General features: G+C 71.5%; 95 protein-coding genes and 1 pseudogene (1 of these 96 only partly in view). 62 read left to right on the top strand and 34 right to left on the bottom strand.

From position 1 onward, the window contains the following. From ptsP to BO39_RS07940, 7 genes are all read left to right on the top strand, one after another. Positions 1-1,387: the 3' portion of a phosphoenolpyruvate--protein phosphotransferase gene (gene ptsP / locus BO39_RS07910; RefSeq protein WP_211257398.1), read on the top strand. Its footprint begins 569 nt before the window's first position; only the last 1,387 of its 1,956 coding nucleotides appear in the window; its start codon lies off the left edge, out of view; the stop codon is at positions 1,385-1,387. A 92-nt stretch (positions 1,388-1,479) separates the two neighbouring features. Then, positions 1,480-2,565, top strand: a complete 1,086-nt coding sequence (locus BO39_RS07915; RefSeq protein ID WP_052401778.1) for an aromatic ring-hydroxylating oxygenase subunit alpha — start codon at positions 1,480-1,482, stop codon at positions 2,563-2,565. A 226-nt stretch (positions 2,566-2,791) separates the two neighbouring features. Next, positions 2,792-3,481 (top strand): PEP-CTERM sorting domain-containing protein, encoded by a 690-nt coding sequence (locus BO39_RS07920; RefSeq protein WP_043831740.1) that lies wholly within the window; start codon positions 2,792-2,794, stop codon positions 3,479-3,481. 122 nt (positions 3,482-3,603) lie between these two features. Then, positions 3,604-5,019 carry an adenosylhomocysteinase gene (ahcY, locus tag BO39_RS07925; protein ID WP_043831742.1) on the top strand — a complete coding sequence of 472 codons (1,416 nt, stop codon included), beginning with the start codon at positions 3,604-3,606 and terminating at the stop codon, positions 5,017-5,019. A gap of 185 nt (positions 5,020-5,204) precedes the next feature. Beyond that, positions 5,205-7,811, top strand: coding sequence for an FtsK/SpoIIIE family DNA translocase (locus BO39_RS07930; RefSeq protein WP_211257399.1), 2,607 nt, complete (start codon positions 5,205-5,207; stop codon positions 7,809-7,811). Continuing rightward, positions 7,804-8,274 (top strand): hypothetical protein, encoded by a 471-nt coding sequence (locus BO39_RS07935; protein WP_043831932.1) that lies wholly within the window; start codon positions 7,804-7,806, stop codon positions 8,272-8,274. The genes BO39_RS07930 and BO39_RS07935 overlap by 8 nt, the downstream gene beginning before the upstream one ends. A 100-nt stretch (positions 8,275-8,374) precedes the next feature. Beyond that, positions 8,375-8,995: a hypothetical protein gene (locus BO39_RS07940; RefSeq protein WP_043831744.1), complete on the top strand. Its 621-nt coding sequence runs from the start codon at positions 8,375-8,377 to the stop codon at positions 8,993-8,995. A gap of 16 nt (positions 8,996-9,011) precedes the next feature. On the opposite strand, the gene BO39_RS07945 is transcribed toward BO39_RS07940, so the two are convergent. From BO39_RS07945 to purM, 3 genes are read right to left on the bottom strand one after another with little or no spacing between them, the layout of a single operon-like run. Further along, positions 9,012-9,224: a hypothetical protein gene (locus BO39_RS07945; RefSeq protein WP_084697940.1), complete on the bottom strand. Its 213-nt coding sequence runs from the start codon at positions 9,222-9,224 to the stop codon at positions 9,012-9,014. After that, on the bottom strand, positions 9,221-9,907 hold the full coding sequence (purN, locus tag BO39_RS07950) for a phosphoribosylglycinamide formyltransferase (protein ID WP_043831746.1): 687 nt from the start codon (positions 9,905-9,907) through the stop codon (positions 9,221-9,223). Before purN ends, BO39_RS07945 begins: the two co-directional genes overlap by 4 nt. Then, positions 9,895-10,956 (bottom strand): phosphoribosylformylglycinamidine cyclo-ligase, encoded by a 1,062-nt coding sequence (purM, locus tag BO39_RS07955; protein WP_043831748.1) that lies wholly within the window; start codon positions 10,954-10,956, stop codon positions 9,895-9,897. Before purM ends, purN begins: the two co-directional genes overlap by 13 nt. 61 nt (positions 10,957-11,017) lie before the next feature. Between purM and BO39_RS34310 the strand changes: the two genes are divergently transcribed. The 15 genes from BO39_RS34310 (at position 11,018) to BO39_RS08030 (ending at position 40,691) form a co-directional block, all read left to right on the top strand. Next, complete coding sequence (locus BO39_RS34310) at positions 11,018-11,815, top strand: hypothetical protein (protein ID WP_245615029.1); 798 nt, start codon at positions 11,018-11,020, stop codon at positions 11,813-11,815. Further along, on the top strand, positions 11,799-12,431 hold the full coding sequence (locus BO39_RS30945) for a CDP-alcohol phosphatidyltransferase family protein (protein WP_245615030.1): 633 nt from the start codon (positions 11,799-11,801) through the stop codon (positions 12,429-12,431). The genes BO39_RS34310 and BO39_RS30945 overlap by 17 nt, the downstream gene beginning before the upstream one ends. Continuing rightward, positions 12,428-13,606 (top strand): AI-2E family transporter, encoded by a 1,179-nt coding sequence (locus BO39_RS07970; RefSeq protein ID WP_245615031.1) that lies wholly within the window; start codon positions 12,428-12,430, stop codon positions 13,604-13,606. Before BO39_RS30945 ends, BO39_RS07970 begins: the two co-directional genes overlap by 4 nt. Before the next feature lie 11 nt (positions 13,607-13,617). Then, positions 13,618-14,367 (top strand): P-loop NTPase family protein, encoded by a 750-nt coding sequence (locus BO39_RS07975; RefSeq protein ID WP_052401781.1) that lies wholly within the window; start codon positions 13,618-13,620, stop codon positions 14,365-14,367. A gap of 10 nt (positions 14,368-14,377) precedes the next feature. Continuing rightward, positions 14,378-16,705, top strand: coding sequence for an RNA degradosome polyphosphate kinase (locus BO39_RS07980; protein ID WP_084697943.1), 2,328 nt, complete (start codon positions 14,378-14,380; stop codon positions 16,703-16,705). Between the two features lie 143 nt (positions 16,706-16,848). Further along, on the top strand, positions 16,849-18,312 hold the full coding sequence (locus tag BO39_RS07985) for a Ppx/GppA phosphatase family protein (RefSeq protein WP_052401783.1): 1,464 nt from the start codon (positions 16,849-16,851) through the stop codon (positions 18,310-18,312). 97 nt (positions 18,313-18,409) lie between these two features. After that, positions 18,410-21,595 (top strand): PAS domain-containing protein, encoded by a 3,186-nt coding sequence (locus tag BO39_RS29745; RefSeq protein WP_052401785.1) that lies wholly within the window; start codon positions 18,410-18,412, stop codon positions 21,593-21,595. A 118-nt stretch (positions 21,596-21,713) separates the two neighbouring features. After that, positions 21,714-24,971, top strand: a complete 3,258-nt coding sequence (locus tag BO39_RS07995) for an alpha-1,4-glucan--maltose-1-phosphate maltosyltransferase (protein WP_084697944.1) — start codon at positions 21,714-21,716, stop codon at positions 24,969-24,971. A gap of 11 nt (positions 24,972-24,982) precedes the next feature. Then, positions 24,983-28,255: a maltose alpha-D-glucosyltransferase gene (gene treS / locus BO39_RS08000; protein ID WP_052401787.1), complete on the top strand. Its 3,273-nt coding sequence runs from the start codon at positions 24,983-24,985 to the stop codon at positions 28,253-28,255. Then, positions 28,252-30,399, top strand: a complete 2,148-nt coding sequence (glgB, locus tag BO39_RS08005) for a 1,4-alpha-glucan branching protein GlgB (RefSeq protein ID WP_043831754.1) — start codon at positions 28,252-28,254, stop codon at positions 30,397-30,399. The genes treS and glgB overlap by 4 nt, the downstream gene beginning before the upstream one ends. A 15-nt stretch (positions 30,400-30,414) precedes the next feature. Further along, the gene (glgX, locus tag BO39_RS08010) at positions 30,415-32,526 is read left to right on the top strand and encodes a glycogen debranching protein GlgX (protein WP_043831756.1); all 2,112 of its coding nucleotides are present in this window, start codon (positions 30,415-30,417) and stop codon (positions 32,524-32,526) included. Beyond that, positions 32,523-34,292: a malto-oligosyltrehalose trehalohydrolase gene (treZ, locus tag BO39_RS08015; RefSeq protein ID WP_043831758.1), complete on the top strand. Its 1,770-nt coding sequence runs from the start codon at positions 32,523-32,525 to the stop codon at positions 34,290-34,292. Before glgX ends, treZ begins: the two co-directional genes overlap by 4 nt. Beyond that, positions 34,289-36,322 carry a 4-alpha-glucanotransferase gene (malQ, locus tag BO39_RS08020; protein ID WP_043831760.1) on the top strand — a complete coding sequence of 678 codons (2,034 nt, stop codon included), beginning with the start codon at positions 34,289-34,291 and terminating at the stop codon, positions 36,320-36,322. Before treZ ends, malQ begins: the two co-directional genes overlap by 4 nt. A gap of 13 nt (positions 36,323-36,335) precedes the next feature. Further along, complete coding sequence (gene treY, locus BO39_RS08025) at positions 36,336-39,134, top strand: malto-oligosyltrehalose synthase (RefSeq protein ID WP_043831761.1); 2,799 nt, start codon at positions 36,336-36,338, stop codon at positions 39,132-39,134. 72 nt (positions 39,135-39,206) lie between these two features. Then, positions 39,207-40,691: a sensor histidine kinase gene (locus BO39_RS08030; RefSeq protein WP_052401789.1), complete on the top strand. Its 1,485-nt coding sequence runs from the start codon at positions 39,207-39,209 to the stop codon at positions 40,689-40,691. Here the strand turns inward: BO39_RS08030 and BO39_RS08035 are convergent. The 3 genes from BO39_RS08035 to ubiA form a co-directional block, all read right to left on the bottom strand. Further along, entirely contained in the window at positions 40,653-41,081 is a 429-nt protein-coding gene (locus BO39_RS08035; protein WP_052401791.1) for a response regulator, read from the bottom strand. The genes BO39_RS08030 and BO39_RS08035 overlap by 39 nt on opposite strands. 114 nt (positions 41,082-41,195) lie before the next feature. Further along, a complete protein-coding gene (locus BO39_RS08040) occupies positions 41,196-41,852 on the bottom strand; it encodes a class I SAM-dependent methyltransferase (protein ID WP_043831763.1) in 657 nt (218 codons plus the stop codon). Next, on the bottom strand, positions 41,849-42,784 hold the full coding sequence (gene ubiA, locus BO39_RS08045) for a 4-hydroxybenzoate octaprenyltransferase (protein ID WP_052401792.1): 936 nt from the start codon (positions 42,782-42,784) through the stop codon (positions 41,849-41,851). Before ubiA ends, BO39_RS08040 begins: the two co-directional genes overlap by 4 nt. A gap of 228 nt (positions 42,785-43,012) precedes the next feature. Here ubiA and BO39_RS08050 point away from each other — a divergent pair, with 228 nt between their 5' ends. Together BO39_RS08050 and BO39_RS08055 are read left to right on the top strand one after the other, a co-directional pair. Beyond that, positions 43,013-44,356: a glutamate--cysteine ligase gene (locus BO39_RS08050; RefSeq protein WP_043831764.1), complete on the top strand. Its 1,344-nt coding sequence runs from the start codon at positions 43,013-43,015 to the stop codon at positions 44,354-44,356. Between the two features lie 73 nt (positions 44,357-44,429). Then, positions 44,430-44,783: a hypothetical protein gene (locus BO39_RS08055; RefSeq protein ID WP_043831765.1), complete on the top strand. Its 354-nt coding sequence runs from the start codon at positions 44,430-44,432 to the stop codon at positions 44,781-44,783. Positions 44,784-44,846: 63 nt separating this feature from the next. Here BO39_RS08055 and BO39_RS08060 read toward each other — a convergent pair whose 3' ends face one another. Genes BO39_RS08060 through BO39_RS08080 form a run of 5 tightly spaced genes read right to left on the bottom strand, consistent with a single transcriptional unit; the run spans position 44,847 to position 50,789 of the window. Further along, positions 44,847-45,305, bottom strand: coding sequence for a GNAT family N-acetyltransferase (locus BO39_RS08060; RefSeq protein ID WP_043831766.1), 459 nt, complete (start codon positions 45,303-45,305; stop codon positions 44,847-44,849). Next, the gene (locus BO39_RS08065) at positions 45,302-46,021 is read right to left on the bottom strand and encodes a TSUP family transporter (protein ID WP_156963577.1); all 720 of its coding nucleotides are present in this window, start codon (positions 46,019-46,021) and stop codon (positions 45,302-45,304) included. The genes BO39_RS08060 and BO39_RS08065 overlap by 4 nt, the downstream gene beginning before the upstream one ends. 15 nt (positions 46,022-46,036) lie before the next feature. Next, complete coding sequence (gene tldD, locus BO39_RS08070; protein WP_043831768.1) at positions 46,037-47,473, bottom strand: metalloprotease TldD; 1,437 nt, start codon at positions 47,471-47,473, stop codon at positions 46,037-46,039. Then, positions 47,470-49,707, bottom strand: a complete 2,238-nt coding sequence (locus tag BO39_RS08075; protein WP_043831769.1) for a sensor histidine kinase — start codon at positions 49,705-49,707, stop codon at positions 47,470-47,472. The genes tldD and BO39_RS08075 overlap by 4 nt, the downstream gene beginning before the upstream one ends. Then, complete coding sequence (locus BO39_RS08080) at positions 49,704-50,789, bottom strand: COX15/CtaA family protein (RefSeq protein ID WP_052401793.1); 1,086 nt, start codon at positions 50,787-50,789, stop codon at positions 49,704-49,706. Before BO39_RS08080 ends, BO39_RS08075 begins: the two co-directional genes overlap by 4 nt. Before the next feature lie 297 nt (positions 50,790-51,086). Between BO39_RS08080 and BO39_RS08085 the strand changes: the two genes are divergently transcribed. From BO39_RS08085 to BO39_RS08095, 3 genes are all read left to right on the top strand, one after another. Then, positions 51,087-51,839: a glycosyltransferase family 2 protein gene (locus BO39_RS08085; RefSeq protein WP_043831957.1), complete on the top strand. Its 753-nt coding sequence runs from the start codon at positions 51,087-51,089 to the stop codon at positions 51,837-51,839. Then, positions 51,836-52,525, top strand: a complete 690-nt coding sequence (locus BO39_RS08090) for a TVP38/TMEM64 family protein (protein ID WP_043831958.1) — start codon at positions 51,836-51,838, stop codon at positions 52,523-52,525. Before BO39_RS08085 ends, BO39_RS08090 begins: the two co-directional genes overlap by 4 nt. A gap of 200 nt (positions 52,526-52,725) precedes the next feature. Beyond that, positions 52,726-53,457 carry a hypothetical protein gene (locus BO39_RS08095; protein ID WP_043831770.1) on the top strand — a complete coding sequence of 244 codons (732 nt, stop codon included), beginning with the start codon at positions 52,726-52,728 and terminating at the stop codon, positions 53,455-53,457. 34 nt (positions 53,458-53,491) lie between these two features. Here the strand turns inward: BO39_RS08095 and BO39_RS08100 are convergent, their stop codons facing one another. After that, positions 53,492-54,127 (bottom strand): hypothetical protein, encoded by a 636-nt coding sequence (locus tag BO39_RS08100; protein ID WP_052401794.1) that lies wholly within the window; start codon positions 54,125-54,127, stop codon positions 53,492-53,494. 75 nt (positions 54,128-54,202) lie between these two features. Between BO39_RS08100 and BO39_RS08105 the strand changes: the two genes are divergently transcribed. Next, positions 54,203-55,033 carry an aldo/keto reductase gene (locus BO39_RS08105; protein ID WP_043831771.1) on the top strand — a complete coding sequence of 277 codons (831 nt, stop codon included), beginning with the start codon at positions 54,203-54,205 and terminating at the stop codon, positions 55,031-55,033. Between the two features lie 12 nt (positions 55,034-55,045). On the opposite strand, the gene BO39_RS29750 is transcribed toward BO39_RS08105, so the two are convergent. Beyond that, positions 55,046-55,450 (bottom strand): response regulator, encoded by a 405-nt coding sequence (locus BO39_RS29750; RefSeq protein WP_169742740.1) that lies wholly within the window; start codon positions 55,448-55,450, stop codon positions 55,046-55,048. 139 nt (positions 55,451-55,589) lie between these two features. On the opposite strand from BO39_RS29750, the gene BO39_RS08115 reads away from it, so the two are divergent. Next, complete coding sequence (locus BO39_RS08115; protein ID WP_043831772.1) at positions 55,590-56,396, top strand: aspartate dehydrogenase; 807 nt, start codon at positions 55,590-55,592, stop codon at positions 56,394-56,396. Positions 56,397-56,682: 286 nt separating this feature from the next. Here BO39_RS08115 and BO39_RS08120 read toward each other — a convergent pair whose 3' ends face one another. Both BO39_RS08120 and BO39_RS08125 read right to left on the bottom strand, forming a co-directional pair. Beyond that, entirely contained in the window at positions 56,683-58,800 is a 2,118-nt protein-coding gene (locus tag BO39_RS08120; protein WP_245615032.1) for a lytic transglycosylase domain-containing protein, read from the bottom strand. Between the two features lie 186 nt (positions 58,801-58,986). Then, a complete protein-coding gene (locus BO39_RS08125) occupies positions 58,987-59,829 on the bottom strand; it encodes a uracil-DNA glycosylase (RefSeq protein WP_043831774.1) in 843 nt (280 codons plus the stop codon). Positions 59,830-59,939: 110 nt separating this feature from the next. Here BO39_RS08125 and BO39_RS08130 point away from each other — a divergent pair, with 110 nt between their 5' ends. The 3 genes from BO39_RS08130 (at position 59,940) to BO39_RS08140 (ending at position 62,528) form a co-directional block, all read left to right on the top strand. After that, complete coding sequence (locus BO39_RS08130) at positions 59,940-61,634, top strand: electron transfer flavoprotein-ubiquinone oxidoreductase (RefSeq protein ID WP_043831775.1); 1,695 nt, start codon at positions 59,940-59,942, stop codon at positions 61,632-61,634. Continuing rightward, positions 61,631-62,143 (top strand): SDR family NAD(P)-dependent oxidoreductase, encoded by a 513-nt coding sequence (locus BO39_RS08135; RefSeq protein WP_052401797.1) that lies wholly within the window; start codon positions 61,631-61,633, stop codon positions 62,141-62,143. The genes BO39_RS08130 and BO39_RS08135 overlap by 4 nt, the downstream gene beginning before the upstream one ends. Before the next feature lie 106 nt (positions 62,144-62,249). Beyond that, positions 62,250-62,528 carry a hypothetical protein gene (locus BO39_RS08140; RefSeq protein WP_043831777.1) on the top strand — a complete coding sequence of 93 codons (279 nt, stop codon included), beginning with the start codon at positions 62,250-62,252 and terminating at the stop codon, positions 62,526-62,528. Positions 62,529-62,583: 55 nt separating this feature from the next. Here BO39_RS08140 and BO39_RS32490 read toward each other — a convergent pair whose 3' ends face one another. Further along, positions 62,584-62,802 (bottom strand): hypothetical protein, encoded by a 219-nt coding sequence (locus BO39_RS32490; RefSeq protein WP_156963579.1) that lies wholly within the window; start codon positions 62,800-62,802, stop codon positions 62,584-62,586. Positions 62,803-62,954: 152 nt separating this feature from the next. Here BO39_RS32490 and BO39_RS08145 point away from each other — a divergent pair, with 152 nt between their 5' ends. Continuing rightward, positions 62,955-63,257, top strand: coding sequence for an SDR family oxidoreductase (locus BO39_RS08145; protein ID WP_245615035.1), 303 nt, complete (start codon positions 62,955-62,957; stop codon positions 63,255-63,257). On the opposite strand, the gene BO39_RS08150 is transcribed toward BO39_RS08145, so the two are convergent. Then, the gene (locus BO39_RS08150) at positions 63,258-63,677 is read right to left on the bottom strand and encodes a MarR family winged helix-turn-helix transcriptional regulator (protein WP_052401798.1); all 420 of its coding nucleotides are present in this window, start codon (positions 63,675-63,677) and stop codon (positions 63,258-63,260) included. 80 nt (positions 63,678-63,757) lie between these two features. Between BO39_RS08150 and BO39_RS08155 the strand changes: the two genes are divergently transcribed. The 7 genes from BO39_RS08155 to BO39_RS08185 are packed head-to-tail and all read left to right on the top strand — an operon-like array spanning position 63,758 to position 71,468. Next, positions 63,758-64,804 carry a 2,5-dihydroxypyridine 5,6-dioxygenase NicX family protein gene (locus BO39_RS08155; RefSeq protein ID WP_043831780.1) on the top strand — a complete coding sequence of 349 codons (1,047 nt, stop codon included), beginning with the start codon at positions 63,758-63,760 and terminating at the stop codon, positions 64,802-64,804. 60 nt (positions 64,805-64,864) lie between these two features. Beyond that, positions 64,865-65,614, top strand: coding sequence for an alpha/beta fold hydrolase (locus BO39_RS08160; RefSeq protein WP_043831782.1), 750 nt, complete (start codon positions 64,865-64,867; stop codon positions 65,612-65,614). Beyond that, positions 65,614-66,882, top strand: a complete 1,269-nt coding sequence (locus BO39_RS08165) for an acyl-CoA dehydrogenase family protein (protein ID WP_043831784.1) — start codon at positions 65,614-65,616, stop codon at positions 66,880-66,882. Before BO39_RS08160 ends, BO39_RS08165 begins: the two co-directional genes overlap by 1 nt. Next, positions 66,879-68,354, top strand: coding sequence for a class I adenylate-forming enzyme family protein (locus BO39_RS08170; RefSeq protein ID WP_043831785.1), 1,476 nt, complete (start codon positions 66,879-66,881; stop codon positions 68,352-68,354). Before BO39_RS08165 ends, BO39_RS08170 begins: the two co-directional genes overlap by 4 nt. Beyond that, entirely contained in the window at positions 68,351-69,460 is a 1,110-nt protein-coding gene (locus BO39_RS08175; protein WP_052401799.1) for an NAD/NADP-dependent octopine/nopaline dehydrogenase family protein, read from the top strand. Before BO39_RS08170 ends, BO39_RS08175 begins: the two co-directional genes overlap by 4 nt. Further along, a complete protein-coding gene (locus BO39_RS08180) occupies positions 69,450-70,442 on the top strand; it encodes a 3-hydroxybutyryl-CoA dehydrogenase (RefSeq protein WP_084697961.1) in 993 nt (330 codons plus the stop codon). Before BO39_RS08175 ends, BO39_RS08180 begins: the two co-directional genes overlap by 11 nt. Before the next feature lie 60 nt (positions 70,443-70,502). Continuing rightward, complete coding sequence (locus BO39_RS08185) at positions 70,503-71,468, top strand: Bug family tripartite tricarboxylate transporter substrate binding protein (RefSeq protein ID WP_043831787.1); 966 nt, start codon at positions 70,503-70,505, stop codon at positions 71,466-71,468. Positions 71,469-71,484: 16 nt separating this feature from the next. Here BO39_RS08185 and BO39_RS08190 read toward each other — a convergent pair whose 3' ends face one another. Beyond that, positions 71,485-72,981 (bottom strand): protein adenylyltransferase SelO, encoded by a 1,497-nt coding sequence (locus BO39_RS08190; RefSeq protein ID WP_043831974.1) that lies wholly within the window; start codon positions 72,979-72,981, stop codon positions 71,485-71,487. 76 nt (positions 72,982-73,057) lie between these two features. Further along, the gene (locus BO39_RS08195) at positions 73,058-73,513 is read right to left on the bottom strand and encodes an opioid growth factor receptor-related protein (RefSeq protein WP_043831789.1); all 456 of its coding nucleotides are present in this window, start codon (positions 73,511-73,513) and stop codon (positions 73,058-73,060) included. 98 nt (positions 73,514-73,611) lie between these two features. Between BO39_RS08195 and BO39_RS08200 the strand changes: the two genes are divergently transcribed. From BO39_RS08200 to BO39_RS08220, 5 genes are read left to right on the top strand one after another with little or no spacing between them, the layout of a single operon-like run. Further along, entirely contained in the window at positions 73,612-73,962 is a 351-nt protein-coding gene (locus BO39_RS08200) for a hypothetical protein (RefSeq protein ID WP_156963581.1), read from the top strand. Continuing rightward, entirely contained in the window at positions 73,959-75,254 is a 1,296-nt protein-coding gene (locus BO39_RS08205; RefSeq protein ID WP_211257400.1) for a CCA tRNA nucleotidyltransferase, read from the top strand. The genes BO39_RS08200 and BO39_RS08205 overlap by 4 nt, the downstream gene beginning before the upstream one ends. A 46-nt stretch (positions 75,255-75,300) precedes the next feature. Then, on the top strand, positions 75,301-75,711 hold the full coding sequence (locus BO39_RS08210) for a DoxX family protein (RefSeq protein WP_043831793.1): 411 nt from the start codon (positions 75,301-75,303) through the stop codon (positions 75,709-75,711). Between the two features lie 43 nt (positions 75,712-75,754). Continuing rightward, a complete protein-coding gene (locus BO39_RS08215) occupies positions 75,755-77,548 on the top strand; it encodes an ABC transporter ATP-binding protein (RefSeq protein ID WP_043831795.1) in 1,794 nt (597 codons plus the stop codon). Between the two features lie 9 nt (positions 77,549-77,557). Further along, on the top strand, positions 77,558-78,076 hold the full coding sequence (locus BO39_RS08220) for a HutD/Ves family protein (RefSeq protein ID WP_052401800.1): 519 nt from the start codon (positions 77,558-77,560) through the stop codon (positions 78,074-78,076). A 231-nt stretch (positions 78,077-78,307) separates the two neighbouring features. On the opposite strand, the gene BO39_RS08225 is transcribed toward BO39_RS08220, so the two are convergent. Beyond that, entirely contained in the window at positions 78,308-78,970 is a 663-nt protein-coding gene (locus tag BO39_RS08225) for a tyrosine-protein phosphatase (protein WP_043831796.1), read from the bottom strand. A 105-nt stretch (positions 78,971-79,075) separates the two neighbouring features. Between BO39_RS08225 and BO39_RS08230 the strand changes: the two genes are divergently transcribed. Beyond that, positions 79,076-79,276 carry a hypothetical protein gene (locus tag BO39_RS08230; RefSeq protein WP_043831797.1) on the top strand — a complete coding sequence of 67 codons (201 nt, stop codon included), beginning with the start codon at positions 79,076-79,078 and terminating at the stop codon, positions 79,274-79,276. A gap of 2 nt (positions 79,277-79,278) precedes the next feature. Further along, positions 79,279-79,497: a hypothetical protein gene (locus BO39_RS08235; protein WP_043831798.1), complete on the top strand. Its 219-nt coding sequence runs from the start codon at positions 79,279-79,281 to the stop codon at positions 79,495-79,497. A 59-nt stretch (positions 79,498-79,556) separates the two neighbouring features. Here BO39_RS08235 and BO39_RS08240 read toward each other — a convergent pair whose 3' ends face one another. Both BO39_RS08240 and hemF read right to left on the bottom strand, forming a co-directional pair. Further along, positions 79,557-80,546, bottom strand: coding sequence for a Bug family tripartite tricarboxylate transporter substrate binding protein (locus BO39_RS08240; protein WP_043831800.1), 990 nt, complete (start codon positions 80,544-80,546; stop codon positions 79,557-79,559). Positions 80,547-80,622: 76 nt separating this feature from the next. Then, positions 80,623-81,543, bottom strand: coding sequence for an oxygen-dependent coproporphyrinogen oxidase (gene hemF / locus BO39_RS08245; RefSeq protein WP_084697949.1), 921 nt, complete (start codon positions 81,541-81,543; stop codon positions 80,623-80,625). Positions 81,544-81,770: 227 nt separating this feature from the next. On the opposite strand from hemF, the gene petA reads away from it, so the two are divergent. From petA to BO39_RS08260, 3 genes are read left to right on the top strand one after another with little or no spacing between them, the layout of a single operon-like run. Further along, positions 81,771-82,379 (top strand): ubiquinol-cytochrome c reductase iron-sulfur subunit, encoded by a 609-nt coding sequence (gene petA, locus BO39_RS08250; RefSeq protein ID WP_084697950.1) that lies wholly within the window; start codon positions 81,771-81,773, stop codon positions 82,377-82,379. A 12-nt stretch (positions 82,380-82,391) separates the two neighbouring features. Further along, entirely contained in the window at positions 82,392-83,669 is a 1,278-nt protein-coding gene (locus BO39_RS08255; protein WP_043831801.1) for a cytochrome b, read from the top strand. Further along, positions 83,669-84,472 (top strand): cytochrome c1, encoded by an 804-nt coding sequence (locus BO39_RS08260; protein ID WP_052401801.1) that lies wholly within the window; start codon positions 83,669-83,671, stop codon positions 84,470-84,472. Before BO39_RS08255 ends, BO39_RS08260 begins: the two co-directional genes overlap by 1 nt. A 104-nt stretch (positions 84,473-84,576) precedes the next feature. On the opposite strand, the gene BO39_RS08265 is transcribed toward BO39_RS08260, so the two are convergent. After that, the gene (locus BO39_RS08265) at positions 84,577-86,391 is read right to left on the bottom strand and encodes a putative bifunctional diguanylate cyclase/phosphodiesterase (RefSeq protein WP_052401802.1); all 1,815 of its coding nucleotides are present in this window, start codon (positions 86,389-86,391) and stop codon (positions 84,577-84,579) included. A gap of 143 nt (positions 86,392-86,534) precedes the next feature. On the opposite strand from BO39_RS08265, the gene BO39_RS08270 reads away from it, so the two are divergent. Then, positions 86,535-87,422: an S-methyl-5'-thioadenosine phosphorylase gene (locus BO39_RS08270; protein ID WP_043831802.1), complete on the top strand. Its 888-nt coding sequence runs from the start codon at positions 86,535-86,537 to the stop codon at positions 87,420-87,422. Between the two features lie 278 nt (positions 87,423-87,700). Here the strand turns inward: BO39_RS08270 and BO39_RS08275 are convergent, their stop codons facing one another. Together BO39_RS08275 and BO39_RS08280 are read right to left on the bottom strand one after the other, a co-directional pair. After that, entirely contained in the window at positions 87,701-87,889 is a 189-nt protein-coding gene (locus BO39_RS08275) for a hypothetical protein (protein ID WP_043831804.1), read from the bottom strand. 9 nt (positions 87,890-87,898) lie between these two features. Further along, a complete protein-coding gene (locus tag BO39_RS08280) occupies positions 87,899-88,561 on the bottom strand; it encodes a dienelactone hydrolase family protein (protein ID WP_043831806.1) in 663 nt (220 codons plus the stop codon). Between the two features lie 39 nt (positions 88,562-88,600). On the opposite strand from BO39_RS08280, the gene BO39_RS08285 reads away from it, so the two are divergent. Beyond that, a complete protein-coding gene (locus tag BO39_RS08285) occupies positions 88,601-88,798 on the top strand; it encodes a DUF4169 family protein (protein ID WP_043831808.1) in 198 nt (65 codons plus the stop codon). 6 nt (positions 88,799-88,804) lie between these two features. Here BO39_RS08285 and BO39_RS08290 read toward each other — a convergent pair whose 3' ends face one another. From BO39_RS08290 to BO39_RS08315, 6 genes are all read right to left on the bottom strand, one after another. Continuing rightward, entirely contained in the window at positions 88,805-89,239 is a 435-nt protein-coding gene (locus BO39_RS08290; protein ID WP_052401803.1) for a phasin family protein, read from the bottom strand. A 95-nt stretch (positions 89,240-89,334) separates the two neighbouring features. Next, entirely contained in the window at positions 89,335-90,207 is an 873-nt protein-coding gene (locus BO39_RS08295) for a TetR family transcriptional regulator (protein WP_211257401.1), read from the bottom strand. A 51-nt stretch (positions 90,208-90,258) separates the two neighbouring features. Further along, the gene (proC, locus tag BO39_RS08300) at positions 90,259-91,071 is read right to left on the bottom strand and encodes a pyrroline-5-carboxylate reductase (protein WP_043831812.1); all 813 of its coding nucleotides are present in this window, start codon (positions 91,069-91,071) and stop codon (positions 90,259-90,261) included. 51 nt (positions 91,072-91,122) lie between these two features. After that, on the bottom strand, positions 91,123-91,626 hold the full coding sequence (locus tag BO39_RS08305; protein WP_043831814.1) for a type III secretion system chaperone family protein: 504 nt from the start codon (positions 91,624-91,626) through the stop codon (positions 91,123-91,125). A 125-nt stretch (positions 91,627-91,751) separates the two neighbouring features. Further along, positions 91,752-92,132, bottom strand: a complete 381-nt coding sequence (locus BO39_RS08310; protein ID WP_084697951.1) for an accessory factor UbiK family protein — start codon at positions 92,130-92,132, stop codon at positions 91,752-91,754. Between the two features lie 130 nt (positions 92,133-92,262). Beyond that, a complete protein-coding gene (locus tag BO39_RS08315) occupies positions 92,263-93,270 on the bottom strand; it encodes a TerC family protein (protein ID WP_043831816.1) in 1,008 nt (335 codons plus the stop codon). A 262-nt stretch (positions 93,271-93,532) separates the two neighbouring features. On the opposite strand from BO39_RS08315, the gene lgt reads away from it, so the two are divergent. The 7 genes and pseudogenes from lgt to BO39_RS32495 all read left to right on the top strand — a co-directional run. Further along, the gene (gene lgt, locus BO39_RS08320) at positions 93,533-94,342 is read left to right on the top strand and encodes a prolipoprotein diacylglyceryl transferase (RefSeq protein ID WP_043831818.1); all 810 of its coding nucleotides are present in this window, start codon (positions 93,533-93,535) and stop codon (positions 94,340-94,342) included. Then, a complete protein-coding gene (locus BO39_RS08325) occupies positions 94,339-95,334 on the top strand; it encodes a class I SAM-dependent methyltransferase (RefSeq protein WP_043831820.1) in 996 nt (331 codons plus the stop codon). Before lgt ends, BO39_RS08325 begins: the two co-directional genes overlap by 4 nt. Beyond that, complete coding sequence (pgeF, locus tag BO39_RS08330) at positions 95,331-96,104, top strand: peptidoglycan editing factor PgeF (protein ID WP_043831821.1); 774 nt, start codon at positions 95,331-95,333, stop codon at positions 96,102-96,104. The genes BO39_RS08325 and pgeF overlap by 4 nt, the downstream gene beginning before the upstream one ends. A 210-nt stretch (positions 96,105-96,314) precedes the next feature. Next, positions 96,315-97,289, top strand: a complete 975-nt coding sequence (locus BO39_RS08335; protein WP_043831824.1) for a hypothetical protein — start codon at positions 96,315-96,317, stop codon at positions 97,287-97,289. Positions 97,290-97,484: 195 nt separating this feature from the next. Then, positions 97,485-98,417, top strand: coding sequence for a ribose-phosphate pyrophosphokinase (locus BO39_RS08340; protein ID WP_043831826.1), 933 nt, complete (start codon positions 97,485-97,487; stop codon positions 98,415-98,417). 131 nt (positions 98,418-98,548) lie between these two features. Continuing rightward, positions 98,549-98,845: a polyhydroxyalkanoic acid system family protein gene (locus tag BO39_RS30950; RefSeq protein ID WP_084697952.1), complete on the top strand. Its 297-nt coding sequence runs from the start codon at positions 98,549-98,551 to the stop codon at positions 98,843-98,845. A 51-nt stretch (positions 98,846-98,896) separates the two neighbouring features. Next, positions 98,897-98,986: pseudogene (locus BO39_RS32495) on the top strand (phosphoribosylpyrophosphate synthetase); the annotation flags it as partial. On the opposite strand, the gene BO39_RS08345 reads toward BO39_RS32495, so the two are convergent. Further along, a complete protein-coding gene (locus BO39_RS08345) occupies positions 98,983-99,747 on the bottom strand; it encodes a helix-turn-helix domain-containing protein (protein ID WP_043831827.1) in 765 nt (254 codons plus the stop codon). The pseudogene BO39_RS32495 and the gene BO39_RS08345 overlap by 4 nt on opposite strands. Before the next feature lie 122 nt (positions 99,748-99,869). On the opposite strand from BO39_RS08345, the gene BO39_RS08350 reads away from it, so the two are divergent. The 3 genes from BO39_RS08350 to BO39_RS08360 all read left to right on the top strand — a co-directional run bounded on the left by BO39_RS08350 (position 99,870) and on the right by BO39_RS08360 (position 101,622). After that, on the top strand, positions 99,870-100,262 hold the full coding sequence (locus BO39_RS08350; RefSeq protein ID WP_043831829.1) for a hypothetical protein: 393 nt from the start codon (positions 99,870-99,872) through the stop codon (positions 100,260-100,262). Positions 100,263-100,380: 118 nt separating this feature from the next. Then, positions 100,381-101,007 carry a glutathione S-transferase family protein gene (locus tag BO39_RS08355; RefSeq protein WP_043831830.1) on the top strand — a complete coding sequence of 209 codons (627 nt, stop codon included), beginning with the start codon at positions 100,381-100,383 and terminating at the stop codon, positions 101,005-101,007. A gap of 42 nt (positions 101,008-101,049) precedes the next feature. Then, entirely contained in the window at positions 101,050-101,622 is a 573-nt protein-coding gene (locus tag BO39_RS08360) for a histidine phosphatase family protein (RefSeq protein WP_043831833.1), read from the top strand. A 282-nt stretch (positions 101,623-101,904) separates the two neighbouring features. On the opposite strand, the gene BO39_RS08365 is transcribed toward BO39_RS08360, so the two are convergent. Continuing rightward, a complete protein-coding gene (locus BO39_RS08365) occupies positions 101,905-102,885 on the bottom strand; it encodes a Bug family tripartite tricarboxylate transporter substrate binding protein (RefSeq protein WP_043831835.1) in 981 nt (326 codons plus the stop codon). 20 nt (positions 102,886-102,905) lie between these two features. Beyond that, the coding region (locus tag BO39_RS08370) for an aldehyde dehydrogenase (protein ID WP_043831992.1) at positions 102,906-104,178 on the bottom strand (1,273 nt) is incomplete at its 5' end.

The raw sequence follows: 104,178 nt of genomic DNA on the forward strand, positions 1-104,178 counted from the left end.
GGCGGGGCTGCGCCGCCGCGCTGGCGAGGTGCACGAGATTGCCCGCCGCCTGACCCGCAACCTCACGGAATCCGGCTTCCGCTCCTTCAAGGACGTGCCGGAGGGATCGATCCTGATCGCGGAGGAGCTGACGCCAGCGGATGCCGCGCTGCTCGATCCCTCGCGCATCGCCGGTGTCGCGGCGGAGGAGGGCGGCGCGGACGGGCACACCGCGATCATGCTGCGTGCGCTCGGCATCCCCAGCGTGCTCGGCCTGCCCGGCTTGGCCAATGCGCTCTCCCGCGGGGACCAGGCGGTGCTCGACGGCGGGGCCGGCACCATCGTGCTGCGCCCGGGACCGGAGGCGCTGGCGGCGGGGCGCGAGGCCTCGGTCGCCTACGCAAAGGAGCGGACGCGCCTCGGCAAGCTGCGCCGCCTGCCGGCCATCACCACGGATGGGGAGGAGATGGAGCTCCAGGCAAACCTGGAGATTCCGGCCGAGCTGCCGCTGATCGCCCAGGCCGGCGCGCAGGGCGTGGGGCTGGTGCGCACCGAGTTCCTCTTCATGAACCGCCAGGGCCTGCCCGACGAGGAGGCGCATTACGAGGCCTATCGCCAGATCGTGGAGGGCACGGACGGCGCGGGCGTGACCATCCGCGTTCTCGACTGGGGCGGCGAGAAGGACATGGAGGCGCTGGCGGAGGGCATCGAGCCCTTCCATGCCGGGCCGAACCCCGCCCTCGGACTGCGCGGCATCCGCATGCTGCTGCGCCGGCCGGAGCTGCTGGAGGTGCAGTTCGCGGCCATCCTGCGGGTCGCGGCGCTCGGCAAGGTGCGGATCCTCCTGCCGATGGTCACCATCCCCGAGGAGGTGAGCAAGGCGCGCGAGATCTACGACCGCGTGGTCAAGCGCGTGCGCCGCCGCGGCGTGACCCTGCCGGAGAAGCTGCCGCCACTCGGCGTGATGATCGAGACGCCCGGCGCGGCGCTGGCCGCCGACGCCATCGCGCTGGAGGCGGATTTCTTCGCAATCGGCACGAATGATCTCGCGATGTACACGCTGGCGGTGGATCGGGCGGAGGTGGAGGTCTCGCACCTCTACGATCCGCTGCACCCCGCGGTGCTGCGGCTGATCCAGTTCGCGACGGAGGCCGCGCTGCGGCTGCGCATGCCGGTTTCCGTCTGCGGGGAGATGGCGGGCAATCCTCGGCTGGTGCCGCTGCTGATGGGCCTCGGCCTGCGCAGCCTTTCCATGAACGCGAGCGCGATCCCGCGCGTGAAGCAGATGGTGCGCGCGCTGAACGTGGACGACTGCGCCCGCTTCGCGCGGCGCGTGATGGAGCAGTCCGATCCCCTGCGCATCCAGGAGCTGGTGATGAACTTCGTCCCTGGCGAGGGGAAGGGCTGACCCGCCCCCTGACTTGCTCCCCCGTCCGTGCCAGTCTGCTTCTGTGACGGGCGGCCAGGACGGGCGGCCGCGACGCGGGATAGCGAGGGCGAATGGATCAGGTGATGCCGGCAGGGGAGGGCGTGCGCCACGGGCGCGACCTCGACCGCGACCTGCGCCGGGTGGGGGCCCACCCCGACCATTGGTATCCGCTCGCCTGGTCGAACGAGTTGAAGCCCGGCAAGCCGCTGGCTGTGCGCTTCGCGGGCGACCCCATCGTGCTCGTGCGCCCGAAGGAGGGCCCGGTCTTCGCGCTGGAGGACCGCTGCGCCCATCGCCAGGTGCCGCTGAGCAACGGGCTGGTGGAGGGCTGCGCGATCCGCTGCGGCTATCACGGCTGGGCCTATAACGAGGCCGGGAAGTGCGTGGACGTGCCCTATCTCGGCAAGGACAAGCTGCCGAACGGGGTGCGCGCCTATCCCTGCCGCGAGGTGGAGGGGCTGATCCTCGTCTTCCCCGGCGATCCCGCGCTGGCCGACACCGTGCCGCTGCCGTCGCTCGGCTCGGTCGCCGATGCCCGCTACAAGACGCGCCGCTTCGGGCAGGAGGTGGGCTGCCACTACAGCTTCATGCATGAGAACCTGATGGACATGAACCATCAGTTCCTGCACCGGAAGCAGATGGGGAACATGGTTCCCCGCTTCCGGGGCGGCGCGCAGGGCGAGGATTTCGTCGAGGCGCGCTACACCTTCTCCCGCGTGGGCGGAAAGCAGCCGCTGGGCGAGGCCGCCATCTTCGGTGAGCGCCGCAAGGTCGGCGCGCCCGCCTCCTCCGCGGAGAAGGACCTGATGACGATCCGCACGGAGTATCCCTACCAGACGCTTCGCATCCAGACGGGTGATGACGCGCCGGTGATGGACCTCTGGATCGCCTATGTGCCCGTGGACGCCGCCCAGCGCCGCAACCGCACCTTCGGGTTGCTCTCGGTCAAGCGCCCGAAAATCCCGGGCCTGCTGGAGGCCGGCTGGCCTCTGCTGGTGGTCTTTACCGAACGCATCTTCCGCGAGGACCGCGAGATCGTGGAGATGGAGCAGGCCGCGCACGATGCACAGGGCGAGGACTGGAACCAGGAGGTGTTCCCGGTAATCCGTAACCTCCGTTCCCTGCTGCGCGCACGGGGCGGGGCGACCCTGGCCTGAGTGCTGCTGCTTGGCGCAACCCGGAACGGTTGCAATGTTTCGCGTGAAGGTTGTGGCGGAGAACTTTACTCTGTGCCGCGCCGCCGCAACCCGCGAAAGCTAAGAGATTGATCTTGCTCGCGCTGCTATCCTGGTCTCCATCTTGCAGAATCAGAGCTTGGCGGAACGGGCAGTCCGGCGTTGGTGGTCCCTAGAGGCCGCCGGGTGGAGGGGAGTCAGTCGACGAATGAGTGTCATCGCCAGCACGGCGTCCGCGGTGTCTCGCGCGGCCTGCCTGGTCTTCGGGCTCGGATTGGCTGTCGTCGCCGCTCCGGCCACGGCCGACGTGATCTACACCTTCCAGCAGACGACGACGACCATCTCCACCGGTGGCCCCGTGTGGGCTCCGCCCGGGCCGGTTCCGGGGGTCGTCACGTCTGGCAGCTTCACGCTGGAACAGTCCATCGTCCGCTCACCTTATGACCTTCGTGTGGACAGCGGGTTTTCGTCCCCGCCGAGGCGTGACCCTGGGCTGGTGGATATCTCCTTCCTGACGACAGGACCGTTCCCGCTCACGGCGGACCTCAGCGACTTCACCACGCCAAGTCGACCCAGCATTGGAGATGACTACCGGATCAGCCTTCTGGGTATAGCAGGCTCAATCATTCCCTCCGGTGAGATCCGCTACAACGACTCCACCTCCGACACGCGGCTGATCATCGACCCGGACCTCGACCGGGATGGCACGACCACCGTGCGTGGCTTCTACAACACGGATAACGGCGGCTCCTGCGGCTGGACTGGTGCCTGCTCCTTCTTCGGCACCCTGACCGCCACGATGATGCCCAATGCCGCTACCTCGGTGCCCGAGCCCGCAAGCCTTGCCCTTTTCGGCGCAGGCCTGTTCGGGCTGGGCCTGGTACGCCGCCGGCGCTGACGCTGGGAGGGGCGTCGTCCCCTCGCCATCATATAAAGATATCCTGATATGGTTCGGCGCCCTCTGGCTTCGGCGCCGCGCCTGTGATAGGCGACGGCCAATTCCGAAAGGCCAGTCCTCCCATGCCCGATACGCTTCCCCCCAAGGCCGACTACGTCGTCGCCGACCTCTCCCTTGCCGCCTGGGGCCGCAAGGAGATCGAGATGGCCGAGGACGAGATGCCCGGCCTGATGGCCACGCGCCGCGAGTACGGCTCCAGCCAGCCGCTGAAGGGCGCCCGCATCGCCGGCTGCCTGCACATGACGATCCAAACGGCGGTGCTGATCGAGACGCTGAAGGCGCTCGGCGCGGATGTCCGCTGGTCGTCGTGCAACATCTTCTCGACGCAGGACCACGCCGCGGCCGCCATCGCCGCCACCGGCACCCCGGTCTTCGCCATTAAGGGCGAGAGCCTGGAGGACTACTGGAACTACGTCCGCCGCACCCTTGAGTGGGCCGATGGTGGCGAGCCGAACCTGCTGCTCGACGACGGCGGCGACATGACGCTGCTCGTCCATTACGGCCTGCGCGCCGAGCAGGGCGACACGAAGTTCCTCGACGGCGCGACGAACGATGAGGAGACGGTGTTCTTCGCCCTCATCAAGCGCACCCTGTCCGAGAAGCCCGGCTGGTTCGCCAAGCTGGCCGCCTCGCTGAAGGGCGTGTCGGAGGAGACGACGACGGGCGTGCACCGCCTCTACACCATGGCGAAGGAGGGCAAGCTCCTCTTCCCCGCCATCAACGTGAATGACAGCGTCACCAAGTCGAAGTTCGACAACCTCTACGGCTGCCGTGAGTCGCTGGTGGATGCGCTCCGCCGCGGCACGGACCTGATGATGGCCGGCAAGGTCGCCTGCGTCGCCGGCTTCGGCGATGTCGGCAAGGGCTCCGCCGCCTCCCTCCGCAACGCCGGCTGCCGCGTGATGGTGACGGAGGTCGATCCGATCTGCGCGCTCCAGGCCGCGATGGAGGGCTACGAGGTCGTGACGATGGAGGACGCCGCCCCGCGCGCCGACATCTTCGTCACCGCCACCGGCAACGTCGATGTCATCACCATCGAGCACATGCGCGCCATGAAGAACCGCGCGGTGGTCTCGAACATCGGCCACTTCGACAGCGAGATCCAGGTCTCCGCCCTGCGTAACCTCAAGTGGACGAACATCAAGCCGCAGGTGGACGAGATCGAGTTCCCCGACGGCAAGCGCATCACCCTTCTCTCCGAGGGCCGCCTGGTGAACCTCGGCAACGCGACGGGGCACCCCTCCTTCGTGATGTCGGCGTCCTTCACCAACCAGACGCTCGCGCAGATCGAGCTCTGGACGAACGGCGCGGCCTACGGGAAGCAGGTCTATACCCTGCCCAAGCACCTCGACGAGAAGGTGGCCTTCCTGCACCTCGAGAAGGTCGGCGCGAAGCTGACGAAGCTGACCCCGCAGCAGGCCGGCTATATCGGCGTGCCGGAGGCCGGTCCCTTCAAGGCCGAGCAGTACCGCTACTGACCACGGGGCGGGCGGCGGAAGCTGCCCCTTCGACCGCGTCGCTCTTCGGGCGCGGGTGTCGGCCAAGGCGGCCGGCGCCCGCGCCTTTTTTCGTGAGCGGCCCTGATTCGGCGCAAACTGTGTCGCCCAAACAAGTGTTTAGCGTGTAGTCTTTCCCGGCTGCATCAATCGAAGCTGGGAAGACCATGCCGCGCGCCTCCGCCGACCGATCCGCCAGCCCCGTGAGCAGCGCGGCCCCGGCCATGAACCCCTTCGGCACCGCGGCCGGGCTGCGCCGCTTCGCCTCGCCCGCCGTGAAGGCCGCGCTGAGGCGGCGGGGCGGGCAGCTCATGGGGATGATCGCGGGACTGCTGGGCCTCGCGGTACTGGTGGCGCTGGCCAGCCATAATCCGGCCGACCCGTCCCTCTCCACGGCCACCTCGCGCGCGCCGACCAACCTCGCCGGCCCCTTCGGCGCCCTCGTCTCGGACGTGCTGCTGCAGGGCTTCGGCTGGGCCGGGCTGCTGCCGGCCCTCTGCCTGATGACCTGGGCGATGCGGCTCTCCACCCATCGTGGCCTCTCACCCTTCGCCGGCCGGGTGGCGGCGCTGCTGGCGGGGCTGCCGCTGCTGGCCGCCGCCTTCGCGGCCAGCCCGCTGCCCGCGCCGTTCCCCGGTGGCACGCCCGGCGGCGCCATGGGGCCGCTCGTCCAGCAGGCGGTAGACGATACCGTGGGCGCGCTGTTCGGCCCGCTCGGCGCGGTGCTGGGCAATATCGGCATCCTCGTGCTGGCCCTGGCCGCGACCTTTCTTGCCCTTGCCATCCCGCTCTCCTCCTGGCGCCGGGCAGGCGGGGCCGCAGCGCGCCGCGGCTCGGGGCTGGCCGGGAACATCCTGCGGCGCCGCAACCTGGCCCGCGCCCGCGCGGCCGAGGCGCGGCAGACCCGTGACCGCCTGACCATGCGTCGTGAGCTGGCCGAGGAGAAGCCCGGCCTGCTCGCGCGCTTCCTCGGTGCCCCTCAGCGGCTTGTTGAACTGGTGCGGCGCCGGCCGCAGCCCTCGCCCCAGCTTTCCGCCATGCTGCGCGCAGCCGATGCCGCAGCCGAGGCGCCGCGCTCGCCCCGCCGTGCCCCGCGCCCTCAGCCGGAGCGCCCGCAGGCCGAGCAGCCGGCCGCCGAGGCGGAGGCCACGCCGGAGTCCGAGGCGCCCAGCCGCCCCGCGGGCGATGCGCCCCGCATCGCCGACCGCGTGCTGCCCCCGCGCCGCCTGCCCATTTCCGAGTCCGTGAAGAAGGGCGATGACGGCCGTTTCCGCCTGCCGCCCCTCTCGCTCCTGAAGCCCGCGCCACCGCGGCGGGAGAGCGGCCCCTCCCAGGAGTTCCTGGAGGAGAATGCGCGGATGCTCGAATCCGTGCTCGACGATTACGGCGTGCGCGGCCGCATCGCGGATATCCGCCCCGGCCCCGTCGTCACCCTCTACGAGCTGGAGCCGGCGCCTGGCACGAAGTCCGCCCGCGTCATCGGCCTGGCCGACGACATCGCGCGCAGCATGTCCGTGCTCGCCGTCCGCATCGCGACCGTCCCCGGCCGCAACGTCATCGGCATCGAGCTGCCTAACGCGAAGCGTGAGACCGTCTACTTCTCCGAGATGATGGAGGCCGAGGACTGGGCGCGTAACTCCGGCAAGCTGCCGCTCGCGCTCGGCAAGGACATCGGCGGCGCGCCCGTCGTTGCGGACCTCGCCCGCATGCCGCACCTGCTGATCGCGGGCACCACCGGCTCCGGCAAGTCGGTCGGGATCAACACGATGATCCTTTCACTGCTCTACCGCTTCGGGCCGAACGAGTGCCGCTTCATCATGATCGATCCGAAGATGCTGGAGCTCTCGGTCTATGACCGCATCCCGCACCTGCTGGCGCCGGTGGTGACGGAGCCGCCCAAGGCGATCGGCGCGCTGAAGTGGACGGTCCGCGAGATGGAGCGCCGCTACAAGGCGATGAGCCAGCTCGGGGTGCGCAACATCGGCGGCTACAACGAGAAGGTGACGGCCGCTTCCTCCCGCGGTGAGCAGCTCACCCGCCGCGTGCAGACTGGCTTCGACCCCGAGACGGGCAAGCCCGTCTTCGAGGAGCAGCCGCTGGCGCTCGAATCCCTGCCCATGATCGTCGTCGTCATCGACGAGATGGCGGACCTGATGATCGTCGCCGGCAAGGAGATCGAGGGTGCGGTGCAGCGGCTCGCACAGATGGCGCGCGCCGCCGGCATCCACGTGATCATGGCGACGCAGCGCCCCTCGGTGGACGTCATCACCGGTACCATCAAGGCGAACTTCCCGACCCGCATCTCCTTCTCCGTCACCTCCAAGATCGACAGCCGCACCATCCTCGGCGAGCAGGGGGCGGAGCAGCTTCTCGGCCAGGGCGACATGCTGCACATGGCCGGCGGCGGCCGCGTGAACCGCGTGCACGGCCCCTTCGTCTCCGACGAGGAGGTGGAGCGCGTGGTGGAGTTTCTCCGTGAACAGGGAGAACCTGCCTACATCGACGAGGTCACCGAGGTCGACGACGACGAGGAGGGCGGCGCCGCCATGGCGGCGCTCGACGCCGGCGGCGGCGAGAAGGGCCTCTACGAGCAGGCCGTCGCCCTTGTCTCGCGCGAGGGCAAGGCGAGCACGAGCTTCGTCCAGCGCCACCTCAACATCGGCTACAACCGCGCCGCCAAGCTCATCGAGCAGATGGAGCGCGACGGCGTGGTTGGCCCGGCCAACCATGTCGGCAAGCGCGAGGTGCTGGCGCGCGCCGGGGCCGATGACTGAGGAGTACCGCTTCGCCCCCTCCGGCGGCATTCCCAATTCGGGGCTGCCGCTGCTGGTGTGGCGCGGCGCGCTGAATGCGGACGCCGAAGCTATTAGCCAGCACTTCGCGCGTCACGGCTGGTCCAACGGCTGGACGAACGGCGTCTTCGACTATCACCACTTCCACAGCATCGCGCACGAGGCGCTCGGCGTATCCTGCGGAGAGGCAAGGGTTCGCTTCGGCGGGCCGGGCGGGGAAACCCTCACCCTACGCGCAGGCGATGCCGTGGTGATCCCGGCCGGCGTCGGCCATTGCCGCGAATGGGCGAGCGAGGACTTCGAGATCGTTGGCGCCTATCCCGGTGGCGGCGACTACGACATCCGCCGCGGCGATCCCGCCGAGGCGGCGGAGGTGGCCGCCAACATCGCCGCCATCCCCCGCCCCGAAGTTGATCCGGTACAGGGGCACCCGATCTGGGCCTGAGCCGGGGGAGGGAGCGCGCAACACGGAGGCTTGATCCGCCCTTGCGCGGCGGGTGCGATGGGGCCTTCTCTGGCCCGCTGCCCCAACCGGAGGCCACCCGATGCGCCGACTTCTGCCCGCCCTCGTCCTGACCATTCTTTCGGTGGGTACGGCCGCGGCCCAGAGCCAGGCCCCCAACCGCCCGCCGAGCTTCCCGACGCGCGACGTGGTCGTGACCTATCGCGTGCTCGGCAATGCCTCGCCACAGACCCCGCGCGAGTTCACGGTGGCGGCGCTGGCCTCCGAGGGACGGCTACGCGTCGAATCCCCCTCCATGCCCGCCTGGGCACTGGCCGACCGCCGCACCGGGCGCACCGAGATGGTGATGGATTCCATGCGCGTCGTGACGCCGAGCCCGGTCCGGCAGGACGAGGCGATGCGCTACCTCCGCATGGTGGAATCCGCGCGCCTGACGGGCGCGGGCACCGCCACTCAGGCGGGGCAGCGCTGCACGAACTACCGCTTCGAGGAACAGGGCCAGCGCGGCACCGCCTGCCTGACCGCGGACGGCGTGCTGCTGCGTGGCGTGAACGAGCGCGGCGAGGGGCTGGAGGCCACCCGGGTGGATTACGCCCGTCAGGACCCCTCCCGCTTCCGCGTGCCGGAGGGCTACCGGCGGGTCGATCTCGGCGAGATGGGCCGCAGCCTCGGCCTCGGCGGCCTGACGATGCCGCGCCGCTGAGGGCGCGGCCCTTTCGTCAGCCGAAGAAGAGCTTCAGCAGCACCAGCAGCACCACGATAATGCCGATCGCCCAGCTCGTCGCACGGGTGAACTGGGCCCAGCCCGTCTGGCGGTCGGCGATGATGTCCTTCGCCCGCACTTCCTCGAAGTCGATCGTCTGCTTGGCCTCGGCCATGGTCGGTGCCCCGTGCTGGGCCGCCCGCCGGGGATCGGGCAGGGCGGCGTTCATGGCATTTCTGTAGGGAGCGCGGGCAGGCCCGGCAAGGGGTTGGCGAGGGCGCCCTCGGCCATCGTCGCCTCGACCACGGCACGCCCGCCCTCCAGCCGCGCGGCGCCGGAGGCCGCCCAGGCAAGGGCCGCGGGGTAGAGCCGGTGCTCCTCCGCCAGCACGCGCGCGGCCAGCGCCGCCTCGTCGTCCCCCGGCAGGACGGGCACGGCGGACTGGGCGATGACCGGCCCCTCGTCCACGCCCGGGGTCACGAAATGCACGGTGCAGCCGTGCAGCCTCACCCCCGCCGCGATCGCCCGCGCGTGGGTGTCGAGGCCGGGGAAGGCGGGCAGCAGGCTCGGGTGGATGTTGAGCATCCGGCCCGACCAGGCCGTGACGAAATCCTCCGTCAGCACGCGCATGAAGCCGGCCAGCGCGATTAGTTCGATCCTGGCCTCCGCCAAGCGGGCGCCCATCGCGGCCTCGAAGCCCGCCCGGTCGCGGCCGAAGGGGCGGCTCTCGACCACTGCCGTCGGGATGCCCGCCGCCCGCGCCCGCTCCAGCCCGGCGGCGTCCGCGCGGTTGGAGAGAACGAGGGCGAGCTCGGCGGGATAGGCGGGGTGGCGCGCCGCCTCGATCAGCGCGCCGAGATTGCTGCCGCGGCCGGAGATAAGGACCGCGACGCGCCGCTTCAGTTCGGCCATGCCGTGGGGAGCCCCTCCATCCGCACCTCGGCCTCGCCCGCGCCGGCCTCGATCCGGCCAATGCGGTGCGCGGTCTCGCCGTGCTCGGCGAGCATCGCAATGGCCGCCTCCGCCTTGCTCGGCTCGACCACCAGGGCCATGCCGATGCCGCAGTTGAACACGCGCAGCATCTCATCCGGCGCCACGCCGCCCGTGCGGGCCAGCCAGGCGAAGACGGGCGGCACGGGCCAGGAGCCGGCCTCGACCACGGCGGCGGTGCCCTCGGGCAGCACGCGCGGCAGGTTGCCGGGCAGGCCGCCGCCCGTGATATGGGCGGCCGCCTTGATCAGCCCGGCGCGGTGCAGCGCCAGCACCGGCTTCACATAGATGCGCGTCGGCTCCAGCAACGCCTCGCCGAGGCTGCGGCCAGCGGCGAAGGGCGCGGGGTCATTGAGGCCCGCATTCCCGGCCTCCAGGATGCGGCGGACGAGGGAGAAGCCGTTCGAGTGCACGCCCGAGGCGCCGAGTCCCAGCACAACGTCCCCCGGCCCCACGTCGCCCGCCGGCAGCAGCGCGCCCCGCTCCGCCGCGCCAACCGAGAAGCCCGCGAGGTCGTAATCACCTTTGTGGTACATTCCCGGCATCTCCGCGGTCTCGCCGCCGACCAGCGCGCAGCCTGCCTGCCGGCAGCCCTCGGCGATTCCCGAGACCACCTCGGCCGCCTGCGCCACGTCGAGCGCGCCGGTCGCGAAGTAGTCGAGGAAGAAGAGCGGCTCGGCGCCCTGCACCACGAGGTCGTTCACGCACATGGCCACGAGGTCGATGCCGACCGTGCCGTGGTGGCGCGCGTCGATCGCCAGCCGCAGCTTCGTGCCCACGCCATCGGTCGAGGAGACGAGGACGGGATCCTGGAACCCGGCGGCGCGGAGGTCGAACAGGGCCCCGAAGCCGCCGAGCCCGCCCATGGTCCCGGTGCGGTCCGTGGAACGGGCGAGCGGCTTGATCCGGTCCACCAGCGCGTCGCCGGCCTCGATGTCCACGCCGGCGTCGCGGTAGGTCAGTCTGGTCATGGCGGTCCTTGATCGGCTATCCCCAGGGGCGAACCAGGATGCGGTCCACGGGGAGCGGCTTATGCGCAGTTCAGACGGTCGCGCTACCCATCATGTCCCGGGCGCGGGCGCAATCCGCCGCTTGCGGGGCTTTGGCCTGCGGGCGGCCGGGGCCCTGGCCCTGGCGGCGCTGCTCCTGCCAGGAGCCCCAGCGCGCGCGCAGGACGACCCCGCCGTGCAGCGCGGCGTGCCCGCCGAGGCCACCGCCGCCAACGCCGTGCTGGCGCGGGAACGGGCGATCGCCAACGCCCAGCGCCTGGCCTACCAGCGCTACGCCGCGGCCACGGGAGCCAATCCCAACGCCTCGGCCTCCCAGATCGAGTCGCTGGTGACGAGCATGGTGGTGGAGCAGGAGCGCACCACCCTCAACGGCTATTCCGGCCGCTACACGGTCCGCTTCCGCGGCGCCGGCACGAATTCGGGCGGCTCCGCGCCCGCGGCGGCCTCCGGGGGTGGCACGGTGCCACCGCTTGGCGGGCCGGCTGCGTCCTCGCCCGCCGCGCTGCCGCCGGGCGTGCCGCCCGTCATGCCGCTGACTGCCTATCTCGAGGCCGGCGCCCGATTCGGCTCCTTCGCCGAGTACCTGACGCTGCGCCAGCGCCTGCTGGCCCAGCCTTCCGTCGGCAGCGTCGATGTCCTCGCGATCGCCGTGGACGGCGCGCGGCTGCGGATCGGGCTGCGCAGCCCGCCGGGCGTCGCGGCGCCGGAGCTGGCACAGGGCGGGATCCTGCTGGCGCCCAGCCAGCCGCCCGCGGCCAACGGGCTGCCGGTGCCCTCCACGGGGCCGGCCTGGCGAGTCGGCCTTGCCGGGGGAGCCTGACGGCGAGCTCGACGGGCGCTCCGGGCGACCGGAGGCCCGTGGGGAGGCGGGGCAGGCCGCCGCCCAACCCTCCGAGAGCGCGCTCTTCACCCTTCCCAACGTCATTACCCTCGCCCGGCTCTGCATCGTGCCGGTGGTGGTGTGGCTCGTCATCCAGCACCGGCTGGACATCGCCTTTCTCCTCTTCGTCGGCGCCGGGGTTTCGGACGCGGTGGACGGCTGGCTGGCGCGCGTGCGGAACGCGCGCTCCTTTCTCGGCTCCATCCTCGACCCGATGGCCGACAAGGCGCTGCTCGTCTCCGTCTATGTCACGCTGGCCATCATCGGCGTGCTGCCGGACTGGCTCGCCATCCTCGTCGTGTTCCGCGACGTGCTGATTGTGGGCGGGCTGATGGTGCTCGCCCTCATGGGTGCGCGGCCCGCCATCCGGCCGCTCTTCGTCTCGAAGCTGAACACGGCGATGCAGATCGCACTCGCCGCGGCGGCGCTGTTCCTGCGCGGGTACGGGTTCGATGGCGGGTGGCTGATGCCTGCCCTCATCGGCTGCGTCGCGGGCACCACCATCGCCTCCGGCGCCGCCTATGTGCGCGACGCCTCGCGGTCCCTGCCGGCATGATGCCGCTGGACGAGGGGAAGTCCGGCGGCCCGCCGGCCATCGCGGCCCCCGCCCGCCCGCCGGCGCGGGGGCCCCTGCCGCCCTCGCCGGGGCCGCGCAGCGCGACGCGGGCGCAGCGGACGGGCCTCGTCCTCGGGCTGCTCTCAGCCGCCGTCTTCTGCCTCTGGTTCTTCTCGGCGATCCTCACGCCCTTCGTGCTGGCGGTCTGCGTCGCCTATTTCCTCGATCCCGTGGCCGCGCGCCTCGCCCGGATCGGGGTGCCGCGCTGGCTCGGGGCGGGGCTGCTGATCACCGGGCTGATGGCGCTGGCGCTCCTCGCCCTGCTGCTGCTCTACCCGCTGCTCATCTCCCAGATCGGCGTGCTGCTGGCGCGCCTGCCCTCCTATGTCACGCGCATCGGGATGATGGTGCAGGACCTGCTGGCGGCGACCGAGAAGGCCATCGCGCCGATGGAGCTGGACCCCCGCCTGCAGGACCTGGCAGTGTCGCAGGTGGGGTCGATCCTCGTCTGGCTCGGCACCTCGGCCACGCGCCTCATCGGCGGCGGCTACGCGCTGTTCAGCGTCTTCACCTTCGCCGTCGTCACGCCCGTGGTCGGCTTCTACTTGCTGCGCGATTGGCCGCGGCTGATGGCGCGGATCGAAACCTGGCTGCCCCGCCGCAACGCCGCCGTGCTGCGCCAGCTCGCGCGCGACACGGACCGCGTTCTCTCGGCCTGGCTGCGCGGCCAGCTTCTCTGCTGCGCGCTGCTCGCGGTCTACTACGCCCTCGCGCTCTCGGCGGTCGGGCTGGAACTCGGGCTGCTCGTCGGGCTGCTCGCGGGGATGTTCACCTTCATCCCCTATGTCGGCTCGCTCACCGGCATGGCGACGGCCATCCTGCTGGCCATCGGCCAGTTCGGTACCCTGCGCGGCGTCGGCATGGTGGTCGGCATCTTCCTCACCGGCCAGATCGTGGAGGGCTACATCATCTACCCCCGCCTGCTGGGCGACCGGGTGGAGCTGCACGCGGTCTGGGTGATCTTCGCCCTTTTCGCCGGCGGCGTCGCCTTCGGCTTCCTCGGCGTGCTGCTGGCGGTGCCGATCGCCGCCATGATCGGGGTGCTCGCCCGCTACTGGCTGCGCCGCTACCTCGAGAGCCCCCTCTACCTCGACCCGCCCCGGACCGGGGGCTGAGCGCTCACCTCATGGCCCCATTCCCCTCAGCCCGGCAGCTTCCACTGCCGCTAATCCCGCGCGTCGAAATCGAGATCGATCCGATCCCGGATTCCTCCAACGCGGTCGCCCGCACCTGGCTCGGCGATCCCACGAGCTGGCCGGCCGGGCGCCTCGCGCTCCATGGGCCGGAGGGCAGCGGGAAATCGGCCCTGCTCGCCCAGGCCTCACGCCGGCTTGGCCTGCGCCGCCTTTCCGGCCCCCTTCTCCGCGGCGTGCCGGAGGGCGCGCCCACCGCTCTCGACGACGCCGACTGCGCGGCGGAGGAGCCGGCGCTTTTCCACCTCATCAACGCCTGCGCCGCAGGCGGGCACCTGCTGCTGATGGCGGGAAGGGAGCCGCCCTCCCGCTGGCCCGTGGCACTGCCGGACCTCGCCAGCCGGCTCCGGGCCACCGCCTCGGCCGCACTCGGGCAGCCGACGGACGCGCTGCTGCGCACCCTGCTGGCCCGTCATTTCGAGCGCCGCCAGCTCCGGGTGGAGCCCGCCGTGCAGGACTGGCTCCTCGCCCGCCTGCCCCGGGAGGCTGCGGTGCTGGCCGAGGCTGCGGCAAGGCTCGACCGCGCCGCATTGGCCGGCGGGGGCGGTGTCACCCGCGCCCTGGCCCGCTCCGTGCTCGCCGGCCTGCTGGACGGGAGCGGCGACGAACTCGGTGATGGCTCCGGTGACGATTTCGTGGCAACCCCGGACGCACCCTCTGCTTCCATGGGAACCTTGCTGTAGCGTTAGGGTCATGGACGCCAATCAGGACACCGCCAAGACCGACCCGACGCGACCCGAGGCCCCCAGGGGCCCCGTGCCCCGGACGCCGCGCGCCGAGGCGGCCTCGCTCCGCGGCACGCCCGCGCCCGGCCCTGCCGAAGCGGCCCCGGACCCCACGGCGGCGCCCGAGCCCGTGCTCGCTGATCCCGGCCGCTTCATCAACCGCGAGCTCTCCTGGCTCGCCTTCAACGAGCGTGTGCTGGAGGAGGCGGCCAACCCCGCCCACCCGCTGCTCGAGCGCCTGCGCTTCGTCGCCATCTCCTCGGCCAACCTGGACGAGTTCTACTCCGTCCGCGTCGCGGGCCTGGCCGGCCAGGAGCGGGCGGCCATCGTCGCGGTCTCGCCGGACGGCCTCACGCCGAGCCAGCAGCTCACGGCCGTCCACGAGCGCGCCGGCCGGCTGCTCACCCGCCAGCAGGAGGGCTGGCTCAGCCTGCGCGGCCAGCTGGCCGAGGCCGGTATCCTGTTGAGCGACCCCGCCGACCTCTCGGCCGCCGACCGGGAATGGCTGTCCAACTGGTTCATGGAGCGGGTCTTCCCGGTGGTCACGCCGCTGGCGATCGACCCCGCGCACCCCTTCCCCTTCCTCGCCAACCTCGCCCTCTGCCTCATCATGAAGCTCGTGCGGGAGGAGGACGGCGGCACCATGCGCGCGATCCTTCCCCTGCCGCCGCAGATCGAGCGCTTCATCCGCCTGCCCGCGGGACCGCGCGTCGAGGGGGCGCGCGAGCCCGCCCGCTTCGTGCTCCTGGAAGAGGTGATCCTCCTCAACCTCCGCCGCCTCTTCCCCGGCTTCATCCTCGCGGAACGCGGCCTGTTCCGCCTTATCCGCGACACCGACGTGGAGTTCGAGGAGGAAGCCGAGGACCTCGTCCGCTCCTACGAGAGCGCGCTGAAGCGTCGCCGCCGTGGCCGCGCGATCCGCCTCTCCGTTACCTCGGACACGCCGCCAGACCTCGTGGACCTCGTCGCGCAGGAGCTGGACGCGCCGCAGGGGGAGATCTTCGCGCTGGAGGGGCTGCTCGGCCTCTCGGACCTCACCCAGCTCATCCTCGACGACCGGCCGGACCTGCTGTTCAAGCCCTATACGCCGCGCTTCCCCGAGCGGATCCTCGACTTCGGCGGCGACTGCTTCGCGGCGATCCGGGCGAAGGACATCGTCGTCCACCACCCCTACGAATCCTTCGACGTTGTCGTGCAGTTCCTCCGCCAGGCCGCGCGCGATCCGGCCGTGGTGGCGATCAAGCAGACCCTCTACCGCACCTCCCGCGACAGCCCCATTGCCCGCGCCCTGATCGAGGCCGCCGATGCCGGCAAGTCCGTCACCGCCATGGTGGAGCTGAAGGCCCGCTTCGACGAGGAGCGCAACATCGCCCTCGCGCGCGAGCTGGAGTCGGCGGGCGTTCAGGTCGTCTACGGCTTCGTGGACCTCAAGACCCACGCCAAGGTCAGCCTGGTGGTGCGGCGGGAGAGCGGCTCGCTCCGCTCCTACGCGCATTTCGGCACGGGCAACTACCACCCGGTGACCGCGCGCATCTACACGGACCTCTCCTTCTTCACCGCCGATCCCGGCCTCACGCGCGATGCCGCGCGGCTGTTCAACTACATGACCGGCTACGCGCGGCCCGAGACGATGGAGAGCCTCGCCTTCGCCCCGCTCACGCTCCGCCCCACGCTGATGGGCCTGATCGAGCAGGAGATCGTGAATGCCCGCGAAGGACGCCCTTCCGGCATCTGGCTGAAGCTGAACTCCCTGGTGGACGAGGGGCTGATCGACGCGCTCTATCGGGCCAGCATGGCCGGGGTGAAGGTTGACTGCATCATCCGCGGCATCTGCTGCCTGCGCCCGGGCGTGCAGGGCCTTTCCGAGAACATCCGGGTGAAGTCCATCGTCGGCCGCTTCCTAGAGCATTCCCGCATCTGCGTCTTCGCCAACGGCCATCGCCTGCCCAGCCGCCGCGCCCGCGTCTTCATCAGCAGCGCCGACTGGATGGCCCGCAACATGGACTGGCGGGTGGAGACGATGGTGCCGGTCGAGAACCCCACGGTGCATGCCCAGGTGCTCGACCAGATCATGGTGGTGAACCTCAAGGACCGCGACCAGTCCTGGGAACTCCACCCCGATGGCTCCTACCGGCGCGTCGCGAGCCTGGCCAGCGCGGCGGGCGCGCAGCCGCTCTCGGCGCACGAGTATTTCATGACCAACCCCTCGCTCTCCGGGCGCGGTAGCGCGTTGCACCGGGCACCGCGCCCGCGCGCCCCCGCCCGGCGCCGGCCGGACCGCGTCGCGCAGGACTGACACGCTTGGCAACCACCGAAGCATCCCGCCTCCCGCCCTCGGGCGCCGAGGCGGTTCCGCCACGCGCGGCCGCGGCGCCACCGACAGCGGGCGCCGCGTCTACGGCTCGTGTTGGAGGTGACGAGCCTCCGGCTCGCGCTGGGGTGGTTGATCTCGGGTCCAACTCGGTCCGCCTCGTCATCTTTGAGGGCTTGGGGCGCAACCCCTCGACGATCTTCAACGAGAAGGCCGTGCTCGGGCTCGGGCGCGGCCTGCACTCGACCGGCCGGCTCAACGCCGAAGCCGTCGAGGGCGCGCTGACCATCATGGGCCGCTACCTCGCCATCGCCCGCGCCATGGGCGCGAGCCCGATCGAGGTGCTGGCCACCGCCGCCATGCGCGACGCCGCCAATGGCCCCGCCTTCGCCGAGGCGCTGCGCGCGCGCATGCCCGGCGTGCCGCTCCGCATCCTCTCCGGAGAGGAGGAGGCGGCGATGTCCTCGGACGGTGTCCTGCTCGGTGTGCCGGGCGCGGACGGCATCCTCGGCGACATTGGCGGCGGCAGCCTGGAGCTGGTGGACCTTTCGGCCGGGCGCGCCGCCGCCTCGGTCAGCCTGCCGCTCGGCGTCATCCGATTGGCCGAGCAGTCCGGAAACGATCCCACCCGCGCCCGTGCCATCGCCGAGGCTGCGCTCTCGGCCGTGCCCTGGCTCGGGCGAGGGCAGGGGAGGGACCTCTATCTCGTCGGCGGCGCCTGGCGGGCGCTGGCGAAGATCCACATCGTCCAGACCGGCTACCCGCTTTCCATCGTGCATCACTACGTGCTCCGCCGGGACGAGGCGCGCGACCTCTGCGCCGCCGTGATCGCGGCGGGGGAGCGTTCGGGCCGCCTGCCGGGAGCGCCGGCCAAGCGCGCGGCGGACCTGCCTTATGCCGCCGTCGCGCTGCGCCGCCTGCTGCGGCTGACCGGCGCGCGGCGCGTGGTGTTCTCGGCGAACGGACTGCGGGAGGGCTGGTACTCCCGCCTGCTGAGCGACGCGACGCGGGCCCAGGACCCGCTGCTCGCGGTAGGAACGGAACTCGCCGCTCGCTTCGGCCGCGACCCCACCCTGTCCGCGGCCCTCGCGGCCTGGACCGCGCCCCTCTTTCCCGAGGAGACGCCGGTCGAGGCGGCGCTGCGCCGCACCGCCTGCCAGCTCTCCGACGTCGGCAGCCACGACCACCCGGATTACCGCGCGGAGCAGGCCTTCCTCCGCGTGCTGCGCCAGCCCGGCGTGGGGCTCGACCACCACGCCCGCGCCTTCCTCGCCCTCGTCACCGCGCTCCGCTACGACGCCGCCGACCCGGCGGTGGTAGCGCCCGCCCGCGCCCTGCTCGGCCCCGCCGTGCAGCAGCGGGCAGAGCGGATCGCGGCCGCCCTGCGCCTCGCCTACACCCTCTCGGGCGGCACGCTCGCGCTGCTGGCGGGCACCTCGCTCGCCATCAGCGGGCAGCGGCTCACGCTTCGGCTCGTCGAGGGTAGCGGCGTCTTCGCGGGGGAGGGCGTGCAGCGCCGGGTGGAGGCGCTGGCCGCCGCCATGGGGATGGAGGCGGTCGTGAGGTTGGCCCCACGCCAGCAACCGGTCTGAGCGCCGCGCCGGCCCCTTCATCACGCGCGCGTGCGCAGGGCTATTGGCGGGGATCTGGCGCTGGCGCCCGCCCTGCCTCCGGTGCAGGTTCGCACCGATGCTTCGGGGGAATCCTGTTCCGGCTCTGACCAAGGCCGCCGGCAGGCCGGCGCGTGCCCTCGGGGTGCGCGCGCGGCTGCTGCTGCTCATGCTTGCGGCGGTGCTGCCGGTGCTGGTTTTTGCCGGCCTCGTGCTCTGGCGCTTCGCCGAAGCGCAGCGCGGCATCGTCGAGCGCTCTCTCATCGTCCGCGCGGAGGGGCTGGCCCGCGTGGTCGATTCGGAATTCGAATCGCTCTCCTCGACGCTTCGCGCCATCGCCGGCACCACCGCCTTCCAGGCCGGGAACCTCGATGCGGTGCGTGAGCACATGCTCGCGGTCGGGCGCGACATCGGCTCCCAGGTCACGCTGCGCGACGAGGGTGGAAACCTCCTCCTGCACACCGTCATCCCGCGCGGACGGGAGGAGGGCCAGTCCCCGCCGCGCCCGGGCTGGCTGGAGCTGGTCGCCGCGGGTGGCGGCCGCCTTGTCGTGACGGACCTCTTCACCGGGGCCTCCAGCGGGGCACAGATCTACGGCGTGCTGCTCCCCGTCATCGACGGGGCCGGCAGGCACCTGCTCATCGGCGCCGCCTTCCGCGCGGACCTCCTGATGGAGCGCCTGCGCCTCTCCCTGCCCGATCCGGGCTGGCGAATCCTGGTGGTGGACCGGAGCCACCGTATCGTTGCGGGCACCACGGTGCCCGATGGCGCCCTCGGCGCCGATGCAGGGCCGCGCTTCCGGGAGGGCACGACCGGCGTCTGGCGGGACCGGCGGCCCGACGGGACGCCGATCGTCTTCGCCCATGCGCGCACCGCCGCCGGCTGGGACGTGGGTGTCAGCCTCGCGGCCGAGCTGGTGGACGCGCCGGTGCGCCGCGCCGTCTGGGCGCTGGCTGCGGTAGGTGCGCTGCTGCTCGCCTGCGCCGTGCTGCTCGCCCTCATCGCGGCCCGCCGGATCGCCCGCGCGATGGGCGCACTGGCCGAGGCCGCCGCGGTGCTCGGCCAGGGCCGCCCGGTCCCGCCCATCCAGACCCCGCTGCGCGAGGCGAACATGGTGGGCGCGGCGCTTTCCCGCGCTGCCAGCACCATCGCTGCGCGCGACGGGGCGCTGCGTGAGCGGGAAGCGCAGCTTGCCCGCACCCAGCGCCTGGCACGGGTGGGCGGGTTCGAGGTGGCGGTGGAGCACCGGCCGGACGGCGAGGTGCGCTTCACCAACTTCCGCTCCCCCGAATACCTCGCGGTGCATGGCCTGCCGCCCGAGGCCGCGGACGAGCCGCACGAAGCCTGGGTGGAACGGATCCACCCCGAGGACCGGGCGCGCGTGACCGAGGAGTTCATGGCGGCGGTCGGGGGCGGCGGTCCCGACTACCTCTCCGAGTACCGGGTCGCGACCCCCGAGGGGGAGACGCGCTGGATCTCGGCGCTGGCCGAGGTGCAGCGGGACGCGCTCGGCCGGGCCCTGCGCTTCAGGGGCGTGCACGTGGACCTCTCGGCCTTGCGCCGGGCCGAGGCGCGACTGGCCGAGAACCGCGCGGCCCTCGCCGCCGCCGAGGAGCGCCTTCGCCTAGCCGTGGAGGCGGGTGGGCTGGTCGCCTTCGACGTGGAGGTCGCCTCCGGGCGGGGCGTCTTCTCGCCCGGCCACTTCGCCCTTCTCGGCCAGCCCGCGCCCACGAATGGCTGCGCCGACCTCGCCTCCTGGGAGGCGGCGATCCATCCGGAGGACCGGGCCGGGGTGCGCGCCGCCTGGAAGCGGATGCTCATCGGCGGTGGGGCGGTGACGGTCGAGCACCGCGTGCTCGTCCCCGCGGGCGAGCGTTGGATCTCGGCCACCGGACGCCTTCTCGCCGGGAACTCCCTCGGAGCATCCCTTAGGGCATCCCCTGGAGCATCCCCTAGGGCCTCGCCCAGCCCGCAGCTGCCGGGCGGCGTCCGCTGCGTCGGCGTCTATGCCGACATCACCGGGCGCCGCACCGCCCAGGCCGTGCTGGAGGAGCGGGTGAGGGAGGCGGTGGCCTCCGCCGAGGCCGCCCAGGCCCAGCTCGCCCAGGCCCACAAGATGGAGGCCCTGGGCCAGCTGACCGGCGGGGTGGCGCACGACTTCAACAACCTCCTCCAGGTCGTCGCCTCGGGCGCGGCGCTGCTGGGCAAGCGAGAGGCCGTGAGGGCCGATCCCGGCGCGCGGCGCCTGCTGGACGGCATGGTGGGCGCTGCCGAGCGGGGGGCCGCGCTCACCCGCCGCATGCTCGCCTTCGCGCGGCGGCAGGAGCTGAGAATGGGCGCGGTGGATACGGCGGCCCTCATTCTCGCGCTCCGCGACATCCTCGCCCGCAGCATCGGCCCCGCGACGCCGCTCGAGATCGAGCTGCCCGACGACCTCTGGTGGGTGCTGGCCGACCCGAACCAGCTGGAGCTCGCCATCCTGAACCTCTGCGTCAACGCGCGCGACGCCATGGCCCCGGAGCGCTGCCCGGGCGGGCGCGTGAGGGTGACGGCGCGCAACGCCCCCGCCGGGCCGCGCGGGGGCCTCGTGGGGGCCGGCGACATGCCGCCGGGCGGCGACTGCCTTGTCATCCTCGTCTCCGATGACGGGGCAGGGATGGACGCCGAGACCCTCGCGCGCGCCACCGAACCCTTCTTCACCACCAAGGGGGTCGGGCGGGGCACCGGTCTCGGCCTCTCCATGGTCCACGGCCTCTGCGCCCAGTCGGGCGGGGCGCTGCGGTTGGTGAGCGCGCCGAGCCAGGGAACCACGGCCGAGATCTGGCTGCCCCGTGCCGAGCCCGGCTCCGAGGCCGCGCCCGCGCCGATCGCGCTCCCCTCCGCGCTGCCGGCCGCGCGGCGCCTTTCGGTGCTGCTGGTGGACGACGACCCGCTGGTCCTGGCGAGCAATGCCGCGCTTCTCGCGGATCTCGGCCACACCGCGCGCGAGGTGGAATCGGCCGCGGCCGCGCTGGAGGCGCTCGCCGCCGGCCCGGTGCCCGACCTCGTGATCACCGACCACGCCATGCCCGGCATGACCGGGGCGGAACTGGCCGCGCGGCTCGCCGCGTTGCATCCGGGCCTGCCCGTGATCCTCGCCACCGGCTACGCCGACCTGGCGGTGGGCGAGGCGCCCGAGGTGCCCCGGCTGGACAAGCCTTTCGGCCGCGACGCGCTCGCCGCCGCCCTGGCTGCGGCCACGGGCGCGGCGCGGCGCATCGAATAAAGCCGCGGGGCGGCGCCCACTGTGCGGCTCACGCCTTGTTGCGCCGCAACATGCTTGGCCGGGCGGCCGCGGGCTGCGATCCCCGTTCGGCCTTTCCGATAAGCCGGAGCTGGGAACCATGAGCGCCAAAGACCGTTGCTCGGCCATGCGCCCCATCGCCCTGTACCACGTGAACCCACTCCTGCTCGGCCCGCTTTCGGAATGGGGGCCCGAGTTGGAGAGGGTGGCGGCCCTCGGGTTCGGGGGCGTCTGCCTGCCGCCGCCGCTCTCTCCCGGCCGCTCAGGCCACCTGCTGGAGGTGGCGGACCATGATCGTCCCCACCCGCTGCTTGACGCGGGAACGGACGGCACCGCCGCCATCGCCGCCATCGCCGGGGCCTGCCGCGCGGCAGGGCTTGAACTCTGGCTGGACCTCGAGCCGCTGCATGTCGCGAGCGACGGCGCACTCGCCGCCATCCACCCCGACTGGTTCCACGACGTGGAGGCCCAGTTGCCCGATCCGCGCGGCGGAGCCGTGCGCCTCGGCCTCGCGCGCCTCGACCTGTCGCGGGAGGGGGCGCTGGGCTTCTGGACCTCCCGGCTGGCGGAGTGGGTCTCGGCCGGCGTGTCCGGCTTCCGCGCCATCCGCCCGGCCGAGGTGCTGCCGGCGGTCTGGGGGCGGCTGATCCGTGCCTCAAGCGGAGCGGGCTTCATCGCCTGGAACACGGGCATGCCCTGGCACGAGGCGGCGGCCCTGCGCGGCGCCGGCTTCGGTTGGCTCGCCTCCTCGCTGGCCTGGTGGAACGGGCGCGACGCCTGGTTCATGGCAGAGCGCGAGGCGCTGGGCGGTCCCCTCATCGGCTTCCCGGAGGCGCCCTTCGAGAGCCGTGCCGCGGTGGAGGAGGGTGACGAGACGGCACGCTCGCGGGCGGCCGCCCTCTCGCTGCGCCTCGCCGCCACGCTCTGCGATGCGTTGCTCGTGCCGCAGGGCTTCGAGTACGGCGCGCGCCGCCCCTCCAACCCCGCCCAGGACCGGCCGGGCGACTGGGCCTGGCTGCGCGAGAACGCGCCCTACGACCTCTCCGCCGAGGTGCGGGAGGCGACGGCGCTCGCCGCCGCCCTCGCGCCATTGTCCGGCGCCCCGCTGCGCTCGCTGAGCGGGTCGGGCGCGCCGGTGCTCGCGGTGGTGCGCTCGGCGGAAGATCCGCGCATGGCGGGTTCGGCCACGCTCGTGATCGCCAATACCGACCGCCATGCCGCGGCAACGCTCGCGCCCGAGACGGTGCTGCCAGGCATCGGCGGCGGGCCTGCGCCCTTCCTCGGCGCCGACGGGCAGCCGTTGGTGCCCGGCGTCCACCTCGCGCTGCCGCCGGGCGAGGTGCGGGTGATGCAGGCCGGCCGCGCCAGCCCGGTGATCCGCCTGCCCGCCTCCCGCATGCCTCCGGAGCAGGGCGTTGCCCTTCCGCGCATCGGGATCGAGGCGGTGACGCCGCTGGTCGATGGCGGCCGCTTCCCGGTGAAGCGCACGGTGGGTGAGGTGATCACCGTGGAGGCCGACATCGTCGCCGACACCCACGCCACCTTCGGCGTCGCCCTTCTCTGGCGCACGGCGGACGAGAAGGGCTGGCGCGAGGTGCGGATGCGGCCGCTCGGCAACGACCGCTGGACCGCGAGCTTCCCGCTGGAGCGGATGGGCCGCTACGTCTTCGCGGTGGAGGCCTGGCTTGATGTCTTCGCGGGCTATCGCGACGAGCTGTCGAAGAAGCACGCGGCCGGCGTGCCTGTCACGCTGGAACTGGAGGAGGGCCGCCGGCTGGTCGCGAAGGCCGCTGGCCGCATCGGCGCCACCAAGCGCCCGCTGAACCTTCTCGCCAAGACGCTCGAGACGGCCTCCGAATCCGAGCGGCTTGCCCTTCTCCTCTCGCCGGAGACGGCGGGGCTGATGGCGCTGGCGGATGACCGGCCGCATCGCGTGCGCCAGAACCCGCCCGGCAGCGTGGAGGCGGAGCGCATCGCCGCCCGCTTCGCCAGCTGGTACGAGATCTTCCCCCGCAGCCAGTCCGGCAGCGAGGACCGCCACGGCACGCTGGACGACGTGATCCGCCAGCTTCCGCGCGTGAAGGCCATGGGCTTCGACGTGCTCTACTTCCCGCCCATCCACCCGATCGGGCGCAAGAACCGCAAGGGCCGCAACAACACGCTAACGCCCGGCCCCGACGACGTGGGCAGCCCCTACGCCATCGGCTCGGAGGAGGGCGGGCACGACGCGCTGCACCCCGCGCTCGGCACCATCGAGGACTTCCACCGGCTGCGCGACGCCGCCTACGCGCACAACCTCGAACTTGCGCTCGACTTCGCCATCCAGTGCGCCCCGGACCACCCGTGGCTGAAGGAGCACCCGGAGTGGTTCGACTGGCGCCCGGACGGTACGATCAAATACGCCGAGAATCCGCCGAAGAAGTACGAGGACATCGTCAACGTCGACTTCTACGCGGAAGGCGCCAAGCCCTCGCTCTGGGTCGCGCTCTACCAGGCCGTGAAATTCTGGGTGGAGCAGGGGGTGAAGATCTTCCGGGTGGACAACCCGCATACCAAGCCGCTTCCCTTCTGGGAGTGGATGATCGGCGAGATCCGCGCCGACCATCCCGACGTGCTCTTCCTATCGGAGGCCTTCACTCGGCCTAAGGTGATGTACCGGCTGGCGAAGGCCGGCTTCACCCAGTCCTACACCTACTTCACCTGGCGCGAGACGAAGGAGGAGATGGCGGAGTACCTGACGGAGCTGAGCACCACGGCGCCGCGCGACTTCTTCCGCCCGAACTTCTTCGTCAACACACCCGACATCAACCCGCGCCACTTGCAGACCGGCGGCCGGCCGATGCACCTCGTGCGCGCGGCGCTGGCCTCCACGCTGTCCGGCCTCTGGGGTGTTTATCAAGGCTTCGAGCTCTGCGAGGCGACGCCGCTGCCGGGCAAGGAGGAGTATCTGGACAGCGAGAAGTACCAGATCCGCGTCTGGCCGGACCGCCGCCCGGGTGACATCGTGGACGAGGTCACGCGCCTGAACCTCGTCCGCCGCGCCAACCCGGCGCTGCAGACCCATCTCGGCGTGACCTTCCTTACCGCCTTCAACGACAACGTGCTCTTCTACGAGAAGGCAACGCCGGACCGCTCCAACGTCATCCTGGTGGCCGTCTCGATGGATCCCTCCACGGTGCAGGATACCGGCTACGAGCTGCCGCTCTGGCGCTTCGGCCTGCCCGACCACGAAGGGCTCGAGGTGGAGGACCTGATGCGCGGCAACCGCTTCGCCCTCTACGGCAAGGCCCAGGCGATGCGCCTCGATCCCGCCGACCTGCCCTTCGCCATCTGGCGCGTGCGCCCCTTCGGCGCCTGAGAGAAACACCCATGCCCGACGATGCCGCCCTGAAGAACGAAGCCCTGCCGAACCACCAGGCCGACCCGCGGGACCCGCAGTGGTACCGCGATGCCGTGATCTACCAGCTCCATGTGAAGTCCTTCTTCGACGCGAACGACGACGGCGTGGGCGACTTCCCGGGGCTGATGGCCAAGCTCGACTACATCGCTGAACTCGGCGTGGACACGCTCTGGCTGCTGCCCTTCTACCCCAGCCCGCGGCGGGACGATGGCTACGACATCGCCGAATACACCGGCGTCCACCCGGATTATGGCTCGGTCGAGGACGCGCAGCGCTTCATCGAGGAGGCGCATCGTCGCGGGCTGCGCGTGATCACCGAACTCGTCATCAACCACACGAGCAACGAGCATCCCTGGTTCCAGGCGGCCCGCAACGCGCCGAAGGGCTCGCCCGAGCGGAACTTCTACGTCTGGTCCGACACGGACGAGATCTACCAGGGCACGCGCATCATCTTCCTCGACACCGAGAAGTCGAACTGGACCTGGGATCCCGTGGCGGGCCAGTACTTCTGGCACCGCTTCTTCTCCCACCAGCCGGACCTCAACTTCGACAACCCGGAGGTGGTGGACCGCGTCCTCGGCGTCATGCGCTTCTGGCTTGACGCCGGCGTGGACGGGTTGCGGCTGGACGCCGTGCCCTACCTCATCGAGCGCGACGGCACCTCCAACGAGAACCTGCCAGAGACGCATGACGTCCTGAAGCTCATCCGCGCGGAGTTGGAGCGCGGCTATGCCGGCGTCGGCAAGATGCTGCTCGCCGAGGCCAATATGTGGCCCGAGGACACGCAGCAGTATTTCGGGGAGGGTGACGAATGCCACATGGCCTTCCATTTCCCGCTCATGCCGCGCATGTACATGGCGATCGCGCAGGAAGACCGCTTCCCGATTACCGATATCCTGCGCCAGACCCCGGACATTCCCGAGGGCTGCCAGTGGGCGATCTTCCTCCGCAACCACGACGAGCTGACGCTCGAGATGGTCACGGACAAGGAGCGCGACTACCTCTGGAATACCTACGCCGCCGACCGCCGCGCGCGCATCAACCTCGGCATCCGCCGCCGCCTCGCGCCCCTGCTGGAGCGTGACCGCCGCCGCATCGAGCTGATGAACGGGTTGCTGATGTCCATGCCCGGCACGCCCGTCATCTACTACGGCGACGAGATCGGCATGGGCGACAACATCTATCTCGGCGACCGTGACGGCGTGCGCACGCCGATGCAGTGGTCGCCCGACCGCAACGGCGGCTTCTCCAAGGCCGATCCCGCGGGGCTCGTGCTGCCGGTCATCCAGGACCCGCTCTACGGCTTCCAGGCCGTGAACGTGGAGGCGCAGGCGCGCGATGCGCACAGCCTGCTCAACTGGATGCGGCGCATGCTCGCCACCCGCAAGCGCAGCCAGGCCTTCGGCCGCGGCTCCATGCGCCTGCTCTATCCCGGCAACCGCAAGGTGCTCGCCTATCTGCGGGAGATGGAGGGAGGCGAATCCATCCTCTGCGTCTTCAACCTCTCGCGCTCGGCGCAGGCGGTGGAGCTCGACCTCGCGCAGCACGCGGGCCGCGTGCCCGTGGAGATGCTCGGCGGCACCGCGTTCCCAGCCATCGGCCAGCTCACCTACCTCCTCACCCTGCCGCCATACGGCTTCTACTGGTTCGTCCTCGCGACGGAGCAGGCCCTGCCGCCCTGGCATGTGAAGGCGCCCGAACCCTTGCCCGACCTCCGCACCATCGTCTTTCCCACCACCGCCACCTCCATGGGCCCGGCCCAGAAGGGTGAGATCGAGCGCGAGGTGCTGCCGGCCTGGCTGCCCAAGCGCCGCTGGTTCGCCTCGAAGGGCGAGACGCTGCAATCGGCGAAGCTGCGCGCGCTCGCGCCCATCCCGGGCGGCATCCACACGCTGCTGGCCGAGATCGAGGTGACGCTGCCGGGCCGCACGGAGCGCTACGCCGTGCCGCTGGCGGCCATGGAGGAGGACGAGGCTCCCGGCCCGCTCGCCCACCAGCTCGCGCTTTCCCGCGTGCGCCAGGGCCGGCGCGTCGGCTACCTGACGGACGCCTTCGCCTCCGACTACTTCGTGCACCGCGTACTCGGCGCGCTGCGCCAGGGCGCGGAGGCGCAGACGGAGGACGGTCCCGTCCGCTTCATCGGCAGCGAGCGGCTGAACGCGATGGATCTCGGTGAGAAGCCCGAGGTGCGCCGCCTGCCGGGCGAGCAGTCCAACTCCTCGATCATCGTCGGCGAGCAGGCGGTGCTGAAGATCCTGCGCAAGCTGGTGACCGGCATCCACCCGGAGGCCGAAGTCACGCGCCACCTGACCGAGGCGGGCTTCGAGAACATCGCGCCGTTGCTGGGCGAGGTCGTTCGCACCGGCCCGGATGGCGTGCCCGTCACGCTGATGCTCGTGCAGGGCTTCGTCCGCAACCAGGGCGACGGCTGGGGCTGGACGCTCGACTGGCTCTCGCGCGCCGCCGACCAGACGGATGACGAGACGGACGCGCTGGCCGGCTACCTCTCCTTTATCGCGGCGCTCGGCAAGCGCCTGGGCGAGTTGCACGCGGCGCTGGCCGCGCCGAGCGACAATCCCGCCTTCTCCCCGGAAGTGGCCGGCGAGGCCTCCCGCACGGCTTGGGCGGAGGGCGCCATCGCGCAGCTCGATCCTGCGCTGGACCTGCTGGAGAAAGCTGATCTGACCGGCGAGGACAAGGCCATGGCGGAGGGGCTGCTCGCCCGCCGCGAGGCGCTGAAGAGGGCCGCCCGCAAGCTCGCGCAATCGGCCGATGGCGCGCTGATGACGCGGGTGCACGGCGACTTCCATCTTGGCCAGGTGCTGGTCGCGCAGGGCGACGCCGTCATCGTGGACTTCGAGGGCGAGCCCGCGCGCACGCTGGAAGAGCGCCGCGCCAAGGGCAGTCCGTTGCGCGACGTCGCGGGCCTGCTGCGGTCCCTCGACTACGCGGCCGCCGCGGCCTCTTCCGCGCTGAGCACGGCGCTACCGGAGCGGCGCGAGACCCTGCTCGCGCGCTTCCGCACCGAGGCCGGCGCGGCCTTCCAGGAGGCGTATCACGAGGCCGAGGCGGCATCCCCCGTGCAGTGGGCGCCCGCCGCCACGCGCGACGCGCTGCTCGACCTCTTCCTGCTGGAGAAGGCCTCCTACGAGCTGCGCTACGAGGCGGCGAACCGCCCCGCCTGGCTCTCCATCCCGCTGCGCGGCCTCTCCGCGCTGGCCGACCGACTGGTGACTGCATGAGCGAGACCCAAGGCGCCATCCAGGCCATCGTCGAGGGCCGCCACGGCGATCCCTTCGCCGTGCTCGGCCGGCACGGCGGCGTGGTGCGGACCTTCCAGCCGGGGGCGCTGAGCGTCGAGGCCGTGCCGGAGGCGGGAGCGCCCGTCGAGCTGGCGCAGGTCCACGACCACGGCTTCTTCGAGGGCGAGGTCCCGCCCGGCCCCTACACGCTCCGCATCGACTGGCGCGGCGGCGTGCAGGAGACGGAGGACCCCTACGCCTTCGGTCCCCTGCTCGGCGACATGGACATCTACCTCTTCGGCGAGGGGCGGCACCACGAGATGGGCCGCGTCTTCGGCGCGCAGGCGATGAGCGTGGACGGCGTGCCCGGCGTGCGCTTCGCCGTCTGGGCGCCGAACGCGCGCCGCGTCTCCGTTGTCGGCGGCTTCAACTCGTGGGACGGGCGGCGCCATCCCATGCGCCTGCGCGGCGCTTCGGGCATCTGGGAACTCTTCATCCCGCGCCTCGTGCCCGGGGAGCACTACAAGTACGAGATCCTCGGCCCGCATGGCGGCGTGCTGCCGCTCAAGGCCGACCCGATTGCCGCCCAGGCCGAACTCGCCCCCGGCACCGCCTCCATCGTCGGCACCCCCGCGCCCTATGGCTGGCGCGACGGCGCCTGGATGGAGCGGCGTGGTGCCGTGCACGACGTGGCCGCGCCGATTGCCATCTACGAGGTGCATCCCGGCTCCTGGTGGCGCGCCGAGGACGGCCATGCCGGCGATTGGGACGGGCTGTCCTCCCGGCTGATCCCCTATGTGAAGGGCATGGGCTTCACCCATGTCGAGTTGCTGCCGATCATGGAGCACCCCTTCGGCGGCTCCTGGGGCTACCAGCCGCTCGGCCTCTTCGCGCCCACCGCCCGCTTCGGCACACCCGAGGGCTTCTCGCGCTTCGTGGACCGCTGCCACGAGGCCGGGATCGGCGTCATCCTCGACTGGGTGCCCGCGCACTTCCCCTCGGACCCGCACGGCCTCGCGCAGTTCGACGGCACGGCGCTCTACGAGCACGCGGACCCGCGGGAGGGATTCCACAAGGACTGGAACACCCTCATCTACAATTTCGGCCGCACGGAGGTGCGCGGCTTCCTCATCGCCTCCGCGCTGCACTGGCTGGAGCATTACCACGTCGATGGGCTGCGCGTGGACGCGGTGGCCTCGATGCTCTACCGCGACTACTCCCGCAACCACGGCGAATGGGTGCCCAACGTCTTCGGCGGCCGCGAAAATCTCGAGGCTGTGGCCTTTCTGAAGGAGCTCAACGAGGCCGTTCGCCACCGCTGCCCCGGTGCCATCATGGTGGCCGAGGAGAGCACGGCCTGGCCCGGCGTCTCGAAGCCCGTGTCGGAGGGCGGCCTTGGCTTCCACTACAAGTGGAACATGGGCTGGATGCACGACACCCTCCACTACATGGAGGAGGACTCGGTCAACCGCCGTTGGCACCACGGCGAGATGACCTTCGGTCTCGTCTACGCCTTTTCGGAGAACTTCGTCCTCCCGCTCTCCCACGACGAGGTCGTGCACGGGAAGGGATCGCTGCTGGGAAAGATGCGCGGCGACGACTGGCAGAAGCGCGCCAATCTTCGCACCTATCTCGCCTTCATGTGGACGCATCCCGGCAAGAAGCTTCTCTTCATGGGGATCGAGCTCGCCCAGCCGACCGAGTGGAACCACGACGCGCAGCTTCCCTGGCACCTGTTGGACGATCCGCGCCACCGCGGCGTGCAGGAGCTGGTGCGTGACCTCAACCGCACCTATCGCGCACTCCCCGCGTTGCATGAGAGGGACGCCGATCCGCAGGGCTTCGCCTGGGTGGTGGGGGACGACAACACGAACAGTGTCTTCGCCTTCCTCCGTTTCGGTGCCGACGGCACGCCGGCCCTCGTGGTCTGCAACATGACGCCTGTCCCGCGGGATGGCTACCGGATCGGTGTGCCGCATGGCGGCCATTGGCGGGAGGTCCTGAACACGGACGCCGCCTCCTATGGCGGTTCCGGCATCGGGAACTATGGCGGGGTGGACGCCACGGAGGAGGGCTCGCATGGCCAGCCCGCATCCCTCATCCTCTCGTTGCCGCCGCTGGCCACCCTGATCCTCTCGCCCTAAGGACCACTCCCGCCCATGCCGACGGAGCCCCCGCGCCTCGAACCCGGGAGGCCCTTCCCCCTCGGCGCCACCTGGGACGGCCTCGGCGTGAACTTTGCGGTCTTCTCCGCCCATGCGGAGAGGATCGAGCTCTGCCTCTTCAATGCCAATGGCCGACGGGAAACCGCCCGCTACGACCTTCCGGAATGCACCGACGAGGTCTGGCACGGCTACCTGCCGGATGCGGAACCTGGCACCGTCTATGCGTACCGCGCGCACGGGCCCTACGACCCCGCGCGCGGCCACCGCTTCAACCCGACGAAGCTGCTGCTCGACCCCTATTCCAAGCAGCTCGTCGGCAACGTCACCTGGTCCGACGCGCTCTTCGGCTACCGCGTCGGCAACCAGCGCGCCGACCTGACGATGGACCGCCGCGACAGCGCCGCCGCCATGCCCAAGGGCGTGGTGGTGGACGACCGTGCCTATGACTGGGGAAACGAGCGGCGGCCCGAGCGCCCTTGGTCCGATACGATTATCTACGAGGCGCATCTCAAGGGCCTTACCTGGCAGCACCACGCGGTCCCTGGGCCGGTGCGCGGCACCTTCCAGGCGCTGGGCCACCCCGCGGTCATCGACCACCTGCTGCGCATCGGCGTGACCGCGGTGGAGCTGCTGCCGGTGCACGCCTTCCTGCAGGATCGCTTCCTCGTGGAGAAGGGACTGACGAACTACTGGGGCTACTCCACCCTCTCCTTCTTCGCGCCCGAGCCCGCCTATCTCGCGACCGGCGTGCTGAACGAGATCCGCGCCGCCGTGCGCCGATTGCATGAGGCGGGGATCGAGGTGATCCTCGACGTCGTCTACAACCACACCTGCGAGGGATCGGAACTCGGCCCGACCCTCTCCTGGCGCGGCCTCGACAACGCCTCCTATTATCGCCTGTTGCCGGACAACCCGCGGGTCTGCATCAACGACACCGGCACGGGCAACACCGTGAACATGTCGCATCCGCGCGTGCTGCAGATGGTCATGGACAGCCTTCGCTACTATGTCGAGAGCTTCCACGTGGACGGCTTCCGCTTCGACCTCGGCAGCGTCCTCGGGAGGGAGGTATCAGGCTTCGATCCCGGCTCCGGCTTCTTTGACGCCGTGCGCCAGGACCCCGTCCTCTCGCGCGTGAAGCTCATCTCGGAGCCCTGGGATATCGGCCCCGGCGGCTATCAGCTCGGCAACCACCCTCCGGGCTTCGCCGAGTGGAACGACAAGTTCCGCGACGGCGTGCGCCGCTTCTGGAAGGGCGACCAGGGCATGCGCTCCGACCTTGCCGCGCGCCTCACCGGATCGGCGGAACTGTTCGACCGCCGGCGTCGCAAACCCTGGGCGAGCGTGAACTACATCGCCTCGCACGACGGCAGCACGCTGGAGGACATCGTCTCCTACGACCACCGCCACAACGAGGCGAATGGCGAGGACAACCGCGACGGCCATAGCGACAACCACTCCCACAACTGGGGCGTGGAGGGGGAGACCGACGACGCCGCTATCCTCGAGATCCGTGGCCGGCTGAAGCGCGCCATGCTGGCCACGGTGCTCTTCTCTGCGGGCACGCCGATGATCCTGGCGGGCGACGAGATGAACCGCACCCAGCGCGGCAACAACAACGCCTATTGCCAGGATAACGAGACCTCCTGGGTTGACTGGGAACGCGCGGAGACGGAAGCGGCGCAACTCATGGCGCGCTTCACCGCCCGCCTGACACGGCTGCGCCACCGTCTGGCCCCGCTGCGCCCCGCACGCTTCCCGCATGGCCGGTCTGAGCCTGTGCCGGGCCTGTCGGACACGCAATGGTTCGGCCAGGACGGCCAGCCCATGACGCCCGATGCCTGGAACGACCCGGTCGCGAAAACATTCGCCATGCTGCGCGCCGACGGCGTGGCGGAGGGCGGCGCGGACACGGTGCTGCTGCTGATGAACGCCGACAGCGCAGATCAGCCCTTCGTCCTGCCGGGCGTGTCCCGGACCTGGTGCCTCCTGCTCGACAGCGCCGATCCCGAGGCCAAGGAGCGGATGTTGCGAGAGGATGAGGAAACCGTGCCCGTCGCGGCGCGCTCCGTGGTCCTGCTGTGGAGCCGCCTGGACCGGACATGACGAACGCCGCAACGCCCCTCTGGGGACCGATCCTGCACGAAGGAGGCGCGACTTTCCGCCTTTGGGCGCCCTCCAGCGAGAGCGTCTCCTTGGAAATCGAGGGCCGCGACCCCGTCCCGATGCAACCTGCTCCCGGCGGCTGGTTCACTGCCGAGGCCCCGGCCCGCGCCGGGGACCGCTACCGCTTCCGCACCTCGCCCGACCTGCTGGTCCCCGATCCCGCCGCCCGCGCGCAGGCGGAGAGCGTGCACGGCGCCTCGGTGTTGGTGGACCACGCGGCCTACCAATGGCGCAACGAGGACTGGCGCGGCCGCCCCTGGCACGAGACGGTGCTGTATGAACTTCATGCCGGCACCTGCGGCGGCTATGCCGGCATCCGCGCCATGCTGCCCCGCCTGCGCGACCTCGGCGTGACAGCGGTGGAGCTGATGCCGCTGGCCGCTTTCCCGGGCGGACGGAACTGGGGCTATGACGGCGTGCAGCCCTTCACGCCCGATCCCTCCTACGGCACGCCGGACGAGCTGAAGGCGATGGTGGACGAGGCCCACGGCCTTGGGCTCTCCGTCTTTCTCGACTGCGTCTTCAACCATTTCGGTCCCGACGGCGCCTACCTGCACGCCTATGCGAAGGAGTTCTTCGACGAGAACATCCACACGCCCTGGGGCGCCTCGATTGACTTCGCCCGCCCCGAGGTGCGCGCCTTCTTCGAGGAATGCGCGCTGATGTGGCTGCGCGACTACCGCATCGACGGGCTGCGGCTGGACGCCGTGCACGCCATCGCCGACCAGTCCTGGCTGGACGTGCTGGCGCGCCGCCTCCGCTCGGAGATCACGGGGCGCGAGGTCCATCTCGTGCTCGAGAACGAGGGCAATACCGCCTCGAAGCTCACGCCCGGCCTCTACGACGCCCAGTGGAACGATGACGGCCACAACACGCTCCACCCGCTCCTGACCGGCGAGAGCGAGGGCTACTACGAGGACTTCCACGGCGAGGGCGCGAAGAAACTCGCCCGGGTGCTGGCCGAGGGTTTCCTCTTCCAGGGCGAGACAATGCCACATCTCGGGCGCGGCCGCGGCGAGCCCTCCGCCCACCTGCCGCCCACCGCCTTCGTGCTCTTCCTGCAGAACCATGACCAGGTCGGCAACCGCGCGATGGGCGAGCGCCTCTCCGCCCTTGCGGACCGCGACGCGCTGAAGGCCGCGACCGCGCTCCTTCTTCTCTGCCCGCAGATCCCGATGCTCTTCATGGGTGAGGAATGGGGCGCGACCGCCCCTTTCCTCTTCTTCACGGGCTTCGAGGACCCCGAACTCGCAAAAGCGGTGAAGGAGGGAAGGCGCAAGGAGTTCGCGCATTTCTCCGCCTTCCAGGACGAAGCCGCGCGCGCCCGCATCCCCGACCCGAACGACCCCGGCACCTTCGAGGCCTCCCGTCCCGATCCCGTCGAGGCCGAGCGCCCGCCCCACGCCGCCATCCTCGCCCGACACAAGGCGCTGCTGGCGATCCGCCGCGCGGAGATCATCCCCCGCCTGAAGGGCGCCATGGCCGAGGGCGCGGAAGCGGTGGGCGAGGCCGCGGTCGTCGCGCGCTGGCGCATGGGCGACGGCTCGCTTCTCACCATCGCGACCAATCTCGGCGCCGATGCAGCCCATGTTAACGCGAAGGGCGCGCGAACCGTGTTCGAGAGCGCGCCCGGCGATGCGGCCTCGCTCGCCGCCGGCACGCTCCCCCCGCGCACGACCATCGCTCTCCTGGATCCCCCCGAATGAACGACGACGACCTTCGCGATCTCGCCCGCGACGCCGGGATTGCGGTGGAATGGCGCGACGTCAACGACAAGCAGCACGAGGTCGGGCCGGAGGCGATGCGCGCCATCCTCGCCGCCCTCGGCCTTCCCGCCGACGGCGACGCCGCGATCCGCGAGAGCCGCGAGCGCCTGCGTGAGAGCCAGCGCGGCCTGCCGCCGCTCTGCACCGCGCTCGCTGGCCGCCCCGTGCTGCTTGGCCTGCCCGGCGAGCCGGAGTTCCGCCTGCAAATGGAGAACGGCGAGACCCGCGAGGGCCGCGCCGGGCAGAGGGACGGTCTCTGCACCCTGCCCTCCGTGGAGGAACCCGGCTATCACCAGCTGGAAATCGGCGGACAGCGGACAGTCCTCGCGGTCTGCCCGCGCCGCGGTCACGCCATCGCGCCGGGCACGCGTCCCTGGGGCCTCGCGGTGCAGCTCTACTCCCCGCGCCGCACCGGCGATGCCGGCATCGGCGACTTCACCGGCCTCGCGCAGCTTGCCGGCAGCGCAGCGCGTCGGGGTGCGGACGCCATCGCCATCTCGCCCGTCCACGCGCAGTTCTCGGCTGACCCTGAGCGCTTCTCACCCTACGCGCCCTCCTCGCGCCTGTTCCTGAACGTGCTGCACGCCGATCCCGCGAGCCTGGGCCCTGAGGCGCTGCGGGCGGCGCTCGCGAGCACGGGCCTGGCCGACGAATTCGCGCGGCTTGAATCCCTCGACCTCGTGGACTGGCCCGCGGCCGCGCGACTGCGCCTCTCCCTCTTCCGCGCGATGTTCGACCGCTTCCCCGGCGACGCCGCCTTCGACCGCTTCCGCGAGGAGGGCGGCGAGGCGCTGGAGAGTCACGCGCGCTTCGAGGCGCTGCACGCGCATCTCTACGGCCGCGACCCCGCCCTCTGGCACTGGAAGGACTGGCCGGAGGAGTACCGCCGCCCGCAGGCCCCGGGCGTGGAGCGCTTCGCCGGGGAGCATGCGAAGGAGGTCACCTTCCACGCCTTCCTGCAGTGGATCGCGGATTGCGGCCTCGGCGCCGCGCAATCGGCCTTCAAGGATGCCGGCGCGAAGATCGGCCTCATTGCGGACCTCGCGGTCGGCACGGATGGCGGCGGCAGCCACGGCTGGTCGCGCCAGGGGCAGATCCTCTCCGGCGTCGGCGTCGGCGCGCCGCCCGACATCTTCTCGCCCCTCGGCCAGTCCTGGGGCATCTCCGCCTTCTCGCCGCGCGGGCTGCGCGACAACGGCTACACCGCCTTCCTCGAGATGCTGCGCGCTGCCATGCGCCACGCGGGCGGCGTGCGGATCGACCACGCCATGGGCCTCGCCCGCCTTTGGCTCGTTCCCCAGGGCGGGGACGCGTCGGAGGGCGCCTATCTCCACTTCCCCGTGGAGGACATGATGCGCCTCGTCTCGCTCGAATCGCAGCGCCACGAGGCGATCGTCGTCGGCGAGGACCTTGGCACGCTGCCGGAGGGCTTCCGCGACCGCCTGGACGAGACCGGCGTGATGGGCCTGCGCGTCCTCTACTTCGAGCAGGCGAAGGACCGCAGCTTCACGCCGCCCACCACCTGGTCGCCCGGCGCCGTCGCTGTCACCACCACGCACGACCTGCCGACCGTCGCCGGTTGGTGGCGCGGGCGCGACATCGACTGGCGCGTGAAGCTCGGCCTGCTGGGTGAGGGCGCAGACGGCGCGCCCCAATACGCCGAGCGCGCCGAGGACCGCACCCGCCTCTGGGACGCCATGTGCGAGAGCGGCGCGGCCGAAGGGCCGGCGCCCGCCGAGAACGACGGCGCGGAGGTCGCGACGGCCGCCGCCCGGCACGTCGCCTCCGCCGCCTGCGCCCTCGCCCTGCTGCCGCTGGAGGACGCGCTGGCGCTGGAGGAGGCGCCGAACCTGCCCGGCACCACTGGCGACCACCCGAACTGGCGCCGCCGCCTGCCCGGCGAGGCCGCGACCCTGCTCGACGAGCACGACACCGCCGCGCGTATCGCCTCCTTCGCCCAATTCCGATGAAAGTGGCCCGCTGATGCCCGCTCCCGCCACGCCGCGCGCCACCGCCCGGCTGCAGTTCCACAAGGACTTCCCGCTCGACGCGGCCGTGCCGCTGGTTCCCTATTTCGCGAAGCTGGGCATCAGCCACCTCTACGCCTCGCCCATCCTCAAGGCGCGGCCCGGCTCCACCCACGGCTACGACATCGTGGATCCGAACCGCATCAACCCCGAGCTGGGCGGGGAGGAGGCGCTGGAACGCCTCGTCGCGGCACTCCGCGCCCATGACATGGGCCTCATCCTCGACATCGTGCCCAACCACATGGGCGTCGGCGGCGCCGATAACGGCTGGTGGCTCGACGTGCTCGAATGGGGTCCGCAATCGCCCTTCGCGATGTTCTTCGACATCGACTGGAACCCGCCGGACCCGGACCTGACGAACCGCATGCTCGCGCCCTTCCTCGGCGCGCCCTACGGCACCGTCCTCGAATCCGGCGACCTTGCGCTGCATTTCGAGCCCGAGAGCGGCAAGATCTACGCGGAATACTTCGAGCACCGCTTCCCCATCGCGCCGCCCACCTACGCGATGCTCCTGTCGGCCACCGGCGAGCCGATGCTGACCGGCCTCGCCCAGACCTTCCGCGCCCTCTCCGCCAGCGATGATCCGGAGGCCGCGCGCGCCGCGGCGAGCCTCGCGCTCGACATGCTCGCGCGCCATGCCGGAACGCCGGAGGGCCGCGCGCAGATCGACGCCGTCATCGCCGCACACGATCCGAAGGATGAGGAAGGCCGCGCCCGCCTGCACGCCCTGCTGGAGGCGCAGCACTACCGCCTCGCCTGGTGGCGCGCCGCGACGGACGAGATCAACTGGCGCCGCTTCTTCGACGTCACCTCCCTCGGCGGCCTCCAGGTCGAGCGCCCGCCCGTCTTCGAGGCGACGCACGCCCTCATCCTGAAGCTCTACGAGGATGGCCTCATCGACGGCGTGCGCGTGGACCACGTGGACGGCTTGGCCGATCCCCGCGGCTACTGCCGCAAGCTCCGCCGCCGCCTGCAGGCGCTCGAATCCCACAGGCCCGAGAGCGTGCCGCACGGCGAGCCGCTGCTGCTCATCGAGAAGATCCTCGCACCCCACGAGAAGCTGCGGCGCGACTGGATGGTGGACGGCACGACCGGCTACAACTTCATGGACGAGGTCTCCGCCGTCCTGCACGACCCCGAGGGCGCCGATCCTCTCGCCGCTCTCTGGCACGACCAGACCGGCCGCCCGGCCGATTTTGGGGAGGAAGCGCGCGAGGCCCGGCGGCAGATCCTGCGCTACAATCTGGCCAGCGAACTCAACGGCACCGCGGCCGCGCTCCGCCGCATCGCTGCCCGCGACCTCAAGACCCGCGACTTCACGCCGACGGCCATCAGCCGCGCGCTGACGGAGGTGCTGGTGCACTTCCCGGCCTACCGCTCCTATGTCGGCATTGCTGGGCGCAACGAGGCCGACCGCCGGTTGCTCGACTGGGCCATGGCCGGCGCCCGGCGCACCGTGCGCGCCACCGAGCGCCCGCTGCTCGACCTGCTGGATTCCTGGCTCGGCGGCGACCCGCCGCGCCACCTGCCGCACGCGCAGCGCCGGGAGCGGCTGCGCGCCGCCGTGCGCTTCCAGCAGCTCTCGGCCCCTGTCGCTGCGAAGTCCGTGGAGGACACGGCCTTCTACCGCTACGGCCGCCTCATCTCGCGTAACGAGGTCGGCTCCGAGCCTTCGCATTTCGCGATCACCCCCGCCGCCTTCCACGCCACCTGCCGCGAGCGCGCGAAATTCTTCCCGCGCGAGCTGCTGGCGACGGCCACCCACGACCACAAGCGCGGCGAGGATACCCGCGCTCGCCTGGCCGTCCTCTCCGAGATCCCGGACGAATGGGCCGCGACGCTCACGCGCTGGACGCGGCTGAACACGGTGCTGAAGAAGGAGGTGGACGGCGAGCCCGCGCCCGACGCCACCGACGAGATCATGCTCTACCAGTCGCTCATCGGCGCCTGGCCTCTCGACCTCGACCCCGCGGATGAGGAAGGCGTGGCGGCCCTCGTGAAGCGCCTCGCCGCCTGGCAGGAGAAGGCGCTGCGCGAGGGCAAGCGCCGCTCCGAATGGGCCGTGCCGAACGAGCCCTACGAGGCCGCCTGCCGGGACTTCATCACGGCCATGCTGGCGATGGATCGCCCGTCGCGCCTGCGGGAGGAGGTGGCCGCCCTCGTCGCGCGCCTCTCACCCGCCGGCGCCGCGAACGGCCTTGCCCAGACGCTTATCCGCTGCACCGCGCCGGGCATCCCCGACCTCTACCAGGGCACGGAGTTCTGGGACTTCTCCCTCGTGGACCCCGACAACCGCCGCCCCGTGGATTTCCCGGCGCGCGAGGCCGCGCTGAATGCGGACGAGGCGCCTGCCGACCTCCTCTCCCATTGGAAGGACGGGCGGGTGAAGGCTGCGGTCATCGCCCGGACTCTCGCGCTGCGCGCCCGCCAGCCGGCTCTCTTCGCGACGGGCGAGTACATCCCGCTGGAGGCCCAGGGGCCGCTCGCGGCCCACGTGCTCGCCTTTGCCCGGCGCGAGGGCGAGGCGGCCTGCATCACGGTTGTCACCCGCCTGCCCGTGAAGCTGCTGGGGGAGGGAGGGCTGCCGCTCGTCCCGGACGAAGCCTGGGCGGAGACCTCGCTTGCCCTTCCGCCCGCCCTGGCCAGCCTTCGCTTCCGCGATGCGCTGGGTGGGGATGCGGTGCCGGAAGGCACATCCCTGCCTCTCGGGGTGCTGTTGGGCCGGTTGCCGGTGGCGCTGCTCGAAGCGGGGTAAACGCCGCTCGCGCGGTGGTGTGGAAGCGCGTGTCGTGGCACAAGCCTGGGTTACATGCGCCCCGGATCATCCGTGCCATCTGACACGCCTGCTGCCCGCCCCAGTTGGGCCGAGCAGAGACTGGCCCTCGCGCTCGAGGCCTCCGGCATCGCGGGTGCCTGGGACTGGGATGCCGGCACCGGCCTCATCCACGCCGATGCCCGCGCCTGCACCCTGCACGGCATGGATCCCGCCCTCGGGGAGCGTGGCGCGACGGGGCCGGAGCTGCTGGCCCATGTGGTGCCCGAGGACCGGCCCGCCCTCGACCGCGCGCTCGTCGCGGCCCTGGCCGGGCGGGCGCCGCTCAACCATGCCTACCGGACCTGGCCGCCGGGCGGGGACGTCACCTGGGTGCAGCTGCGTGGCCGCGTGCTGCGGGACGCTGGCGGGCGGGCCAGCCGTCTGGCCGGCGTCGCGCTCGACATCTCCGAGGGGAAGGAAACGGAGGCGGCGCTGCGCGAGAGCGACGCCCGCTTCCGGGCTATCGCCGACACCCTGCCGCAGATGGTCTGGTCAACCCTTTCCAACGGCCACCATGACTACTTCAACCGCCGCTGGTACGAGGTCACCGGCCTGCCACCCGGCGAGAGCGAGGGGGAGGGCTGGTCCACCATCGTTCACCCGGAGGACCGTGCCCATACCTGGGATCGCTGGCGCCACTCGCTCCTCAGCGGCGAGCCCTACGAGGTCGAGTACCGCCTGCGCCTCGCCGACGGCAGTTGGCGCTGGTTCCTCGGCCGCGCCGTGCCGGTGCGCGACGCGCTTGGGCGGGTCAGCCGCTGGTTCGGCACCTGCACCGACATCCAGGAGATGCGCCGCGCCGCGGAGGAGCGGGAGATGCTCAGCCACGAGCTGAGCCACCGTATCAAGAACATCTTCGCCGTGATCCTCTCGCTCACCTCGCTCTCCGCTCGCGGCCATCCCGAGGCCACGCGCTTCGCGGCGGATCTGCGCGGGCGGATCGGGGCCCTGGCGCGGGCGCATGAGTTCGCGCGCCCGCACAGCGAGTCCAGCCGGCCCGTCATCGGCCCGACGACGCTCTTCTCCTTCCTGCGGGACCTGCTGTCGCCCTATGCCACCGCGCCCGGCGAACCGGCCCAAGCCTCTCCGAGCCCGGCCGATGGAGCGGCCGAGGAGGCAACCAACCGTATCCTCATCGAGGGCACCGACCAGACCTTCGACGACGCGGCCGCGACCCCGCTCGCGCTGCTCTTCCACGAGCTGGCGACGAATGCCGCGAAATACGGCGCGCTCTCGGTTCCGGGGGGCCGGATCCTCCTCCGCTTCTCGACGGAAGCGGGGCCGGGCGGGGAGGAACGCATCAGGGTGCGCTGGCAGGAGACCGGCGGTCCCCCCGTGCCCGGCCCGCCGGAGCGGGAGGGCTTCGGCAGCCGCCTCGCGACTCTCAGCGTCGAAGGCCAGCTCGGCGGCAAGGTGGTCCGCCACTGGCAGCCCGGCGGGCTGGAGCTGGAAGCCTGGCTACCGGTCGCGGCACTCCACCGCCGTACGGCCCAGTAGGCGGAGGTCCTCGGGCGGGCGGGCGCATCTGCCCTCCCGCAGGGAGACGGCAAAGCGGAGCGTGGCGGCCAGGGCAGCGTCGCTAAAGGGCTTGGGCAGGATGCCCACCGGCCCGGCGCAGCCCTGCGGCACCTGTCCGGGATTGGCGGTCAGATAGATCACTGTCGCCCCGCAGTCCCGTGCCAGCGTCTCGCCGAGGGAGGGGCCGGTCGGGCCATCGCGCAGGTTCAGGTCCACGAGGGCAATGTCCAGGCCGTCCCGCGCGGAGAGAAGCGCTTCGGCCGAATCCCCGGCGGTCGCGACGACCTCATGGCCCATGTCCTCCAGGGCCGAGGCCAGATCGAGAGCGATCAGGACCTCGTCCTCGACGATCAGGACACGCTGGGACATGGTGAAACCATTCACACCGGAGGCGCTACGAAGGCGCTGACAGGGAGGAAACCAGCCCATGACAGCAGGGTTGCAGCCGCGCGGCGATTTACCGGAACCGTGCCCCGCCGCCTCTCAGGGAAGCAGGCGCTGGAGCGTGACCTCGCGCTCCTCGCTGTCCTCCAGTTCGCGCGTGACGGGCACGCGATAATGCGCCACCGGCTCCAGCCGGTCCCGCGGAGCATAGGCGCGGCCGGGATCGGCGAGGATGACGGTGGCGCCCGCGCCCGCCATGCCACGCAGCCAGGGCAGGATATGGCGTGTCATCGGCGCCTCGTAGCAAACGTCGCCCGCCAGGATGACCTCCCAGCGGCAGGCGCTGCCCACGACATCCCCGGGCGCCTCGGCCACCGCCACGCCGCTCAGCGCGGCGTTCAGTCGGATGGCGGCATGGGCCAGGGGATCGATCTCCGCCGCCTCCACGGCCGCCGCGCCCGAGAGCGCCGCGGCAATCGCCGCCAGGCCGCCGCCGGCCGCGAAATCAAGCACCCGGCGCGCCGCGACGCGGGCGGGATCGTCGAGCACCCAGCGCGCCAGCGCCTGGCTGCCCGGCCAGGCGAAGGCCCAGAAGGGCGGCTCGATGTCCCGCTCGCCCAGCCACTCCTCGGTTGCCTGCCAGAGGGGCGTCAGCTCGGTCGCGAGGTGGAGCGGGATCTCCGGTACCAGCGGTGCGCGGGCGATGGCCGTATGGGCGGCGACAAAGGCCTCGGGCGAGGACCCGCCCCCGCTCACAGCCGTCCCAACAGGAGGGCGAGGGCGATCAGCAGCCCTGCGTCCCGGTTGGACTTGAACAGCCGGAGGCAGAGCGCGGGGTCGTGGATGTCGATCACCCGCCACTGCCAGGCAAAATGCGCCACCGGCATCGCGAGGCCGATGAGGAAGATCGGGTTCAGCCCCGCCCGCACTCCGGCCGTCGCGACGAGGGCGATGCAGCCCGCGAAGGCCACCATCAGGAAGGGCCGCGTCCTCTCCCCGAGCGTGAGGGCGGAGGATCGGATGCCGACCAGCGCGTCGTCCTCGCGGTCCTGGTGGGCGTAGATGGTGTCGTAGGCAAGGGTCCAGCCGAAGCCCGCGGCCCAGAGGAGAAGGCCCGGCGCCGAAAGGCCGCCCGTTGCCGCCGCCCAGCCCATCGGCGCCGCCCAGGTGAAGACCACCCCCAGCACTGCCTGCGGCCAGTCCGTCACCCGCTTGGCCAGCGGATAGAGCACGATCGGCACCAGTGAGGCGACGCCGAGCAGGATGGCCGCTGGCGGGAGCTGCAGCAGGATAACCAGACCGACGATGCAAAGCGCCGCGAGGAAGACCAGCGCCTGCCGTGCGGAAACCGCCCCCGAGGCGAGCGGCCGCGCCGCGGTGCGCGCCACCTGCCGGTCGAGGTCGCGGTCCCAGAGGTCGTTCACCACGCAGCCCGCGCCGCGCATGACCACGGCCCCGAGGCCGAACAGGAAGGTGAGCCAGATCCCCCGCCCCCAGGAGGGCGCGGCGGCGGCGAAGGCCCAGAGGCCCGGCAGGAAAAGCAGCCAGGAGCCGATCGGCCGGTCCAGCCGCATCAGCAGCGCGTAGGGCACGAGCGAGGTGGGCAGCCACCCAACCAGCCCGTCCCGCCTGATGTCGGTATGGGGCGCCACGCGCCCTCCTTCCGACGGATCGCGGCGGGTGTCCATCCCCGCTTCCGCCCCCTTGTAAGGCCGGGGCGCACGGAGGGTTCACGGAGGGGGAACTTGACGCCCCGCCGCCGCATCCCTTTGTTGCGGGGAACGGCCTCGGCTCCCGAATCCCAGGGCGGGAATGCCCAGGGCCAGAATTCAGGAGCGGGGCGGCGGTCTCGGCGCTGGGATGGTCCAGGCGGCCCGTGGCAACCTGGCCCACCTGATGGACGAGCAGAACGCAGAATGTCGAACCCTGGCGAGGCCGATCTCACGCCCATCGAATCAGCGCGTGACCTGGCCGGCTGGTTCGCCGCCGGCAGCAAGCCCCGCACGGCCTGGCGGGTCGGCACCGAGCACGAGAAGATCGGCTTCCACCGCGAGACCTTTCTCCCCCCCGCCTACGAGCCCGCTGGCATCGCTGCCCTGCTGGAAGGCCTGACCGCGCGGGGCTGGGAGCGGATCGACGACGGGGGCAAGATCATCGGTCTCAAGCGCGGCGAGGCGAGCGTCAGCCTTGAGCCCGGCGGCCAGTTCGAGCTCTCCGGCGCGCCCGTGGCGACCATCCAGGAGACCGAGTCCGAACTGGCCGACCACCTGCGCGACCTGCGCGAGGTGGCAGCGCCGCTCGGCATCGGCTTCGCCGGCATCGGCTTCCACCCCATGGCCACGCGCGACGCCATGCCCTGGATGCCCAAGACCCGCTACGCGATCATGCGGAACTACATGCCGCGCGTGGGCGACATGGGCCTCGACATGATGCTCCGCACCGCGACCGTGCAGGCCAACCTCGACTTCGGGGACGAGGCGGACATGGTGCAGAAGCTCCGCGTCTCTCTCGCCCTCCAGCCGCTGGCCACCGCGCTTTTCGCCAACTCCCCCTTCCGGGAGGGCGAGGCGACCGAGTACCGCACGCTGCGTGGCCAGGTCTGGACCCGTACCGACCCCGACCGCACGGGCATCCCCGCCGTCGCCTTCGAGGACGGCTTCGGCTTCGAGCGCTTCGCCGACCACGTGCTCGACGTGCCCATGTACTTCGTCATGCGCGACGGCCGCTTCGTGGACGCGACGGGCACCACCTTCCGCGACTTTATGGCGAAGGGCCTGCCCTCCGACCCCTCCGTGCGCGCCACCATGGGCGACTGGGCGGACCACGTGACCACCGTCTTCACCGATGTCCGCCTCAAGCGCTTCCTCGAGATGCGCGGCGCCGACATGGGCTCGGCCGAGATGGTCCTCGCCCTTCCAGCCTTCTGGGTGGGCCTGCTCTACGACGACGCCGCGCTAAAGGCTGCCGCCAGCCTCGTGCGCCCCTGGTCCGTCGCCCAACTCCACGCGCTGCGCGCCGACGTGCCGATGCAGGCGCTCGATGCCGCGATCGGCAGCGTCCCGCTGAGCGAGGTGGCGCGCGACGTGCTCACCATCGCCCGCGAGGGCCTCCGCGCGCGCGGCCAGGGCGAGGAGCGCTTCCTCGAACCGCTGGAACGCATCGCCGCCTCCGGCGAGACCCAGGCCGACCACTGGCTGCGCCGCAACGCCGCCGAATGGGGCGGGGACGTGTCGCGCGTCTTCGGCGAGGCGGAACTCTGACGCACCCAGAGCCGCCATCCAGCCTCCGGGCGGGGTGAGCGGACAAGCCGGCTTTCCGGTGCCAAGCTGCGGCATGCGCCCATCCGCCAGCACCATCGCCAACGGCATCGCCTGGGTCGGCATCTTTGCGCTGATCGCCGCCAGCCTGGGCATCGTGCTCGTCCTGGGCTTTCCAGGCGTGCTCATCCTGGGCCTGCTCACGGCACTGACCTGCACGCGGGCAGAACTCTCCGAGCGCACGCCCACCTGGGGCCAAGCCGTTTTCGAGGCGCAGGCCACCCGTGGCCGATCGCCCGAGGAACGCGCCGCAGCGGGCGAAGCCGCGGCACGCGGCAACTCGCCGCTGCGGTACTACCGCGCCTGCGGGCTCGTCCTCATCTTGGCGGGCTTGCTCGGAACGGCTTGGCAGATCTGGGGAATGGGCTGAGGGCAACCGGGCCGCCAAATCGACGGTACGACCTGCGGCTCAGGAGGCTTGGATGACGGCAATTCAGGAAGAAGCGCTCAGCCGCCGCGCCATATAGACCCGCCGCAGCCCGCCCTCCTCCACGACGGCCGTCTCGATGAACCCTGCCCGCGCGTAGATCGCCCGGTTCCGCACCATCCGTTCGTTCGTCAGCAGCCGCAGCTCGTTCAGGCCCAGCCGCCGCGCCTCGGCTTCGGCAAAGGCGAGGAGCTGTTGGCCGATCCCCTGGCCATGCATCGCCGGCTCCACCGCCAGGTCGTCGATCCAGAGGTGGTCCGCCCGCGCCTCGATCACCGCGAGGGCGACGATGGTTCCATCCCGCTCCAGCACATGCGCCTGCCCCTGGGCGATGCGGGCCGCGAAGTCGTCGTCCATCGGTGCGGGCCGCCGCCCTAGCAGCGGCACGTAGGGCGCATAGGCCCGTTGCACCAGCGCATGGACGGCCTCCGCCTCCTGCGGGCGCGCGGGGCGCAGGCCCCTCATCCCGCGACCACCAGCAGGCCGCCGGTGACGAGCGCCAGACCGAGGATGCCGGCGCGCAGGCGCGGCCCGACCAGCCAGCGCTGCGCCGGGCCCGAGAGGGCCGCGCCGAGAGCGAGGCCGGGCAGGAGGAGAAGCGCGAGCAGCGGCGTGCCCCAGTCCGCCCGCCCCGCCGGCACGGCCATGAGGAGAAGCGTGCCCTGGGCAATGAGCCAGAACAGCCCGAGGAAGCCCCGCGCCGCCTCGGGCCGCAGCCGCGACACGGCGAGGCCGACGAGCGGCCCGTGCACCGCCGCCAGCCCGCCCATGACGCCCGAGACGAGCCCGGCCAGCGCCAGTACGCGCCCCCGCGGCGCCACCTGCGGGGCGAGAAGGGTCAGCGCCGCGGCCGCAAGGATCACCACCCCGCATCCCCGGCGCGAGGCAAGTCCCGGCCAGGCGACGGCCAGCGCCATGCCGATCCCCGTGCCCAGCACGACGCCCGCGACGGCCGGCAGCAGCAGCCCCGGCGGCACGGAGCCCGCGTTGGACCGCCACTGGCCGAACAGCAGCACCATCATCGCCGCCGAGAAGGCCGCCGGCACGAGACGCGGCTCGATCGCCAGCAGCAGGGGCGCCCCGACGAGCGCGGCGCCCACGCCGGCCGCCAGCTGCACGATGCTCGCCGCCGCCATGACGAGCGTGACGAGAGCAAACTGAGCGAGATCCAGGCCGGGCACCGCGCCGGCCCGCGATCAGACCGCCGTGCCGCCGACCGTCAGCCCGCGCATCTTCAGCGTGGGCTGCCCGACGCCCACGGGCACGCCCTGGCCCTGCTTGCCGCAGGTGCCGATGCCCGCGTCCAGTGCCATGTCGTTGCCGATCATGGAGACCTGCGTCAGCGCGCTCGGCCCGTCGCCGATCAGCGTCGCGCCCTTCACCGGCGCGCCGATCCTGCCGTCCTCGATCATGTAGGCCTCGGAGGCGGAGAAGACGAACTTGCCGGACGTGATGTCCACCTGCCCGCCACCGAAGTTCACGGCATAGAGGCCGCGCTTCACGCTGCGGATGATCTCCTCCGGCGCGTGCTCGCCGCCCAGCATAACCGTGTTCGTCATGCGCGGCATCGGCGCGTGCGCGTGGCTCTGCCGCCGCCCGTTGCCGGTGGGGGCAACCCCCATCAGCCGCGCGTTCTGCCGGTCCTGGATGAAGCCGGTGAGGATGCCGTCCTCGATCATCACCGTGCGGCTCGTCGGCGTGCCCTCGTCGTCCACGGTCAGCGAGCCGCGGCGGTCGGGGATGGTGCCGTCATCGATCACCGTCACGCCCTTGGAGGCCACGCGCTGGCCCATCAGCCCCGCGAAGGCCGAGGTGCCCTTGCGGTTGAAGTCGCCCTCCAGCCCGTGCCCGATCGCCTCGTGCAGCAGGATACCCGGCCAGCCCGGGCCGAGCACCACCTCCATCTCCCCGGCCGGGGCGGGCACGCTGCCGAGGTTTAGCACCGCCCCGCGCAGCGCCTCGTCCACCGCCGCCTTCCAGGAATCGGCGCCGAGCACGCGGTCATAGGCGAAGCGCCCGCCCATCCCGTAGCTGCCGGTTTCCCGCCGCCCGTCGGCCTCCACCACGACGGAGACGTTCAGCCGCACGAGCGGGCGCAGGTCCGCCACCTCCCGCCCGTCGCCCCGCAGGATCCGCACCGCCTGCCATTCGCCGTAGAGGGAGGCCATCACCTGCACCACGCGCGGGTCGCGCGCGCGGGCGAAGGCATCGATCTCGGCCAGCAGCGCGGCCTTGGCGGCGAAATCCATCGCGTGCAGCGGGTTGGCGGGGTCGTAGAGCCGGGCATTGGTCGCGCGCGGCGGCTCGGCCACGCGGATGGCGCCATCGCCGGGCAGGCCGCGCACGGCGGCGGCCGCGCGCTTCAGGGCGGGGGCTGTGACCTCGCCCGCATGGGCATAGGCGGCGGCCGCGCCCCGCACGGCGCGCAGGCCGAAGCCGCGCTGCGTGTCGAAGGTGGCGGAGCGGATGCGTCCATCTTCCAGGCTCAGCATCTCGCTCTCCCGGTATTCGAGGAACAGCTCTCCGTCCTCTGCGCCCGAAAGCGCGTCGGCGGTCACGCGCGCGGCCTCCCCGGCGTCGAGTTCGCGGAAGAACAGGCGCGCGGTGGCGTCGAGCGGTGTGTCGTTGCTCATGTGGTTGCCTCATCGGCCGGCGGCACAGCCAGCGTCACGGTGGTGCCCTGCCCAGGCGTGCTGTCGAGGGTCAGGTCGATCCCCATCGCCCCCGTCAGCGCGCGGGCGAGGTAGAGGCCGAGGCCGGAGCCGGCGTAGCGCCGGTCCAGCCCCGCCTCGAGCTGCGTGAAGGCCTCGAAGGCGCGGGGAATGTTCTCGGGCGCCATGCCGATGCCCGTATCGGCGAGGGTGATCAGGCTGCCGCCCCCATCGGCGGGCGATGCGGACAGCGTCACCCGCCCGCCCGCGGGGGTGAACTTCACGGCATTGGAAAGCAGCGCGTCGAGCACCTGCCGCAGCCGCGCGGCATCCCCGCGCATCGATGGCAGCCCTTCCGGCACGTCGAGGCAAAGGTCGATCCCCGCCTCCTTCACCGCCTTGCGCCGGGCAAGGGCGGCGGCGCGCAGGATCGGCGCGGGGTCGAAGACCGCCTCGCGCAGGAAGAGCGTGCCGGCTTCGATCCGCGTTGCCTCCAGCAGCCCGTCCACCAGGTTCAGAAGCTGCTGCCCCGCGGCCAGGACCTCGGCGGCGTGCGCGCGGATCAGTTCCGGCCGGCTCTCCTCGAGGATCGCCTCGGAGAAGCCGATCACCACGTGGAGCGGCGTGCGCAATTCATGCGTCATCGTGGCCAGGAAGCCCGATTTCGTGCGGGAGGCCGCCTCGGCCGCATCGCGCGCGGCCTCCAGCTCGGCCCGCACGCGCCGCTCCTCCGTCACGTCGCGATAGGTGCGGATGAAGCCACCATCGGGGGTGAGGTCGGTGCGCACCTCCAGCAGCGTACCGTCCGGCCGGCGGCGGACGTAGCGGTTGCGCGTCTCCAGCAGCCGTTCGCCGCGGGATTCGACGAAGGTCTGCGCGTCCTTCGCGTCCAGGCCGAACTCCTTTGCCGCCATCTGCAGGGCGCGAAGCTCCAGCAGGTTCCGACCGGGCTTCATCTGCTCCTCGGTCAGCCCCGCCATCTGCGCGGCGAGCGCGTTGGCCGCGATCAGGTTGGCCTGGGCGTCGAAGAGGGCGATCCCGGCGGGCTGGTTATCCAGCATGGCGCGCAGCGTCGCCGCGCGGCGCTCGGCCTGCTCCTCGGCATGGGTCAGGGCGGTGACGTCGGTCATCACCACCACCTGCCCGCCGTCCGGCAGCGGCACTATGCGGACCGTCATGATGGTGCCGTTGGGCCGGAAGCGCCTGCGCTCGGTCAGCTCGGACGGCAGTGGCCGGTCCTCGACGAGGAAGGGCGGCACGTCCCGGCCGTCGGGGCCGTACTCGCCCTGCGCGATCCGCCGCGCCGCGATGTCGCGCATGTGCTCGCCGACCGTGACCTCCGATCCCGCCATGATGGACTGATAGGCGTCGTTCACCATGCGCACGCGCTTGTCGGGCCCGTAGACGAGGACGCCGTGCGGCAGGGCGGAGAGCACGCCGTCGAGCAGCTTCGCGCGGTCCTGCGCCTCCTGCTCGGCTTGGCGAAGGGCGGTGACGTCGCCGACCTCGGTGAGCACGCCGCCCCCTGGGACGGGGCGCGCGCGGAGCCAAAGGGTGGAGCCGTCCGGCCGCTCCCGCCGGAACACGGTCGTGCCCTTCACCCCCATGAGGGTGAGATTGGCCACGTCCTCCGGCGCCATGCGGTCCAGTTCGCCCGCCTGGCGCAGCCGCTCGAACAGCTCGGTGCGCTTCATGCCGAGCCGGACGCCCCCGGGCCCCGCGCCGATCAGGCGCTCATAGGCCCGGTTGAAATAGGTCAGCCGCGCGGCGTCATCGGTGACCGAGATGCCGGTGTCGAGCCGCTCAAGAATCGCCTCCAGCAGCGCCGCGTGCTCCACCGCCTCCGATTCGGAGCGGCGGACGCCCGTGATGTCCACGGAGAGGGTCACCGATCCGCCGCCCGGCAACGGCGTGCTCATCACCTCGTGCCAGCGCCCGCCGACGCTCCGTACGAGCTGGCGATGCGGTCGCGCATGGTGAAGGAGGGGAGGGGCCACTCCGCCCTCAGGGCCGAAATGTCCGGCCTTCGCGAGCCGCGCGGTCACTTCGGCGGCGGGGGTGCCGGGGGGGAGGGGTTCCGCGCCCAGTCCGGCCTGAGCCCAGAAGCCGGAATTGGCGTACTGAAGCAGTCCCGCGCCGTCGAAGATCGCTGCGCCCGCGGGCAGGACCTCGAGCACGGCCCGAAGAGGGAAGTCGTCGGGAGGGGAGGCCTTCACTCCCCGCGGTCCGGGCGTGGCCTTCGCAGGCCGTGCAGGAGGATGAGGGCGCCCGCCAGGACGCCCACCGCGACCGTCTGGTGCAGCGTGCCCAGCCAGACCGGCACGAAGTTCAGCAGCGTCGCGACCCCCAGGCCGTACTGCAGCATGACCACCCCTGCGAAGCCGACCGCCGCGTGCCGGGCCCAGCCCGCCGGCAGCCGCCGCAGCGCCAGCCCCGCCAGCACGAGGGAGACGAGGCCCGCGAGGCTCGCCAGCAGGCGGTGGTTGAACTGCACCGCCGCGACGTTCTCCACGAGGTTGCGCGCGAAGGGGGTCAGCGCGCCATAGCCTTCCGGTACCAGCCGCCCGCCCATTAGCGGGAAGGTGTTGTAGTCGAGGCCAGCGCGGATGCCCGCGACGAAGCCGCCCGCCAGCATGGCCAGCACCACGAGCCCCGCCGCCGCATGGGCCAGCGGCCGCAGCGGCGTGGCCTCCGCCGGCGCGTCCCGGCGCGGGTGAAGCAGCGACAGCGCGGTCCGGAGCAGCGCGCCGAAGAGGAACAGCGCGAGGCCGAGATGGATCACCAGCCGCCAGGGCGACACGGCCGTGCGATCCGCCTCGAAGCCGGAGGCGACCATGAACCAGCCCACTGCCCCCTGCAGCCCGCCGAGCGCGAGAAGCACCAGCAGCCGCCGCCCGTAGCCCCGCGGGATGCCCCCGCGCAGCCAGAACCAGACGAGGCCCGCCGCGTAGACGAGACCGATCAGCCGCCCCCAGAGCCGGTGCGTCCACTCGAGCCAGAAGATGCCCTTGAAGCCCTCCAGCCCAAAGCCGCGGTTCACCAGCTCGTACTGCGGGATGGTGCGGTAAAGCTCGTAGAGCCGGTTCCACTCCGCCTCGTTCAGCGGCGGCAGGGTGCCTCGGAGGGGCGCCCATTCCATAATCGAGAGACCCGAGCCCGTGAGGCGTGTCGCACCACCGAGCGCCACCATCACCCAGACCATCGCGGCCACCACCAGCAGCCAGGTCGCCACGGCGCGTGAGCGGCCATCGGGCGCGGCCGCGGTGCTGAGATAAGGTGCATGAGCGTCGAAGGGCATGATGTCCGGCAAATGGGGTGGCCAACAGATTACTGCACCCCGAAGAAGTACGCACGGCCATGCGGGGCAAGGGTGCCCCGAGACGCCTCGGTCTCCGAAACGGTCTGCTTGTCCCCGAAAAGCCCTTGGGAGCTGCCGCGCTGGACGCGCCCCCGGCCCCCTGCTACCCCCCGCCGCCGGATGTCCCTGCCTCCCTCCCTGCCCGGCAGCCGGGCTTCCGGCCCCTCCGAGACCGCGCTCCCCGGACCGCCGGCCGGGCCCGGCCGGCGCGGCGAGTGGCCCGGTTCCGCGCGCGCGATCGGCCCCGAGATCAGCCCCGAGATCAGCGTCGTCGTACCCGTGCGGAACGAGGCCCCCAACATCGCGCCGCTCGTCGCCGAGATTTCCGCGGCCCTCTCGGGCGTGCCGCACGAGATCGTCTATGTGGACGACGGCTCCACCGACGGCACTGCCGAGGCCGTGCGCGAGGCCGCCTGCTCCGCGCCGGTGCGGCTACTGCGCCACGCCACCTCCTGCGGGCAGTCGGCGGCCGTGGTCAGCGGCGTCCGCGCCGCCCGCGCCCCCTGGATCGCGACCCTCGACGGCGACGGTCAGAACGACCCGGCGGACATCCCCCGCCTTTGGGCCCGTGCCCGGGTGGAAGGGGAGGGAGCGCTCGTCGCGGGCTGGCGCAAGACCCGCAAGGATACGACGACGAAGCGCCTGACCAGCCGCATCGCCAACCGCGTGCGCGCCCGGCTGCTGGGTGACGCGACGCCCGATACCGGCTGCGGCCTGAAGGTCTTCGCGCGGGACCTGTTCCTGAGCCTCCCCCATTTCGACCACATGCACCGCTTCCTCCCGGCCCTCGTGCTGCGCGGCGGCGGGCGGGTCGTCAGCGAGCCCGTGGGGCACCGGCCGCGGGTCCGCGGCGTCTCCAACTACGGCACGCTGGACCGGCTCGCCGTGGGCATCGTGGACCTGCTGGGCATGATGTGGCTCCAGCGCCGGTGGAAACGCCCGCGCCTGCTGCCCGAGGACGCGCCCCGCGCGGGGGCGCCCGGCGCATGAGCACCGCGGCCACCCCGCGCCCTGCCATCGCGGCGGCCGGGCGGCTGGCGCTTCTGGCGCTGGGCCTCGGCTTCGCGGGCTGGATCATCCGCACCCTCGGCCTCGCGCCCGGCGGCGAGACCGGCACCGCCTGGGTGGACCACTGGATCCGCGGCCAGGGATTGCAGGGGGAGGCGGTCTTCCTCGCGGTGGGCGCGGCGGCGGCGGCGGCGGGGCTGCCTCGGCAGGGGGTCGCCTTCCTCGGCGGCTACGCCTTCGGCGCGCCGGTCGGCACGGGGCTGGCCCTGGTGGCGCAGGTTCTCGGCTGCGCGGCCTCCTTCGGCTGGGCGCGGCTGCTCGGGCGCGACTGGGCGGCGCGCCGGCTGGAGGGCCGCTTCGGCCGCCGCCTGCGGCCCCTGCACGACCGGCTGGTGGCCAGCCCCTTCGGCGCCACCCTCGCGCTGCGCCTGCTGCCGGTCGGAAACAACCTTGCCCTCAACCTCCTTGCGGGGCTCTCGGGCGTGCGGATGGCCCCCTTCGTCCTCGGCTCGGCAATCGGTTACCTGCCGCAGACCCTCGTCTTCGCGCTGCTCGGCAACGGGGTAGCGGTGGACCGCATGGCGCAACTCGTCCTCGGCGGGGCGCTCTTCCTCGTCTCCGTCGCGCTCGGCGCCTGGCTGCTGCGCCGCGAGCCGCCGGTCGCCTGAGGGACGGCGGCGAAGGTAAGCCCTCCCGACGAGGTTCCTACGGCCGCTCCAATGCTTTTTCGAAGCAGGACCATTCCCCTCTGATGCCGCAGGGCAACACGCGGCAGCACTCGCTCTCGTTTTCGTGATCTTCGCTGGGGTATGGGGCCTTCCTCGCTTATTCGAGGACACGATTCCGCCCTAATTGCCACGGTATCGACATGATCTCCCGGTTATCGGCGTTTCTGACCACCCTTTTCCTCGTCGCGGCCTTCCCGGAGCACAGTGCCGCCGCCTTCGAGGCCACTGCCGAAATCGGAACCGCGCAGCCTCGTGCGCCGAAGGCGATTTTTCCCTCGCCCCCGCTGCGGCTCGACTGGAACAGCCCCGACAAGGCGCTATGGGTCACGGGCGAGAGCCCGGCGCCTGCGTGGGACGCCGCCGGAAGCATCACCTCCGCCAGTGGATGGGGCTCGGCCGGATTGCGACACGAGACCTCTCGGGTCTGGGGTCTCGCCCTCACCAGCATGCCGCTGATCCGCTCCGCTGCCCTCTGGCGGGAGGGGGAGGCAAGGTCCCGCCAGGCCATCGGGGCGGCCCTGGTCGAGGAGCTCAGCCTCGCGCTCCCCGGCGGCCCCCGGCTGCGTGCCAAGGCCGGGATCGGACAGCGGGCGGGCCTGGCCGATCCCGGAGGGCGGGGCACCGCGCCCGGTCTGGCCTTCAGGGCGGAGGCGGGCCTCTCCACCAGCCTCGGCTTTCTCGGCCGGGCCGGAACTCGCCTTGACCTCCAGATCGTCTCGCTCAAGGGGCTCGGCGGAGCCGGCGGGCAGGCCACCTGCGAGGTAAAGCTCGAACTCGCCGCTGAGCGCGCGCTGCCGTTGCGCCTTGGCGGTTCCTGCCCCGGGGCCCCGGGCGCGGCGCACGTCACCCTCGGCATCGGCGGCTGGTTCTAGGGCGGCCCACCCGGGACGGAGCGAGCCGCCGGCCTTACCGCCAGCCGGGTGCGCCCAGCAGGCCCATCAGCCGCTCCAGCAGATCGAACAACCCGGAAGGGGCGGCTGGCGGCGCGCTGCCCTCGGGCTGGCGGGCACGGAAGCGGGCCAGCGCGGCTGGGGTGTCGGAAAGCCGGAGTTCCACCGGCTCCACCATCGCCTGGGCCTCGGGCACCAGCATCCCACCGACCCGCACCAGCACGCGGTCCGCTCCGGGCAACTCCGCCGCGGCTCGGGCCAGGTCCGCCTCGCGCGGCGCGCAGACAAGCGAGAACCCTTCCAGCGCGCAGGGCAGTTCGAAGAGCCGGTTGGGCGGGAAGCGCAACTGCACCGTGCCGGCCAGAGCCAGCGCCCCGCGCGCCGCTCCCTCCAGCGAGAGGTCGCGCGCCGCCACCACCGGCACCAGCCGCCCGCCGCGCTCCGCGACCTCCAGCACGAGGGGCGCGAGGCCGGGCGCAGCGGGCTGCACCGGCCGGTTGTGCATCATCCGGCACTCCGCGCGGTCCGTCATGCGGTCGAGCCGGCAGGAGAGCAGCCAGGGCCCGAAGCTCTCGGTACCGGCGACCGGCGGCACCCCCTGCGCAAGGGCGGGCCCCACGGCGAGGAGGAAGAGGGCGAAAAGGCGGTGCATGACTCCACATTTGCACAGCAGCCGCGACGCCGCTTCCCGCGATCACGTGACCGACGAACCCCCGGAGACTCCCGCATGCGCCAGATCCGCTTTCCCGACGGCAAGGAGGTGCCCGCCCTCGGCCAGGGCACCTGGCACATGGGCGAGCGCGGCGCCGATCGCCGGGCCGAAGCCGACGCGCTGCGCCTCGGTCTCGACCTCGGCCTGACGCTGATCGACACGGCCGAGATGTACGCCGATGGCGGCGCGGAGGAGGTGGTGCGCGAAGCGCTCGCGGGCCGGCGTGACGAAGCCTTCGTCGTCAGCAAGGTCTATCCGCAGAACGCCTCCCGCGCGCGCATGGCGAAGGCCTGCGAGGCCAGCCTGCGCCGCCTGGGGATGGAGACGATCGACCTCTACCTCCTCCACTGGCGCGGCGGCGTGCCGCTCGCCGAGACGGTGGAGGCGTTCGAGGCCCTGATCCGCGCCGGCAAGATCCGCCGTTGGGGCGTCTCCAACCTCGACCTGGACGACCTTGAGGAACTCGGCGCCGCGCTGCCGGACTGCGCAACCGACCAGGTCCTGTACAACCTCGAGGCGCGGGGCCCGGAATACGACCTTCTTCCCTTCTGCACAGAGAAGGGAATACCGGTCATGGCCTACTCGCCGGTGGGGCAGGGAGGACGGCTGCTGCGCAACCCGGCGCTGCTGAAGGTCGCGGCTCGGCACGGCACCGGGGCGGCCGCGGTCGCCCTGGCCTTCGTGCTGCGCCGGGAGGGCGTGATCGCCATTCCCAAGGCCGGCGACCCCGCGCATGTCCGCGAGAATGCGGCCGCCGCCGCCATATCGCTCTCGGAGGAGGACCTGCGCGACCTCGACGCCGCCTTCCCGCCGCCGCGGCGCAAGACCGCGCTCGCGATGCTCTGACGGCTGGCGTGGCTACTGGACGCCGTGCTCCGTGCCGGGCGGGTTCACCCCGAGGCTCCGCATGGCGTCCACCAGCTCCCGCGTGCGGAAGGGCTTGCGGAGGAAACGCTCCTTCGGCCCGAACTCCCGCCCGTTCCCATGCGCCGGCCGGCCGGTGAGATAGATCACCGGCAGGTTGGGATGCTGCTCCTGCGCCAGGCGCGCGGCCTCGAAGCCGGACGGGCCGGGACCAAGGTCGATATCCGTCAGCAGCAGGCTGCAGCCTGCGCTGGAGGCAATCTGCTCCAGCGCATCGTCGGCCGTGGTGGCCGGCCGAACGGCAAAGCCTTCCGCCTCGATGATGTCTGTCAGGACATCCCGCACGAGGTCGTCGTCTTCCAGCACCACCACGTCGAAGTTCGGCCCGGGCAAGTTCATGAAATCCTCCGCACGCATAACGCGGAGAAGCGAGGAATGTTCGGTAACGAAGGGTTGGAAGGCGATGACAGGAGCGGTTCGGGTTGCGGCCGCGGGCGAAGCGGGCTCTTGTCGCACCAGGTGAGATAGAGGGATTCAGATGAGCAGAGGGGCACCGTTGCGCGTCGCCGTGGCCGGACTGGGCGCGGTGGGAACGGCGGTCGTCGCCGCGCTGGAAGCGGGACTGCCTGGCTGCGTGCTCGCCGCCGTCTCCGCGCGCGACCTCGGCGCCGCCCGCGCCCGCCTGGCCGCGGATGTGCCCGTCGTGCCGCTGGAGGATCTGGAACCCCTGGCGGACATCGTGGTGGAAGCCGCGCCAGCCGCGCTCCTCCCGGCCATTGCGGAGCCATTCCTGCGCGCCGGCAAGGGCGTGGTCGTGCTCAGCGCCGGCGCGCTGCTGCGGGCCGGGCACCTGATTGACCTTGCGCGCGAGTACGGCGGGCAGATCACCGTGCCCACCGGCGCGCTGCTTGGCCTCGACGCCGTGGCCGCCGCGGCCGAAGGGGTGATCCACTCCGTGCGGATGGTGACGCGAAAGCCCGTGCGTGGCCTGCTCGGCGCGCCCTACCTCGTCGAGAACAAGATCGCGATCGAGGAAATCACGGAGCCCCTGCGCGTCTTCAAGGGCACCCCGCGCGAGGCCGCGATCGGCTTTCCCGCCAACCTCAACGTCGCCGTGGCCCTCTCCCTCGCCGGCATCGGGCCAGACCGGACCGAACTCGAGATCTGGGCGGACCCGGCGCTCACCCGCAATACCCACCGCATCGAGGTGGAGGCGGACTCGGCCAGCTTCTCCATGTCGATCGAGAATATCCCGAGCGAGAACCCCAAGACCGGCCGCATCACCGCCCTCTCGGTCCTCGCCTGCCTGCGCCGGATGAGGGCACCGCTGCGCGTCGGTACCTGAGGCCGGTTCTGGCGGCCGCCAGAGAAGGCTCCGTCCTCTCCGGCACCTCACCCGCCAAGGGCCTGAGGCCTTTGGATCCCCGCCTGGCTATCGCGGGTGCGATGATCGGGGGCGGTATTCTTGAGCGCCCTTCCTGGGCATGCGGTCGCCTCGGGTCAGTGACCCGAGGCGCACCGGCCACGAAGACGTTCAAATTGACAGAAAAAGATGATGGTGAGAGGTCTGGGGAGAGGAAGAATTCTTTCTTTCCCTCCCCAGCGTCACCAGTCGAGAACGAAGCCCGCCCTCAGGAAGCCCGCCCGCGCGCGACCATCCGGGCCAGTTCGTCCACGCCGAGGAAGCGCGGCGCGCTGCCCGCTGCCAGGGCGTCGAGGCTCGGCGCGGGCAGGCCGAGGCGGCTGGCGTAGATCCAGGAATAGGCGAGCACGCGCTGCACGTAGGCGCGCGTCTCGTTGAAGGGGATGCTTTCCATGAACAGGAAGGGATCTTCCCGGTGCCCGTTGGCGGGCATCCAGCGCGAGAGATTGCCCGGTCCCGCATTGTAGGCCGCGAGGAGGCGAATGAGGTTTCCCTGCACGTTCTCCTGGCCGGAGAGCTGGAGGAGGTAGCGCTGCCCGAGCTCCAGGCTGTAGCCGGGGTCGTGCAGACGGCGGCTCCCACCGTCGCGCAGGGCCGCGTCGCCGGTGATGTAGGCAGCGGTGGCGGGCATCACCTGCATCAGCCCGCGCGCCCCGGCCGGGGAGACGGCGTCGGGGTCGAAGTTCGATTCCTGCCGCGCCAGCCCGTAGATCAGCGAGGGGTCGGCCCGCCAGCCGCCCTGCGGCTCCAGCCTCGGCACGGGGAAGCGAGCGTAGTCGCGCGGCCGCCCGTCCGCCGCCTGGGCCTGGGAGGCAAGCATCGTCGCCAGCTCGGTCATGCCCGAGCCCGTCGCTGCGGCCAGCATGCCGCGGGCGAGCGCCGGGTTGCCCTGCGCTACGGACCAGAGGCGGCGCAGCTCCGCCTCGGCGCGCGCCTTCTGGCCGATCTGGATGAGGGCGAGGGCGCGCCAGCCCCCGGCGGTCTCGGCCAGCGCGGCGGCCTCGGCTTCCCCGGCCACGTCGCTCTCCCAGGCGAAGCCAGGGGGCAGGCCGAGGGCGCGGCGCGCGACCAGCCCGTAGAAGGTGCGCGGCTCCTGCGAGGCCTGGAGCATCCAGGGCACGTAGCCCTGCGGCCGGCGGGAGCGGACGGCGGCGCGGGCGGTCCAGAAGGCGGCGGCGGAGCGCAGCACGGCCGGCGCCCTCTCGTTGCGCGCGGCCATCTCGAAGAAGGGCAGGGCGCCGTCGTGCTGCCCGAGCCCCCAGGCGGAGAGCCCGGCGAGATAGGCGGCCTGGGCTGGTGCCCCCGGCGCACGGGCGGCCATGGAGGCGACGCGGAAGGCCTCCGCATCCTTGCCGGAGGTGAAGAGGGCCTGCGCTACGTCAGTTTGGAGCGCCGCGGCATAGGACGGCGTCATGCCCCGCGTGCTCGCGATGTGCCGCAGCGCCTCCGCCACCTCGCCGCGGCCCGCCATGTCCCGCACCGTGCGGTCGAGAGCAGGGTTGCGCAGCATCGGCGTGCGAGCGGCGGTAGGCGGCTCACGCTCCTCGGGTGGCACCTCCTGGCCTGGGGCGGGCACCGTCTCGGCCGCGGGCTCGCCGGGCAGGGGGGGCACCTCCGCGCCACGCGGCAGGCGGGCGACCAACATCGTGTGCAGCCGCGGCGCGTCCGGGTAGTCCGCGTTTTCGGAGAGCCAAGCGCGCAGCTCGGCAGTACTCGGCTCCACTCCGCCGGGGCGCCAGCGGTCGGCCAGCACGTGGCCGATCAGGCGGCGGTCGTCCAGCCGCTCGGCCTCGCGCATGGCCTGGGCCATGTCGCCGCGCGCCTGCAGCTCGAAGATCCGCCGCAGCCGGGCCGCATCGGAAGGGGCGAGGGGCTGGGGCAGCCGCATGGGGGACGGCGGCTGGGCCGCGGCCGCGAGCGGCGTGCGCGCGAAGGAGAGGGCGATCTCCTGCGGCGTCTCCATCTGCCGCAGCCGCCCGGCGGGGCGGGTGAGCGGGATGGGCTCCGGCTCGTGCGGGATGACCTCGACAAGGCGGAGCGGCGGGCGGCCCCGCGTCTCTCGCTGCACGGTGCGGGCGGCGCGCGCCTTTGAACCGCGCGATGCCGGCTGGGCCATGGCCTGGGCACGGCCGTGCCGCGCCTTCCGGGGCGCCTCGGCGGCCGCATGGGCCTGGCGTCCGGCCGCGCGGGCGGGGCCTGGCCGCGGCGCGGCGGCGCGGGTCGCCCGCTGGTGATCGCGCGGCAGGACCTGCTCGCGGCGCGGATGGCTCTCCGATGCGCGATGCGGGGCGGCTTCGGCGAGTGGCGCGCACAGGGCGAACGCCATCACCAGGGCCAACCACGCCACGCGCCTTCGCCGGGGGGGACGGCGATCGAGCCCGGGGGGGGAAGCTCGCATGAGGACGCAGGCGTTAAGGGCTGGCGCCGGGCGGGGCAACCCGCGAGCGCGTGATGGCGGCCGCCCGCGACCGTGAATCAATGACTTGGCGGCAAGGCGCCCTTCACGTTCCGTTCACTGAACCGTCTCGGGCGGTGGCGCATCCAAGGCGCGGCGGAGCAACCGAAGGTCGGTCCAGGCATCCCGTTTCGCCGCCGGCTGCCGCAGAAGATAGGCCGGGTGGAGGGTCGCGAGCGTCGGAACCGGCCCCAGCCCGGGTACCTCAAGCTGATGCCAGCGGCCGCGCAGCCGGGTGATCCCCTCGTTCCGCCGCAGCAGCGCCTTGGCCGCCGTGCCGCCCAGCAGGACGATGTGCCGGGGCCGCACCAGCGCGAGGTGACGCAGGACGAAGGGCGTGAAGACCGTCATCTCCGCGTCGGTCGGCGTGCGGTTCCCCGGGGGGCGCCAGGGAAGGATGTTGGTGAGATAGGCGTTCCGTGCCCGCTCCACCCCGATGCTGGCCAGCATCCGGTCCAGCAGCCGGCCGGAGACGCCGACGAAGGGCTTGCCCTGCCGGTCCTCGTCCGCCCCCGGAGCCTCCCCGATGAGGACGAGGCCGGAATCCGGCACCCCATCGGCCAGGACGAGATTGCCTGCCGTCTCCCGCAGCGGGTGGTTGAGGGCGGTGAGCGCCGCCCGCAAGGCGTCCAGGTTGTCGGCGCCCGCGGCCAGCTCGCCGGCGCGGAGAGAGGCGGGGGCGAAGGCCGCAGCGGGCGGGGCGGCCGGGCGGGCAGGGGCGGGCGGCGGCGAGGGCACGGCCGGCCGCGTGACCTCGGCCACCGGGGGCGCCGGCATGGGGGCCACCCGTGCGCGGGTGCGGTCCTGCGGCACCTCCTCAAGCGCCTCGTCGGCGCCCCAGGCGATCTGCAGTTCCAGCGCGGCGAGCAGGGCCGCGGTCTCGGCCTCGTCCAAGTCCATCTCCCCGGTATCGCCTCCCCGGCGACCCCTGTGCAATGCCATGCAGGGGGATGGGGTTACAGCCGGCCCAGGGCGGCGCTACATCCAGGGCCTGTTCAGGAGGAGCGCCCGTGTCCGAACGCGAGAGCATGGAATTCGACGTCCTGGTGGTCGGCGGCGGCCCGGCCGGGCTGGCGGCCGCCATCCGGCTGAAACAGGCCGCGCCGGACGCCACCGTCTGCCTCGTGGAGAAGGGCTCGGAAATTGGCGCCCATACCCTGTCGGGCGCGGTGCTGGAGCCGCGGGCGCTGGACGAGCTGTTCCCAGACTGGCGCGACGCCCCCCCGGCGCTGATGACGCCCGCCGGCGACGACCGCTTCATGCTGCTGACCGAGAAGCGCGCCATCAAGTTGCCCACGCCGCCCGCGATGGACAACCACGGCAACTACATCGTCTCCCTCGGGAACGTCTGCCGCTGGCTCGGCGCGCGCGCCGAGGCGATGGGGATCGAGATCTACCCGGGTTTCGCCGCCTCCGACCTCGTGGTCGAGGACGGGCAGGTGAAGGGCGTGGTGGCCGGCGTGATGGGCATCACGAAGGAGGGCGAGGAGGGGCCGGACTTCCAGCCGGGCATGGAGCTCCGCGCCACCTACACGATCTTCGCCGAGGGCTGCCGCGGATCACTCACCAAGCGCCTGTTCGAGATGTACGACCTGCGCAAGGACTGCCAGCCGCAGACCTTCGCGCTGGGCATGAAGGAGCTGTGGGAGATCCCGAAGGAGAAGCACACGCCGGGCCTGGTGTGGCACTCCACGGGCTGGCCGCTGAAGAGCGACACCTATGGCGGCTCCTGGCTCTACATGCTCGGCGAGAACCTCGTCTCGATCGGTTTTGTGGTCGGGCTGGACTACAAGAACCCCTGGCTCTCGCCTTTCGACGAGTTCCAGCGCTTCAAGACCCACCCCGCCGTGCGCGGCTTCCTCGAGGGCGGCAAGCGCATCGCCTACGGCGCCCGCGCGCTGAACGAGGGCGGCGCGCAATCCGTGCCGCGCCTGGTCTTCCCCGGCGGCATGCTGGTGGGCGACACCGCGGGCTTCCTCAACGTGCCGAAAATCAAGGGCACGCACACCGCGATGAAGAGCGGCATGGTCGCGGCCGAGGCCGTGGCCGCGGCGCTCGCCAGCGGCAGCCCGCCGGCGGTGCTGGAGAGCTACCCCGAGGCCATCCGCCACTCCTGGGTCTGGGACGAGCTGCACAGCGTGCGCAACATTCGCCCGGGCTTCGCGAAATACGGCTTCTGGGGCGGCATGGCCGCGGCCGCGCTCGACACCTACGTGTTCCGCGGCAAGGCGCCCTGGACCTGGGTGCACCACGCCGACCACGAGACGCTCAAGCCCGCCGCCGAGAGCAAGCGCATCACCTATCCCAAGCCCGACGGGAAGCTCACCTTCGACCGCCTTTCCTCCGTGTTCCTCTCGAACACGAACCACGAGGAGAACCAGCCGAGCCATCTCGTTCTGCGCGAGCCGACGCGCTGGAAAGGCGTGAACTGGGACCAGTTCCGCAGCCCCGAGAGCCGCTACTGCCCGGCGGCGGTCTACGAGGCCGTGGGACCGGAGGCGGAGCGCGAGCTGCGCGGCACGCCCGACGCCGAGGCGACCGGGCAGGGCGCCACGACCGAGGCCGGCGATGCCGCCGTGCACCTCGTCATCAACGCGCAGAACTGCGTGCACTGCAAAACCTGCGACATCAAGGACCCCACGCAGAACATCGACTGGCGCACGCCGGAAGGCGGCGGCGGGCCCAACTACATCGGTGGCATGTGAGGATCGACGAGCAGGTTGTCCTCGTCACCGGCGCGGGCCGCGGGCTGGGGGCGGCGATCGCCACCGCCTTCGGCCGCGCCGGCGCGCGCGTGATGGTGAACTACCGCCGCAGCGCCGAGGCCGCGGTGGCCGTCGCCGCGCCCTTCGGGGACCGCGCGGCGGCCGTGCGGGCGGACGTGACGGACGCGGCCGCCGTGTTCACCATGCTGGGCGAGGCGGAGAAGCACTTCGGCACCAGCGTCACAACCGTCGTGCACAACGCCCTCTCGGACTTCCGCTTCAACGGCGACGCGCGGCCGAAGATCGGCGAGATCGCCTGGACCGACTTCGCGCCTCAGATGGAGGTCTCCCTCCACGGCGCGCTGAACCTCATCCAGGCGGCCGCGCCCGCCATGGCCGCGCGCGGCTTCGGCCGCATCGTCACCATCGGCACGAACCTGTTCCACAAGTTGTTAGTAGTTTGCCGGTCTGAGACACGAGTGAGACCGCTGGGCGTCCTCGCCTTGTGACCTAATGATTGGTGTGACCATCTACCTAGCGGCGCGCATCTATGGGTAGGACCGGCGGTCTCTGAACAGCAACTTCATCACCGGAAGTAGGAGACTAAAGAGCGCCGTGATCCTCAACGTCGTCGATCGGCGGAAGAACACCTACCGTTGGAAGAGCATCGACGTAATTGTCGAGCCGACTTGGCACGACAATGCCTTTGCCGACGGCGATCAGGCACCGCACGATTACAGCGAGCTTGGCTACGCAGCACGGAAGGGCGTCTCGCTGGCCGAGGCTGTCACGTGGGCGTTGTCGTTCACAGTGCCGTTGACCCTCTACCTCTACGATGAAGGGTGCGGCGCTGTGGACGATGGCTGCGCGCCGAACAGCGAAACTGCGGACTAAGTTACTGTCAGGGCTTGGGTCCGCACTCGACGCTGCTGCCCTTACATTAATCGACTCATGAATTTCGCACGGCTTTGGGGAAGGGAATCGGCTCTAGAAGTTCATAGAACTTGGCATCATAGCCGCTACTATCACCAATCATAATGACAGTATCGCTGAAGTCAGGCGAGGTGGTCTTCCAAAGTTCAACGGGTGTCACTTGCCCTGAATAAATTTCTCTTGCCCACCAATACTCTGGCTTCGCCTGCGGATCGGTTGGTGAGTCCTTGTGCATTTCATCGCCTTGCGTCGAACCAAGCCTCGAAGCTTATAGCTCCGATCGCTTGGGATCGAAGCTGGGAATGAAACCGGGAGTTTCCGGTATTTGGCAAGCATTAACGCGACGTCTTTCCACGTCTCCGGACAATCAAATTCCAGAACCCAGTGGTGCCGTACCACGACTACACCGCCGCCAAGGCCGCGCTGCTCTCGCTCACCCGCACCGCCGCGGCCGATCTCGGGCCACAGGGGATCACGGTGAACATGCTCTCGGGCGGGTTGCTCCGCACCACCGACGCGAGCGCCGCGACGCCCGAGGCGGTCTTCGATCTCATCGCGCAATCCACCCCGCTCCGCCGCGTGACGACGCCCGAGGAATTTGCCGACGCCGTCCTCTTCTTCGCGTCCCCCTGGAGCCGCGCGGTGACCGGCCAGAACCTTGTGGTGGATGGCGGCCTAGTCCGGGACTGATCAGTCCTCCCCGATCAGCAGGTTCAGCGCGCGCAAGATGAGGGCGCGCTCCGCCTCGTCAAAGGGTGCCAGCCTCTCCCTCTGATGGGCGCGGGCGGCGGCCAGCACCGGCTTCACCCGCGCGCGGCCTTTTGGCGTGATGTGGATCAGCACCCGCCGCCGGTCCTCCCGCGCGCCCTTGCGGCGCACCAGCCCGTCCGCCTCCATCCGGTCCAGCACCTTGGTCATGCTCGGCTGCTTCATCATGACCATCTCGGCCAACTGTCCGACCGCCAGCCCGTCCGCCTCCGCCAAGCAGGCCAGCACCCGCCATTCCGGCACGGACAGGTCCCACCCCTTCAGCGAGGCGTGAAAGGAGGACGAGACCGAATGGCTCGCCCGCGCCAGCAGATAGGGCAGGTAGGTCTCGGTGAAGGCCACGGGAAACCCATCCCTTTTCATATTTCTTGACGCCCGTCCCGTTCCCGGCCCGAATGCGCCGGCAGCGGGGAAGGGTGAGCATGTTTGCGGACCGCATCGAGCACAAGTGGATCGAGGCCTTCGCCGAGGTCCTGGCCAAATGCGCCGTCCGCCAGGGGGAGGTGGTCGCGATCCTCTCCGAGAGCCAGTCCCGCGCGCTGAACGTCCATCTGGCGGAACTCGCGCTTCTCCGCCTCGGTGCCCGGCCCTTCCACATCGTCCTGCCCACGGCGCGCAACCCCCACCCTGTGCCCATCCGTTCCACCGGCGCCAGCGAGGCCATCGAGGGCCTGGCCCCCGTGGTCAGTGCCCTCTCCGCGAGCTCGCTTGTCGTGGACCTCACCGTTCAGGGCCTGATGCACGCGCGGGAGACGGCCGCGATCCTGAAATCGGGCGCCCGCATCCTCTCCATCTCCAACGAGCACCCGGAGGCGCTTGAGCGGATGCGCCCGGACGACGCGCTTGCCGCGCAGGTCCGTGCCGCCACGAAGATGCTGCGCGCCTCCGGCCGCATGACCGTCCACTCCGCGGCCGGCACCGCGCTGGAAATCAACATGGCGGGCGCTTCGACGGTCGGCGTCTGGGGCTGGACCGACCGGCCGGGCACGCTGGCCCACTGGCCCGGCGGCATCGTCGTCAGCTTCCCTGCAGCCGGCACCGTGAACGGCACGCTCGTGCTCGACACGGGTGACATCAACCTCACCTTCAAGCGTTACCTCGCGGCCCCGATCCGCCTGACCATCGAATCCGACTACGTGACCGCCATCGAGGGCAGCGGCGCCGACGCCGAGATGCTGCGCCGGAGCTTCGCCGCCTGGGGCGACCGCGAGGCCTATGCCGTCTCCCATGTCGGCTTCGGCATGAACCCGGCCGCGCGCTACGAGGCGCTTTCCATGTACGACCAGCGCGACACCAACGGAACGGAGCTGCGTGCCGTCGCCGGCAACTTCCTCTTCTCCACCGGCGCCAACGAATTCGCCGGCCGCTACACCCCCGGCCATTTCGACATCCCGGTCATGGGCACGGACATCCTGATCGACGGCACCCCTGTGGTGCTGCGCGGGGAGGTACAACCGGTCTTCGGGTAATTCCGTGCTGGACAGGTCCATGACTTTTCATATGATCGTGGCGGCAACGAGGGCCTACACATGACCCCGGTCGTGATGCTGCATGGAATCGGCGCGGACAGCAGGCTCTGGCAGCCCCAGCGCGCCCCCTTCGAAGCGCGCGGCTACGCGGCCGTGCCACTCGACTTCCCCGGCTACGGCGCCCGCCCGCCGGTCGATGCCCTGGACTTCGAGACCATGGCCGCCGACGTGGAGGCGGCCATCGTCGCGCGCGGCCTGCAACGGCCCGTCCTGCTCGGCCACTCCATGGGCGGGATGGTCGCGCAGACCTTGCTGCGCCGCCGCCCCGACGCCTACGCCGCCGCCATCCTCTGCGCCACCAGCCCGGCTTTCGGGAATCCCTCCGGCGACTTCCAGCGCGAATTCGTCGCCGCCCGCCTGAAGCCGCTCGAGGAGGGGCGGACGCTCGCCGAGATCGCGCCCGACACCCTCTCGGTCCTCACCGGCCCGGGCGGCACCCCGTTCCGCGACCTGGCGATCAGGGCCCTTTCCGCCACCCCGCCGCAAACCTTCCGGGCCGCTGTCCGGGCCCTCGTCACCTTCGACGAGCGCGCCAGTCTCGGCGCCATCCGCATCCCCGTCCTCCTCCTGGCCGGCGAGGTGGACACCAACGCCCCCGCGCCGATGATGCAGCGCATGGCCGGCAAGATCCCTGGTGCCGCCTATGTCTGCTTGCCGAATATCGGCCACCTGCCGAACATCGAGGCGCCGGATGCCTTCGACGCCGCCGTCCTGGACTTCCTGGACCGCCACCTGAAAGGGAACCGCTGATGGACACCCTTCCCGCCGACCTGTTGCAGGACGAGCCGATCTTCGCGCCGGAAGCCTTCAACCTCACGCCGCAGCAGGCCGAGCTGACCGCCCGCGCCCGCCGCTTCGGCAAGGCGGTTCTGGCCCCGCGCGCCGCCACCTACGACCGTGAGGCGCGCTTCCCCATCGAGAACTTCCGCGACATGCACGGGGAAGGCCTCCTCCGCATCTGCGTGCCCGAGGAGGACGGCGGGGAGGGGGCGGACTTCACCACCTACTGTCTCACCGCCGCGGAGCTCGGCCGCTACTGCGGCGCAACGGCGCTCTCCTGGAACATGCATGTCTGCTCCACCCTCTGGTCCGGCCTGCTGTCGGAGGACCTGGAGATGAGCGAGGCCGACCGCGCCGTCCACCGCGCCCGCCGCGCCCGGCACTACCGCCGCATCGTGGAGGAGGGCGCCATCTACTCGCAGCCCTTCTCCGAGGGCGGCGCGGCGGCGGCCGGCGCCATCGCCTTCGGCACCGAGGCGCGGCCGGTGGAGGGCGGCTATATCGTCAACGGCAAGAAGATCTTCGCCAGCCTCTCCGGCGCCGCCGACTACTACGGCATCCTCTGCACCGAGCGAACCGGCGACGAACCCGCGAGCCGCCGCAACACCCTCTACCTCGCCATCCCCGCGAAGGCCGAGGGTGTCAGCATCGTGGGCGACTGGGACCCGTTGGGCATGCGCGGCACCGTCTCCCGCACGCTGCTGCTGAAGGACGTCTTCGTGCCGGAGGACGCGATGCTCATGCCGCGCGGCGTCTACTTCCAGGCCGCTGGCCGCTGGCCGCACATGTTCATGACGCTGACGCCGACCTATATGGGCCTCGCCCAGGCCGCCTACGACTTCGCCGTCGCCTATCTCCGCGGCGAGGTGCCGGGCACGCCCCCCGTCAAGCGCCGCATGTTCCCGACGAAGCAGATTGCCGTCGCCGAAATGCGGATCATGCTGGAGCAGACCAAGGCCCTCTGGTTCCAGGCTGTCCGCGAGGCCCGCCCGGACCCAACGCGCGAGCAGGTGCAGCGCGCCTATGCCGCGCAGTACACGGTGATGGAGAACGCGAACGCGCTGGCCACCAAGGCCATCCGCACCTGCGGCGGACAGGCGATGCTCCGCAGCCTGCCGCTGGAGCGCGTCTATCGCGACAGCCGTTGCGGCTCCCTCATGCTGCCCTGGACCGCGGAAATCTGCCTCGACCGCCTCGGCCGCGACACGCTCTACAAGCCCGGCGAGAAGGACGAGTGACCAACCTCGCCGCCCTTATCGACCGCAACGCGGCTTTCGCGCCCGAAAAGGTCGCGATCCGCTTCGAGGTCGAGGCGATCACCTACGCGCAGTTCGCAGCGGAGATCGCCCGGGCCGCGCACTTGCTGCGCGCGCATCACGGCGTCGGTCCAGGCGACCGAGTGGCCGTGCTGGCCGCCAACACCCCTGCCTATCTCTCGCTGCTCTACGCCTGCGCCCGCCTCGGCGCGATCCTGCTGCCGCTGAACTGGCGCCTCGCCGCGCCGGAGCTGCGCTACATCATCGAGCACGCCGAGCCGCGCGTCGTCTTCACCGAGCCTGCCTTTGCGGAAACGCTGCACGAGGCCGCGCCCGATCTAATCGCCGCCGCGCTCGTCATCCCCGAGGGCGAGGGCGACGCGGAAGGTCCCGGCACCCTCGAGAGTCCGCTGCTGCTCGTCTACACCTCCGGCACCACCGGCCGCCCCAAGGGCGCGCTGCTGACGCAGGAGGCGCTGTTCCACAACGCCGTCATGAGCCACCACATGCATGACATGACGGCGGCGGACCACGTCCTCGCCGTCCTGCCCTTCTTCCATGTCGGCGGGCTGAACATCCAGACCACGCCCGCCCTCCAGGCCGGTGCGACCGTCACGATCCACCCGCGCTTCGCCGCCGATGCGGTGCTGGCGGCGGTGGCGAGGGACCGCCCCAGCCTTCTCCTCACCGTTCCCGCCACGCTGCGCGCCCTCATGACCGCGCCGGGCTGGGCCACCACTGACTTCTCCTCGCTCCGCGCGATCAGCACGGGATCGGAGCCAGTGCACCCTGCCCTGGTGGAAGCCGTCACCGTCCGGGGCCTGCCATTGCTGCAAGTCTACGGCGCGACGGAAAGCTGCCCCATCGCCATCTACACGCGCCTCGGCTGCGCGACGACGGCGCCCACCTCCACCGGCCTGCCCGGTCTTCTCTGCGAAGGCCGCGTGGCAGACGACGACGGCCGCGACCTCCCGCACGGCACTGCCGGCGAGGTGCTTCTCCGCGGGCGCAACCTCTTCCGTGGTTACTGGCGCGACGAGGCTGCGACGGCTGCCTGCATGCAGGACGGCTGGTACCGCACCGGCGACATCGCCACCCGCGACGACGCCGGCCATTTTCACGTCCACGATCGCCGGAAGAACCTCATCATCTCCGGTGGCGAGAACATCTACCCCGCCGAGGTCGAGCGCGTGCTGCTGGAACACCCGGCTATCGCGGAGGCCGCCGTCCTCGGCGCGCCCGATCCGAAATGGCAGGAAGTGCCCGTCGCCTTCCTCGTGCTGCGCCCAGGCGCAGCACTCACGGAGGAAGCGGTGCGCGAGCACGTCCTCGCCCAGCTCGCCCGCTTCAAGGTGCCCCGTCGCATCGTCTTCACCAGCACCTTGCCGCGCACCGCCCTCGGCAAGGTCCGCCACTTCGAACTCCGCCCGCTGATGGAGACCGCCCGCGCATGACGCCGCTCGCCCGCCGCCTCCGGATCACCGTGCTCGGGGGCGGCAACGGCTCCTTCGCCGCAGCCGGCGATATGGCGCTCGCGGGCCACGAGGTCCGGCTCTGGCGGCGCGACGCGACGGCCGTCGAGGCCCACCGCGCGGCCGGCAGCACCATCGCCGTGAAGGATTCGCGTGGCACGCACGAGGCCCGCCTCGCCCTCGTCACCACGGACATGGCGGCGGCCCTCGACGGCGCCGAACTGATCCTCTGCCCCGCCCCCGCCACCGCGCAGCCCGACATTGCCCGCCTCCTCGCCCCCTACCTGGCGGACGGGCAGGTGGTCTTCCTTCCGCCCGGCACGCTCGGCACCGTCCTGATGGCCCGCGCGCTGCACGACGCCGGCCGCGCGCCGAGGGTGGCCTTCGCCGAGACCGGCACGCTCCCCTGGCTCGCCCGCAAGCACGGGCCGCACGAGGTTGCCATCACCGTCCGTGCCGTGCGCCTGCCCGTCGGCGTCTTCCCGCTCGACCGCGCGGAGATGGCGCTGGATGTCATCAGCGCCGCCTTTCCTGGCGTAGTCGAGCCCTGCGGCGACGCCCTCTCCGGCGCGCTGATGAACGCAGGCGCCATCATCCACCCCCCGCTCATCATCATGAACGCTGGCCCGCTCCAGCATTTCGAGAAATGGGACATCCACAACGAGGGCACCGTCCCCGCCATCCGCCGCACGACGGACACGCTGGACGCCGAGCGCGTGGCGGTGCGCGAGGCGCTGGGCTACGGCGCCCCGCATTTCCCGCTTGCCCACCACTACGCGAAGACGGGCGAGGAATGGATGTACGGCCGCGCCTCGCACGATCGCCTGACCGAATCCGGCGACTGGCGGGAGCGGATCGTGCTCACCCAGCACCGCTACATGATGGAGGACCTTCGCCTCGGCCTCTCCCTCATCATCTCGGCGGCCGAACTCGCGGAGGTACCGGTCCCGCTCGCCCGCGCCTTCTCCGCCATCGGCGCCGCCATCCGCGGGGAGACGCCGGACTTCACCGGCCGCACCCTCGCCGATGCCGGCCTGGGCGGGCTCGACCGCGCGGGCATCGCCCGGGTGCTCCAGCATGGCTTCTGAGCGTCCGCCCATCGCCTGCCTCGGCGCCGGGCGCATGGGCCGGGGCATCGCCGTGTGCTTCGCCTATGCCGGCCACGCGGTCGCGCTGGTGGACGCCAAGCCGCGCCCGCCCGAGGCCTTCGCCGCCCTCGAACGCGAGGCCCTCGCCGAGATCGGCGATGCACTCCGCACCCTCGGCGAACTCGGCCTCTTTGATCCCGCGCAGGTCGGGGCGCTACTCGCCCGCGTGCGCGTCGTGCCCGAAGCCGAGGCGGCGGAAGCGCTGGGAGCGGCCGCCGTGGTCTTCGAGGGCGTGCCCGAGATCCTCGACCTCAAGCGCGAGGCCCTCGCCCGCGCCTCCGCCATGATGGCACCGGGCGCCATCCTCGCCTCCACCACCTCCACCATCCTCGTGGACGACCTCTCCCCGGCGGTGGCCGATCCGGCGCGCTTCCTCAACGCCCACTGGCTGAACCCCGCCTATATCGTCCCCCTCGTGGAGGTCTCCCCCGGCCGCGACACCGCGCCGGAGACGCTGGCGCGCCTTAACGCCCTGCTGGAGTCAGTGGGCAAGGTCCCCGTCACCTGCGCCGCCAGCCCCGGCTTCATCGTCCCCCGCCTGCAGACGCTGGCGATGAACGAGGCCGCGCGCATGGTGGAGGAAGGCGTCGCCAGCGCGGAGGAGATCGACCGAGCCGTAAGATACGGCTTCGGCTTCCGCTTCGGCGTCCTCGGGATGCTCGAATTCATCGACTGGGGCGGCGGCGACATCCTCTACCACGCCAGCCGCTACCTCACCGGCGCGCTCGGCCACGAGCGATATCGCGCGCCCGAGGTGATCGAGCGCAACATGCGCGAGGGCCGGATCGGCCTTCGCACCGGCCAGGGTTTCCTGGACTATTCGGGCCGGGACATCGATTCCTACCGCCGCCAGCGCCTGGGTGCCCTGGTGGAGAGGCTGCGGGCCGAAGGGCTCGCCAAACCACCGGTGCTGCCGGACTGAACCGGGGCGCGACAGGGGACAACGCGCGGAAGCACGGCCGCAGGCATCAGGAGAGGCTGCATGATCGGTCGAAGGGGTTTTTCAGCATTGGCGCTCGCCGCGGCTGCCACGGAAGCCCGCGCCCAGGGCCCCTGGCCCGAGCGCCCGATCCGCTGGGTCGTCGGCTACGCCCCCGGCGGCGCCAGCGACATCTTCGCCCGCATGATCGCGCGGCAGATGGGCCCGGCGCTTGGCCAGAACATCGTGGTGGAGAACCGCCCGAGCGGCGGCGCGATCGTCGCCACCGAGAACGTCGTCCGCTCCCCCGCCGACGGCTACAGCCTGCTGCACGTCGATAACGGCGTGCTCGTCTACAACCCCGCCCTCTACGCCCGCCTGCCCTTCGACCCCGACCGCGACCTCACCAGCGTCGGCTTCATCGGCCGCTTCCCCATGCTGGTGGTGGTGCGGCCGGAGAGTCCGTTCACGGACTTCGCCTCCATGCTCGCGGCCTCGAAAACCCGCAGCATCACCTTCGGCACCCCTGCCGTCGCCTCCCCGCACCAGCTGGCGATGGAGGTGCTGAAGCGCCGCTCGGGGCTGGACGCCACGCACATCCCCTATCGCGGCATGCCCGCCGCAATGAACGACATGGTCGCGGGCCAGGTGGACTGCGTGGTGGTGGACGTGACCAACGGCCTGCCCTTCCTCACCACCAACCGTGCCCGCGCCCTGATGGTGGTGGGAGACAGCCGTGCCGTCGCGCTGCCGGGCGTGCCGACCGCCGTCGAACTCGGCTATCCCGGCGCCGTCGCCTATGGCTGGCAGGGCGTCTCGGTCGCCGCTGGCACCCCGCCCGAGGTGGTGGAGCGCCTGAATGCCCTTCTCCGCACGGCGATCGAGAGCCCGGAGGTGTCGAAGCAGATGCGCGACATCGGCGCCGAGCTCGTCCCCCGCAGCCCTGCGGAGATGGCCGAGTTTGTGCGGGCGGAGAACGCCGCTTGGCGTCCCCTCATCCGCGACCTCGGCATCCGGCTGGACGTCTAACCGACTTCTGGGGCCCTCAGGTCCCGCAGAAGGTCATGTAGGGCTGCTCGGGCGAGCCGGGTGCCACGTCGGCGTCCGGCTGGTCCTCGAAGGGGCGCGTCACGCTCGCCAGCAGCGCCTCGAAGGGCGCGAGGTCGTCGCGCTGAACGGCGGCCTCCAGCGCGGCCTCCACGAGGTGGTTGCGCGGGATCACCGCCGGGTTCGCCGCGCGCATCGCGGCCGCGCGCTCGGCGGAATCGCCGCCCTCCTCCACCAGCCGCTCGCGCCAGCGCACCGCCCAGGCGTCATAGGCCGCGGGATCGGCGAACAGCTCGCGCACCACCGCGTCCCCCGCCTCGTCCTCCGCCGCGCGGCAGAGCCGGCGGAAGGTGAGGGTGAAGTCTGCCCCGTTCTCCGCCATCGCCTTCAGCAGGTCGCCGGCCAGGGCATGGTCCCCGGCGCGGTCGCCCGGCAGGCCAATCTTCGCGCGCAGGCCTCCGAGATAGGCCGCCTCGAAAGCTGGCGCGTAGCCGGCCAGGATCTCCTGCGCGACCGCCACCGCCGCGTCGTCGTCATCCGCCAGCAGCGGCAGCACCGCCTCCGCCAGCCGCGCGAGGTTCCACTGCATGATCCCCGGCTGGTTGCCGTAGGCGTAGCGCCCGCCATGGTCGATCGAGCTGAACACCGTGGAAGCGTCGTAGGCGTCCATGAAGGCGCAGGGGCCGTAGTCGATCGTCTCGCCGGAGATCGAGGTGTTGTCGGTGTTCATCACCCCGTGGATGAAGCCGATAAGCATCCACTGACCCACCAGCGCCGCCTGCCGCGCCACCACACCCTCCAGCAGTGCGCGGGCGGGGGAGGGGGCCGAAGCCGCCTCCGGGTAGTGCCGGGCGATGGCGTGGTCCACCAAGACGCGCAGCGCCTCCACGTCCCGCCGCGCCGCGAAGTACTGGAAGGTGCCGACGCGGATGTGGCTCGACGCCACGCGCGTGAGCACGCCGCCCGGCAGCGGCCCCTCGCGCATCACCGCCTGCCCCGTGGAGACCGCCGCCAGCGCGCGCGTGGTCGGCACGCCCAGCGCCGCCATCGCCTCGCTGACCAGGTATTCGCGCAGCACCGGCCCGACCGCCGCCCGCCCATCCCCGCTGCGCGAGAAGGGCGTGCGGCCGGAGCCCTTGAGCTGGATGTCGAAGCGCTTCCCGTCGGGCGCCACCACCTCGCCGAGCAGGATCGCCCGCCCGTCGCCGAGCTGGGGCGAGAAGCCGCCGAACTGGTGCCCGGCATAGGCGGCCGCGAGCGGCTCCGCCCCTTCCGGCACGCGGTTCCCCGCGAGGATCTGCACGCCCTCCTCCGAGGCGAGCGCCGCGGGGTCGAGGCCGAGCCGCTCGGCCAGAGCCGCGTTCAGCCGCAGCAGGCGCGGCGCCGCGACAGGCGTCGGGTCCAGCCGCGCGCGGAAGCGATCCGGCAGGCGGGCATAGGAGTTGTCGAAAGGAAAGCGGACGGTGCCGCCCTCCCGCGTCGCCTCGAGGGTCATCGTCATGCGCGTTCAGATCAGGCCCGGAACCCCCTGAAACAAGGCCCGCGCCCATCGCGTCGGCGCGAGGCAGCTCCTATCCAAGCGCCCGCTCCCAGTAGCGCAGGCTCACCGGATCGATCACCCCGCCCTCGGCCGCGTCGCGCGCCGCGACCGCCGCGTGGAAGCGCGCCGCTTCCTCCCGGCCCAGCAGGGCGCGCGTCGCGGCGATGATGCGCGTGATCCGCCGGTGGTTGTGGTCGAAGCGCACCAGCCAGTGGTCCGTGCCCGCGTAGAAGCGCGCCATCCGCTCAAGCGACGCGCGGAACCCCTCCAGCGCCCGCGGGTCCGCACGGATGGCCGCCGCCTCGGCCGCCCCCAGCACGGGCGAGCCCGGCACCGCCTGGCTCGGGTCCGGCAGGGGGAAGAGCCACTGGATGAAGTCATGCACCGCCTCGATCCGGGCGTCGTCGAAGGCCAGCACGTCGGCGAGAAGGCGTCCCCGCCCGTCGCGCCCCTCGCCGCGCAGGAACTCGCGGATGGGTTCGGCCATGCATCGCCTCCTCATTGGATCAGCGGCCGCCTTCGCGACCGGCCGGCCCTGGTTTAAGCAGGTACAGGCCCGACATGAACGCGGGAGCAGGGGACGGGGTGCCTGACCTCCTCCCCTCCGGAAGCCCTGGCGGAGCCATGCCCTACCTCATCGAGACGGTCCTCTTCCTCGCGCCTTTCGCGCTCTACGCCGTCTGGCTCCGGTTCAACCCGGGCCGCGCGGTGGGGAGCCATGTGCTGGTTCTCGCGCTGATCGGCCTCGCCATCTCGATGGCCGGCGCGGTGTGGTACGGCCTGTCCCGCAGCATGGATCCCTACACCACCTATGTCCCCCCGAGCGTAACGGAGGGCGGCATCGTACCGGGCCATTCGGGCGAGGCGCGCTCGCACGGGGCCTGGCCGACCATCAACACCCCTTCCCGCCAGCGCGGGGAGGACGCCGCGCCTTGACTGAAGACCCACAGGGCGACCCGCCGGCCACCCGGATCGAGCCGCCCGCCTTCCTGGCCGATCCCGCCCCCGCCGCCGTGCTGGCTGCCCTGCCGGGCGCGCGGGCCGTCGGCGGCGCCGTGCGCGACGCCCTGGCTGGCCGCCCCGTGGCCGATGTGGACGTGGCCGCCCCCTTCCCGCCGGAAGGGATCGCCGCCCGCCTCACCGCCGCCGGCCTGCGCGTTCACGAGACCGGCCTCGCCCACGGCACCCTCACCGCCGTCCTCCATGGCGAGCCCGTGGAGGTCACCAGCCTTCGCCGCGACGTCGTGACCGACGGCCGCCACGCCGTGGTGGAATGGACCACCGACTGGCGCGAGGACGCCGCGCGCCGCGACTTCACGATGAACGCCCTCTCCCTCTCCGCCGAGGGCGACCTCTGGGACTATTACGGCGGCCGGGAGGACCTCGCGGCCGGGCGCGTCCGCTTCGTTGGCGACCCCGCGACCCGCCTCGCCGAGGACCATCTCCGCGCCCTCCGCTACTTCCGCTTTCAGGCCCGTTACGGCGCGGGCGAGCCGGACCCCGCCGCCATCGCCGCCATCCGGGAGGCCGTGCCGAGCCTCGCCCGCCTCTCGGTGGAGCGGGTCTGGATGGAGCTGAAGCGCCTCCTCGCCGCGCCGGATCCCGCCGGGGCAGTCGCGCTGATGGAGGAGACGGGTGTCCTCCCCGCCATCCTCGGCCCCGATTCGCTCGGCGCCTCCCGCCATCTCCGCGCGCTGTCGGAGATCGGCGCCCCCGCCGACCCGCTGCTGCGCTTCGACACGCTCCTCACCCACGGTGCCGCCGCGGCCGCCCGGCGCCTGAAGGCCTCGAACGAGGAGGTCGCCCGCCTCGTCGCCCGCTACCGGGCCGGCCATGACATCCTGCCGCTCCAGCCCGAGATCGCGGCCGGCGGCCCGGACGACGACGCGCTCCGGCGCCTGCTGGCCGAGCAGCCGGGCGAGCGCCTGCTCGACGCCGCCTGGCACCGGCAGGCCGTGAACCGCGCCTGGTCCTGGGAAGGGCCGGACGACGCGGCCTGGGTCCGTTTCCGCGAGCGCCTCCTCGCCATGCCCGCCCCGGTCTTTCCCCTGCTGGGCCGGGACGCGCTGGCCATGGGCGTGCCGCCCGGCCCGGCGCTCGGCCGGCTTCTCGCGGAAACCCGGCAATGGTGGCTGGAGGGCGGCTGCACCGCCGATGCCGTGTCCTGCCGGGCACGATTGGCGGACCTGATGAGGGACATTCACGCCCGGCCCCTTCCGAAGCGCTAATGGACCGGGTTACGGCTTGTCCATCACCATTCTGGATCGAGCCGGCATGAACTCCAACCTCGCCCTCTGGGCTCCGCGCGTCCTGTCGATCCTGCGGATCGTCGCGGCCCTTATCTTCCTGCTGCACGGCACGCAGAAGCTCTTCGGCTTCCCCGCCCCGCCGGCCAGCGGCCTGCCGCCCGCGATGTCCCTTTTCTGGATCGGCGCCATCCTCGAACTGGTCGGCGGTCTGTTGCTGCTGATCGGCGCCTTCACCCGCCCGGTCGCCTTCATCCTCGCGGGCGAGATGGCCGTCGCCTACTGGATGTTCCACGCGCCCCGGAACCTCTACCCCACGCTCAACGGCGGCGACGCGGCCATCCTCTACTGCTTCGTCTTCCTCTACCTCGTCTTCGCCGGGGCCGGCCCCTGGAGCGTGGACGCCGCCCGCGGCCGCACCACGACCGACCGAATCTGAGATCCCTGGCCCTGGCGGAGCCGGTGCTGTAACCGGCCCCGCCATGGCCAATCCTGGAAAACAGAGCCCCGGCAAGCGGCGCCTCGACCCCGAGGCGGCGCGCGCCCTCCTCACCCGCCTCTGGCGCGAGGAACTGCGCCACCACCCGCGCCGCATCCTTCTCGCCCTGCTCTGCACCGCCCTCGTCGCGGGGCTCACCGCCCTCTACCCGGTGATGATCCAGCAGGCCTTCGACCTCTTCGCGAAGCCCGGCGCCGATGGCACCCCCCGGATCGTCTGGGCCATCCCGCCCGCCATCATCCTGCTGACCTGCGCCAAGGCCCTTGCCCAGTACGGCCAGGCCGTTTCCATCCAATCCACCGTGCTGCGCGTGATCGAGGGGCTGCAGAACCGCCTCTTCCGCGCGCTCACGCGGGCCGACCTCGCGGTGGTCGCGCAGGACGCCCCCGCCCGGCATGCCGCCCGCTTCACCGCCGACGCTGCCGCCATCCGGGAAGCGCTGACCAAGGCCATCAATGCCATCGCCGACGTGCTGACCGTGGTCGGCCTCGTCGGCTCGATGGTCTGGCTGGACTGGAAGATGTCGCTTGTCGCGGCCGCCCTCTACCCGGTCGCGGTCGTGCCGATCCTGCGCCTCGGCAAGCGCATCCGGCGCGCCTCGGGCGGCATGCAGGAGCGGGTGGGCGAGGCCGCGGCAAGCCTCACAGAGAGCTTCGCCGCCGCCCGCGTCGTCCGCACCTACCGGCTGGAGGAGGCGGAGGAATCCCGCGCCGCCCGCCTCTTCGCCAATCTCCGCGCGAGCCTTCTCTCCATCGCCCGCACCCGCGCCAGCCTCGACCCGATGCTCGAAGCCATCGGCGGCGTCGCGGTCGCCGCCATCCTCGCCATCGTCGGCTGGCGCGTTTCGCAGGGGGAGGGGACCGTCGGCGAGTTCACCGGCTTCGTGGCCGCCCTCCTCATCGCGGCCCGCCCCGTGCGCGCGCTCGGCAGCCTCAACGCCGCGCTTCAGGAGGGGCTGGCCGGCCTCTCCCGCGTGAACGCGGTGATCGACACGCCCCAGAGCATCACCAGCCCGCCCGCCGCGCCCGCCTTGCCCCCCGGCCGGGGCCGCATCGCCTTCGAGGGTGTCCACTTCGCCTATGAGGCCGATCGCGGCGCCCTGCACGGCGTCGCCTTCACCGCCGAACCTGGCCGCACCGTCGCCCTCGTCGGCCCATCCGGCGCCGGCAAGTCCACGGCGCTCGCCCTCGTCCCCCGGCTCTACGACCCGAGTGCCGGGCGGGTGACGATCGACGGCGCCGACCTCCGCGCCGTCTCCCTCGAATCGCTCCGCGACGCCATCGCCTATGTCGGCCAGGACGCGACGGTCTTCGACGACACCGCCTTCGCCAACATCGCCTGCGGCCGCCCTGGCGCCACTGCGACGGAGGTGGAGGCCGCCGCACAGGCGGCCGCCGCCAACGACTTCATCTCGGCGCTTCCCCAGGGTTACGACACCGTCCTCGGCCCCGGCGGCGCGCGCCTCTCGGGCGGTCAGCGCCAGCGCATCTCCCTCGCCCGCGCCCTGCTGCGGAACCCCCGCGTCCTCCTGCTGGACGAGGCAACGAGCGCCCTCGACACGAACAGCGAGGCCGCCGTGCAGGCCGCGCTCGCCACCCTCCGCGCCGGGCGCACCACCCTCGTCGTCGCCCACCGCCTCTCGACCGTGCGCGACGCCGACCTGATCGTGGTGATGGAGGCGGGCCGCGTCGCCGAATCCGGCACCCATGCCGAGTTGCTGGACCGCGGCGGCCTCTACGCCGGCCTCGTCCGCGCCCAGGCCTTCGCCCCCGCCTGAGAGGACGCCATGCCGACCATCATCCGCGCCGTCGACCTCCAGCCCCGCCCTTGGCCCAACGGCCTCGGAACCACGCGGGATATCACCGTGCAGGACGGCTGGCTCATCACCGTCGCCGACCTCACTGGCGATGCCGCCTTCTCCCACTTCTCCGGCATCGACCGCCTCTTCACCCTTCTCGACGGTGCGGGCGTCACCCTGACCCTGGAGGACCGCCCCCCGCTGCCGTGCCTGCCCCTGGTTCCCGCCAGCTTCCCCGGCGACGTGCCCACCCACTGCCGCATGGCCGGAGGCCCCGCCCGCGCCTTCAACGTCATGGCCGAGCGCGGCCGCTTCGAGGCCCGCGTCTCCGTCCGCAGCGTCGCCGCCGGCCACCGCATCCACAGCCCCGCCTCCTGCGTGGCGGTGTTCTGCGCCGAGGGAAGCCTCACCATCGGCGACGTGCGCCTGGGCCCCGAGGACACGATCCTCCAGCCCGGTGCCGTCGCGATCGAAGGTCCGGGCGTCGCGATTTTCGTGGAGATCTGAGCGGGCGGCTCCCGGAGAGGGCGCTGCCCTCTCCGGACCTCACCCGCCAAGGGCCTCAGGCCCTTGGATCCCCATCTGGCTGTCGCGGAGCCTTCCTGAACGTGTCGTCGCCCCGGGTCCACGACCCGAGGCGCACCGGCCCTGAAACGCCTCAAATCGAAGGAAGAGGATGAGAGGGGGTCTGGCGGAGAGAATTCATTCTCTCCCCCGGGACCACCAGCGCCCCAGGGGTTACTCCCGCCGCAGCACCCCATCGATCAGCCGATCCGCCCAGGGCTGGCTTCGGAACGCCGTGCGGAGCGCCACCTCGTCATACTCGTCCCGCACCCAGTCGAGGAACGGCACCCGCCCTTCTGCCTGCCGCGCGTAGAGGCGGAAGAAGGCGTCGAGGATGCCCGTACGGGAAGCGCTGACATGGCCGTGGCGCCAGTGGAGTTGTCCCAGCGCCTCCGCGCTCGTCCCGCCGCCCAGCAGCAGGAAGACGCCGGCGGCCAGGCCCGTGCGATCCGCCCCGGACTTGCAGTGGATGAGGGCCGGCTCCTCCATCTCCGCGAAGATGCCGGCCAGGCGGAGGAGGCGGTCGCGATGGGGGGCGCCGCGGCTCTCGAAGGGGGCGTCCACATGGGCCAGGCCCAGCCGCGCCGCCTCTCCGCGGGAGAGGGCGTCGGAGCCGCAGTCCACCCGCTGCCCCCGCAGGTTGATCACCGTGCGCAGCGAGAGGCGGCGCGCCGCGTCGCGCAATTGCCAGGGGGAGGGGTGGTTCGAGCGGTAGAGGCGCCCGGGCACCACGACGCCCCAGTTCCTCCAGCCCTGCCGGAGGATCGCGTGATCCACGAAAAGGCTGTTCACCAGGGCGGCCCGGCGCCCCGCCGGTGTCGTCAGGTCCTGCGGCATGGCGCGGGAGATAGGGCGGAAGAGGGCCTTCCGGCAAATTCCTGGAGAAACATCCCGCTCTGGCGAGGCGTTAGCATTCCTCACCAAGGAACGAGGAGGCCCGCCATGTCGAAAGCCCATATGCCGCCGGTCCCGCCCGCCAACCAGTCGCCGCACGGTGGCAACAACCCCGGCGAGGGCGAGGTGAACCCCAAGGACGCCCGCAACACCGCCGATAATCGCGGCAAGTTCGACCCGGGCCAGCAGGGCCAGCAGGGCAGCACCGGAATCAACACCCACCACCAGGGCTACCAGCAGGACCGTTGATCATGCCGAAGGGAAACGAGGAATCGACCGACCGCTCTGCCGGCGGCCCGGGCAGCAGCCACCAGGGCGGCAACCACGGCCACGCGCACCGGGAGAAGGGCCACACCCAGCCGGGTGCGGCCACGAACAGCAGCAAGAGCCAGGTCTCGGGCGGTGGCGGCGAGCGTGACAGCCACCACACGCATGACGAGCACCGCAAGGGCGATCGCACCGGCAACTGAGGCCGGCGTCGTCGGGCGAATGGGGCTGGGGCGGATCACCGCTCCGGCCCTTGCCGTTTCTAGTCCGCCCGCGCGCCGGTGAGGCGCACCGCCTCCTGCCACATCGGCCGCTCCGCCCGCCCGCGCGCCACGGCGTCCTCGGGTGTGGACCATAGCAGCTTCGTCCCGGCCTGAATGGCGCGCCGCCGCATGGCCTCGTCATCCACGATCGTCTTCAGCGCCGCGTTCAGCCGATCCACCACCGGGCGGGGTGTGGCGGCGGGAGCAACCATGGCGGCCCAGGAGGTGATGACGAAGTCCGGCATCCCCGCCTCGGCCATCGTGGGGATCTCCGGCAGGTTTGGCCAACGCTCCGAGTCCGTCACGGCGAAGGCGCGCATCCGCCCCTCCTGGATGATGGGGATGTAGGAGGCAAGGTTGTCGATGGCGCAGGTCAGGTCGCCCGAGAGCATGGCCGGCGTGATCTGCGCCGCGCCGCGGAAGGGCACGTGCTCCGCGTTCAGCTTCAGCCGGTGGGTGAAGAGCGCGCCGGAGAGATGCGCCGTGGTGCCCACCCCCGGGCTGCCATAGGAAATCCCCTGCGGCCGCGCCCGCGTCCACTCGATGAACTCCCCCAGGCTCCGCGCCGGGCAGTGCTGGCTGCTGACGACGAAGACGTTCGGCAACTCGTAGGTCAGGGCGACCGCGACGAAGTCCCGATCAATGTCCCAGGGCATGCGGGAATAGAGGAACTGGTTGATCGAGAACTGCCCGATCGTCGCCATGCCGAGCGTGTAGCCGTCCGGCGTCGACTTCGCGATGGCGTCCATTCCGATATTGCCGCCTGCGCCAGGCCGGTTCTCGATGACGAAGTTCTGCCCGAGCCGCTGCTGGAGCTGCTCCGCATAGATGCGCGTCATCACGTCGGTGGAGCCGGCGGGCGGGAAGGGGACGATGACGCGCACCGGGCGGCTGGGCCAGTCGGTCGCAGATCCCGGGGCCTGGGCGGCGGCGGTGCGGATGGCGGGCAGGGCCAGCCCTGCCCCGAGGAAATGGCGGCGCGCGATCATGGAAGCGTCCCTCGTTCTTCGTTGCCGCCAGTTTAGGCAGCGCCCGCGCCCGTCGGCCAGCCCCGTGGGCGGCCGCTTAAGGCCATCGCACCTCCGGCGGCATGGACATGAGGATCGCCTCGACGTTCCCCCCGGTCTTCAGCCCGAAAAGCGTGCCGCGGTCATGGAGAAGGTTGAACTCTACGTAGCGCCCGCGCCGGATGAGCTGCGCCTCGCGCTCCGCCTCGGTCCAGGGCTCGTGCATCCGGCGGCGCACAATGGCGGGGAAGGATTCGAGGAAAGCCTCGCCCACATCCCTGGTGAAGGCGAAGTGGTCCTCCAGCCGCGCCCCGTCCGGCTCGTCCCGGCCGAGCCAGTCGTAGAAGATGCCGCCGAGGCCGCGGGGCTCCCCCCTGTGGGGCAGGAAGAAGTACTCGTCGCACCAGGCCTTGAAGCGGGGGTAGTAGGCTGGGTCGTGCCGGTCGCAGGCCGCGCGGAAGGCGGCGTGGAAGCCGGCCGCGTCCTCCTGCGCCTCCGCCGATTGCGGGAACATCGGCGTCAGGTCCCCGCCGCCCCCGAACCAGCTCCGCCGCGTCGTGATGAAACGGGTGTTCATGTGCGCGGCCGGCACGCGGGGGGAGCGCATATGGGCCACCAGCGAAACCCCCGTGGCCAGGAAGCGCGGGTCCTCCTCCGCCCCCGGGATCTGCCGGCGGAACTCCGGGCTGAATTCCCCCCAGACCGTGGAGACGTTCACCCCCACCTTCTCGAAGACCCGGCCCTTCATGACGGACATGACGCCCCCGCCGCCCTCCGGCCGGTCCCAGGAGGTGCGGACGAAGCGGCCGGGCGGCATGGCGCCGTGCGGGCCTGTGCCGCCCTCATCCTCGATCGCCTCGAAGGCCGCGCAGAGGCGGTCCCGCAGCCCCTCGAACCAGCGGCGGGCCGAGCCGGCCATGGGGTGAGGGCCGGATTCGGTGGCCTGGGCGGGCGCGGCATGGTCTTGGTTGCGTATCATCTGCCCCATCGTCGTGTTGCGGTGCGGCTCGCGCCGTTGCCACCCTGCATCCCCGCCCTTTATATGGCCAGAGAACCGGCATGGCACCGCGCACCCGCGCGTGCCACGCCCCACCCCGCGCGAGCACTCGGCCCGGACGCCCCGTCCGACCGCATGCCCTGCCGGAGACAGTGCAACCGCCCCCGGCCGCCCAGCGGCAGGGAGCGGAGAACAGGACGAGCGATCGAATGGCCGATGTGCTGGCTTCCCCGCCCAAGACGAGCCCCTCGGAGGCGGGTCCCCGCCAGGCCGATCCGGTCGGCGTGCAACACGAGGAAGGCCCGCCGCGCCGGGACTTCCTGAAACTTGCCACCGGCTCCTTCGCGCTGGTCGGAGTCGGTGTGGTCGCCTGGCCCTTCATTAACTCGATGAACCCGAGCGCGGACGTGCTGGCCCTGGCCAGCACCGAGGTGGAGCTGAGCCCCATCGCCGAGGGCCAGGCCATCACGGCCATGTGGCGCGGCAAGCCCGTCTTCGTGCGCCACCGCACCGCCAAGGAGATCGAGGAGGCCCGCGCCGTCCCCGTTGGCCAGCTGATCGACCCCGCCACCGACCAGTCCCGCGTGAAGCTGGGCAAGGACCAGTGGCTGATCGTCATCGGCATCTGCACCCATCTCGGCTGCGTGCCGCTGGGCCAGAAACCGACCGACAACCGCGGCGAGTACGGCGGCTGGTTCTGCCCTTGCCACGGCAGCCAGTACGACACCTCCGGGCGTGTCCGGCACGGCCCCGCGCCGACGAACCTCGCCCTTCCCGACTACACCTTCACCTCCGACACCAAGATCCGGATCGGCTGAGGAGCCACCACCATGCCCGAGGGCCTTCACGAGTCGGACGTCAAGAATCCCGTCCTCCGCTGGGTCGACCAGCGCCTGCCCATCATCTCCATGGTGCAGCGCGAGTACGGCACCTTCCCGACGCCGCGCAACTTCAACTACTTCTGGAACTTCGGCGCGCTCGCCATGATCAGCCTCGCGATCATGATCGCGACCGGCGTGGTCCTGTCCATGCAGTACTCCGCCAACACCCAGCTCGCCTTCGACTCCGTCGAGCGCATCATGCGCGACGTGAACTACGGCTGGCTGCTGCGCTACATCCACGCCAACGGCGCCTCGATGTTCTTCATCGTGGTCTACATCCACATCTGGCGGAACCTCTTCTACGGTTCCTATAAGACCCCGCGCGAACTGCTCTTCATGATCGGCGTCGTCATCTTCATCCTGATGATGGCCACCGCCTTCATGGGCTACGTGCTTCCCTGGGGCCAGATGTCCTTCTGGGGTGCCACCGTCATCACCAACCTGTTCTCGGCCATCCCCTTGGTCGGCAACAGCATCGTGACCTGGCTCTGGGGCGGCTTCTCGGTGGACAACCCCACCCTCAACCGCTTCTTCTCGCTGCACTTCCTCCTGCCCTTCGTGATCGCGGGCGTGGTCTTCCTCCACATCGCCGCGCTGCACATCACGGGTTCCAACAACCCGCTGGGCATCGAGCCGAAGGGCCCGCAGGACACCATCCCCTTCCATCCCTACTACACCACGAAGGACAGCGTCGGGATCATCGTCTACCTGCTGGTCTTCGCCCTCCTGGTCTTCTTCGCGCCGAACCTGCTCGGCCACCCCGACAACTACATCCCGGCCAACCCGCTGGTGACGCCCGCGCATATCGTGCCGGAATGGTACTTCCTGCCCTTCTACGCGATCCTCCGCGCGGTCCCGAACAAGCTCGGCGGCGTGGCGATGATGGGCGGCGCGCTGATCGTGCTCTTCTTCCTGCCCTGGCTGGACAGCTCGCCGGTGCGCTCCATGCGCTTCCGCCCGCTCGGCCGGATCGCCTTCCTCCTCTTCACCGCGAACTTCTTCGTGCTGATGTGGGCGGGCGGCAAGCCGGCGGAGCAGCCCTACATTCTCATCGCGCAGCTCGCGACGGCCTACTACTTCGCCTATTTCCTCGTGATCCTGCCCTTCCTGTCGAAGTTCGAGCGTCCTCTGCCCCTGCCTGAGAGCATCAGCCGCGCCGTGCTGAAGCATCGCGGCGGCGGACCCCTGCCTGCCGGCGCAACGGCCAAGCCGATGGAGAAGGCGTGATGCGCCCCCTGCTGACCACTGTTAAGGCGGCCGCCGTTGCGGCCGCCGTCCTTCTCGTGCCCGTCATTGCCTCGGTGGACGCCCGTGCCCAGGAGCACGAGGTAATCCACCTGCCGGACACCAAGTTCACCTTCGAGGGCCCCTTCGGCACCTTCGACCGTGCCTCCGCCCAGCGCGGCTTCCAGGTCTACAAGGAGGTCTGCTCGGCCTGCCACTCCATGCGGCAGCTCTCCTACCGGAACCTCTCGGGTATCGGCCTGAACGCGACCCAGATCGCGGCGCTCGCCTCCCAGTTCCAGGTGCAGGACGGGCCGAACGACAACGGCGAGATGTTCGAGCGTCCCGCCCGCGCCTCGGACCGCTTCCGCCGGCCCTTCCAGAACGACGCCGCGGCGCGCGCCGCCAACAACGGCGCCCTGCCGCCCGACCTGTCGGTGATGATCAAGGCGCGCGAGGGCGGCGCCGACTACGTTCACGCCCTGCTGGTCGGCTACGAGGATCCCCCACCCGGCGTGACGATCGCGGAGGGGATGCACTACAACAAGTACTTCCCGGGTCATCAGATCGCGATGGCGGCGCCGTTGAACACCGAGGGCCAGGTCGAGTTCGCTGACGGCACCAAGGCGACCATCGACCAGATGGCCACCGACGTCGTCACCTTCCTCTCCTGGGCGGCCGAGCCCGAGCTGGAGCAGCGCCGCGCCATGGGCGTGCGGATGGTGATCTTCCTGACCATCCTCGGCGGCCTTGTCTATGCGGTGAAGCGCAAGGTTTGGGCGAACCTGCACCAGGACACGCAATAGCCTGACCACAAGCTTCAAAGGCCCCGCACCGGTTCGCCCGGTGCGGGGCCTTTTTCGTTCGGGCCTTCCCCTTGCCCGGAAGCGGGCTGGGTGCCGTCGAAGGGTTAGCCCGCGGCGCGTCTCCCTGCCGAGCCAAGGATTCCGTGTGCACGCGCGCCAGCGGCCTGCCCGGCCGCTGCCAACCCGTCCCACGGCGCAGCCTCGGAGAGAAGGAAGCCCTGCGCCGCATCGACCCCGAGCCGGGCCAGCAGCATCAGCTGCTCGGCCTCCTCCACCCCTTCCGCCACCAGGGGAACGGAGAGCGCCCGGGCCATGCTCACCACCGCCTCCAGCAGCGCTGTGCCCTGCGCGTCGCCCGCGCAGTTCATCACCAGCCCGCGGTCGATCTTGATGGCCGAGAAGGGAAAGCCCCGTAGCCGCGCCAGCGTTCCGTGCCCGCCGCCGAAATCGTCCAGCGCGACGCGGACGCCGATCCGCGCCAGACCCTCCACATTACCGAGCGCCGCCACCGGATCGCCGACCAGGGAGCGTTCGGTCATCTCGATCCTCAGCCGGTCCCCCTCAAGCCCATGGGTCCGCAGAGCAGCGGCGACAGCCGTATCGAAGCCCGGCATCCCGAAGGTGCTGGCCGAGATGTTGATCGAGATCGGGAAGGGCGCCCCGTCCGCCGCCATCAGCCGGCAGGCCTCAGCGAGGACCCAGCGGTCGAGCGCGCCCGAATAGCCCAGGCTCTCGACCACCGGCAGCAGCTCGGAGAGGGAGAGCACTGGTCCCGCCTCGCCGTGCCAGCGCAGCAGCGCCTCCGCTCCGTGCGCCGCCCGCGTCGCTATGTCCACGATCGGCTGAAACACGAGATGGAAGGGAACCTGCCCGCCCGGCTCGAAGGCGCGGCATAGCCGCTGCTCCAGCGCCGTGCGGCCGATGCTGGCCGGCGCGGGAATATCCTCGGCGGCGCGCGTGACGCTCCGCCCGGCCCGCTTAGCCTCGTAGACGGCCGCGTCCGCCCTCTCCATCAGCGCCGCCGCCTCCTCGCGCCGCCCCACCGCGAGGCCGATCGAGGCGCGCAGCGGCACCAGGGAACCATTCAACACAAAGGTGTCGGCCAGGCCCGCGTGGATGCGCTCGGCCAGCGCCAGCGCCGCCTGACGGTCGGCGAGGCCTCGCGCCAGGACGACGAACTCGTCGCCACCTGGCCGCGCCACCCAGTCTCCCTCGCGGACCGCCTCGGTCAGGCGGCGCGCCACTTCCACCAGGGCCTTGTCGCCCCCTGCATGGCCATAGGTGTCGTTGATCGGCTTGAAGCCGTCGAGATCGATCATCAGCACGCAGAGATCGCGCGGCCCCTCCCTTGCCAGCACCTCCTTCATCCCTGCCCGGTTCAGCAGCCCTGTCAGCGGATCGGTCCGGGCCGCGCGATGCACCTCTCCGATCGCGTGGCGGAGCGAGAGCGCGGCCGAGGCCCCCCGGGCCAGGTCCTGCAGCCGCGCCACCAGCTGCGGCGTCAGCGAGCGCGGCTGCCGATCGAGCACGCAAAGCGTGCCGACCGCATTCCCGCGGCTGCCGAGAAGGGGAGCCCCGGCATAGAAGCGAAGATTCGGATCGCCCATGACGAGGGCGTTAGTGCTGAAGCGCGGGTCCGCCCGCAGGTCGGACACCACCATCACCTCCTGCGGGTTGAGGATGGCATGGGCGCAGAAGGAGGAGTCGCGCGGCAGGCTGCCGGGCTCGAGCCCTTTCAACGCCTTGAAGAACTGCCGGTGCTCGCCCACCAGGGAAACGCCGCAGATCGGCACGCCTACCAGATCCGCCGCCACCCTGATGAACGCCCCGAGCAGATCGTCCGTGACCCGGTCGAAGGCCTCAAGATCGGCCACGTCCAACAGACGCGCTGCCTCGTTCGCCGGGCGCGGAACCTCCATCGCCACCGGAATTCCCCTGCCATTATCAAACAGCAAGGATTCTACAACCCTCGGCTGCAAAGAGCCATGGGATCAGGGGCGCACTGGTGCCAGCGCCATTGCTCCGCTAGAGGGCGGGCCCGAACCGCCAAGCGGAGCGCAGCATGTCCGACACGATCACACCTGTCATCGGCCTCATCGGCGGCTCCGGTCTCTACGACATCGAGGGCCTGGAGGACCGGCGCTGGCAGCGGGTGGAAAGCCCCTGGGGAGAGCCCTCGGACGAGTTGCTCTTCGGCACCCTGGACGGCACGAGGTGCGTCTTCCTTCCCCGCCATGGGCGCGGCCACCGCGTGCCGCCGAGCGAGCTGAACTACCGCGCCAACATCGACGCCCTGAAGCGCGCCGGCTGCACGGAGATCCTCTCGCTCTCCGCCGTCGGCAGCCTCAACGCGGACCTGCCGCCCGGCACCTTCGTCATCGCGGACCAGTTCATCGACCGCACCTTTGCCCGCAAGAAGTCCTTCTTCGAGACGGGCTGCGTCGCCCATGTCTCGATGGCCCATCCTCTCTGCCCCCGCCTCGGCGACGCGCTGGAGGAGGCGGCCCGCGGCATCGGGCTGAAGCACAAGCGCGGCGGCACCTACCTCGTCATGGAAGGGCCGCAGTTCAGCACGCGCGCCGAGAGCGAGCTCTATCGGGCATGGGGCTGCGACGTGATCGGCATGACCAACATGCCCGAGGCCAAGCTCGCCCGGGAGGCGGAGCTCTGCTACGCGACCGTCGCCATGGTCACCGACTACGACTGCTGGCACCCCGACCATGACCACGTCACGGTGGACGCCGTGGTGAAGGTGCTGCTGGAGAACGCGGGCCGCGCGAAGGACCTCGTGCGGGCCGTGGTGCCCATGCTCGGCAAGCCCCGCGGCCTCTGCCCGGCCGGGTGCGACCGCGCCCTTGATGCCGCCATTGTCACCCCGCCGGAAAAGCGCGATCCGGCCCTGGTGGCGAAGCTCGACGCGGTGGCGGGGCGGGTGCTGCGCGCGGCCTGAACCGGTGGCTCCCGGAAAGGGCTTCGCCCTCTCCGGACCTCTCGGGTGAACGCGCAGCGTTGGATCCCCATTTGGCTGTCGCGAATGCGGTGATCGGGGACCGGCCCACTTCCCGGTGCCCCTCCTGAGCGTGCGGTCGCCTCGGGACGGTGGCCCGAGGCGCACCGGCCACAAAGCATTCCCAGCTCGAAGAAAAAGATGATGGTGAGGGGTCTGGGGAGGGGAAGAATTCCTTCTTCCTCTCCCCGGGATCACCCGCGGCACGCGATCAGGAACACTCAGTCGCTCGCGTCGGTCTCCCAGCCTTTGCTCCGCCGCCGAAATCCTGCCACCAGCACGATCACCGCCGCGGCGGCCAACAGGCCGATCATGATCACCGGCGGTTGGGAGAAGCCGTCCGGCCATAGGTAGGGCATGGCCGAGAGCAGGCCGAGGAAGACGACGATCGCGACGATCGACCCGACCATGGGCCCTCTTCAGCCCAGGCGGGAGGACAGGAAGGCCAGCGCCCGTCCCTCGGCCAGTTCCGTGGCAGCGGGATTGTAGCTCGAGCGGTCCTCGCAGGCGAAGCCGTGGCCTGCATCCGGGTAGAGGTGGATTTCGACGCCCGGCTGCGCCTGCCGCACCAGATCCACGTCCGAGAGGGGAATACCCGCGTCCTTCTCCCCGAAATGGAGCTGCACCGGGCAGTGCGGCACCTCGCTGCGCGTGCCGGCGATGCCGCCGCCGTAGTAGCCGACCGCGGCACGAAAGGTGTTGGAGCGCGTCGCGCCCCACCAGGCGATGGTACCGCCCCAGCAGTAGCCGATGATGCCCTTGGCCGCGCCCGCGGGCAGGGCCTGCGCCGCCGCCTCCACGTCGAGCATCGCGGCCTCGTCCGAGACCTTCTTGCGCAGCGCCATGCCGCGTTCCCGGTCGGGTGCCTCGTAGCCCAGTTCCACCCCGCGCTCGGCCCGGTCGAACAGCGCGGGCGTGACCACGGCCCAGCCGAGGCTGCCCAGGTGGTCTGACAGCCGCTTCATATGGGCGTTGACCCCGAAGATCTCCTGGATCACCACCAGCCCGTGCTTCGCGTCCTGCGGCCCCGCGCGCCAAGCGGAGAGGCGATGGCCGTCGGCCGCGGTCAACTCGATCTGCATGGGATGGTTCCGAAGGGTAGGGATCGCTATCCTGGCGCCATGGCCGAGATCGTCAACCTGAACCGGGCCCGCAAATCGCGCGACCGCAAGGCGGCGGAGGAGAAGGCCGCGGCCAACCGCGCCGCTCATGGCCGCACGAAGGCCGAGCGGGCGCGGGATGCCGCCGCGGAAGCGGCGCGCGACGCCCTGCTCGACGGCGCCCGCCTTGAGGACCGGGACCCGAAGGCCCCGGGATAAGGGCCCTCAGCCCTCCTTCTTGGCCACCATGCCGCGCACCTCGTCCATCGCCTCCGAGAAGCGCTTGTTGAGCACCGTCAGCGCCTCGGCATTGGATTTCTGGATGAGGTCGGCCAGTTCCTTCATGTTGTTCACCGCGCGCTCGTAGGTGGCCTTCACGAGATCGGCCTGCTGGGCCGCGCGCGAGGAGGGATCGGCGCTGGGCGAGGACACGCCGCGCACGGCCTCCGTCATTTCGGCCATGGACTGCTGCAGGATTTCCATATGCCGGCGGGCGATGGCCTGGGCGCCTTCCAGCGCCACGCGGTTCGCGGCGGAAAGCGCCTCCAGGTTGCGGCGCTGCGCGGCGGCGAGCGCCTGCACGTCCACCATCGGCATCTTCATCTCGGACAGCATGCGCATCGGGTCCATTTCCGGGGGCAGGGCGGGGCGATCGGACATAGCTATCCTCCTTGGTTTATCGGCTCATCCTGGGCGCGGGGCTCGGCGGCTGCAAGCGCCACGGCGCCCCGAAGCCGCCGTTCCAAGCGCGGCGATCAGGCCAGCGACGCCTTGCCCGCCCCATTTCCCTTCGCACCCTTGCCGGAAGCCGCGCGCGGCGTTGGCGTGGCACCCCCTTCGCCCGGCGCCTCCGGCCCGAGGGCAGAGGGCGGCGGCGTCACCTCGCCGACATCGCCGGGAACCTCGGGCAGCAGGGCGGCGTCGGAGGTATCGGGGCTGGCGCCGGTCGCCTCGGCCATCATGGTGCCCGTATCGGCGAGGGGCGGCTCGTCGAAGCGCTCCACCGGCATGGCGTCAGCAGGGGACGCATCCGCCTCCTCGTCCGTCAGGCGAAGCGTGCGGGCGAGGCTCTCCGCCCGATCCAGTGCACGGTCGAGCGCGGCCATGGTCGAGCCGAGATCGACGCTCTCATCCCCCTCCCAGGCGCGGGCGGTGGCGATCCACACCCCAGCCAGCCCCTGCACGCGCAGCGCGCCCGCGATCCCCCCGGTGGAAATCCCCGCCCCCTCCAGCGTCCAGGCCATGGAGGCCATGAGGATGGGGGAGAGCAGCAGGGCCGAGATCGGGTCGCGCATGAGGTCGCGCTGCAGGCGCAGCACGCCCTCGCGGTGCGGGGCCAGGGCGTCCAGGCGGCGCATCAGCAGGTCGAAGACCCGGTCGCGGGCGCTGCCGAAGCCGTGCTGGCCGGGCACCGTCCCCTCCAGCACCGCCTGGTCCACCGCGCGGGCATGGGCGCGCAGCAGGTCCACCGGCGTGGGGTAGCGGCCGCGCAGGTCGGACAGCGTCTCGCCGCTCTCGGCCGCGATGCGCGCGAAGGTGGTGCCGTGCCATCCCTCCCGCGCGACCACGCGCCAGAAGGCATCGAGAAGGGAAGGGGAGGGGGCGTCGCGCGTGCTCATCGTGGGCAAGATGGCGTGTCCGCCCCCTCTATCAACCTCGCCCGTTACCGGCGCGTCACCTCAGCCCGCCAGCTCGCGGGAACGCCGGGTCGCGGCGTCGATCGCCTGCGGCACCAGGGTGGGCCAGGCGTGCTCGTCCATCAGCACCGCCAGCGCCCGCTCGGTCGTGCCCTTGGGCGAGGTGACGTTCTGCCGGAGCACCGCCGCGTCCTCCGCGCTGCGGGCGAGCAGCGCGCCGGAGCCCGCCACCGTCGCCCGCGCCATCCGCCGGGCGAGGTCCGGCGGCACGCCCTGCGCGATCCCCGCGCGCTCCAGCAGCTCGGCCAGGAGGAAGACATAGGCCGGCCCGCCGCCGGAAATGGCAGTGACGGGATCGATCAGGCTCTCCGCCTCCACCCAGGCGACCTCGCCGGTCGCGGCCAGCAGCCGGTCCGCCAGTACCTTCTGCTCCGCGGAGGCACGGCGCCCCGCGCAGGCGACGGTGAAGCCCTGGCCGATGGAGGCCGGCGTGTTCGGCATGGCCCGCACGACCGCCGCGCCGTCCAGCATGGCGTCCAGGCCAGAGATGGTCTTGCCCGCCATGATCGAGAGGAACAGCGCCCCGCCGCGCGCAAAGGGCCGGTAGGAGGGGAGCACCGCCTCCGCCTGCTGCGGCTTGGTGGCGAAAACGACGGCCTCGGGCACGAAGCCGGAGGGGATGGCCTCGGCATCCGGCACCACCTCGACGCGGTGTGCGAAGGCTTCCGTCGAGAGCTTGTGCGGCTCCACCACCACGGCGCGGGAGAGGCCGCGTTCTAGCCAACCATGGAGGAGGGCGCCCCCCATCTTGCCGCAGCCGACAAGAAGCACGGGGGGCAGTAGATCAGACGACATCGGGCAATCCCTCAGGGCTCGCCCGCTGACCGGCGGGCTCGCCCGAAGGTTTCAGGCTTCGCCGACGCAGTCCAGCATGGCCGCGGCGAGCGCCTCGGCCGGCGCCTTGCCGCCCCAGAGGACGAACTGGAAGGCGGGGAAGAAGCGCTCGCACTCGGTGATGGCGATGTCCACCATGTCCTCGAGGCTCTCCACGCTGGCGGCGCGGGCACCGCGGAGGAGCACGGCGTGGCGGAAGACCGGCACCCCCTCCTCACCTTCGAGCCCGAAATGGCCGATCCACAGCTTCTCGTTCGCCAGCGCCAGCAGCTCGTGCAAGCGCCCGCGCGCGGCGGCCGGAACCTTCATGTCGAAGGCGCAGGTGAAGTGCATCGCGCTGATCTCGGTGGACCAGGCGAAGTGAAGGCCGTAGTCGCACCACTTGCCCGGGGCTTCCGCGGCCATCTCGCCGTCGGAGCGGCGGTCGAAGGCCCATTCGTTGGCGGCCACGATCTGCTCGACGACGTCGAGCGGGTTGGCGGCCCTGTCCCGGGTGGCAGCGAGGGTGGCTGACATGGCGTCACCTCCTATCCGAGACGGACAGACCCCCCGAGTCTGGTAGCGAATCGGTCGGGCCAGCCCCAACAGGTTGATACTGCGATGCCGAACGCAGCGGCAACCCCGAAGGCTTCAATGGGGCGTCACACGCCCCCGTCAGCCGGACCCGGATCGGTTGCACCACCCGTGGCCGCACCCGTCTCGAAGGGCGTCGCGTCGGGGGGCGCGTTGTTCATCCGCGCCTCCAACGCCTCGACGCGAAGGGCCAGCGCCTCGGCCTGCTCCCGCGCACGGCGGGCCACCTCGAGCGCCGCGTCCAGTTCCTCGCGCTTGACGAGGTTCAGCCGCGCGGTCAGCGCCTCCACCTGGGCCTGTACCGCGCTCTCGATCTCGGCGCGCGCGCCCGCCAGCACGGAGAAGGCGCCGCCGGCCATGCCCGCGAGGTCATCGAAGAACTTGCCCCGGCCGCCACCAAAGCCGCCGGTCCCGAAAGGCCCCGATGAACCCTGCCCACCCTCTTGCATGACAACCTCCAGTCGATACCGTCCCAACATGGCCCCGGCGTGGCCTCTGGCGTAGACCCCCGCGCGCTTTTCTCGCGGGCGGGCGCCAGCGCGCCGCAGGGGTGCGGGCCGTCCGCATCTGGGGCGGAACCTACCGGGCGCCGCCTTCCGGCACCGTTCCAGTCCTGTCGCCCGGCCGTGTCCGCCAGAGGCTGTAGGCCACGCCCGAGGCGAGGATCGCGAAGGTGACGCCGAGCGAGACCGCGGGCGGGATCTTCCCGATGCCCAGCAGGTCGGCCATGAAGATCTTCGACCCAATGAAGATCAGCACCACGGAGAGCGCCACCTTGAGGTAGGCGAAGCGGTAGATCATCGCGGCGAGCGCGAAGTACAGCGCGCGCAGCCCGAGGATGGCGAAGATGTTGGAGGTGTAGACGATGAACGGGTCGGTCGTGATGGCGAAGATCGCCGGCACGGAATCGACCGCGAAGATAACGTCCGCCACCTCGATCATCACCAGCGCCATGAACAGCGGCGTGGCGAAAAGGGCGGGCCGCCCGGTGGCGGGATGAGGCCGGCGCACGAAGAAGCGCTCGCCGTGGTGCTCCTCCGTCACGTTCAGGCGTCGCTTCATCAGCCGCACCAGCGGGTTCTCGCCCACCGGCCGCTCGCTCTCGGCGAAGAGCAGCATCTTCACGCCCGTGGCCACCAGGAAGGCCGCGAAGACATACAGCACCCAGGAGAAATGCGTGACCAGCGCCGCGCCGAGCCCGATCATGATCGCGCGCAGCACGATCACGCCGAGGATGCCCCAGAACAGCACCCGGTGCTGGTAGGCGCGCGGCACGGCGAAGAAGGAGAAGATCATCGCGATGACGAAGACGTTGTCCATCGCCAGCGTCTTCTCGACCACGAAGCCCGTCAGGTAGTTCAGCCCTGGCTCCGCGCCCAGCGTCCACCAGACCCAGGCGCCGAAGCCTAGCCCGAGGGTGATGTAGAAGGCGGAGAGCATCAGGCTCTCCCGCACGCCGATCTCGCGGTTGCCGCGGTGCAGGACGCCGAGGTCGAAGGCGAGAAGCGCCGCCACAAGCCCGAGGAAGGTGAGCCACATCCAAGCGGGGGTGCCGAGCCAGTCGGCGAGGAAGACAGCGGATTCCATGCGAGCCACTCCATTGCCGGCTGTTGAGCCAGGAGTGATCCGACATCGCGAAGCAGCCGGCTGCTCTCGCCAGAGGGGCCCGGATCCGGGTTGCCGGACGAACTGGCCCGGCCCGACCATCGTTTCAAGAGCCGTTGGAGGGCGTTCCCGCCTTCGCCGCCCCGCGCCATTTCCCGCGCGGCAGGTTCGGGCTTATACCGCCCCGGCGCCGTCCCTCGCCCCAATCCTGGCCCCAGGCCTGGCCCCCGTCCGAAGCCGAAGCATGATCCCCGCCATCCTCTTTCCCGCCTTCGACCCGGTCGCCATCGCCATCGGGCCCTTCGTCGTGCGCTGGTACGCGCTGGCCTACATCGTCGGCATCGTCATCGCCTGGCAGATGGCGCGGCGGCTCGTGCAGCGCCCGCCCGTCGCGGCCACGCCCGAGCAGATGGACGACTTCGTCACCTGGGCGACGCTTGGCGTCATCCTCGGCGGGCGGCTCGGCTACGTGCTGTTCTACCGGCCGGACATCATCTGGACCGCCCCCTGGGAGGTCCTCTACCTCTGGCACGGCGGCATGTCCTTCCACGGCGGGGCCCTCGGCGTGATCCTCGCCATCGCCCTCTTCGCCCACCGCCAGCGCCTGCCCTTCCTCCTCTTCGCGGACCGCATCACGAGCGTCGTCCCGGTCGGGCTGGGGCTCGGGCGGCTTGCCAACTTCGTCAACGGGGAGTTGTGGGGCCGCACGACCGACGTGCCCTGGGGCGTGATCTTCCCCCATGCGGGCCCCGAGCCCCGTCACCCCTCCCAGCTCTACCAGGCGGCGATGGAGGGGCTGATCCTGCTGGTCATCCTGCAATGGATCATCCGCACGCCCGCGCTGCGCGCCCGCCCCGGCTTCACCGCCGGTGCCTTCCTGGCGGGCTACGGCATCGCCCGCATCATCGGCGAGTTCTTCCGCCAGCCCGACCCACAGCTCGGCTTCCTCTTCGCCGGGGCCACCATGGGGCAGCTTCTTTCCGTGCCGATGGTGCTCGTCGGCGCCTGGCTGATGGCCCGCAGCCGACGGGTGGCCGAGGTGCCGGCCGCTTGAGCGAAGCGGAGCGCCTCGACGCCTTCATGGCCCGCGCCAATGCCGCCTACTACGCGGGCCGCGATCCCTTCGGCGCGGCGGGCGACTTCACCACCGCGCCCGAGATCACGCAGGCCTTCGGGGAATGCCTCGGCCTCTGGGCCGCCGTCACCTGGACCATGATGGGCAGCCCCGCCACCGTCATCCTGGCCGAGGCCGGCCCCGGGCGCGGCACGTTGATGGCCGATGCCCTCCGCGCCGTCGGTGCCATGGTGCCGGACTTCGCCCGTGCGGCCCGCCTGCACCTCGTCGAGACCTCCCCCCTATTGCGGGAGGCCCAGCGCGCCCGCCTGCCCGACGCCACCTGGCACGAGGACCTGACCACCCTGCCGGACGGCCCGCTGATCCTGCTGGCCAACGAGTTCCTCGACGCCCTGCCTATCCGCCAGTTCGTCCGCCGCGGCGATGCTTGGATGGAGCGCTGGGTCGCCGGCGGCGCTTTCGTCGAGCGCCCCGCCCCGGATGCGCCCCTGCCGGGCGAGGGCGAGGAGGGCGAGATCCGCGAGGTGAACGAGCCCGCCCTGACCATCGCCACCACCCTCGGTGCCCGCCTCGCCGTAGGAGGCGGCGCGGCCCTCCTCATCGATTACGGCCCGGCGGAGAGCGCGCCCGGCAGCAGCCTCCAGGCGATCCGCGACCGCCGCGCCGCCGACCCGCTCGCCGATCCCGGCGGCGCTGACCTCACCGCCCATGTGGACTTCGCCGCCCTCGCCCGCGCTGCCCGTGCCGTTGGCGCGGCGGCCCATGGGCCGGTGCCGCAGGGCGTCTTCCTCACCCGCCTCGGCCTGCACAGCCGGGCCGCCGCGCTCGCTGCCTCCGAGCCTGGTCGGGGCGCCCGCCACCTGGAGGCGGCCACGCGCCTCACCGCGCCGGAGGCCATGGGGCGCCTGTTCAAGGCCCTGGCCATCAGCCACCTCGCCCTTCCCACCCCGCCCGGCTTCGAGGCCGCATGACCCAGACCGCCGAGTTCCTGACCTCACCCTCCCTCTCGGGCCTGCCGCACGGCTTCTTCACCCGCCGCGGTGGCGTCTCCGAGGGGCGATTCGCCAGCCTCAACTGCTCCCTCTCCGGCCAGGACGACCCGGAAGCGGTCGCGCGGAACCGGGCGCTGGCCATGCGCGCCATCGGCACGGAACCCGCCTCCCTCTCCGGCCTCTTCCAGGTGCACGGCATCGACGTGGTGGTGGCCGAAGCCCCGATCCCCATGGAGGCCCGCCCCCGCGCGGACGGCGCCGTGACCAACCGCCCTGGCGTCACCCTCGGGATCATCACCGCCGATTGCGGCCCCGTCCTCTTCGCCGACAGCCGTGCGGGCGTGGTCGGCGCCTGCCATGCCGGCTGGCGCGGCGCCCTGGCCGGCGTGCTGGAAGCCACCATCGCCGCCATGGAAGGCCTGGGCGCCACCCGCGCGAACATTGCCGCCTGCCTCGGCCCCTGCATCCGCCAGCCGAGCTACGAAGTAGGTGCCGACCTGCGCGACGCCCTCCTCGCCGCGGATCCCGGGGGCGACCGCTTCCTCACGCCCGGCCGGCGAGACGGCCACTGGCAGTTCGACATGGCCGGGCTGATCCTCGCCCGCCTCCGCGCTGCCGGGGTCGCCGCCGAGGCGCTGCCGAACGACACCCTGACGGAGGAGGAGGGCTTCTTCTCTCACCGCCGGCGCACCCTGGAAGGTGGCGGGCCGATCGGGCACCAGCTCTCGGCGATCGCGCTGCCGGGGTAGGGGCTGGCTCCTGCGATCCTCGGAGAGCGCGCTGCCCTGCCAATAACACGAGGCGCACCGGCGGCCGGGGCGCCCGCGCCGTCCCCCTCAGGATGAGTGCTGGCGCAACCCTGCCGGCCCCGCGATAAGGGCCCCCCATGCCTTACCTCTTCATCTTCCTCGCGCTCGCCTTCCTCACCCTTGTCGCCTCCTGCATGATTGGCTGAGCGCATGCGCCCCTTCCCGAGCTTTCTCGCGGCCCTCCTGCTGCTGACGGCCTGCGGGCCGCTGCCGCAGCCCTTCCGGGGCAATCCGGGTGCCGAGGGCCGGCGCCTCGCCGCGCCGCCGGCCTATCGAATCGCGGTGCCGTCTCCTTCGGCCGCCCTTCTGTCGGACATGGCCTCCAGCGACTTCGCGGTCGCCATGTCGGAGGCGTTGGAAGGGGCCGAGGTTCCTGCCGTGGCCGGGCCGCCGGCCCCGCTCGACTGGCGCCTCGACATCACCGCGGACCGGGAGGGACAGGGCGTGGTTCCCGCCTACGCCATCCGTGACGCCGACGGCCGCGTGCTCGGCCAGGCGCGCGGCGCGCCGGTGGGCGTGGCCGAGTGGAGCCAGTCCGAGCCCGGGATGCTGCGCGAGGTGGCGTCCCGCGACGCCACCGTGGTCGCCGGCCTTCTCTCCCGCGGGGAGGCCGCCCGCCGCGCCTCGGAGACGGTGGCTTTCAACGGCTCGGCCGGTCCGCCGCGCGTGCGCTTCACCGGCGTGCGCGGCGCCCCCGGCGACGGCAACCAAGCCCTGGCCGCGCGCATGCAGGAGTTCCTGGCCGGCAAGGGCCTCGTGGTGCAGGACGGCGCGGAGGGCGCCGCCTTCGCCGTCTCGGGCGAGGTGACGATGGCTCCCGCCGCGGACCGCAAGCAGCGGGTGGAAATCCTTTGGAAGGTCTCGCGCCGGGACGGCCACGACCTCGGCCGCGCGCTCCAGCTGAACGAGGTGCCGGGCGGGAGCCTCAACGGCCTCTGGGGCGATGTCGCCTATGTCGTGGCGGAGGAGGCATCGGTCGCGGTGCGCGACATCATCGCCAATGCCGGTGGGCTGGGCGAGGCCGCCACGCGCCGCGAAGGCGCCGCGAATCCGTCGCCCGCAACCCCGGGGGAGGCGGCCGCACCACCTGCGCCGCCCGCGCCTCGCGCCGGGACGGGGCGCTAGCGGTCGCTTCCTCGCGCGGAGCGGCGCGGGCATGCGCCTTGCGTGGGGCGCAACCCCTCGGCCGGCATGGACTTGGCGGCGCCCGGTTGCTATCCCCCGGCCGCCCCACGTCGCCCGGCCGCTGACCTGCCCAAACCCAGGGCTCGCCCAGGGTCGGCCAAGCCTGCCCACGGCGCGCCCGGAGATTTCACGCGGATGAAGATCCTCGCCTGCAACAGCAACCGCCCCCTCGCCGAGGCGGTCGCAGCGGCCCTCAACCTGCCGCTCACCCAGGCCTCCGTCCGCCGCTTCGCGGACCTCGAGATCTTCGTGGAGATCCAGGAGAACATTCGCGGCGAGGATGTCTTCGTCATCCAGTCCACGAGCTATCCCGCGAACGACAACCTGATGGAGCTGCTGATCACGCTCGATGCGCTGCGCCGCTCCTCGGCGCGCCGCGTGACGGCGGTGATCCCCTATTTTGGATACGCGCGGCAGGACCGTAAGTCCGGGCCCCGCACGCCGATCTCGGCCAAGCTCGTTGCCAACCTCATCACCCGTGCCGGCGCGGATCGCGTCCTCACGCTCGACCTGCACGCAGGGCAGATCCAGGGCTTCTTCGACATCCCCGTGGACAACCTCTTCGCCGCCCCCCTGTTTGCGCGCGACATCCAGGAGCGCTTCAAGGGCCGCGACCTCATGGTCGTCTCCCCCGATGTCGGCGGCGTGGTGCGCGCGCGCGCCATCGCGACGCGCCTGCACACGGACCTCGCCATCATCGACAAGCGCCGCCCGCGCGCCGGCGTGTCGGAGGTGATGAACGTGATCGGCGACGTGGAGGGGCGTGACTGCATCCTCGTGGACGACATCGTCGACTCCGGCGGCACGCTCTGCAACGCGGCCGACGCGCTGCTGAAGAACGGCGCGCGCTCCGCCTCGGTCTATGTCACCCACGGCGTGCTCTCGGGCGGCGCGGTCGCGCGCATCGGCGCAGCGCCGATCGAGCAGATGATCACGACGGACAGCATCCAGGCGACGGAGGCGGTCCGCATCTCCTCGAACATCAAGCAGCTCACCGTCGCCCCGCTGCTGGCCGAGGCGATGCGCCGGATCAGCGAGGAATCTTCGGTCTCCACGCTGTTCGACTAGAGCCGCCGCAGCGCCTCCCGCGTCGTCTCGTTCAGTTGCAAGAAGGTTTCCACCGTCAGCTCGAGCAGCTAAATTCATTTGCGAACGGCTTCAATGTTCTGTTATTGTAACGTAAAGTTGGAGCCGGTATTATGCCTGACATTGCTATCAGCCGTGAACACAGAACCTCGGTCGAGCTTCTACTGCCACACCTCAAGGCTCGCCTCGAAAGCGCGGCCGCAGCTTGGTCGGTGCCAATTCAATGGCGCAGCGCTTCTTCCGCTAAGGCTAGTGGGCATGGATTGACCGCTGAGATTTGGGTTGATCCCGTAGCAATCCATGCTGAAGCGCATCTTTCATTTATGCTCAGTTTCTTGCGAAGCACAATAGAAGTACGAGCAGCGGAGTTGATTGAAGCTGCGATCTCAGATGCGAAAATTCGCGCGTAACGTCTCTTGCTAATCTCGCAACAAACAGCGGGAGCCGAGCGCGTTTCCTCGAACATCAAGCAGCTCACCGTCGCCCCGCTGCTGGCCGAGGCGATGCGCCGGATCAGCGAGGAATCCTCGGTCTCCACGCTGTTAGACTAGAGCCGCCGCAGCGCCTCCCGCGTCGTCTCGTCCAGCGGGAAGAAGGTCTCCACCGTCAGCTCGGACAGCGCCACCTCGTGCGCCGTGCCGAAGACCATGGTGGTCGTGAGGAAGGATAGTTCCACCTCGCCCAGCCGCAGGCGGAAGGGCAGGGCGAGCGCCTCCGGCTCCGCGGCCTCGCCGGGCGGCGCGGGAAGCGCGCGCAGCTCGCGCAGCAGTTCCACGAGAACGGGGTCGCCGCTCACCGTTGCCTGCCGTGCCAGCCGCGCGAGGAAGTGCGCGCGCACTGCGCCGAGATCCCCGATCCGCGGCGCAAGCCCGGCCGGATGCAGCGCCAGCCGCATCACGTTCACCGGCCCCGCCAGCAGCGCCGGATCGGCCCCCGCGATCAGCGGCCCGACCGTGGCGTTTGCCGAGACGAGGTTCCAATGCCGGTCCACCGCCAGCGCCGGGTTCGGCGCATGGGCCGCGAGAACCGCCTCCACCGCCGCCCGCATCGAGGGGTCGTCCGGCCCCCTTTCCGGGTAGGCGGGCGCGAATCCGGCGGCCGCCAGCCAGAGGTTCCGCTCCCGCAGCGGCACATCGAGCTGCTCGGCCAGGCGCAGCACCATGGACCGGCTCGGCATGGCGCGGCCCGTCTCGAGGCAGCTGAGGTGCCGGGTGGAGATCTCCGCCTCCAGCGCCAGGTCCATCTGGCTCATGCGCCGGCGCTGTCGCCAGCTGCGGAGGTGGTCGCCGATCGGGGCCATGCGCGTGCTCATGCCGGGAGCCTATCGCCGCCCCGTGCGGCGTCTCCATGACCTTCGAGGTCATCGACCCGCGCCCCGCCGCCGGCACAGGGTTCGCCCACCGGCAATCCCGCCGGACGTGCAGGAATCCCTCCATGAACGCTTCCCCCTTCCTTCGCCGCGCCCTGCTGCTGGACGCGGCGGCGAGCGGCGCCCCCGGCGCGCTGATGCTGCTGGCCGCGGGCCCGCTGGCCGATCTCACCGCGCTTCCGCCGGGCCTGCTGCGCGCGGCCGGGGCCGTGCTGCTCCCCTATGCCGGCTTCGTCCTCTGGCTCGGCCGCCACGCGGCACCGGCTCGGGCGCTCGTTCTCGCGGTCATCGGCATCAACATCCTCTGGGCAGCCGAGAGCGTTGCCATTCTCGCACTCGGCTGGGTGGCGCCGAACGCGCTGGGCACCGCCTTCGTCCTCGCACAGGCCCTGGTCGTCACCGCTTTCGCCGGATTGCAGGCCGCAGGCCTGCGCAGCACCGCCGCCATGCCGGCCTGAGCGCCGCGCCCGTCCACGCCGTCGGAGAGGGGCGGCGTGGATCGCGGCGCCCGCCCCCCCCTTCAACCCCGGCCGCAATTCGGCCACCCTCCGCCCGCCAAGGCTGAGGACACGCCCGATGAAGCTCTACTACTCCCCCGGTGCCTGCTCGATGGGCATCCACGTGATCCTTGAGGAGATCGGCAAGCCCTACGAGCTCTCGCTCGTCTCCACGAAGGACGGCGCGCAGCACAAGCCCGAGTACAAGGCGGTGAATCCGAAGTCGAAGGTGCCGGCGCTGGATCTTGACGAGGGCGGGCGGGCGCTGACGGAGTGGCCGGCCATCGCCCTCTATCTCGGCTCCAGCAATCCCGAATCCGGGCTGCTGCCGAAGGATCCCGCCGCCCAGGCACGCGCGCTGGAGGCGATCGACTACGTTACCGGCACCATCCACCCCAACGCCTTCACCCGCCAGTTCCGCCCGGCCAACTTCTCCGTGCGGGACGAGGACCACCCGCAGGTGATCGCGCAGGCGCAGGAGAACGCGGACAAGTTCTTCGAGCTGCTGGACAAGAACTGGACGGGCGACACCTGGATCCTGCCCGAGGGCTACTCCGTCGCCGATGCTGCGCTGTTCTTCGTCGAGTACTGGCAGGCCAAGCGCGTCGGCAAGCCGCTGCCGCCGAAGCTGGACCGCCACCTCAAGGCCATGCTGGAGCGCCCGGCGGTGAAGCGGGCACTGGAACAGGAAGGGCTGGCGGCCTAAGGAAAGCGGGCCGGGGGAGCAAACCCGCGCCCGCGCCAGCACATGACCGAACCGAACCCCATCCCCTTCTGGTTCCTCCGCCACGGCGAGACCGACTGGAACGCCCGCATGCTCTCGCAGGGCCAGGTGGACATCCCGCTCAACCCCGTGGGCCTTGCCCAGGCCGGTCGCGCCGCGGAGGCGCTGGTCGGGCGCGGTATCCGCACGATTCATTCCAGTACCCTCGGCCGCGCGCGCGTGACGGCGGAGATCGTGGCCGCCCGCCTCAACCTGCCTGTCACCTTCGACGAGAACCTCATCGAATGCGGCTTCGGCGTGCAGGAGGGCCAGGAGATGTCCGACTGGTTCTCCGACTGGGTCGCCGGCCGCTCCACACCCGAGGGCGCCGAACCCTTCGCCGACTTGCGCGAGCGCGCGGTGAACGCCATCAACCACGCGACCGCCCAGCCAGGTCCCGTGCTGGTGGTGGCGCACGGCGCCCTCTGGCGCGCCTTCCGTCAGGCGGCGGGCCTTCCCGCCAATATCCGCACCCCCAACGCCCTGCCCCTCTGGGTGGAGCCGCCGGATGCTCCCGGTGAGGGCTGGCGAATGACGCCGGCGGAACTTGGGGGGTGAGCTTCTGCTGAAGGAGCGGCACCGGTGCCTCCGGGGAGAAGAAGAAGGAATTCTTCCTCTCCCCGGACCCCTCACCATCATCTTTTTTCTTCCAGTTGGAAATACTGAGTAGCCGGTGCGCCTCGGGTCGATGACCCGGGGCGACTGCACGTTCAGGAAGGGCGCGAAGAAAGAACCGCCCCTCGTCATCGGATCCGCGCCAGCCGGACGGGGATCCAAGGGGCTCAGGCCCTTGGCGGGAGATGTTCGGAGAGGGCAGAGCCCTCTCCGGGAAGCCGCCGCTCAGTCCGCCCGGATATTCGCCCGCCGGATCACCGGCTCCAGTGTGCGCTTCTCGTTCTCCACCAGGGTCGCGAAGGCCTGCGGCCCGGTGCCGCCGAGGATGGTGCCCTGATCGACCAGCCGCCCGCCGATGGCAGGGTCGCGCAGCGCCACGGCCACCGCCTCGGCCAGTGTCGCGATGATGGCGTCAGGTGTGCTGGCGGGCGCCGCCATGCCGAAGGCGGTGCCGAACAGAAAGCCCGGCACGCCCGCCTCCGCCGTCGTCGGCACGTCCGGCAGCTGCGGCAGCCGCTTCTCCGTCGCGACGGCTAGCGCGCGCACGCCGTTGCCGCGAATCTGCGGGATGATGTTCGGCACGTTGTCGATGACCATGTCGATATTGCCGGAAACGAGGTCCGTCACGGCCGGTGCGGCGCCGCGATAGGGCACGTGCTGGATATCCGTGCCCGTCTCGGCCTTGAACAGCTCGAGCGCGAGGTGAAGGCTGCTGCCCGCGCCGGCCGAGCCCGCGGTGATCTGGCCCGGCTTCTCCTTTGCCGCCGCCACCAGCGCCGCCAGGTTCCGCCAGGGCTGCGCATTCGCCACGCAAACCACCTTCGGCGTCGTCGCCAGCAGCGTGATCGGCGAGAAGGCCGTGTTCGTGTCGTAGGGCATCGAGGGATAGATGAACTGGTTCACCGCCAGCGGCCCCATGGAGGAGGCGAGCAGCGTGTACCCGTCCGGCGCCGCCTTCGCGACGAGATCGGCGCCGATGTTGCCGCCCGCGCCCGCGCGGTTGTCCACCACGAAGGGCTGGCCAAGCCGCGCCGCGAGCGATTGCGAGACGGAGCGTGCCAGCAGGTCCACCAGCCCGCCGGGCGGGAAGGGGACGACGATGCGCACGGGCTTGTTCGGATAGCCGCCCTGCGCGTGGACCTCCGGCGCCGCGAGCGCGGCGGTCGCGGCGCCGAGCGCTGTGCGGCGGGTGACGTGCCTGCTCATGGCGTTCCCTCCCTTCCTGCTCAGTGCGCGCCGGGCGTTGCCGGGGGCGGCGATGCGGCGTCCTTCGCGGCCGCGGGCGGGAAGGGATATTGCCCTGGCCGCGTCTCGACGGTGATCCAGCGCAGCTCCGTGAACTCCGCGATCCCTGCGCGCCCGCCGAAGCGGCCGTAGCCGGAGGACTTGGTGCCGCCGAAGGGCATCTGCGCCTCGTCATGCACGGTCGGGCCGTTCACGTGGCAGATGCCGCTCTCGATCCGCTGCGCCAGCGCGATGCCGCGCGCCACGTCCCGCGTGAAGATCGCGGCGGACAGTCCGTACTCCGTGTCATTCGCCACGCGCAGCGCTTCCTCGGCGTCCTTCACGCGGATCATCGCGACGACCGGCCCGAAGGACTCCTCGGCATAGAGGGCCATCGCCGGCGTCACGCGATCGACGATGGCGGCCGGCATGATCGTTCCCTGCCGCGCGCCGCCCCCGTGCACCACCGCGCCCTTGGAGGCCGCGTCGGCGATCATGCGCTCCACCTTCACGGCGGAGGCCTCGTCCACCACCGAGCCGAGGAACACGTTGCCGCCGCGCGGGTCGCCCACCGGCAGCGCCGCGACGAAGTCGGCGAGCCGCTGCGCGAACTCGTCCGCGATACTCTCCACCACCACCAGCCGCTCGGTGGACATGCAGATCTGGCCCTGGTTCATGAAGGCGCCGAAGGCGGCGGCCTTCACGGCCTCGTCCAGGTCCGCGTCCTCCAGCACGATCATCGGCGCCTTGCCGCCTAGCTCGAGCAGCACGGGCTTGAGGTGCCGCGCCGCGTGCACGGCCACGATCCGCCCCACCTTGGTGGAGCCGGTGAAGTTGATCCGCCGCACCGCCTTGTGCGCGATCATCGCCTCCACCACTGCCGGTGCGTCCTCGGCCGAGTGCGTCACCACGTTCACCACGCCGGGCGGCACCCCGCCCTCGCGCAGGGCCTGGGCGATCAGGCTGTGCGTGCCCGGACAGAGCTCGCTCGCCTTCAGCACCACCGTGTTGCCGCAGGCCAGCGGCAGCGCCAGCGCGCGCACGCCGAGGATGACCGGCGCGTTCCACGGCGCCATCCCCAGCACCACGCCGACGGGCGCGCGGATCGACATCGCAAGGCAGCCGGGCTTGTCCGAGGGGATCACCTCGCCCGTCGTCTGCGTCGTCATCGCCGCCGCCTCGCGCAGCATGCCGGCGGCCAGGTGCACGTTGAACCCGGCCCAGCCGGCCGTCGCGCCGATCTCCTCCGCCATCAGCCGGATGAACTCGGGCGCC

Origin of the sequence: Roseomonas aerilata DSM 19363 (genome assembly GCF_000711725.1) — a bacterium.
In the GTDB taxonomy this organism is placed as follows: domain Bacteria; phylum Pseudomonadota; class Alphaproteobacteria; order Acetobacterales; family Acetobacteraceae; genus Roseomonas; species Roseomonas aerilata.

Coding starts and splice junctions, on each gene's coding strand:
- BO39_RS07915 (WP_052401778.1), top strand. CDS start 1,480: ATGGATCAGGTGATGCCGGCAGGGGAGGGCGTGCGCCACGGGCGCGAC.
- BO39_RS07920 (WP_043831740.1), top strand. CDS start 2,792: ATGAGTGTCATCGCCAGCACGGCGTCCGCGGTGTCTCGCGCGGCCTGC.
- ahcY (WP_043831742.1), top strand. CDS start 3,604: ATGCCCGATACGCTTCCCCCCAAGGCCGACTACGTCGTCGCCGACCTC.
- BO39_RS07930 (WP_211257399.1), top strand. CDS start 5,205: ATGCCGCGCGCCTCCGCCGACCGATCCGCCAGCCCCGTGAGCAGCGCG.
- BO39_RS07935 (WP_043831932.1), top strand. CDS start 7,804: ATGACTGAGGAGTACCGCTTCGCCCCCTCCGGCGGCATTCCCAATTCG.
- BO39_RS07940 (WP_043831744.1), top strand. CDS start 8,375: ATGCGCCGACTTCTGCCCGCCCTCGTCCTGACCATTCTTTCGGTGGGT.
- BO39_RS07945 (WP_084697940.1), bottom strand. CDS start 9,224: ATGAACGCCGCCCTGCCCGATCCCCGGCGGGCGGCCCAGCACGGGGCA.
- purN (WP_043831746.1), bottom strand. CDS start 9,907: ATGGCCGAACTGAAGCGGCGCGTCGCGGTCCTTATCTCCGGCCGCGGC.
- purM (WP_043831748.1), bottom strand. CDS start 10,956: ATGACCAGACTGACCTACCGCGACGCCGGCGTGGACATCGAGGCCGGC.
- BO39_RS34310 (WP_245615029.1), top strand. CDS start 11,018: ATGCGCAGTTCAGACGGTCGCGCTACCCATCATGTCCCGGGCGCGGGC.
- BO39_RS07970 (WP_245615031.1), top strand. CDS start 12,428: ATGATGCCGCTGGACGAGGGGAAGTCCGGCGGCCCGCCGGCCATCGCG.
- BO39_RS07975 (WP_052401781.1), top strand. CDS start 13,618: ATGGCCCCATTCCCCTCAGCCCGGCAGCTTCCACTGCCGCTAATCCCG.
- BO39_RS07980 (WP_084697943.1), top strand. CDS start 14,378: ATGGACGCCAATCAGGACACCGCCAAGACCGACCCGACGCGACCCGAG.
- BO39_RS29745 (WP_052401785.1), top strand. CDS start 18,410: ATGCTTCGGGGGAATCCTGTTCCGGCTCTGACCAAGGCCGCCGGCAGG.
- BO39_RS07995 (WP_084697944.1), top strand. CDS start 21,714: ATGAGCGCCAAAGACCGTTGCTCGGCCATGCGCCCCATCGCCCTGTAC.
- treS (WP_052401787.1), top strand. CDS start 24,983: ATGCCCGACGATGCCGCCCTGAAGAACGAAGCCCTGCCGAACCACCAG.
- glgB (WP_043831754.1), top strand. CDS start 28,252: ATGAGCGAGACCCAAGGCGCCATCCAGGCCATCGTCGAGGGCCGCCAC.
- glgX (WP_043831756.1), top strand. CDS start 30,415: ATGCCGACGGAGCCCCCGCGCCTCGAACCCGGGAGGCCCTTCCCCCTC.
- treZ (WP_043831758.1), top strand. CDS start 32,523: ATGACGAACGCCGCAACGCCCCTCTGGGGACCGATCCTGCACGAAGGA.
- malQ (WP_043831760.1), top strand. CDS start 34,289: ATGAACGACGACGACCTTCGCGATCTCGCCCGCGACGCCGGGATTGCG.
- treY (WP_043831761.1), top strand. CDS start 36,336: ATGCCCGCTCCCGCCACGCCGCGCGCCACCGCCCGGCTGCAGTTCCAC.
- BO39_RS08035 (WP_052401791.1), bottom strand. CDS start 41,081: ATGTCCCAGCGTGTCCTGATCGTCGAGGACGAGGTCCTGATCGCTCTC.
- ubiA (WP_052401792.1), bottom strand. CDS start 42,784: ATGGACACCCGCCGCGATCCGTCGGAAGGAGGGCGCGTGGCGCCCCAT.
- BO39_RS08050 (WP_043831764.1), top strand. CDS start 43,013: ATGTCGAACCCTGGCGAGGCCGATCTCACGCCCATCGAATCAGCGCGT.
- BO39_RS08055 (WP_043831765.1), top strand. CDS start 44,430: ATGCGCCCATCCGCCAGCACCATCGCCAACGGCATCGCCTGGGTCGGC.
- BO39_RS08060 (WP_043831766.1), bottom strand. CDS start 45,305: ATGAGGGGCCTGCGCCCCGCGCGCCCGCAGGAGGCGGAGGCCGTCCAT.
- tldD (WP_043831768.1), bottom strand. CDS start 47,473: ATGAGCAACGACACACCGCTCGACGCCACCGCGCGCCTGTTCTTCCGC.
- BO39_RS08080 (WP_052401793.1), bottom strand. CDS start 50,789: ATGCCCTTCGACGCTCATGCACCTTATCTCAGCACCGCGGCCGCGCCC.
- BO39_RS08090 (WP_043831958.1), top strand. CDS start 51,836: ATGAGCACCGCGGCCACCCCGCGCCCTGCCATCGCGGCGGCCGGGCGG.
- BO39_RS08095 (WP_043831770.1), top strand. CDS start 52,726: ATGATCTCCCGGTTATCGGCGTTTCTGACCACCCTTTTCCTCGTCGCG.
- BO39_RS08100 (WP_052401794.1), bottom strand. CDS start 54,127: ATGCACCGCCTTTTCGCCCTCTTCCTCCTCGCCGTGGGGCCCGCCCTT.
- BO39_RS08105 (WP_043831771.1), top strand. CDS start 54,203: ATGCGCCAGATCCGCTTTCCCGACGGCAAGGAGGTGCCCGCCCTCGGC.
- BO39_RS29750 (WP_169742740.1), bottom strand. CDS start 55,450: ATGAACTTGCCCGGGCCGAACTTCGACGTGGTGGTGCTGGAAGACGAC.
- BO39_RS08115 (WP_043831772.1), top strand. CDS start 55,590: ATGAGCAGAGGGGCACCGTTGCGCGTCGCCGTGGCCGGACTGGGCGCG.
- BO39_RS08120 (WP_245615032.1), bottom strand. CDS start 58,800: ATGGCGTTCGCCCTGTGCGCGCCACTCGCCGAAGCCGCCCCGCATCGC.
- BO39_RS08125 (WP_043831774.1), bottom strand. CDS start 59,829: ATGGACTTGGACGAGGCCGAGACCGCGGCCCTGCTCGCCGCGCTGGAA.
- BO39_RS32490 (WP_156963579.1), bottom strand. CDS start 62,802: ATGCACAAGGACTCACCAACCGATCCGCAGGCGAAGCCAGAGTATTGG.
- BO39_RS08155 (WP_043831780.1), top strand. CDS start 63,758: ATGTTTGCGGACCGCATCGAGCACAAGTGGATCGAGGCCTTCGCCGAG.
- BO39_RS08160 (WP_043831782.1), top strand. CDS start 64,865: ATGACCCCGGTCGTGATGCTGCATGGAATCGGCGCGGACAGCAGGCTC.
- BO39_RS08165 (WP_043831784.1), top strand. CDS start 65,614: ATGGACACCCTTCCCGCCGACCTGTTGCAGGACGAGCCGATCTTCGCG.
- BO39_RS08175 (WP_052401799.1), top strand. CDS start 68,351: ATGACGCCGCTCGCCCGCCGCCTCCGGATCACCGTGCTCGGGGGCGGC.
- BO39_RS08180 (WP_084697961.1), top strand. CDS start 69,450: ATGGCTTCTGAGCGTCCGCCCATCGCCTGCCTCGGCGCCGGGCGCATG.
- BO39_RS08185 (WP_043831787.1), top strand. CDS start 70,503: ATGATCGGTCGAAGGGGTTTTTCAGCATTGGCGCTCGCCGCGGCTGCC.
- BO39_RS08190 (WP_043831974.1), bottom strand. CDS start 72,981: ATGACCCTCGAGGCGACGCGGGAGGGCGGCACCGTCCGCTTTCCTTTC.
- BO39_RS08195 (WP_043831789.1), bottom strand. CDS start 73,513: ATGGCCGAACCCATCCGCGAGTTCCTGCGCGGCGAGGGGCGCGACGGG.
- BO39_RS08210 (WP_043831793.1), top strand. CDS start 75,301: ATGAACTCCAACCTCGCCCTCTGGGCTCCGCGCGTCCTGTCGATCCTG.
- BO39_RS08215 (WP_043831795.1), top strand. CDS start 75,755: ATGGCCAATCCTGGAAAACAGAGCCCCGGCAAGCGGCGCCTCGACCCC.
- BO39_RS08220 (WP_052401800.1), top strand. CDS start 77,558: ATGCCGACCATCATCCGCGCCGTCGACCTCCAGCCCCGCCCTTGGCCC.
- BO39_RS08225 (WP_043831796.1), bottom strand. CDS start 78,970: ATGCCGCAGGACCTGACGACACCGGCGGGGCGCCGGGCCGCCCTGGTG.
- BO39_RS08230 (WP_043831797.1), top strand. CDS start 79,076: ATGTCGAAAGCCCATATGCCGCCGGTCCCGCCCGCCAACCAGTCGCCG.
- BO39_RS08235 (WP_043831798.1), top strand. CDS start 79,279: ATGCCGAAGGGAAACGAGGAATCGACCGACCGCTCTGCCGGCGGCCCG.
- BO39_RS08240 (WP_043831800.1), bottom strand. CDS start 80,546: ATGATCGCGCGCCGCCATTTCCTCGGGGCAGGGCTGGCCCTGCCCGCC.
- hemF (WP_084697949.1), bottom strand. CDS start 81,543: ATGATACGCAACCAAGACCATGCCGCGCCCGCCCAGGCCACCGAATCC.
- petA (WP_084697950.1), top strand. CDS start 81,771: ATGGCCGATGTGCTGGCTTCCCCGCCCAAGACGAGCCCCTCGGAGGCG.
- BO39_RS08255 (WP_043831801.1), top strand. CDS start 82,392: ATGCCCGAGGGCCTTCACGAGTCGGACGTCAAGAATCCCGTCCTCCGC.
- BO39_RS08260 (WP_052401801.1), top strand. CDS start 83,669: ATGCGCCCCCTGCTGACCACTGTTAAGGCGGCCGCCGTTGCGGCCGCC.
- BO39_RS08265 (WP_052401802.1), bottom strand. CDS start 86,391: ATGGAGGTTCCGCGCCCGGCGAACGAGGCAGCGCGTCTGTTGGACGTG.
- BO39_RS08270 (WP_043831802.1), top strand. CDS start 86,535: ATGTCCGACACGATCACACCTGTCATCGGCCTCATCGGCGGCTCCGGT.
- BO39_RS08275 (WP_043831804.1), bottom strand. CDS start 87,889: ATGGTCGGGTCGATCGTCGCGATCGTCGTCTTCCTCGGCCTGCTCTCG.
- BO39_RS08280 (WP_043831806.1), bottom strand. CDS start 88,561: ATGCAGATCGAGTTGACCGCGGCCGACGGCCATCGCCTCTCCGCTTGG.
- BO39_RS08285 (WP_043831808.1), top strand. CDS start 88,601: ATGGCCGAGATCGTCAACCTGAACCGGGCCCGCAAATCGCGCGACCGC.
- BO39_RS08290 (WP_052401803.1), bottom strand. CDS start 89,239: ATGTCCGATCGCCCCGCCCTGCCCCCGGAAATGGACCCGATGCGCATG.
- proC (WP_043831812.1), bottom strand. CDS start 91,071: ATGTCGTCTGATCTACTGCCCCCCGTGCTTCTTGTCGGCTGCGGCAAG.
- BO39_RS08305 (WP_043831814.1), bottom strand. CDS start 91,626: ATGTCAGCCACCCTCGCTGCCACCCGGGACAGGGCCGCCAACCCGCTC.
- BO39_RS08310 (WP_084697951.1), bottom strand. CDS start 92,132: ATGCAAGAGGGTGGGCAGGGTTCATCGGGGCCTTTCGGGACCGGCGGC.
- BO39_RS08315 (WP_043831816.1), bottom strand. CDS start 93,270: ATGGAATCCGCTGTCTTCCTCGCCGACTGGCTCGGCACCCCCGCTTGG.
- lgt (WP_043831818.1), top strand. CDS start 93,533: ATGATCCCCGCCATCCTCTTTCCCGCCTTCGACCCGGTCGCCATCGCC.
- pgeF (WP_043831821.1), top strand. CDS start 95,331: ATGACCCAGACCGCCGAGTTCCTGACCTCACCCTCCCTCTCGGGCCTG.
- BO39_RS08335 (WP_043831824.1), top strand. CDS start 96,315: ATGCGCCCCTTCCCGAGCTTTCTCGCGGCCCTCCTGCTGCTGACGGCC.
- BO39_RS08340 (WP_043831826.1), top strand. CDS start 97,485: ATGAAGATCCTCGCCTGCAACAGCAACCGCCCCCTCGCCGAGGCGGTC.
- BO39_RS30950 (WP_084697952.1), top strand. CDS start 98,549: ATGCCTGACATTGCTATCAGCCGTGAACACAGAACCTCGGTCGAGCTT.
- BO39_RS08345 (WP_043831827.1), bottom strand. CDS start 99,747: ATGAGCACGCGCATGGCCCCGATCGGCGACCACCTCCGCAGCTGGCGA.
- BO39_RS08350 (WP_043831829.1), top strand. CDS start 99,870: ATGAACGCTTCCCCCTTCCTTCGCCGCGCCCTGCTGCTGGACGCGGCG.
- BO39_RS08355 (WP_043831830.1), top strand. CDS start 100,381: ATGAAGCTCTACTACTCCCCCGGTGCCTGCTCGATGGGCATCCACGTG.
- BO39_RS08360 (WP_043831833.1), top strand. CDS start 101,050: ATGACCGAACCGAACCCCATCCCCTTCTGGTTCCTCCGCCACGGCGAG.
- BO39_RS08365 (WP_043831835.1), bottom strand. CDS start 102,885: ATGAGCAGGCACGTCACCCGCCGCACAGCGCTCGGCGCCGCGACCGCC.